Origin of the sequence: Maribacter luteocoastalis, assembly GCF_048890225.1 — a bacterium.
Classification (GTDB): Bacteria; Bacteroidota; Bacteroidia; order Flavobacteriales; family Flavobacteriaceae; genus Maribacter; species Maribacter luteocoastalis.
This window is the reverse complement of record NZ_JBMFZG010000001.1, coordinates 692055-807397: the sequence shown is the minus strand read 5'-3', so window position 1 is coordinate 807397 and position 115343 is coordinate 692055. Positions and strand designations below refer to the sequence as shown.

Below are 115343 nucleotides of genomic sequence, written 5' to 3'. Positions count from 1 at the left end.
TGTCAAGATCAGAAACAACAAATTCAACATTTTCGGCATAGGTGCTTCTAGCGATGGAATAATCCTCATCTAAACCATAGGGTCTATCAATGATTGGTGCGCCACCGTAGTATCTCATAAGTTGGTGATAATAATAAGCCCTGAGAAAATGGGCCTCACCCAACAAACGATCTTTTAAGGTTTGATCTTCAAAGGTTGCATTAGGTAATTCTTGGATGGCTATATTTGCTTTACGAATAGCTAAATAAAGTTCGTTCCATTGTGGAATTATGTTCACATTTCCTGTCCCGGAAGGTGACAAGGATCCCTCTGTAATCACATTGATACCTCTGCCAGAGTGAGTAAACATGGCTTCATCGGTCAACGATGCTAACCCTTCTTCTTCAAACCCTCCATAACCTAGTGAGGAATAAACATTAAATACAAAAGCTTGTGCAAGAGCACCATCTGCCCAAGTAGCATCAGCTGAAATTGAATCTAAAGGTTGTGTTTCTAAAAAATCCTCGTTACACGATAGCGGTATGAGCGCAACGGTTAACAAGCCTAACAGTATTAACTTTCTTCTTTTCATAATCAATTTTTAAAATGTTAAACTAAAACCTGAATTTATGATTGTTTGTTGTGGATAAAACTGCCCACTATTGCTTGTTGACTCTGGGTCATAAATATCCTGAGCTGCCCAAGTAGCAAGATTTAATCCACTTATATATACCCTAAATGCAGATAGTCCGAATGAATCTATTAGTGATTCTGGGAAGTTATACGCTAATTGTACGTTTTTTAGTCGTATGTAATCCTTGCTGAACAGATTATAGGTGTTATTCCCGTATGATCCACCACTATAGTAGGTATCTCCCCTACTAGCCAATCTTGGGTGTACACTGCTAGGGGCATCTGGACTCCATCTATTATCAAAACTATGTTTTAGATAATTCCCTATATCACCTGATTCTGTTTGTATAAAGAGTTTTGCACCTGTAGCACCTTGTAAAAGTACAGATAAATCAAAATTCTTATAGGATGCATTAAAGGTTGCGCCAAAGTTAAAGTTTGGTACCAAACTATTATCCAGACGAACTTGATCCAAATCATCAATGGCACCATCACCATTTATATCCTTAAATTTCATATCACCTGGTTCTAATTGGGGCTTTACAGCACTATAATCCAATGTATTGCTCGCTATGGCTGCATCATCAATAAAAACACCGTCATATTCATAGACTAAGTAAGAACCAATTGGCTTTCCTTCCTGTAATTGGTAACTTGGTGCACCCGGAATTTCATCTAAAAAGACAACGCTATTTTTGGCGTATCCGCCATTTACGCCAACATCCCATTTAAAACTATCTTCATTGCCACCGTAATAGTTTAACGCAAACTCAAATCCTTCATTGTCAACTTTACCAGCATTTACTGGAGGTAACAAATCAGATATACCGGATGAGCCTGGTGTGGAACCAGTCTTCTGGATTAGGATTTGATCACGCTTGTTCAAAAAGTACTCAAAAGTAAAGCTCAATTTTCCATTAAGTGTAATACCATCAAGCCCTAAGTTGAAGTTGTTTGCCCGCTCCCATGTGAAACTTGGGTTTGCCAATAGGGGTTCTGTAAGGGTAGTCTGAACCGCCCCATCAATTGGATAACTGCCAAAATCATAAATAGAAAGATATGCATACTCCTGTAATGCACCTTGAAAGAACACCTGGTCATTACCCATTTGACCGTAAGAGGCACGGAGTTTTAGGTAATCGATAGATTCAACATTGAACCAATCCTCGTTATTGATATTCCAACCGACCAAAAAGCCTGGGAAAAAACCAAAGCGATCATTGCCTGGAAAAATGTAAGATCCATCATAACGCCAAATAAATTCTGCCAAATATTTTTCCTTGAAATTATATTGTGCACGGCCATAGTAACCTAATCGTGTTCTGTTATACCCAAAACCGTCGGTATTTTGGCCATCTTCGCCACCAACGCCTATTTGATCAACAGCATCTGAGAGGTAATTTCTTCTAAAGGCCGATAGAAACTCACCTTGAAAATTTTCACGAGTTACACCTGCCAATAGATTAATAGTATGATCATTACCAATGGTCGTGTCGTAATTTAATAATGCGGTAAGGTTTGTATTTAAAACGTTGAAAGATGCTTGTGTTAACCTTGGGTCTGTGAAATTGGATCTAATAGCCCCGCTTAACACAGGATCTCCTGTGGCAATATAATTGGCACGATCTAGTGAATAAAGAGTCCAAGGGGTTTGCCATAATTTTCTACGTTGTTGGCTTTGATCCACACCCGCCAATAACGTTAGTGTTAATCCATCAACCCATGGATTTTTTATATCTACAGAACCTGTAAATTGTAAATAATCTGTTGGTTGTTTGTCGTAACCAGTTTGGTTGGTAGTCACCACTACAGGTTGTTGACCGTTTTCAATATCTGGTCCTGGCAAACCATTAGGCCAAACAGCAGGTTCGTTGGGTCTACCACGCATTAACATTCTAAAAATAGCTCCAGCTCCCTCAGTTGGGAAGGTTCTATATTCCTTTCTATAACCCATCATGAGTTTTGTAGAAAGGTAATCGTTGATTTTTGCATCCGTATTAATACGAAAGTTGTACTGCTGATACCGGTTTGCAGAATTTTTATAAATGGCACCTTGATCGGAGTAACCTAAAGATGCATAATAGGTTAGGTCCTCGCTTCCGCCACTAACTGATAGATTGTGCCTTTGTTGTTCTGCCCAATCTTGAAAGGTTGCACCAAACCAATCTGTATCAGGGTAAAGCCATGGATCGGCATTGGTTCTGTGATTGTTGACAGTTTCTGGGCTAAAAGCTGCGTTTATAGTTTCTCCACTGCCAGGAATGGTATAACTACCAGCGGTTTGAAAGGCACTATTTGCTGCACTCCATTCACCAGTTGGAATATTACTGTTATAAATAGCAAGTTCATTCATGATTGTCTGATACTCTACGGCATTTGACATTTCAGGAACCCTCGTTGGCCTTGTAAGGCCAAAATCAGCTTTATACTTCACTTCCATTTTACCAGCATTCCCTGATTTGGTAGTAACGATAATAGCTCCGTTCGCTGCTCTAGCGCCATATATTGCCGCAGATGCATCTTTTAATACGGATATGTTTGCAATGTCATCTGGGTTTATACGCCCAATTCCACCATCTCTATCAGGAATACCATCAATTACTATTAAGGGTTGGTTGTTTCCAAGCGTGTTAGTACCACGAATACTTATATTTGATTCATCATTTCCTGGTTCCCCACTCGTTTGTATTATAACAACACCTGGTAGTCTTCCTGCTAAAGAGTTTGAAACACTTATGGCGGGAGAACTTTCCAATACGGGACCTTGAACGGCTGTAACAGCTCCAGTTACAGTGGCTTTTTTCTGTGTGCCATATCCAACTACCACTACTTCCTCTAGGTTGGCTACATCTTCGTCCATAGCTACATTAATGGTAGTTTGGTTGTTTATAGGTATCACAACGGTTTTAAATCCTAGATAACTAAATCGTAGACTGGTACTTCCATTTTCTAAGGATATCGAATAATTTCCGTCAAAGTCAGCCTGAACACCGGTTGTCGGGTTATTGGCGTCTATTACTGATACTCCCGGTAAAGGCATTCCATCTGCGGCAGAGGTAACAGTTCCTGAAACTGTCGTTTGCCCAAACGAAATCGTTATAGTAAACAGGAATAAAAAAAGTAAAAATTTAGACCGAGAACTTAGTTCTAACGGAACCGTTGGTTTGGAAAAAAATTTCATATGCGTGTTGTTTAGGTTGAAAGGTAAAATTATCAAAATTTTATGTTAATGATTAATTTTACACTGTTTTTTTTGTGTGAATGCCACACTTTAATCCAAAATATTGTGAAATTGATGGTTTTTGGTTGCTAAAATTAAAAGACAATTCTAGAAGTGTTCTGACGTTTTTGAAACGCCATTGGCATAAGAACAACAAATTTTATTATTAGGTTTGTTTTTAAAAATAACCATGCATGCATTCTATTGAAAATTACCGCAAAGAATTTATAACGTATTTAGAATCAAAAACGGTTACAAGGGAGCCTCGAAACCTATATGAGCCCATAACCTATATTTTAAATTTAGGCGGAAAAAGACTGAGGCCAGTCTTGGTCTTACTCACTGCAGAAATATTTGATGCAGATTACACAAAAGCATTTGATGCCGCTTTGGCAGTTGAGGTATTCCATAATTTTTCTTTAGTACATGATGATATCATGGATGATGCCCCAAAAAGGAGGGGAAAACCAACAGTTCACGAAAAATGGGACATAAATGCTGGAATCCTTTCTGGTGACGCGATGTTGATTATGGCCTATCAGCTTTTTGAAAATTATGATGTTGAAATTTTTAGGGCCTTGGCAAAACTTTTTAGTAAAACGGCATTAGAGGTTTGTGAGGGGCAACAGTATGATGTGGATTTTGAGACCCGAGAGAATGTAAGTTTACCCGAGTATTTAAAAATGATTGAATATAAAACAGCAGTTTTGGTTGGAGCTGCCATGAAAATGGGAGCCATAGTTGCGGAGACTTCACAAACGAGCCAGGATAGCATATATGCATTTGGCTTAAATCTTGGAATTGCCTTTCAATTACAAGACGATTATTTAGATGTATATGGTGACCCAAAAACTTTTGGGAAACAAGTAGGAGGAGATATTATTGAAAATAAAAAGACGTACCTGTATATAAAAGCCATGGAATCTGGTAGTGAAGCTGACAAAAAAGCCTTGCTGGATTTGTATTCTATACAACCAACAGAAACGGATAGAAAGGTTAGTGCAGTAAAAACTATTTTTACTGAAACAGGAGCCGCTTTGGCTACCCAGAAAGCAATTGAGGCCTACACAGAAAATGCATTTGCTATTCTCGACAGTTTAGATATTACTACCAAAAAGAAAGAAATCTTGAGGAGTTTTGGCCAAAGTCTTATGCGTAGGACCGTTTAGAAAATTCTTTTAAGTAAAGCTTTGATGAATGGTAATTTGGGGCAACCGGCTATATAATACACATCTTCAAGAATGTTTGTTTGTTCGTCCAAAAACTTGAATATCAATTGGGGTTTTCTTCTTTTGAACAGCTTTTGAAAGATTTGATGTCCTTTCCCATTGTTTTTATGTAGTACGTCCAAGAACAAAAGGTCATACAACCAAAACCTATTTTTAATATTAAATTCCTTTAAGGGCTTATCTGTTTTTATGTAGGCGACAAGTTTTGGTATTTTTTTAGAAGTACTCATAAAAGTATACCCTGTACTGGGTTTTGCCCATCCATCTGCAGTGCCAATTTGTCTAACCCTTTTGGTATTGTGTTCTTTAAAATCATAACTGGTCATAGGGATACTACCTTTTTCTGTTTCCAATAATTCATATTCAGAACAACCCAATTGATTTTTTAAATAACTTTCAATAGCCTCTTCGTATTCTTTTTTAGGCAATAAATTTTCTGAGAAGAGCGTATACTCCACTAAGGCAGTATCTTTTGTAAAAGGCAGCACATACATAAAACGTGTATTGTCTTTTTGGGGAACACTAAAATCCATGTAAGTGGCTTGGTCTATATCAAATATTGGCTTTTCGGTTTTTACGATCCAACCAATAAAATGTTGTTGTAGTACGGGATATTTTTTCTGATGAATGGCCATATCAAAAGAAAACATACTATTAAAAATAAAATCTGCGGTATATGTTTTTTGTGATGTTGTCAGCGTTACCTGTTTTTCATCTTCATCAATCCTAACTACTTTTTCTTGCTTAAAATTGATATTAGTATAGCCTTTAATTCTCTTTAAGTATTCTTGGTAGAAATCGATACCACGCACCATTTTATAGGTGTACGGCGCTATTGTAAAACGTTTAAAAAATTCTGATGACCTAAAAAGAATATGGTTCCATTTTTTATGGATTAGAGATTCAAATTCTCCAGCTCCTTTCTCCCAAAAACACCAGGTACGATCATTTATATTTTTTGCATCCTTGTCTAATAGTAAGATTGATTTATCCTTAAAAAAAGAATCTTTTCCCATGGCGTCTGCCAACATTAGCCCAGCAGCTCCTGCCCCAATGATGATATAATCGAAATGTAATTTTGCCATTGTTCAAAAATAGCGAATATAACGTGTAACCCATAGTGGGATTAGGACTAATTAATACGATAACGAATTCCCAAAAAGCCACGAATACCTTGGTTTGGTCCATAAACATAAGAAGGGTCAAATGTGAGTCCGTTGGGATTATTGGGAGTAGCTAATGGTTTACCGTTAGCATCAAAAGTCACTTCCTTGTCAAAAGGGTCATTGGAACGTGCTATTATAAATGGGTTTCCACGGTTAGGTGTCCAGTCCAATAGGTTTTTGATGCCACCATAAAATTCAAAATTGTCCAATGCGCTATAGGTAAACTGTATATTCTGAATGCTCCAAATAGGGGAGTAGTCACTTCTAGGATCCGTTTCGCCCAAAACGGGTAATCGCATAGGTCCGTATAAGTTGCCTGTATAGTCAATACTCAAGCCTATATTTTTAAACGTATAGCCTAGATTCCATGTGCCTGTATAACTTTCTGTTAATATTTGTCTTTGTGACACACCATTTTCTGTCTGACTAACATCTTGCAAAGTTGCTCCCAACAGTAGCTTAAATCCGCTTGGAAATGCAATGTCGATATTTAGGCTTAGCCCTTTAGAAATAGATTTGCCATTTAAATTATCATATATGATTTGGTTAGGATTTGTGTCATAATCAGGTAAAATGGCATTGCTAAAATGGGTATAAAAAAGAGAGCCGTCAATGGTGGCATAGGTGCCATTATCAGCAAATATCTTTTTAAGATAATTTAGGTTTACGTTAAATGATTTTTCTGGTTTTAATGCTTCCGTAACCACAACATCCCGTGCACCTGTTAAGGCAGCGTGCTCCTCAGTAAAGAGGTTTACAACCCTAAATCCAGTACCGGCATTTATCCGAAGAATATCTTCGTCGGTTATTTTAAATCTATATGCGGATCGCGGGGTGACTATAGACCCATGCCTTTTATCAAAATCGTATCTAAGACCCAATAAAAGAGCATGTTTTTTAGCGAATTGAATTTCATCCTGAACAAATAAACTTGGGATTACCACTTCATCTGAAGTAAGGGTGGCGGTAGTATTGTCGTTATAATAGTTGTATCGCAAGGCGGCACCAAATAACAAGTCATGTATACCATGCTTTTTGTCCCAAGTAAGCTGTCCAAAACCAATTCTTTGATCCGCCAAATAGGGAACATCCCCATATACTGAGTTTTGGCTATGGTCATTGTATGAAAAGGAAAGTAACAACTGCTCTTTAACAGGTAATTGATATTTGCCCAAGATTTCCCATCTACGGGTGTAAATGCTTTCCCCATATATTTCGTTTCCACCTCTATATTCTGGCGTCCATTGTAATTCACCGCCCCAACGATCTTCGTAGAAAAATCTACCTGCCAATGATAAAATTCGGTTGTCCTTTCTTTTTAGGTTCCATTTTTGGAAAACCGAAATTCTGTCCTGTAAGGTTAGATCGGTAAAATTGTCCCCATTGTTATCTATTAGTTGATCGTAATTAAAATAGTTTATACCTAGAAGCATATCTGTTTTTGGGCTCAATTTTATTTTTGCACCAACATCCAGGTTATATTCACCCCATCCAGTGGCAAAGGCATCAGCAAAAAAATCAGGAGCTTCCAAAGCACTTTTGGTGATAATGTTAATTAAGCCCCCTACCGCTTCCGACCCGTATAAACTGGAGGCTGGACCTTTCACAATTTCTATTTGCTGTATTAGAGAATTGGGGATGCCAGATAAGCCATAAACCGTTCCCAATCCACTTACAATGGGCATGCCGTCTATCAGCACCAAGGTATAAGGGCCTTCTAACCCATTTATGTGTATATCACCCGTATTACAAACGTTGCAATTTATTTGGGGTCGAACCCCATTTACGTTTTGCAGTGCCTCAAAAATGCTGGCAGTTGGATTCTTTTTTAGAAATGTAGGACTATAAACCTCTACAGGAACAGGACTTTCTGAACGTTGAACGCCCTTTAAGGTACCTGTAACGACCATTTCATCCAAAGCCTCTGGAGAGGGTATTAATTCTATGGCTATATATATTTCCTGTCCTGGTTTAATTTCCAACGGTTGTTTGTAAGGCAAATATCCTATTGCCGTCGCCATAAAGTTGTAGGATCCTGGTTTAATTTCATCAATTTTAAAATTACCGTTCTCATTAGAAGCTGTGCCAGCTAGCGTATTTTTCAAATAAACATTGACAAATGGGACGGTTTTATTTCCTGATGTTACAACACCAAAAATTACACCCTCTTGACCGTGGCAAAGAAAAGGCCATATAAAAGCTAGAATTACGATGTAATAACTCTTCATAATATATTTTTAAACAAGTATAAAATAATATTTAGACAAATCTAAATATTTGTTTTTAGATATAAAAATGTAATTTAGCCTTTAAGAAACTAGCTTGGTGTTGGATCACCAGGTATTCATAGGAACTAAACAGTAGGATTTCGATCTAATAGTCGGAGCCTTTAATATCGATTATCGAGTAAAATAATTATGACACTTTCTGAGGAGGATTACATAAAGGCTGTATATCATTTAAGCAATGGCGCTGATGTTTCAATTGCTACCAATGCCATTGCTGAACAAATGGCAACAAAGCCATCATCTGTTACTGATATGATTAAGAAGTTATCCGAAAAAGGATTGGTTCATTATAAGAAATATAAAGGGGTATCCCTTACTGAATCTGGTAGAAAATCTGCACTTTCTATAATTAGAAAGCATAGATTATGGGAGGTTTTTTTAGTGGATAAACTTGATTTTGCGTGGGATGAGGTACATGAAGTGGCAGAACAATTAGAACACATTAAAAGTGAACAGCTTATTGATAAATTAGACATGTTTTTGGGTCAGCCTAAAGTTGATCCACATGGCGACCCAATACCCTCAAAGGATGGAGAATTTATTAGTTCAGTTAAAAAATTGATTAGTGAACTACCAATAGGGGCAAAAGGTATATGTGTTGGGGTAAATGACTCTTCTGTGGCATTTTTAAAATTCTTGGATAAAAACCAAATTTCTTTAGGGGATACGTTAGCCATCATAGACAAGGAAGATTTTGATGGTTCGTTCACCATAAAAATAAACAATCAACAAATGCAAATCTCAGAACAGATTGCGTCCAATCTCTATTTAGAGGTCACTAAGGCAAATTAATTTTTTTCATATGGAACATATTATAGAATATTTTGAATCTATTGATCCAATCTGGGCAGCTTTTTATGCCACTTTGTTCACATGGGGCTTAACCGCATTAGGGGCTTCACTGGTCTTTTTGTTCAAGGGGATGAACAGGGCTCTATTAGATGGTATGTTGGGTTTTACAGGAGGTGTAATGGTCGCTGCAAGTTTTTGGAGTTTATTGGCACCGGGAATTGAAATGAGTCCTGGGGAAGGTTTTGTAAAGGTGATCCCAGCGGCAGTTGGGTTTTTATTTGGGGCAGGATTTATTTTTGGTTTGGATAAAATATTACCCCATTTACATATAAATTTTAAGGAAAGTGAGGCTGAGGGCGTGAAAACACCATGGCACCGTACCACACTTTTAACATTAGCGATAACATTGCACAATATTCCCGAGGGTTTGGCTGTTGGGGTATTGTTTGGCGGTGTAGCTGCTGGGTTTGAAGGGGCTTCTATTGGTGGTGCAGTGGCTTTGGCATTGGGAATAGGATTGCAGAATTTCCCTGAAGGTTTTGCTGTAGCTATGCCTTTGCGTAGGCAGGGGCTTAGTAGAACTAAAAGTTTTATGTATGGTCAGGCTTCCGCAGCAGTTGAACCAATTGCCGCTGTTTTAGGAGCATGGGCCGTTCTTACATTTGAACCCATTTTGCCTTATGCGCTATCTTTTGCCGCTGGAGCTATGATTTTTGTGGTTGTTGAAGAAGTAATTCCTGAGACACAGCAAGATAACTATACAGATATTGCTACCATGGGCTTCATAGGAGGCTTTATTATTATGATGACACTTGATGTAGGGTTAGGATAATTTTTTATTGGTAATACAGTTATCCTATATGCTATAGCTAGGATTAGCTATAACACTTTCATAAAAGTTTATAAGTTAAATTGTATTTTGCTTTAATAATTTCAATTTTCTAATGATTGTGAAAAAACGACATTGGTTGTGGAACCTCATAATGGTGATAACTGTAATTATGTGTTTATCTGCACTTGTGATGCATTATAAAAATTGGGTTAAGATAAAATCTAATCAAATAAGCATATTATCCGGCTTCTATTCCGTTACTATTCCAATTAATAACATAGATAGTTTAGCATTTGTGGAACGGATACCCCCTATGGAAAGACTTCATGGTTTTTCGGCTTTAGATAAGGAAAAAGGGCTATTTCGCGAATTCAAGGATTCACTTACCAATAATAAAGTTCATGTGTTCGCAGATAATATCTTACAACAGAAAATTAAAATAGTTTACAATGATTCTTTAAAGCTATATTTGAACTTAAAGGACTCTATCCGAACGCAAGATTTATATAAAAAGTTAGAGATGCAGGCTAAATCGGATATGGTCCCCAACTAGTAGTGGTCTTTTCAAAAGTTTTATATGGATTATAGAAAGCTATATTTATCTCTTTTATTAGTTATGATTTCCTTTTTTTTACATGCACAGCATATGCTATCTGTAAAAGTAAATGGGGTTGAATCGAATACCGGTAAAATTTGTTTTGCAATTTATAACAATAAATCTTCCTTTTTAAAATTGAAGGAAGCCTATATTTCTGGAATGGAAAAGGCAGTAAAAGGCAGTACAGATTTTGAGATTAGGGATTTGCCAAAAGGAGAATATGCCATCGCCATCTTTCATGATATAAATGACAATTCTAAATTGGATACCAACATGTTGGGTGTTCCAAAGGAAACGGTAGCTTTTTCAAAGGGTAAAATGAAACTTTTTGGTCCGCCAGATTATCAGGACTGCTCCTTTGCCATAGATTCTGACTCGAAAATTGAAATTACCTTAAACTAACTCAGTTAATCTGTGTTAATAGATTTAACCGTACTTGCCTGTTAATGAAGTGCATAAAGTAATTCTTGTGACCTACAGAAGAAAAATAGTTTGCGGTTTTATTAATTATTGGAATACCCCTCTTTTAATGGCTCCTAGTTTTTGCCTTATGCGTTGTACTAAAGAATATTACTTTGATATGTCTTCTAAAACTTCTTATTTAGGTTAGCTATAGTAATATTTTTGTTTTTGGAAACTCCTTAACTAGTTATGATCTTATTAGTAGTGAAAGCCAACAATTTTTCCAAAATACTATTTTAATATAATAAATAAGGGTATTTTTTACCATCTTAATTTTGAAATGTAAATTGTTATGGTGTTAATAGCACAAGTTATTGGAACAATATATGGATTACTTGCAGTTGTATTCGGAGCTTTTGGAGCCCATATTTTAAAAAAAACATTTACGTCAGATCAGCTAACAAGTTTTGAGACAGGGGTAAAGTATCAAATGTATCATGCCATGGTACTATTGATGCTTAGTTTCAACTTAAACCTTAGTACACCTTTACAGAAATACATGATATTTGCTTTTATTGTAGGCACAGTCTTATTTTCATTTAGTATTTATGGGTTGTGCCTAACATCATTAAAGGGTAAGAAATGGAAGTTTTTAGGGCCTATAACGCCATTGGGAGGTTTGTTATTGGTAACAGGTTGGGCACTATTGTTTTATTACTTTATAAAGAGTTTTGTTTAGTTATTTTACGGTCTCTAATGATACTTCAGACGTAAATTCCTTAATGGCAGTGTTGGGCTCCATAATAGTATATCCCTTCCAAAATTCTGGGTCGTAATTAGGCATATATGTTGGTAAAACAATGTTGTCCTCGACATAGGAATCAAATACGGATCTATTTATTGGGTCTATATCAAAAACCACTACCTCGTATTTGTTTTTTCCACTAAAAGAAGCATTAATTTTTAGGTGTAGTTCATTTTGTTTTCTTCTTCCTTTTACGTTTTTATTCTTTTCTATGATTTGCAAGGGTCTTTTAAAGCCAACTTGGTTTCCTTTGGTTATTTCATAGTATCTAAGGGAATAAAGACCATCACGATCCTTGCCAAATAATATACTACCTTCCGCTAGATACTCATTGAGTGAAACACCTAGCAGTTTGAAATTTCTAAGTGGTTTGGTATTTTTAAAATCCATTTTAACCAAAGCAAAATCTTCAGCATTGATATATAATTTTCCTTCATAATCCTCAGACCCCTTGGGTTCAAAACGTATTACATATAAGGCTTTATCTCCTATATAGGTAAAGTCTTCTAGTGTAAGCTCATATCGTCTAGGTTTAAAAAGTACATTATAATCACTATCCTTAAAAATGGGAAGGTTGCCGTATAGATTTCCAAGAGTTCTACGCTTATAATTGGCAAAGAATTTTTTTTGCTCTTCCTTATCTTTTTTCTTTTCTGCTAGTTGTTTATTTAACGAAGCAACATCTGTAGAGTCAATTTCTTCCTCAAAAAGCTCATCGGCTTCTAGTTTGGTGCCAAAAAGGCCAGATTTCACCTTAAAATAGGAGTCGGTTTTTACATTTTTTTTAATGATTTCATTAAACCGTTCTTCTAGGTTTTCAAAATCCAAACGTTTGTTTTTATCATAAAGCTCGGATGCTTTTATTAGCCCAAGCTTTTGCTCATCCTCATCTTCATTTCCATAGAGGTCACCTAGCATTTCTGTATAATAGGTATCTTGTTTTGGCACAGTATTTATGACACTATCCAAAAAGGCTTTATTAAACGCATCAATAGTTGACTCCTTTATTTTGTAATCTGTTTTTTGGATATAGTTTGTATAGGTCTCTCGTAGAAACAATCTTTTCTTGGTAAAGCCATACCTATAATTTTTTTCAAGACTATCTTGAACCATTGCTACAATTTCTTTGGCTGTATAGTTTTTGTTGGAAACGATAACTTCCTTTAATTCAATAGCTTTTGGAGATAGATAAATACTGTTTTCAGAAAATTCCCGTATCGGCGCACCAATAGATTTGTAACCTATGCACGAAACAAAAATTGAATCGTTCCCATTAATGTTATCCGTCATTAAAAAAGTGAAGCGACCTTCCTCGTTAGTAATTACCCCCTTATTGTTTAGTAAAACTGTGGCATATGCAATGGGTTTTTGGGTAACACTGTCCAACACCCTTGCGCTAAGGTTTTGGGCAAATGCCAATGAACTTTGTAATAGAATAAATGGTAAAAAAATATAGTAGAACTGTTTTGTGACCATCATTTGTTTAGTATGCTCCTGCAAACTAAACGAACCTAGTGATAAAACGTTACAATTTTAGATTTTGTTAGGAAGTTTTAGCGCTTATTTAACGAATGGATAAGGGCGATAGTTTTTAAATACAATAAAATGGTATGAATCAATTACAACCACAATCACTTTGTCCACAAGATTTGCTATGGTTCTTTTTGTTGGCTAAATACTTTTTGGGCAAAAAGAACTTTTTAACCATATAACCTATCGCTACAAACAAGGTAATATAAACAAGTATTGGTTGTAAGATTTCCATTTCTATTTTAGAATTTGATATGCCACTAAAGCAACAATATAAGCAAATAGACTCATAAAGACAAGCTGTCCGGCAGGCCATTTCCATGAATTTGTTTCTCTTTTTACCACTGCCAAGGTACTCATACATTGCATGGCAAATGCATAAAATAATAGTAATGAGATACCAGAGGCTAAATTAAACAGCGGTTTTTTGGTTTTAGGGTTTACTTCTGCGGCCATTCTGTATTTAATGGTCTCTTCCTCATCGTTACCAACACTATAAATGGTAGCTAATGTACCCACAAACACCTCTCTTGCGGCAAATGAGGTAAGTACGGCAATTCCTATTTTCCAATCATAACCTAGAGGGCTTACTATGGGTTCTATAGCCTTGCCCATATAACCCATATAGGAATGTTCCAATTTATAACTGGCAATTTCCTGGTTTAAGGCACGTGCTTCAAGTTCTAATGTCTTTAATGCAATGGAATCCTGTAGGGCTGAAGCTGGACTATTTTCTAATTTGCCCGTTTTTAATGATGTTTTATATTCTTCTAGTTTGTTCTGAATATAGGTTTCGCTATAGGTGTTTAAACCATTGGTTTTAACTTGTTCGGTTATAATCCCTTCGGCATTTTTAAAGTCATCTGAAAATCCGTTGGAACCTAAAAACCAAAGTATAATAGATATGGCGAGTATAATTTTACCGGCACCAAATACGAAGCTCTTTGTTTTTTCCAAAACCGTATACCCAACATTTTTTAATAAAGGGAGCTTGTAGTTGGGCATCTCTACAACAAAGAACGACCTGCTTTTAATTTTTAGTATTTTATTCAAGATCATCGCAGATACTATTGCCGCACCAAAACCCAATAGATATAGGAGCATTAAAGTAAGTGCTTTATAGCTCAATCCTAAAAAGTTGCCTTCTGGAATAACCAAGGCAATAATAATAAGATAAACGGGTAATCTAGCAGAACAGGTTGTGAATGGGGTAACAAGAATGGTAATTAGTCTTTCTTTCCAATTCTCAATGGTACGTGTTGCCATTACAGCTGGTATGGCACATGCTGTACCGGAGATAAGGGGCACCACGCTTTTTCCACTAAGACCAAATGGGCGCATGAGTCTATCCATTAAGAAAACCACTCTGCTCATATAGCCTGTCTCCTCTAAAAGGGAAATAAATAAAAACAAAAATGCAATTTGTGGTATAAATATGACAATACCTCCAATACCAGCTAATATGCCTTCCGCAATTAAATTTGTGAAGACTCCAGAAGGTAAGTTGTTTTTTACCCACTCTGTTGCAGAGGCAAAAAAGCCGTCAATAATATCCATTGGGTATTCGCTCCAACCATAAATGGCTTGGAAAATGGTAAGGAGAATTAAAAAGAATATCAAATATCCAAATACCTTATGCGTAAGGACTTTATCAAGACCTGCCCTAAATCCTTTGGCGGCATTTATATCAATTTTATAGGTTTCTTTAAGGATGCCATTTATAAACTGATACCTAAGGATTGTTTCTTTTTGCTGTAATCGTTTTAATTCTGATTTAGACTTGGTTGCAAACGAAGAAGTATCCTTTATGAGATTCTTCTCAATGGGCATAAAATTAACATCTTGGGTAATTACAAGCCATAGTTTATATAGATCCTCTTTTGGAAATGCCGTTCTTAGACGGTCAAAATAATCAGGTGCAATTACGGAGGCATCTACATTTTGGGTTGTTGAGAGTTTTTTGTACTCTGAAATAAGCTCTTTAAGTTTGTCAATTCCCGTTCCTTTTCTTGTACTAACAAGGGCAATTTTGGTGTCTAGTTTCTCTTCCAATCTATCCAGGTCAATACTAATCCCTTTACGAGACATGCGATCAGCCATATTAATGACAAGGATAACTGGGATTTTTAAATCTTTTATTTGGGTAAATAAAAGTAAGTTACGCTTAAGGTTCTCGACATCGGAAACAACAATCGCAACATCTGGGTGGTCTTTATCATTCTTGTTCAATAGCAGTTCTACTGCTACACTTTCATCTAATGAGGTAGTGTTTAAACTGTAGGTGCCTGGAAGATCTAAAATATGTGCTTTTACTCCTCTTGGAAGTTTACAGACGCCTTCTTTTTTTTCAACGGTAATTCCAGGATAATTACCCACTTTTTGATTAAGTCCTGTAAGTTGGTTAAATACAGATGTTTTACCGGTATTGGGATTGCCAATTAGCGCAACATTAATTTGTTTGCTCATAACCCGCCCTCTTCTTCAATAATGTCCAATGCAATTTGACAGGCCATGGAACGTCGTATGGCAATATGAGATCCATTTACGTTTATGTAAATAGGGTCTTTAAAAGGCGCTATCTGTACCAGTTCTACTTCATTTCCAGGTAAACAACCAAGTTCTAACAATTTTATAGGTAATGCATCTTCGGTAAATTCCTTGATGATTCCTTTCTGACCTCGCTTTAATTGTGCTACCGTTGTCTCCAATCTTTATTTAGATTCAATTTAAGTAAGGCAAAAATAAACCATTTTTTTTAATTAGAGAATTAATAAAACCTAAAAAGAAACCAACTGTTAAGGTCTTAAATTTTGAGAAAAACGTAACTAGTTTGAAGTATACGTAGCTTTTAAAATTTTCAAGTCATCCAATAACTTTTGAATATCCTCTTTTTTAGTACCATCATAAAAGCCTCGAATACGCTTTTCCTTATCGATTAGAATAAAATTCTCAGTATGTATCATATCAAAGGGGCCACCATCTCCATCGTTTTTAACCGCTAAATAGGATTTTCTAGCTAACTCGTATATCTGTTTTTTATCCCCCGTAACCAAATTCCATTTACTATCATCCACTCCCTTTTCCATGGCATATTTTTTAAGTTGTGCCACAGAATCAATATCTGGTGTAACAGAATGTGAAAGTAGTAGAACCTCATTGTCATTTTTTATGCGATTCTGGATATCTACCATATTTTTGGTCATTATAGGGCAAATACTGGGGCATGTGGTAAAGAAGAAATCCGCTATATAAATTTTACCTTTATACTCTTCTTGCGTAATGGTTCTGCCATTTTGGTTGGTAAGCTCAAAATCTTGAATAGTGTGGTATTTCCGAATATGTTGTATCTCGGCATCAACCAATTCGGTATTTACCATGGCTGGGGAGTACACGGGCAATGTTTTTTTTGGCTGTAATGCATTATAAAATAGATAAATAATTATCGAAGAAATAATCAACAATACAATACCAAAAAGTCTAAATTTTTTAAAAAAAGAACGCATGGTTTTTATTTGCAAAGGTATGACCACATTAGGGTGTTTTCAAGAAAAGACTTGTTTATTGTAGCCAAATTATTCATAAAAAAGCATTAGCATAACCTAGTTTCTTTTTATAAGAAACTGTAAAGATGTACTTTTGTCAGATTTAAATTTTAGAAGACGCTGATGAGTCCTATTTTAATAAAGACAATACAATTTTTTTTAAGCCTTTCATTGCTAATTGTTCTGCATGAACTTGGCCATTTTATACCGGCCAAATTATTTAAGACCCGTGTAGAGAAGTTTTACCTGTTTTTTGATGTGAAATTTTCGCTTTTCAAAAAGAAAATTGGCGAAACCGTTTATGGTATTGGTTGGTTGCCGCTAGGTGGTTATGTGAAGATTTCTGGCATGATAGATGAAAGTATGGATACCGAGGCCATGAAAGAAGAGCCCAAGCCATGGGAGTTTAGAAGCAAGCCAGCTTGGCAACGTCTAATAATCATGTTAGGTGGTGTAACCGTTAATTTTATCTTGGCAGTTATTATCTATATTGGAATGGCTTTTTCTTATGGGGAAGAATTTATTCCAGCAGATAGTCTTAAAGATGGTTTATGGGTAACCGAAAAGACAATTGGAGATAAACTTGGCATACAAACAGGTGATATAATAGTTGCTATAGATGGCACTAAAGTAGAAAAGTTTAGTTCTTTACCAATAGAGATTATCAACGGTAATACTATGACTATTATAAGGAATGGTAATACTTTTGATCAGAAGATTCCGGTAGACTTTATTTCTACATTATTGGATGATGAAGATAAAATAAGGTTCTTGAGTTTGAGAAGGCCTTTTGTCGTTGGCAAAATTCCAAAGGAATCCGCAAACAAAGATTCAGGTTTAATGCCAGAAGATGAGATTGTGGCTATAGCAGGCGAGCCTATTACTTATTTTGACCAAGTAAAACCGGTATTAGAACAGTTTAAGTCACAAAATATTGAATTGACTGTAGTTAGAAATGAAAATGAGCGCTTACAAATTCCAGTAATTATTAGCGATTCTGCTACTATAGGTATCCTACCAGGTTTAATTTCTTTTGAAGCCATGCAGGAGAAAGGCCTGTTGAAAGTAGAAAAAGTAGAGTACTCCTTTCTAGAATCTATCCCTGCAGGTATTGATAAGGGCGTTGCTACTTTATCGGGTTATGTAAAACAGATGAAGAAGATTTTTAATCCGGAAACAGGGGCATATAAAGGTGTAGGTGGTTTTGCGGCTATTGGAGGTTTGTTTCCTAATGATTGGAACTGGCCTGCATTTTGGAGCGCAACAGCCTTTATATCCATTATATTGGCATTTATGAACATATTGCCTATCCCTGCCTTAGATGGCGGGCATGTAATGTTTCTATTATATGAAATGGTTACGGGAAGAAAACCTAGCGATAAATTTTTGGAGTATGCCCAAATGATAGGGTTCTTTCTTTTAATAGCGTTATTACTGTTCGCGAACGGTAATGATTTATATAAATGGCTATTTAAATAAAAATACGCTTTTTTTTGTTTGGGGAATTTCAAAAAACAATTATATTTGCAGCCGCTTTAAAGGATAAAGTAAGGCATTTTCCTCCTTAGCTCAGTTGGTTAGAGCATCTGACTGTTAATCAGAGGGTCCTTGGTTCGAGCCCAAGAGGGGGAGCATTGATAAACAAAGAGTTACAGAAATGTAACTCTTTTTTATTTTATGGTTGTGACACAATTGTAACACAAATTCAATTTTAAGGCTGTTTATAAGCTGTAAAAATTTCTTCTGACAAGTGTAATTTTATTACATAATCAATTTAAGTTATGGCTCTAATTACGAGGAATATCTATATTAAGATATGGCCTGTAGATGACTACTATAATATTCTAATTAAATAGTGCTGTTATTAATTGTAAATAAAATATTGTGTTATTTTTAAATCATGGGATTATATGAATACATGATGTTACTGGAAACCAATCAATGGAATAATCTTTGGGAAAATGGTATTTACTTAACTAATCATATTACCTCCAACCGAAAGTATAATCTCTATGCTTTGTACGCTTTTTTTGTTGAAGTTGAATACGACCCAAAAACAAACAAGATATTAGGTAAAGGGCATTTTAAAACTGGGAAAACATTGGATAAGTATTCTGGAAGTATAGATATAAATAAGATTTAGAATTATGGAAGGTAAGGAGAGAGCTGAATTAAAAAATAAGATTTTGGAATTTCTATTATCCTTGGACGGTAATTACCATAATACTCATATTTACTCTAAAATGGGTAAGCCAGTTAATTCAATAGATCATTTTGATGAAATATTAGATGAGATGATTATAGACGGTCGGCGTTACGTTGACTACAATAAATCTGACGGTATTTTCTATCTCGGACGAAATAACTTTACTGAAGAGTTTTTACATAATGGTGGTTTTGTAAATATGTACGAAAATGAATTAGAAGCTCAAATACAAGTAAATAGTATCGCTAATCAAGAACAAGCAATTAGAGACCTTACCCAAGAGAATTTAAAGCTAAGTAACCAAGTTGCCAATATGAAACTAAAAACCTATTTGATTCCGCTTATAATTTCAGGTATTAGTGCTGCTATAGCTTTTGCTAGTTTAATCTATGTTATTTACATCAATTCTAGCAAAGTTTCTCAGTTCGAGTTAAGAACAATAGAAAGTAAAATAGATAGTATCAAAATTGACTTTAAAAAAGAAAATGAAAAGTTGAAGTCAAGAATATATGAAGCGGAGATGTTGATTGCTGTTTATGAATCGGATAGCCTGATTTAAATCTACGAGAAAATTATAGTAAGCAACCAACCGATAATGACTCCGATAAGGGTTGATATAATATTACTTTTATCCATGTTAATTGCTAAATTTCTTAGAAAAGATGGATTTAACCTATCCTTCTCTTTTTTGATAAATTTATGTGCGCCCATTAACTTTGCGGCCACAAAATTATCACCTTCCGTATATTCAAAAATATTAGGTAATAGGTTAACCGGTATTTCTTTACCGGTACCTCTATTTATTAATGTAGATTTAATAAATTCTCTTTTTAGTATTTTGTACTGGACCAATCTATTGGCCATCAAGTCTTCAAATTCAACGTTATTTTTTATTTGTAAAGAATACTTTCCATTTCGACTAACCTGGTCTAATATGGATTCCATAATTCTATTTTCTTGATCTAAACCCATACTGGTGATTGTAAATTTTGCCATATCGCAAATATAATTAATCCCTAATCAAGTAATAAAGTTAAACACCTTACTTCATTTCATTACACTATTTATGGTTCTAGAAGTTGAATCAGTGGGTTTAATTATATTCCTTTTAAACTGTTTCCTCAGCTTGCTCGAAGAACTCTATTAACCTTCTATATTTATAATGATGTGTTTTTCTACAGTCAACGTCGTCTGACATTTCGGATTCTACCCAACCGGTGAACAATTCGTTTATTGTGTTTTTAAATTCACTTGGTCCTGCATTCTCAAATAATTTCTTTACTGCATTGTCTAATTTACTTTCCATAAGTTTTGTTTTACTGGTTAGTATTGAAAATGATGCCTAATAATTGTAACTACAAAATTAATTCCTGTTGACCGAATTCTAAAATATTTTTGATTGAAATTTGAATAAAATATTTGTAATATGTATTAAATGTTATAATAATATACATAAAATGTATATATTAGTAACACTAAATTTATACTAGATGTATACTATAAAGGAAATTGCAAAAGCTCAAAATATAACCTTAAAGGATTTAGCGCAGCAAATAAACGTGGCGCCTAATACATTGAGCCGAATTATTAACGGTGAGAATACCACGGTTGAAACCCTACTGAGGATAGCTAAGGTCTTGAATGTTGATTTAAGGGAACTGTTTATCTCAAATGGTACCTATGGCATTATTGAACATAAGGGTACAACTTATAAAGTTAGCTCCTTGAAGGAGTTAAAAATATTGGCTACTACATTGAAGTAATTAATTAGCGTTCTTACATGTAAGATAGTGTGCATAACTTGTCATGATAATTAAATTAGTAGGTCCTTAAATTAGTTGACCGGATGCAGGGCAAAAAATTAAAAATTTATCTCTTAATTAAAAATATAAGTGGGGGATGGGGTCAAATATTCGAATTTCCTTTTTCATCAGATTGCTTGATATATGGTATATCATATTACACTCTAAATTATACATCAAATTTTTAAAATCAATACTTATTCATTGTGCGAAATCTAAAGTAATATCCTTTTTATCTAAGTAATTAATTGATTTTCAAAATAAACTGAAATCTGTGTTGGTTGAATTCTCTTCTTTTTCAAAACTTTGGTTAACTTCATTTTGAAATATATGAAAACGAGACAGGAGAAAGCGGATTGGCTGAAAACGAACTTAACGAAGTCAGAGAAGGCTAAGAGAATGTTCAAAATCAAAAAGAACCAGGAACAGGAAAAGAGCAAAAGAGAAAACAAACCATAACACTGGAATTCCCGTGTTTAAACTTACAAACTATCCGAAAATAGGACATTTTTAAGTAATCAATGTAGCATTTATGTCAACAATACAGGGTATAGCGAGAACACTTTATCAGGGCTTTAGACCTTATATTTCAAAAGCAAAACTTGAAAAGTATGATGAGGAATTTAATTCCAAGAAGATGTATACCTCTAAATTCGTTTTAAACTTTTTCCCTAAATATGTAAACGAAAAAGTATGGATGAAGAAACCTAAAGAAAGGAGAGATACTTACCTTTTCAACTATTTTTTTATCGAAGTGCCTGTAATCGGTTTAAAGCATAGTAAACTACTGAGTGGTTATATGCACGATAGAGAACTGAGGATTCCTAAAGGTGTTAAGAAAGTGGGTTAATTATCTGCAGTTACATTTATATGGGCTAATATGGTCTTGAAATTTTTCACCGTATGATTCATAATTTTCCGGTAAAAAATTATCTACTTCCCAACCAGGAACTTCACAATAAATATTGTAACCTGCATTTGAATAGAACTTTACTACCACATAGATAGGACTATTGGGGGCTGTGTAAAAATGTACCTCTTCTAAAAATGATGACCTTAACTCTTTAGGATACATACTATGCAATCTTTCATGGGTAGTGGTAATTTTCTTTAAATAAGCGTAACATCTAGGGGTGTTCCAGTATTTTATATCGTTAGATATATTATCTACAGGAGGTCTTAATTGTTTGTATGCTGCACTTTGCCCATAAGTATGAAGGGTTAAAAAGACCGTTAATATTGTTAAGTAGTTTTTCATTGATTAAATATTTTTGAAATTAATCAAACCTTAAGTATTTCTATCGTGTGAAAATTGTGGGCAACATGAATATAAAAATTTGTATTGCAAAACCCCAAAAAATTAAATCCAAGCATCAATTATAATAGAGGGGTGGGGTTTAAAACCCGACTTTTTTTTTCACTTTAATGTCACATAATCCAGTATATCATCTTGAACACTCAATTATAAAATATCTTTCAAAATTATTCATGGTAATACAAAACCAATAAAAAGGAAACCTAATTTACCACAATCTTCACATTCCAATAAAAATTTCATTTTTTAAATGACTGATGAAATGTTTTAGGCTCGTCTATATTGACTTTGGTGATGTTATGTTTATTGCAAGCCAATAAATTGCAATTACCATTCTTAAGATAGTATAAGCCGTTTTCGGCATAGTTTTTTCATAAAGAATGATTGTGTTTGAAGATTGACCCAAACACGCGTTTAAACGGTTTATTTTAATTCGTTTAGATCTATTGTCATTAAACCTTTATTGAGGGCGTTAACAATCTTTATTGCAGTACTTAATCGGGTATCTTTTACTTTGCAGTTTTCTATGTTGCTTATTATACTTCGAGTAACTCCGGATTCTTTACTTATGTAGCGCTGAGTAATACCGTACTTTTTACGAGTGGATTTTATAAAGGCACCGAAATCTTCTATATCTTCTAGTAACATAGGGCAAAGTTAGAAAATTAAATACCAGGAAGGTTATTTATATACCATCATTAACCAACACGGATTTGCGTTTGTTGTCTTAACCTCAGCTCAACTATGCGTTTAGTCTTGATAAATCTTCGCAACCATGTGACAACCTATAAAAAAGGATTTAATTCTCTCGGAGATATTTAATTAACTAAATGCTGCTTTTGCTTTCTATATGCAATGCATTTGCATTAACCAACAGAATAACCATCAAGTCAACCAACAAAAATACCGTTGTAACTATAGTAAAATATGACTGTTACCAAGAAAAAGAAAATGAAGACAACCAACAAGACAACCATCTAGCCAACCACGAACTGACGAAAAAAGCTTTTTATCACCTGTCCAAATATAACCTAAGCAAGCTCTTATATAAGGGACTTAAGAGAAAAAACAATCCTCCAACATTTAGATAGTTTAGGGCTACGGAAACTATTTTTTTTAAAAGTAGTGTCAACTAAGACTAAACTAGGTTTAAACTAAATGACAACCTATAAGAATACATTCTAAGAATATACTTTAATAATACATTCTAAAAACAAATTATATCACGTGTTCAAAAGGTTTTTTGAACAAGAGAAATTTTAAAATTACTTCTCATTATCTTATTAAAACTTATCAAGATTCTTAAGCCTTCTCATCGCTTCATCATACGCCTCCTTCTCCATCTGTTTCCTTTTATCGTCCCGATTCTTTTTTTTTCTTTTTTCCACTTGGAGTATCAAATCGGTTAGAGACATTTTGTAACTGACGAACCAACCTCTTGTACGTTTGGAGTATTCAATCAAAAACCAGTTATCCTTAAGCTCATTTTTTAACTTTCTCACCTGATAATTATTGGCGAATACCCTGATGCATTCGGATAGCGCCCATTTATCTTTCACTGCGTGTGTTTTACCATCCATTCTAGACCATAGATAAAGATTAGTAATCTTGCAGTAGGCCTTATTCTTTAAAATGCTTTTAATTGCCAAATGAGCCAATAGAGTAGCTTTTTGAAAATCGTTTTTTGGATTTTTGTAGTAATCGAACAATATGTCGCTCTTTATACCTACCATTGGGCTTTTAATCGCAACGCTGTTATATAATTCCTCTCCGTTTTCGTAGCGCTTCAAATTATTACCACCGGAAGTGCGAAAAAATTTCCTTGCACTTGCTATCATTTCTTCTTCATCCCCGAACTCATAGCTCAATGTCATTCTATAGTAGCAATAGTCCAATATATTATTTAGAATTTTTTCAGGATAATCTATAAATCCTTCTAGTAGTTGAATTGGAAAGTTGAAGTAAATTTCTTCTTGTTCATTCATGGTCTTTAACTATATAAACCCATTTTCGCACACCATGAATTACGGTAAGGTTTTCGTTATAAATATGTATCTTTATCATGGTTATAATATCTGCCCCGTATCTATCCTTGAACCGGTATTTCGGGGCTATTTATTTTAAAAAGTTTGTTGAAATCCTCATAGAACTGGGCGAATGTTTTAGCAATCAAATAATACCCTCCAACCCGCTCGAATTCTATTTGATACTCAATTTGTTCTTTGCTTTGCTTATCCTTACCTAATTTGATCTCAATGGCCAGAGGTACGCCGTTATATATACCCGATATATCCGCAGTACCATTTTTACCGGTTCCTTTGATGTGCATACCCTTTTTTAGCACAACTTCTTTCCCGAAAATATTATCATAAGTAGTTGGTTGAATGTATCGCCCGGTATTGTTCCTACGTTCCGCAATTCCACCACTTAACTGAATATATTTTATAACTCCGCTTGTCAGACCGTTGGTGGTTGTTAGCTTTAGGTTAGGAACATATCTGGCCTTCTCCGGAACATTCGGATACTTCCCTTTCTGTTCCCTGAGGATAAGCCATTCCAGAGCTTTTCTAGCTTCCATTGCCCTACTCATCGGTATAGGTCGTTTTGGTCAGACTTATTCCATGCATAGCTTAATTCTAGTTCTAGAAGCCTCTTCTCTTCATGTACAGTTTGTATCTTTTCAATTAGAAGATTAGCAGCATAACGTTGAAGTTTAATTGCTGTATCGCTACGTAACCTAAAACCGATTGCAACTATTTCGTTAATATCGAAAAGCTCTTGGATCCTTTGCCTTCCATCTTTAGCAACATGGCGGATTTTAGCCCCGTTGATTAAATCATCTTCTTTAAGAGCATTTATATTGTAGGCTAAGGTTTTTCTAGGCACATCATACAAAGATTGTATCTGCTTTCGGGTAGCATATTGCTCATTACCGTTAGTTAAACCAAAATTTTGAAAGATGTTTAGGCCTTCTGGAGTGTTGTTATAATCCATAGCCTTTATTTTTTGTTTTTTGATAGAAAAATTTCGGATTCCGCTTCTATTTCAGTAATGGTTTTACGTTTACCACCCTTTAACCACTCATCAATTTCGGATTTTAAGAAGTATACCTTTTTACCTTTTTTATGATATGGTATTTCACCTTTTGATATTTTACTGTACCAGGTTGGTTTTGTACGCTTTTCTGGGTCGTATTCAATAAGGTCGTCGAGATTAAGCCATTGGTTAGATTGTTCAATGGCTCTTACTTCCTGTTTGTTGTGCTTTAAACAAGAATTCATACAGTCTATTATTACTGTTTGTAACTCTTGTTTTTCAATTAAAATAAATTCTTGTTTTATCATGTCTAATAATTTTGTTAACACAAAGGGACAAGAATTGAAGAATAAAACTTTCCCTAGATTAGTCCATGGGAAAGTTGGGAAACTTTGGAAAGTAATGCTTGTATTTCAAGATTGTATTTCTCTTCTGCTCTGGGGTTTGGTTTTCTAAAAAGAGATGTACTAATAGTAAAAGGATGAAACTTTTTGCTAATTAGTTTGGCAAAAGTTTCATCCTTAATATAGTGGTGTACTAAAGACTTACTTTTTAACCATTTTACCCAAATACAAAAAGCTGCTTTATCTCTGCCAACGTACTTTTCCTTTTCGTTTAAAATTTCTACTTCTTTTAAGACACTGATACAGTTCTGAATTATTTCGGGGTTGATAAACATTTCTTCAAATGTTTTAGGTTGGAGGTATAATTGATTTTGGAATTTTCCGTTAGCAGCAAGTTTTTGTAAATGCTCTTTTAAAATAATATGTCTGTAGAAAGCTTTGACTTCGGGGCTTCCAGTATCATAGCTATGTTCAGAAACATGGTGAGCATAGTAGTTATTTAAAACCCTTACCGTTTCGATATAAGTTACTTTTTTATCTAATAAGTATAATAAACTATTGTCACTTGGTTTGTACTTAAGCGTCCAATTGATGTTGTGATTTTTAATCATCAATCTGGCTTTGTTTTCTTCATCTTCTATAACCTCTATTTCTTCCTTAGCATTGAATTCAACTTTTCCATGAACATATTTGTCCTTATATTCTTTAGATAGTTTATACTGTTTGAGCTTATTTTTCGCTTTATATTCTAAAAACCAAAAAGTAAACTCAACATTTCTATCCTTATCAGGAAAGTGTTTCTTTGGCATAGCTTCTACAAGTGAAAACATATTTTGACTGTAGTCTTCCTCTGTTAGATTGTCAAGCTTAGTTCTAAGGTGTTCTAGCTTCTGGGTTACTGTATTGAGATTGTTCAATTCCCTTTTAGTCTTGGCAATATTGATAGAGTTCTTTTTGGACATTATATGATACTATGTTTTCTCTTTATTTTTAATTCGCCTTTTTAAACCCTGCTGTCAATACATCGGTTTCTTTTTGTATTTGGTCGTTCTCAAAGCTATCTAAGTAGCTTTCAGTTACACTAACGTTGCTATGCCCTAATAGCTCACTAATCATTTCTATTTTAGCCCCTGAACGCTTTAAAACTGTTGCAAAGCTATGTCTAGCAAAGTATGTTGTTACGTTCTTGTCTATTCCTATATCGCTAACAACCTGCTTCATGTATTTGTTAATTAACTTGGTCAATTGTTGATAGGTTGCCCTTTGTTGTTCAGCGTTCATTTTGGCTCTGAGGTGGGGGAATATGTGTGCATCTTTATTTATGGAGGGTTGACCCCATTTTTTGATAATATCTAAAGTTTCAGGTTTCAAGGCTACGGAAATACGCTTGCTTTCTTTTTGGCTTCGTTCGGTTTTGGCACGCTTGTAACTAAGCATGTCATCTTCTATATCTTGCCATTTAAGTAAACAAAAATCTTTTACGTTCATACCGTTGCATAGGTAAAGGAATAACCAGTAATCCTTTGCCATTTCCCTATTGCTTTGGGGTACGGCTTCGTAATTGTAAATACTTGCTATTTCATCAACCGTTAATGCCTTTTTCGTATTCTTACTGGTTGGTATAGAATATTTGTTTTTGCCATTACCGAAGGGGTAAATGCTCTTATCAATATTTTGTAAGTTGTAGATAGCCCTTAGGCTCCGAAGATAGATGCCAACCGTAGTAACGCTGTTTTCATTTATTAACATCCAGTTTTCGTATTTCTTTAAAAAGGTAGGGGTGACTTCGGCAAAGGTTAAATCCTTTTTAAAAGTTGATATACTGTTTTTAGCACAATTATAACTTACCGCTGTTCCTATCCTAGATTCTAGTTTTAGATTGGCTATGTACTTATCAAAGGCAAAAGAAACACTATCGGCTGTATTGCGTTCGTCCAAAAATTCACTCTCAAAGGCATCAAAGGAAAATACTTTAAGAATATCAATTACCCTAACTGCCTTTCTTTGGAGGTATTCAACTTTACGCTTTATATCTTTTTGTTGATCAGACAAACGCTCTCCTTTTTTAGGAAAAAAGATTTTTTCAAATTCTCCTCGTTCTTCTATTTCGAGATCTTTAGGAATCAAATCTATCCCTGTTGCATAATATTTTCGTTTCCGGTTATAGGTTACTTTGATTTTTACGGAACATCTACCATTTTTTTTTGGTCTTTTGCTGTCAAAATAAATAGTGGTATCTGCTTTTTTCATAACCTAAGCTTTTTATTGTTACACGTTTGTAACACAAAAGTAACATAATAACACAAAGTAAACGTATATTATTTATAAATAAAATGATTGTAAATGTCAGTAAAATATGTATTTAATTGCATTTTTGTAATGATTCGTTATTTGTTTGTTTTATGGGTGTGATATGACTGTTAATCAGAGGGTCCTTGGTTCGAGCCCAAGAGGGGGAGCAAAAATTGAAATCCAATCTATTTAGTTAGGTTGGATTTTTTGTTTTTAGCCAGTAAATGCTGTGAATGGGAGCCTTATATGCACTAACTGCACTTTCTTATTATAAGACAAGGGGTCAACTTGTTTATAGAAAAAAGATTCCCACTAAAGTTCCTGCTAATTATGTCAAGGTTCCCATTTTGAATCAATGAAGACAATAGGAGGTCAAGGTCTAAGGCAAAGACCTATGTCACTCTAAAATAAAAATAACGAGGTTAATCTTGCTTTTCTTTAATATAGGCTAAACATGTTTCTAGAAGCTTATCCTATTATTATTTGTCACATTGTTTTGAAAAGAGTCAAGGCATGCGGCAGTATTGGGATAGTTTTTACCTTTTTTGCATGGCTTCTATGCGGTAAGATATTTTTTGAAGATCAGAGCTCTTCCCCCGGAAAGAGATCCCAGGACCCTCCCCAGGGCAAGGTACTTACGATGATTACTGTAGCAATGACAGGTATAGCAATCGTGGTTATGGTTGCCCAGGTTGATCCCGATTTATTCTTGGTCAGAACCTGTGCCAGGTCATTTTGATCTATGGGTGTTTTAATCGATTGACCTGATTTTAAGGTGACTCCAAAAAAGATACCATTTTCATAAGTGATGTATTTGTACTTTACGTTTTCCCCACTGCTGTTGGTTACTTTAGTGTTGATTCGTTCCGTCGATGCCTTTTCTAAGGTTGTTGGCGTTTTATGATAGACTACACAGCTTTGAAAGAGTAACAAAGTGGTCAGGAAGATTGCTATAGCGTTGAGCCTTTTACGATTAGGATTCATTAGTTGCCTATTTTTTAGGGTGCATATTGTTGTAGTTTGGGAAGGAACGAGTTATAAGTGTCCTTGTTTCCATTTATCTGATACTTTGTCTTACCAGAACTAACTGCTAATCCAATTAATGTACCAATGGGCGCGCCCAATATTCCGCCTCCTACAGCACCTACATCTTCCCAGCCACTTCCAGACTCAGAAGCATAACCAGCAATAGAACCAACTGCCAACCCACCTAAAGCACCAATCCATGCACCTTTGCCGACATTCCCCTCCCTTCTTAATTTTATGGCCTGGATGTTTTCAGGGACAAATTTCATCTGAGTCAAATCTTCACCCAGAACCACAAGTTCATCCTCATTTGCGGCGTAAAGTGTCCCGTTTACCTGCTTTTGGTTTACCAAGGTCACCCAGACCTTGTAAATTTTTACTTTTTGAGCATAGCCTGTGGTTATAGTGAATACGAGGCTCAGAATAGAAAGGAAACGAAGCGTTTTCATTGTTCTGTATTTTATGCTATAATAAGTCGTCCTTATAGGCAAGACAATGATATAGGTCAGGTCCACCAGGGAATTAATAGTGCTGATTAGAAAAAGACCTATGAAATTTTATGGTTAAACGGTATTACAATATATAGTTCATTGTCCACACCTCATACAATCTGAGTAGTCCCCAAATGAACCCTATCTATACATTACATTCATCATTAGTTTTAAAATATAGATTACTTAAATCAAGACTCCGGGCTACCATAGTTTTAAAGAAGAAAAGGAATCACATTGCACAATGATAATATTAGGCCATGATGAAAGTACTGTTCAAGACATGAGTTGTTATAAAGAACTGTTTTAAATGTAATAAGGGTGATTAAAGGCATCAATAAATCCAGAAGTCACCACATGGCTAGAAAATCATTTGCCTCCACTATACTGCTTTACGATAATGTGCCTATGGAGATGGCAGGTAAATTGTTAGGATATTCCTGTACGAAGATTATGTAGGGAAATCTATCTCTATTAATACTTTTTTAATCGAGTTAAATTAGTATTCCACCTTAATAGGATACTAGATTATCTAAAACCTTACGTACTTTGGTACTGTTCCAATCCGCAGCACCAGTTTCTTTGATAATAATATTGCCTTTGGTGTCTATAATGTAGTTGGTAGGAATACTTTTTTCTTCTAGTGCCTCTGGTGTTTGCATTTGCGGAAAGTAGATGGGTAGGTCATATTCTTTTTTGTTCATAAAACGCTCCACTTTCTGGGTATTTTCTTGTGTCAATAACACAAAATTGACCTTGTCACCGTAATCATTGTATAAGGCTTGAATACTTGGTAATTCAGCAAGGCAAGGTGGGCACCAGGTTGCCCAATAACTTAGAAAAGTTACTTGTTTCTCTCCAATGGGAATTTCTTTATATTTTCCATTTAAGTCGCGTACCTTATAGCTAAAAGGGACTACTTTTTTTTGATTATCCATGGCCTCTACACTGGGAGTCCAAACCAACATTTTTAACTTATTAACTGCTACCTGTATTGGGGTTCTGGTTTGTGGTATCAGCAATAAAACGATAAGCGCAATAAATAGGATGTCACTTGTCTTTAATCTTGGGATTTTCATGACCTAAAGGTAGCGGATTCATTAAAACAGCACCAGCCATTGTGGTAAACTTATTTTCTTTGGGAGGGTCAGGTCCTCAACCGATTTTTCATTGTAGGAAATAGGCATTGCAGGGGAGCACAAGGAGCGTTTAAACCAAGTGGAAGTATTGGGTCTAAACTCTTTCGAATCTTTTTGCATTTTGATTAATTTGTCTGTAAGAGTACCCTTGGCAATAGTTGGTTAGGACTTAATGTAAACAAATGATGGATTACGTATACTATCTGTTTAATCGGTAAATGCTAGGGTTAACAAGGATTAATAAAACATGTTATTTGGTTAACGCCAACGCACCTTCCAGATTTTATAATTGAGGATGCTATTCCTTTATTTTCCTAGTATCCGAAATTATGGACAACTTGCCAAAATGAATCCGATCACCTTTACATTGCCAATCCATGAAGTCCGATTACAAGTAAAATTGATTTTTTTGATAGGATTGTAAAAACCTATTTTTAACAGCATATGAAATTTAAACTTGGCTTTTGTTGCAATTATATCCATTTTAATACCTAAAACTGAAAACGTATTTTAAAGTAGATTGCGTCTCCAAAAATGAAGGATTGTTTAAATTGACCGAAATAAAAAAGAAGGGTATCTAAATGAACGTTAATTTGGTGCGTAAGAATTGTTATTAAAAAATGTAACTTGACGTACGGAATTATGGGGAGTAAAAATTTAAATAGTTAGTTCGATGACTGAAGAAGAATATCTTAAGGAACGGGTAGATGGACAAATCCAATGGTATGGTCAAAAAAGTGCGATAAACAAAAAATTGCATATTTGGAGTAATGGCCTTATTATATTTTTTGGCGCTATGATTCCGTTTGCCGTAGCCACTTTGGAAAAGGCGCAGGAAGCCAATCATATTGCTGCGGGATTAGGCGTTTTAACGGTTTTTTTTACGGGTATCTCCTCCCTTTTAAAATTCAATGAAAAGTGGGCGAACTATAGAATAACGGCCGAAACCCTGAAAAGAGAGAAAATCCTGTACCAGACTTTATGTGGGCCTTATGAAAAGGGCAGTACTTCCTTTAGGGTTTTTGTACAGAACATTGAATACATACTTACCGGTGAAAACAAAAATTGGGGGCAAATAGTGGTTTCATCACAAACAATTGAGCAGGAATCAGAATCGTAATTATAACCTTGTACAGATAGTTACCGATAGGGTTGAACGTATTCCAATGAGTAACATTTCCGTAAGGTATAATTTCTTATCTTTAAAACAATTAGCGACCAAACTAGAAAATCATGGCTTTTGTAAACGGGTATGAGTATGATATTTTTATCAGCTACGCTCATGTAGATAATATTTCATTTCCCAATCAAGGGGATGGATGGATCAAACAATTCTATCAGAACATAAATTTAATGCTCGCTAAACGATTTGGCAGGATGGATATGGTCAAAATTTGGTGGGATACAAAAAAATTGGATGGAAGTGTCCTTTTTGATGATTCCATTGCTGAGGGTATTCGTAAATCGGCTATCATGATTTGCTTGAATTCCCCGGGATATATGGCTTCTGAATATTGCCAGAAAGAACTTGAATTGTTCTATGATAAAGCGAATGAGGAAGCCGTTGGGCTAAAGGTTGGAGACCAAACCAGGATTCTACATGTTCTAATGAATAACCTGCCATTTCAGGAATGGCCTAAGCAATTGGGCGGTACCACCGGATTTCCGTTCCATGATGCCGAGACCAAAGAGGATTTTGGTGATACGGTAGAAACGATTTCCCCGATATTCAAGGCGCAGATGCGTCATCTTAAAGATGCCGTTTTTAAGCTATTGGACAATTTTAATAAGCTAGGTGATCAGCCTGGCACGCCTATACTTTCTAATAATTCTCCCAATACCGTGTTAAACGGCAAGGCAGAAGATGCCAACAATCCTACATCCGATTTCACCATTTATATGAGTGAAGTCCCGGATACGCTTAGAAGTCCAAGAAAACGTATTATTTCCGAACTGACCAAAAAAGGGTACCGTATTATCTCCGCAATTCCTCCCCCACATGAAGTGGAACCACTTAAGGAAGCCACAGAAAAAGCACTGGGCAAGGCTAAAATGGTCGTTAATTTGCTCGATATCTATCCAGGACGGGAGATTGTGGATAAGGCTGATGAGTGGTATCCAAAATTTCAAACGGAAATATCACTTTCCGCTGATGTTCCCCAAATGATCTGGCTCCCCTCAGATTCGGATTATTCCGAAATCGAAGAAGCTGAATATCGAAATTTTCTCACCCAACTCGAGGAAGGCACCCTAGTGAAAAAGGATTATGAATTCATAAAAGGCAGCAAAAGCACTCTTTCCAAACAGATTATGGATTTTGCCGAAACTATAAAATCTAAATCAAAACCTTCAGATATTAAAAAAGATGAGATTTCTGTATTGCTTGATACGCATGAGAACGACCATCTATTTGCGCTCGATCTAAGTAAAACACTCCTTCTGCATCAAATAAGACCGTTCATCAACCCACAGGAAGACGATCCAGGTTCTAATCTGGAATTTTTAAGCAAACGTATGAGCAAAGTGAACAAATTGATTTTTCTCTATGGTAACGTCTCCAAGGAGTGGGTCATAGAAAGAATAAACTACGCCTTGCAGCTTATTCTTATAAACAATTACCCCATCGAAGACTTTTATATCTATATGGCACCCCCACATAAAGAGGATGACCAAATTTCAATAAACCAACGCCTCTTAAAGGTAAACGTGATCGATAATAGTAAGGATGCGACCATAAATGAGGAAATTATAGACAAATTCCTCAAGGATTTAAGAATGCCAGCTTAATGGAAAAGAAGTTATCAAACCCGTATGTAGGCCTTAGACCGTTTAATGATACGGAAAGCCTACTGTTTTTCGGTAGAAACCAGCAAACGTTGGAACTTCTACAAAAACTGCACAAACATCACTTCGTAGCCGTTGTGGGCAGTTCTGGATGCGGTAAATCCTCTTTGCTTAGAGCAGGGTTAATCCCGGCCCTAAAAGCCGGATACCTTGTTAATGATAGTGATAATTGGATGATTGCCATTATGAAACCGGGCCAGTCACCACTCCATAACTTATCACGGGCCATTCTAGAACAATTATATCAATCCGCAGATAGGGATGCCATAACCCAATTGGCCCAAACTATAGAAGAGGAAGGTATAGATGCTATCTTAAGCTTATTCTCAGGTTTGGAAAAGAAAACCAATTTCTTCCTGCTGGTAGACCAGTTTGAGGAACTATTTCGTTTCGCATCGGAAAAAAGAACAAGGCAACAGCAAGATCAAGCGATAGATTTTGTGAATATTATCCTTGAATTAGCTAGGCAACAAGTCATTCCAATTTATGTAGTTCTTACCATGAGATCTGATTTTATTGGGGACTGCTCAGAATTTTTTGGTTTGCCGGAAGCCATGAACCAAAGCTTGTATCTCGTTCCAAAATTAAGTAGGCAGCAATTAAAACTGGTCATAGAGGGTCCTGCCAAGCTTAATGGAAACAAGGTCAATTCTGCCCTTACCTCCAAACTTCTAAACGAGCTAGGTAAAATCAAGGATGAACTTCCTTTATTGCAACATGCTCTTATGCGCATGTGGGACTATGAAAGGAATATTGGTAAGGATGGCGAGATTAATTTGGACGATTACAATGCTATTGGAGGCATTGAAAAAGCCCTGTCCATTCATGCAGATGAGGCCCTTAAGACGTTAAGCAAAGAAGAATTTCAAGTAGCGAAGCAATTATTTCAATCACTCACAACGGTAGATGAGCATGGGAGAAAGACTAGAAGACCAGTTCATTTCAAGGAACTGTTATTGTTGACGGGTACGGATAGCACAACATTGGATCGGGTAATTAATGCTTTCATAAAAGACCAGCGTTCTTTTTTGATGGTGGATCAGGCTACTGATAAAAATGAGCGTATCATTGATATTTCCCATGAGAGTCTGATTAGACAATGGAGCAGGTTGGGTAGATGGGTGGAGGAAGAAGGTGAGGCAGCTGCACACTATTACAAACTTACCCAGGATTATCGCTTGCACGAAGAAGGAAAAAAGGACTTTTTGACCGGTACGGAACTAGAACTTGCCCAGGAATGGCATGATAGTTTTAAGCCTACCGAGATTTGGGCAAGCCGCTATAATCCTGATTTTAAGAATGCCATCAAGTATCTAGAGGATAGTAAGCAGGAACATAAAAGGGTGTTACGTAACCAAAGGAAAAGGAAGGGCCTCTATATTTCGGCATTGGCCGCGGTCATATTGGCTTTGTTGGGTTTTCTCACCAAGGAATTAATAGAAAGCAAGCGGGAGGCGGATGCCGCCAACCAAAAAAAGGAAGAATTGATGGCGGAGCTAAAGAACCTTTATGACAATGCAGCGACCGATGAATCCGAGGATACTGGCCAAAATCAGGCCTTGTACTTAGAGGGTTACAAACAAGTTTTGGATTGGATCGGGTCTCAACAGGCCTTCTATAAAAACAACAAACGTCCAGATGAACTTGGGCAGTTTGTATATGATTCCAATACTGATGTTTTTGAGGATGAGGCTGACCTTATCTATCAAGGTGCAAAGGATTCTATTCTTGCTAGGGAGAAACGTATAGATTCCCATAGTTGGTCCCTAGTGTTAAATGATAATACCACCACACGACAGAAAAGCATAGATAATTACTTAAAATCGGTAGAATCATTTATCTATTGGGAACCACGGCATATAGAAGAAGCCAAGAAATTGTCTTCTGTGGATCCAGAATGGGTTTCTGCAACATCCAAGAATACTGTGAACGCCTATGTAGTCTATTTAAAACATCTTCAAGACACCTATGGGGAAAGAATTAACGTTCCGATAGAAAAGAAGGCCTATTTGGAAACTGCCTTAAAAAACATCGATGATAGCAGACGGCAAGGTTGGTTATACGCTGGTAGGAAAGGTGAATCTTCCAATATGGATTCCAAAGACCGAATTTTTTCGGTGGTATATAGAGAGGGTTTCAATAATGTAAAAAGCGATGCAGTACCAGAGAAAGGCGATATTATTAGAATGATGGATTCTAAATCTAGAAACGTCTACAAGGATTTTACCGGGTCTTCTGTTGCCAATAAAAATGCGGAAATTATAAAGGAAAAGGATTATGCCATGGTCAAGGAAGTGGAGCAACTTGTCGGTGGCGCCATTTTTATTCAGATTTCTTATTAGATTTTAAGGTATAGGTCTTTTCAAAAATAACCCTGTCGATGGGATACATCTCACCAGATATCCCAACGATTAGCCAATCTCCTGCCTTGCCATGCATTTCCCCTTCTAGGGTCTCAACCATAAAAGGTTCGTCTATTTGGATACATCGAACCGGTATAGGTTTTTTTACGGCCTGCTTAAAGTTATAATCTGGTATTTTTTTCTTGTTGAATTTTAACATACGCCCTTCATAACGAATTAAGATAGGAACATTTCTTTTAGAAATTCTTGAAATTGGAAATTCGCATGGGTATCATTAATGAGATGGGCATATCCTACTGAGGCATTCAAATGAATGGATATCTTCTCACGAACCCCTGCCACTGATGCAGCTTTCGTATAATAATTCTTTGCGATTTCCAAATCATCGAGGTACATGGCGGCTTCCCCTAGTGTTGCAAATTTCCAAAGTCCGTTCTGGGACTTTTCCGCTTCGGATTTTGCCAGAAAGGCAAATTTGCGCATAGTGGGTATATCCTCATTGATGACAAGATGCAGAAAGGCCATGTTTATGGCCAAATAATATATCTGTTCTTGATCTTTGTTAGCCTGGGCCTGCTCCAAGGCCAATCCGTAATATACTAGGGCGGCCTCACCATCTGAACGCTTGGGCAGCTTTAGATAGTTTCGCTTGTATCGCCCCCCAACAATACCCATAAAATCGGTATTTTGAGTCAACTCCGGATGGTTCTCGATGATGGATAAGGCTTCTTCCCGACGATCTAAGCCCTCAAGGGCAAAAATCAAATACGTAATTCCCTTTTGGTCCAAATCATCTTTTTGGGGCAATAATTCCTTAACCAAAGCATCGTATTTGCCCAAAGCTAGGTTAATTTCCTCCCTGTTGCCATAGGATTTATAATTTTCGGTAAAGGTCAATGTATTTTTTATGATATGATAAGCCGTATCATCAACGTTGCCTGGCTTAACAAGGGAGAAATGATTTCCCTCTACCACTGAGCACAGTTCATCCTGAAAAGGAGTAAAATTGGATTGGGAAGAAACAAATTCATCTCCGGTGGCCCCTACAACCCGTAAGGAAAAGGGGTAGGAAGCACCAAATTTTAGCTCCCAATCCTTTCTAAGATTTTTGATAAAGCTGCCTTGATCAGTAATTTCATGTAAAATGGAAAGTTCTGAAGGCGGGATACTTTCTTGTGCAATACCGTTATTTGGGCATCCAAGGAGAATTAGGTGCGATATTTTTTTTCGAAACCTCTCCTCAAAATCCAATAAGGCCCTTTGCGCCACCAATCCGCCAAAGCCATGGGCAACAATGGCTATGCGATCATATTTTTCGAACTTGTATTTTACAGATGTACAGAGGTAATTGCAGATACGGTCAATATCCTTTATGCCGCCCCAAATATGTTTCCCAAATTCTGGTTGTACAAACTTGGAATAACCAAATGGTTTCATATCCCACCCTAAAAAATGTTCGTCCTCTATTAAGAATCCGGGAAGTTCCCCAAAGGTTTGTGCACCTTCACCTGTAAACCCATTGATAAACAGAATAAGATTGTTAGCCCCTTCCGTTTCCCTAAAGACCCACTGGGATTCTGATTCTGGAGATTTAGATTGTGAAATGGGGGTTGGCTTTTTAGAAGTGGGGGTACGCAATGCCTCTGGTATATAGCTTAAAACAAAATTATCATACATTTCCAGGTTAACATAGGGTTCTTGTCTAATCTCCAAGGGAGGGTCACAGGAATCCGCAATATTTTTGATGATAGGGGGAATAACCTTGAGAAGGTAACTGGCCACTTCTAAAATACGCACATAAGGTTCCACAAAATGGTCCTGATGTTGTCCTTTTAAGGCTAAAAGTAAATGCTTGGTAAATAGACTGTTACGGTCGTCATCAAGCTGATAGGATTCCTGTTCCTCCTTGCAGGAGGCCACAATGGAAATACCTCGTTCGGTATCCACTTTTTGGGCCAAGCCTTCCAATTTTTCAAAATTGGATTTTTTGGATGTTTTCTTTTTGGATGTTTTCGCGGACTTTTTGGTACTAAAACCACCAAGGGCCATGCCTGTGGCATGGCAACAATCCATAAAGAAAATAAGTCGTTTGGTAGCCAACTGGTTTATCTTTTCCTTGATATCATCTGCCGTTACCCAAGCTTTGGAATATTCTTCTAAGGTCATTCCCTCTACAATACCGTAAGGAACAAAATGAAAGATATTTTCTATTACGTCACCATGTCCGGAATAGTATAAAAAAATGGAAGAATCTTCATCTGTTCTTGCTATGAGGTCGTCAAAGGCCTTTAAGATTCCATTGCGGTCAGCATTCTCGCCAGTAAGCAATACGACATTGTCTTTGGGATAGCCACATAAAGTTTCATCGGTTAGAACGTCGGCAACATCCATAGCATCCCCAATGGTATTTAAACCGTCCTCATATTCGATTCCAATTAACAGTGCATGCGCGTTTTTAAGAATGCTCATAAAGATGCAATTTATAATATTGAAAAGGGTCTAAAAATTTCTGGGTCAATGCCAATAGGTCATGACTTTTTTAAAAGAATCGTTTCTAGTAAGACCTTTCAATAACGGGTCGTTTTCAAAGCCCGAGGTTTCATACCAATGTCCTTCTGCAATGGCCTTGGTCAAATAGTTAATACTTTTATCAGTATCTCCCGTAACCGCATAATATTGTCCTAGGGCATATTCAATGTCTCCATATTGGTAGGGTGCTTCCATGGACAACAGTTCACTAATTTGATTTTCGGCGTCCTTAATATTTCCATTTCCATAAAGGCTTAGCGCGTATAACACTTTAAAATCAAAGTCCATAGGATGTTCCAAGACCCATTTTTGGAGCAAAGGTTCAATTTTTTTATAGTCCTTAAGGTAAAACAGACTTTCAAGAAGATATGGCGAGGTGGTTCCCAATTCCTCGTTTTTGGTCATTTCTTCCGCAATTATAATGTTAAGTAACTCATTTGCTTCCTGTTCCATTCCAGCGATGATGAGGTCCTTAGTTGCAAAAAGATATAGGTCCTTCCAGGTTTCCTTATTTGTGAATTCCTTAAATTCCTTAAGAAGTTCTTTGGTGCGTTTTAGATTGCCATCCTGAATATGGGCACGTAGTAGCACTTTCTTTAAATTCTCTAAACCGCTCTCTTTATAAAAAGGTTCCAACAGGGAGATGGCAGATTTGTAATTTCCCAGTGTTATCTGGGACAGACCTTGGATTTTGTAGCGTTCCTGACAATATATGCACTTGGGAATATTGAATTTCTTCATATCTATTTCCCTGAAAATAGAATCGACTGCTTCAGGTTTGTTGACAAATTGCAAGGAGAAAACCATCATGTTGGAGTTAGTTTCCAGATGAAAGGGTGTTATGTTATATTCCGACTTTTGGTATTCATAAGCATTCCTATGATTGCCTTTGAGCAATGCTTCATACAAATTTAAAAGTTGGCGTTGTCTTTTAAAGCTGCCCATATACAAGCGCAAGTTTCTTAACAAAGAATCTGCAGTGGCGTATTCCTCATTATTGTAATAGTACATGAATTCATAGGCGCGAGGTTCAAAAAATGTGGAATCGACTTTAATGGCCTCCTTTAGGTAATTTAAATAATTAGCGTTATTCTCGCTTCTTAAATCCAGTGCCTTATTAAAAAGTTCATAGGCCATAAATTTCGGTGGGCGATCTTCAAGACTCACTTCCTTCCGATTCTCCTCTACAAAATATCCAAGTATACGTTGTTTAAGTGCCTCTATACAATCCAATGGGGAGTCTTGGTCGCAAGAAACCGGATCAAAGCTTATCAAGGTTTCGTTCAAATTCTCGTTGTTTATAGAACACTGGAAAATAAGTTTGGAACCTTGTAGATAATATTCGCCTTCAATAATTTGGGAAGGTTTAAGGTAGTCTATTACTAAGGAAGTTTGGTTTTCCGGCAAAATGGCCGCCCTTATCACTTGGGCATAATCATCAATAATTTTCGGGGAAATCACTTGTCCGAGCTCGTTCCTTGTTATTCCATGAATAATCCAGTCAACGGCCATTTTCCCAACAAGGTCATTGGACGTCTTGCCTGTATTGTTCTCAAATTTCATTACGGCAATCTTATCGCCGGATTTCAGAAAAACCTCGGCTTTGTTGTTGACAACAAGATCCTTTTGCGCTATAAAGAAGACAATGCCTAGGGAAATGGTAGCAATTATTCCTAAAAATGAAAAATAGATGACGTTGAATTTCTTTTTAACTAGTTGTTGAGGTAAGGTAACGCCGTCTTCATCAAGAATTTCGGTCGATAATTTGGTTTTAGCGAGCCTAAATTTCCATAGTAAAAACAGGAATATAGGGAAAACGACCAATAAAATGATAAGGCAATCCGCGACAATCGCGCTGGTAAAGCCCAACGGTTCCGCTATTAATGAGATTACCTGTAATAGTACCCAACTGGAAACGATGTATATGGAAGCGTTTTTCCAAACATCATTGTCCTTGCAAGCTTCTATAAATTGACCAAACCGCATATTTTGAGGGTTTTTTCTTACCAATCATAAAGCTCTAATCGCTTGTTTTACTTGGTTATTTTCACTAATATAGTGTAATATAATCGATAAATAAACTATTATGTCCGAGCAGTCAAAATCATCGTCGCCATTGAAACCGAAAACGGGTCCTGGGGTAAAATCAAAGACAGGTCCTGGGGTTAAATCCAAAACAGGTCCTGGGGTTAAATCAAAGACCGGACCAGGGGTAAAGTCTAAAACGGGTCCAGGGGTTAAATCCAAAGCCGGACCGGGTGCTAAGTCCAAATAAATTTATAAGACAATCTTAAGTATATCACTACATAAATTGGTAGCTTTATTTGGGAAAGGACTATTGCCGTTCTAAATTTGGGCTTAGGTCTTTTTCCTCCAGCTTTCCATTCGGCTCTAAGTCGTTGTAGTTTTGCTTTAAAATCAAGACCAAGCGGGACCATCTTTTTTGTTGCGGCCCTTAGTGTTTATCAGGAGTTTCTAAACTTACTTCATTGATACCGCCATTCAATTGGCAGTTTTTGTGTATAATTATTGAAATTGTTTCCTACCTGTCCCTATTACTGCTCAAAAATTATTCTTAAAAAGCGATCAATCCCTTCAACAGATGGGTTGAACCAAGGATGATAAAGTATAAAGGAATGTGGAGCGGTTTCAAAATGTATTACTTCGCTGTATATACTATTCTTTCGTAATACAGCCATATAATCATCCCTGCCTGCGTGCATTCTATCTACCGAACTGTTTATAAATAAAGTTGGCGGCGTATTTGGACCAACATAGGTTAACGGTGCTGCCGCTTTCCATAGTACTGGATTTTCTTTTTTAGAATATCCGAACCAATAGGTTGCTGCTGAGGTACCCTTACTGTCATCACCTTCACCACTTTCGGGATGAATAAAGGCTAATGTACCGTCAATATCCACCACGGCATTTACTTTTGAGGAAACTGTACTTGGTGTTTCGGTGCCTTCAAACAAAGACATATCTCCTGTTGTACCTAAAAAAGCGGCTAATTCGCCTCCAGCTGAAAATCCAAGTACTACTATTTTGTCTGGGTTAATATTATAGGCTTTAGCATTACTTCTTACCCATTTCACTGTTTTTTTTAGGTCATAGACCGCCGATGGGAACAAAGCTTCTGTAGATAGCCTGTATTCTGGTGTAAAACAAACATATCCTAAATTTGCAAGTGATGCCGCTAGAGGGTAATGCTGTGTTCTATTTCCCGTACGCCAACCTCCTCCGTGAATTATAATAATAGCTGTTCTGGTGTCGCTTACGTTCTTAATTGGTTTAAAAACATCAAGTAATAGTGGCCTGCTGGTTAAATTTGCATAAACGATATCTTTCGTGCTTTCAACTGTTGAAAACTCAAAATTGGTAACCAATTTAATATTTGGATACTTTTTCACATCATTTGCAAAAGCAGCTTTATTGTTATAGGAAGAGTCCCGAATACCGGTTACCCCAACATAGGATTGGGTATAAACGGTCATACAAAATAAAATATTAAGTATAAGTATGGTTGTTTTCCCCATTTGTATGCAGGAAGATGTATTCAACATTTTCAATTTTTAAATCATTATTTAAGTTTCGTAGCTAAATTTACACGTTGCTTTTTTAACTCTTTGACAGCCATTTCCGCAACCAGTAAGGCACCTTTTCTGGATAAGTGTGTATTATCTTCTTTCCCATCAGGATAATACGGATGATCTCCAGGTTTAAAATGTAAATGTAGTTCCTTGGAACCTTTTACACCATGATTCGTTTCCATTATTTCGGTTAAATAATTTAAATCGATAAAGGGAACTTTTAATTCCTGTGCCACTAATCTTGTTTCTAACGGATATTCTCCATGGGTGTCTATCAAGGTTCCAAATTCATTAAAATTTCTCCGTACGATTGATGAAAAAAGTATAGGAAAGGCACCTTTTTCCCTTGACTCGTTTATAAATCGTATCAAGTTGTGGCGATACGAGGTATGCGGATTGGTATATCTCGTAGAATCTTTAAATTTTTGATCATTATGACCAAATTGAATGAAGACGTAATCTCCTTCTTTTAAGGAATCATAAACGTTTTGCCATCTACCCTCATCAATAAAACTCTTTGAGCTTCTGCCGTTAACTGCCCTATTGTCGACCCTTATATCATCCATAAAAAACTTAGGCAATACTTGGCACCAGCCATGTTCTGGGTTTTCTTCAGGATTTTTCTTATCGGCCATAGTAGAATCCCCAATACAGTAGATAGAGATGTCTTGTGCTGTTAAAGAGGCAATACCTGACAGAAAAAATATACTAAAAAGTAGTTTGTTCATACAAGAGTCGTTTTAATTATATGGTTTTTTAATTCCATTTAAAAGCTAAATAAGAACAGGGTTTATCAGATGCGTTTCGTATACCATGCAGTAACTGGGAGTTTGCTAAATAGAAGTCACCTGGACCTGCTTTATACTCTTTGCCATCTATTGTCATTTCTGTTTCTCCCGCCATAACAAGAATAATTTCTGTTTCAACATGGGTATGTGGTTTATGGCTAGGGCCTTTAGCGTTTAGTTGGGTTATATGCATTTCAAAGCGCTCGCACATAGCCGTTGCTCGATCAAAATATTTAATTCCGCCACCACGCTTACTTTCTTTAAAAATTAAAGAATCTTTGTTTAGCATTAAAGATCCGCCAGAGGCAATACCTCTTTCAATATCCATATTTTTTCTAGACTCATATTGCATTACATAATACGTAAGGTTGGTATCGCCGATATTTTCAATAGTATGTGTTTGTTGGGGTAATAATATAATAACTCCTCCTGCTTTAAGAATTTTACTTTTTCCTTCGATTACAACTTTCATGGTGCCTTCTTTTACAATAATGCACTCTTCTTTGGCCTCATTTGCATGTCCTGGGTTGGGTTTTGCGCCTGGAAACTGCGTGGTAGCATGAATTCTAAAATATTTAAAATGTGGAGAAGTACCCTCTAAAATTTTTCTAGACTCTCGCATATCGCCTTTTTTAACGGGATGATTTTCCCATTTATACACTCCAGAAATTACTGGTGAATGCTGGTCATTATTGTTTGTTTTAGTTACCCTAGTGAATGATAACAAAAAGAATGCGGCAATTGCTATTAGTAAAAATTTAGTTTTCATAACTTTTGATCTTAAGGATAATCTGTAAAGATTATTTACCAATAAAGTACTAAAGGCCTATTATTATTTGAGGTAATTCCCAATTAGAAATGATATCTCCATTCATGGCTAAAGCCCTTTATTGAACCATAAAGTGTTACCCAGTATGTTTGTTCTTGTATATTTTTTTGCTTGTTTTTTTGTTAATTGATGCGACCAAGAAACTCTTTTAGCGGGTTTAAAACCTAGTCCAGAATTATCATATTCTGCATAGAGCGATGCTTTTTCTGCTTCAGGATTAGACCAATTATCCCAACCTTGTTCAATAATGTGATTTCCTAATTGGCAATTTATAAATACTGTTTTGGCATACGTTCGCCACGGTCTGCCTAAATAAACCTGTTTAAGTCCTACTGCTGCGGTTAATTTGCAATTTTTAAAAACATAACCGTATTCCTCATCTTTTGGAGTGGAAGCCGCCGTAATGTAGGAGTTGGACTTACTGTGTATGGTACAGTTTTCAAATAATGCGGTGGCCTGTCCAAAAATAAAATCGGTAGTGCCTTCTATATAACAATCTTTAAAATACTGTTTAAAACCTTCACCTGTGATATATAGGGTGTCTTGATTTCCTGTGATGGTACAATTTTCTATTTTAACCCTATCTGCATGTACCGCTAGGGCTACCGCTTGTCCAACTTCACCTGCCGTATTTTCAATAGTTACGTTGGTCAAATAAAAATCATTACCCTCTACTAAAAAGGTTGGTGTATGAAAAGTGCTGTTTCTGCCTAAGTTTAATTTATCAAAATAATCATCATAGGTAATAATAGTTTTTTCTCTGTCTTCGCCAATAATTTGCATATTGGTATTCCACTCATACACTTTTATTTTTTCATTATAAATACCATTTTTAATTTTTATGGTTACCCTTTTATCTGGAAATCCTTTGGCGGCGTTGATTGCCTCTTGTATACTGGTAAAATCTCCACTGCCATCTTTGGCAACGGTCATGTTGTATATGTCTACTTTTTTTTGTGTATTATTTTGATTTTCAAATCGTTTTTTCCGTGTAGGATACGCTGTTAATTCCGCTGCAGGTTCTTTGGTATACCAGACAGAACCATTTCGCCTTTCTGCCCCAGTTTCTTTTTGTAGTAATAAAAGATTATCGGCTATTGCCAATGCTTTTGAAGATGAAAGCCATATATCATTATTAGACGATGTTATCTTTCCCCAAGAATGATTTAAAACTTGACCTTGTACACTAGCACAACAAAATAAAAGCAGTACTAAAGTTTTAAGTGCGTTCATTATATATTTTAAAATTAGGTTTTATATATCACCAAGTTTGATAATCTATTGGAATTAGCTTGGGGCATAAACATAGTGTACTCTTTGTATTGTTTATAATGTTATTACCCTTTGTTCTTGGTTACTCTGTATAGAAGCTTCAATAATCTCAATAACCAAAGCAGCTTCTTCTGCAGTTACCGGTAATTTTCCATTATCCCGAATTGCAGCGGCTATGGCATCAAAATAATCCATATAATTACCAGGTAGGGTAGGGATTTTAGTTCTGGAAACAACTCCATCTTTTTGAGTATGCAATAGACCCCTTTCGTTTTCGGGTTCTATGCCGTAACCCTTACTGCCCGTAACCTTACCTTCTTTTAAGGCATCTTCTTGTACATCTGCCCTAGACTTTACAAAAGAACCCAAGGTGCCATGCAGTGTAAACCCAGTAACAACTTCTTTAACATAAAGACTGGATTTTAGTGTTACCCGGAACGTGTCATAATATAGTTTTACATCAAAATAGTCCAATACTTTTGAAGAAGGCCTAAATATACCGGTATCGGCAAAAACGGCTTTTGGTTTGCCAAATAAATGTAAAGCCTGATCAATTAGATGGGAACCTAGATCATACAAAGCACCTACTGCAGGCGTATTCACTTCTTTATGTGCCTTTGGACTAAGGCCTGGTTGATAACGATCGTAATGTATGTGCACATCCACCACATCACCAAGTACTTTGTTTTCAAGAACTTTCTGAACGGTTTTAAAGTCACTATCATACCTCCTATTATGAAAAACAGAAAGTTTTACATCGTTTTTATTAGCAAGGGCTATAAGTTCTTCTGCCTGTTCCACTGTAGCAACAAAAGGTTTTTCAACAATCACATGTTTTTTTGCCTCAAGCGCTTTTTTTGCAAATTCATAGTGGGTTACACTAGGAGTGTTTACGATTACTAGCTCAATATTTTCATCGGCCAATAATGCATCTAGCGATCTAAATGTAATAATATTAGGGTATTTTTTAGCAGCCTCATTTTTTGTTCTTTCCCATACCCCATATAAGTTGAACCTTGGATTTTCTTCTGCGAAGGGAGCGTGAAATACATAACCGCTCATACCAAAGGAACATAGTCCTACATGTATTGGTTTCATATGTAATCGTTATTGCTAATAGCTTCTATCTTTCCACTACGTGGTTTTAATTCTTTTTGCCATCGGTTTTAAATCAGTTAAATCAGCAATTTTTACCGGTTTTCCAGTTTCTATACTATTTCTTGCGGCTGTACCCACTAAAATGGACATTACACCATCTCTAATACCTGCAGAACGGGCATATTCATCTTCGGTGTTTGGTGTTACAAATATCTTATCATGTAACCTTTTATCACCACCACCGTGTCCGTTTCGTTCTGTGGCTATAGAAACGGTTTCAAAATCATTCCAGTTTTTGTGGACAAAAATGTTTTCAATTTTTGTGTCATCCATTGCTTTTTGCTCCATTTCTTTGGCATGCATTTCTGCTTGGTCAACAGTAACGTTTTGGTGGTAAGGAATATCTAAGGTAGCCTCTATTCTGCCTTCCGTTCCATTAAATGCAATTCGCCAACCTTCAAAAGGGGAGTAGGTGGTAAGGGAGTAATTTACCACTACATCGTTAGCATATTTAATTTGGGTAGACATTTTATCATAAATATCTATATCCTCCCTAAACAAGCAATTGTCCCTTATATACCCATCATACTGTTCATTGGCAACATACAAGTCCATTTCTCTTTGGGATTTAGTAATGTCGTAATGAAATTTACACGTAGATTTATGTTCACAGCTTCTACAATTATCCCCTCTAAAAGGGCCGTTTTTACCATAATGTTCTAGTGCACCATAGGCAAAAACTTCACTCGGGTCTGAATCTAACCACCAATTTAAAAGGTCAAAATGATGCGTAGATTTATGGATTAGGAGCGTACCTCCTTTTTCTTTATACCCATGCCATCTTCTAAAGTAAGAAGCACCATGATATGTATTTAAATACCAATGAAAATCTACAGAAGTAATTTTACCTATGGTATTATTCATTAATAACTCTTTTATTTTGGTACTATAAGGGCTCCATCTATAATTAAAGCCAACGATCAATTTTTTGTCCGATGCCCTTTCAGCATCCAATATGGCTTGCGCTTTTATTTCATCTGTGGTTAAAGGTTTTTCGGTTAGTACATCACACCCATGTGTTAATCCTTTGATTATAAACTCGTGATGTGTAGCATCTACCGTAGTAACAATAAGTAAATCTGGATTTGTACTTTTTAGCATTTTATCACAATCTTCAAAAGTATCACAATTAGCACCTATATACTTTTTACCATACGCTAACCTCCCGGGATTAATATCACAAAGACCAACAAACTCCAGAATTTCTGAATACTCATCTACCAAACGTTTCCCCCAAAAACTGGTACCTCTTACACCAGTGCCTACCAAACATACGCGTAGTTTTTTGTTAGAATTAAAGGCAAAGGAATGTAAGGGTATGAATGAGCCTGCCGCTAACATACTTATAGAGTTTAAGAACTGTCTTCTACTGTTTTTCATGATAATTATTTTATTAATTGTTTAATATGTTGTAGTCATTTAAATGCAAACTATTTTTAATTAATGGTATTTTTTGTGAATTCACCATCTACCATACGCCAAATGTTTAATGGGTTGTTATCCTGTAGTTCTTTAGGTAAAAGCATGGCAGGATAATCTTGAAAACAAACCGGCCTTACAAAACGCTTAATGGCATTTGTTCCAACAGAAGTTGAACTTGGCGCCGTAGTTGCGGGGAAAGGTCCACCGTGTACCATGGAATGGCATACTTCAACTCCGGTAGGAAAACCGTTTACCAAAACACGGCCTACTTTTTGTTCCAATATTTCAAACAGGTCGCCATAGTTTTCCAAATCTTCATCAGTTGCATGTACCGTAGCTGTTAAATGACCTCCTAACGCATGTGCGGCCTCTAGTATTTCTTCTTTGGTAGAAGCTTCAACCAGTAAGGACGAAGGCCCAAAATTTTCTTCTGCCAAACTATTGTTTTGTAGAAAGGATTGCATGCTTGTTTTGAAGACCTTGGAGACCACTTTCCGTTCATCGTGAGCGTCTTTGCTATCTGCCAGTATTTCTAACTGATCGTTGGCTGCCAGTTGTTCCAACCCTTTTTGATAGGCCGATTGAATTCCCGAGGTTAACATGGTTCCCGGTTCAACCTTTTCAATACTATTTTTTAATGTTGTCAAAAAAGTTTGGGTCTCCGGACTTTTCGATAAGATAGTTAGTCCTGGATTTGTGCAAAATTGGCCAACACCCATATTAATGGAGTTGGTATAGCCTTTCGCTATCTCCACGGCCCTTTCCTGAAGTGCACCTGGTAAAATAAACATGGGATTGGCACTCCCCATTTCAGAAAATACGGGAATAGGTTCTGGTCTTGAATTTGCATAGTTAAACATAGCCATTCCACCACTATAACTACCTGTAAAGCCTACGGCTTTGATACCTTTATGTTTTACCAAGGTTTCACCAACTTGGATGGTATTTCCTTGAATCAGTGAAAATGTACCTCTTGGCATACCTATTTTTTCAATGGCTGTTTGTATGGCTTTGGCAACCAGCTCAGTAGTTCCCGGGTGTGCAGGATGTCCTTTATATACTACAGGGCAGCCGGCAGCCAATGCAGACGCTGTGTCCCCACCAGCGGTTGAAAATGCCAACGGAAAATTACTGGCGCCAAAAACGGCTACAGGCCCCAAAGGAATAATCATGTGGCGTATGTCCGATTTTGGAAAGGGTTCCCTTTCTGGTTGTGCGGTGTCAATTCTGGCATCTACCCAAGACCCTTCACGAACTACACTGGCAAATAATCTGAGCTGGTTCATGGTTCGTCCACGTTCACCGGTTAGCCTTCCCAACGGTAAGGCAGTCTCCAAATGGGAGCGCTCCAATAGCTCATCCCCTAAATTTTCTATTTCTACTGCTATTTGTTCTAGAAATTGTGCTTTTTTTTCATTGTCAATTTTCCGATAGACTTGAAAAGCTTTTGAGGCGGAAACAACGGTTTGGTTTATTTCTTCGGGAGTAGCATTTTTATATTCACCTTCCAATGCAGCATTAGTTGCCGGATTTATAGCTTTAAAGTAAATTTCATTAGGTTGCATAGTAATCGTTTTTTGATTTGATAACCAAGTTATTTGGAAATTGTTAGCAAAACAACAACTTCTAAAAAAAACCCCTAGGAATCAATTGCTTAAATACATGGTGTTAGTTTTATCTGTTCAATTCTAAAGCTGCGAACACAAAAGGTCCAGTGCCTTTAGGGTCATTGGAACGGATAATTTCATTTATATAATAATCAAACGACCCATCCCTGTACGGGTCACCGCCTAAACCTGCTACACCACAACATTTATTTAAACTAATAACACCGTTATCCGCTATGGAAATAAATTGTTCTAGGATTCCATTAAATCCCTTTAGGGCAAATTCCATATAGGATTTGTCTAAATAGCCCTTGTTTGCACCTTTTGCCAATGTATAGGTAAACATACAGCTGCCTGTTGCCTCTAAGTAATTTCCTTCTCGTTCTGGCATATCTAATACTTGGTACCAAGTGCCTGATTCATCTTGGTATTTTATGATAGCTTCAGCATAATTTTTTAGATATTCTTGAATACGTTCATGACCTGGATGACTTTCTGGTAAGTAATCCAATAGGTCTACCATGGCCATACCATACCAGCCCATACCGCGAGACCAAAAATTTTCCGAAAGCCCAGTTTCCCTGTTAGCCCAACGTTGCTCCTTACTTTCATCCCAACCATGATAATACAATCCGGTTTCAGGGTTTCTATTGTACTTTTCAATCAAATCAAATTGTAGTACAATTTTATCCAACACCTTTTTAGTTTCATCCTTGTCCAAATATTCCAAAGCATATTTGGTGTGAAAGGGTTCTGCCATAAAAACACCATCCAACCACATTTGGTATGGATATCTCTTCTTATGCCAGTAACCACCTTCAGAGGTCATTGGTTGACCCTCTAATTGTTTATGTAAGGTATCCATTGCGGATTTAAATCGCTCTTCCGGGTTATTCTGTTGTAGCCAAAAAATAGCATCCCCAGATTTAATCATATCAAGGTTGTAATTGGAGATATCATATGTTTTAATAGAACCATCCTTATGAATCATACGATTGGCATAATCATAAATATAATTATATAGGGCCTGGTCATTAGTTTCTTCGTACACACGAGACATTGCCTGTAATACCAATCCATTGGTATAGCTCCATCTTGGGATTTTTTGAAAGTCCAATAAGGTAGGGTCCGGAAAGCGATGTATTTCTGATAGTGCCATTCGTTCGGACCATTTTTTGTCTTTTGAGACAACTAGTTCAGATGTCTCTTTATGGGCTTCTTTATTCCTTACACTGTCTTTACAGGCTATAAATAAAAGAGTTGCCAAACCTAATGCGAAAATATTTTTTATAAATTGATTGATTCTCATGAGTATATTTTTATCGATTTTATGCTATAGCTGTCGCATGTAAAGTATTGTTTTTCCAAATTTCATTCTCTCATATTTAATAACTTGTCATCCCGTATAATGCAATAATGTAAATGGCCAAGTCTACCTTCAAAATATGTATTCTTATTTAAATAGTTACACACCTAAGTAGGGTGTTTCTCTTACGTATTCGTTATTTGTTAAGTAAACTGAGTTCATTGTTCAAATATGATATAAAATCTGTCCGGTTTTTAATACCATCCTTTTCTTTCTCCCATGCCGCAGTGAAATAATAGGTAATAGGTTCTGTTGTAGGTTTAAAAACTATTAGATGGTCAAATTCTGAATCGGTTATTTTTACAACTTGGTCTTCTTGATAAAAAATGGCCATGCCTAATTTATCAGGAACCAAGGTTTGTTCACCATAGGTAGCGATATATTTCCATGGCCCAATGGCACTTTCGTTCTTAAAAAGTTCTATCTCTTCAAATTTCACTATACCGGTAACAAGGCCTCCAATTGCTTTGGAGGGTGTTAACCTTGCTTTGGTCATACGGGAATCGGGAGCAATCATTAATTGGGTTTGCAAGTCAATTTTATTGTCTAATGCGGACCAGCCATAGTAATTTAAAGTAACCCCAGAACCGTCTGAAGTATTATGAATTTGAGCCGTGGTGGAATCTACCTCTTGAAAGTGTGTTACATTTTGTTTCCCATCATAACGGCCATAAGATCCAATACCTAATGATTTTCCTGCTTTAAGGATATCTTGCCCCCAGGCAGCATCTTCATGATAGGAATCATAATTGTCCACTCCTACCTTAGATAGGACCATAGTATCAACTTTCTTACCGAAAATGTCTATGGCATTCCTCCAATCAAAATAAAGTCGGTAACCAACCTTGTTGCTTTCCCATCCTGGTCCTTCATACCTTACATAATAAGAATGGTCTGTTAGACTATCGGGAGCTTTAAGATAAGCGACATTTTTAAAAGTAAAATTATCACCAACATATTTTCTGCCTTTCCATTGACCCCCTTCCTTTATAGAAATTTCTGCATAGGTCTTTCCTTTGTAGCCCTCATCTCCTAACACCGTTTCTTGGCTTTTTCCTTTTTTTTCTTTGCAGGATATGGATAGGGCAAGAAAAATAAGTACGGGTAAGCTTAATTTTTTCATATTAATATGCTGCTTTAAAAATTTTTAATCTTTTGTTTACTTGATAAGACCTACTGTTTTACAAGTTATAAAAAAGGGACTTGATAAAACCACCTTTATCAAATCCCAATTCAAACTAACTCAAAAAACAATTTTTTAATTTTTTTTTCATATTGACAGGGGTTCATATAAAATGGTATTTTATGATAAATCATTGGTTTGATTAAAGTGATTTCATTGGTATTCCATTAATATGTGTGTTTATAAAATTGATGTTGGTCACATTTTCCAGGGCATAAACGGAGTCTACTTTTTTTATAGTAACATCCTTTAATGTTATGTCTGTAATTGGTTGTTCTGCATAACCTTTTGCCAGGATACCATACTTACCCCCATTTTCTACTTGTATGTTTTCTAAGTTAATATTGCTCACCCTTGGCATAAATTCTCCTTCTTGTACACCATAAATACCATAGAAAAGATTAATTTTTAACACAGCCTCTTTAACTTGGCCAATTTTAATATTTCTTACATAGACATCCTCTACAAAACCACCTCTTTTTGTGTTGGTTTTAATGCGTATGGCCCTCTCAAGATTTGGGCTATCCATTTCACAGTTTTCAACAAAAACATTTCTAACCCCAGCTGAAATTTCACTACCCATGACCACGCCACCATGGCCATCTATCATTTTACAATTTTGAACCACTATGTTTTCGCTAACAATATTTACCCTTCGCCCATCTTCATTCCTTCCAGATTTTATGGCGATACAATCATCACCTGTATTGAAGGTGCAGTTTTTAATAATTATATTTTTTGAGTACTCCGGGTCACATCCGTCATTATTGGGACCATGGCTTTCTACTGTTACACCGTCTATGGTGACATTAGTAGATTTAATGGGGTGAATCACCCAAAAAGGGGCATTGATTATTTTTACGCCTTGTATGAGTACATTATTACATTCAAACGGTTCAACAAATGATGGACGTAAATATTCTCCTTTTCCAAAAACTCTTTTTTCAACGGGCACCCCTTTTTCGGACATACCTTCTTTTAACTTGGTTAGTGAAGTATGTTGTTTTGGGTCACCGTCTTTCCAACCGTAGGATTCCTTTCCACACCAGGACCACCAAAAATCGTTACTGGCCTGCCCATTTAAAATACCTTTGCCAGTAATGGCGATATTAGTTTTTCCCTTGGCATAAATTAGCGGAGAAAAGTTCATTAATTCCGTACCTTCATAAGAGGTATGTACTATTGGGAAATCATCCAAATTGGTACTAAACAATATTTCAGCACCTTCATTGAGATGAAGGTTAATATTATTTTCAAGATGTATGGGGCCAGTTAAGAATTTACCTTTGGGTATGAGAACAATTCCACCACCCGATAAAGAACAAGCTTCAATAGCTTTTTTAATGGCATCTGTATTATTTGTGGTAGAATCGGTAATAGCACCGTAGTCCAGAATATTAAATATTTTATTGGGAAATGCTGGGACTACAACCGAATCTACTATTTCTTGCAGCTGTAACCATGCGTTGGTTTTGGATGTATTTTGTTGTTCGCATGAAATAATAAGTAATGCCAAGGCCATTGGCTTTAGTAACTTTTTTATAATTCTTCCAATAGATAGAAATAGCATAATTAATTGCAGTAATTAAAAATAGATGTAATCGATTACATAATAATAACGAATTTATTAAAATCAAACAACAAATAGCGAATAAATGTTGAATATTTAACAATATTTCTTTGATATATTGAAGGATTGGTATTTTTTACAGCTTATGAAGGTATATGTGTAGTTTACACCGTGTATTTTATGGTTATTTTTACATTATTAAATTACCCGATGATATAATCGATAAGAATTTATCTTTTAAAGACTTTTATATTAAGTTATATTCTGGGTTATTAATATTTAACAATGAGCAAGAAGACAACAATTTATGATATTGCCAATAAGCTAAATATTACTGCAGCCACTGTATCTAGAGCTTTGAACAATAATCCAAGGATAAGCGCAGAAACAAAAAAATTAGTGTTGGAGACAGCAGCGAGTATGAATTACAAGCAAAACAGGTTGGCTTTGGCACTAAAGAGTGGTAAAAGTAAAAATGTTGGTGTTGTTGTTCCATATATTAATAGAAGTTTCTTTTCATCAATAATTAGGGGGATAGAAGATGAACTGTATCCTAAGGGTTATCATGTGATTATTACCCAGACCCATGATGACCAAAAGAGAGAAGTAAAAAATATCCAAAATCTTTTAAATGCCCAAGTGGATGGTATTTTAATTTCAACATCGCACACCAACAAGGAGTTGGAACATTTTGAATCCGTTTTAAAAAAGAATGTTCCTTTTATATTTTTTGATAGAAAATTGAACATTCCTGATATGAGTTCTGTTACTATAGACGATTATCAAGGAGGTTATGACGCTACTCAGCATCTCATTGATCAAGGTTGTAAAAGAATTGCGCATTTACATGTAGATAATGGACAAGAGCTATATGAAAGACGATTACAAGGATATAAAGATGCCTTAACACAAAATGGGTTAGCATATAATCCTGAATACGTGATTCCACTTATTAGTGATATGGAAGCGGGTAAAGAAGCAGCGGAGCGATTAATGCAATTGCCGGTTCCGCCTGATGCCATTTTTTCCTCAACAGATAATGGCCTTTTAGGTGCTTTGAAATATCTTCAAGGTCTGGAAATTAAAGTTCCAGACGATTTTTGTGTTGTTGGTTTTAGTAATGAGCCGTTTACGCAATTTATGGATCCCTCAATTAGCTCAGTAGATCAGTCTCCGGTGGAAATGGGTAAAATTGCTGCTCAGGTCTTTTTAGAGCAAGTGGAAAATTCAGAAGTGATTAAAGTTCATAAAAATGTGGTATTGCCTCCAAGATTGATTATAAGGAAATCAAGCACAAAGAAAATAAACGAACTAAAGTGAAACCCCTCTTTTCCAGGGTATAAAATCATCTTGACCCAATTTGTCCGCTTTGGCTACTAGATTACCACTTGCTACATTAATGACATAATCTAAGATTTCCTCACCCATTTCTTCAATAGTTTTTTCACCTCTTATGACTGCGCCGGTATCTATATCTATAATATCCGGCATACGTTCTGCTAGAATAGTATTGGAAGATACTTTTAAAACAGGTGCTATTGGGTTACCTGTTGGTGTTCCCAAACCAGTTGTAAAAACCACTATATTGGCACCAGAACCTACCATGCCTGTTGTGCTTTCTACATCGTTACCTGGAGTACATAAAAGATTTAGACCAGGTTTGGTAACGTATTCACCATAATCCAAAATAGCTTGTATCGGGGAGGTGCCTCCTTTTTTTGCTGCCCCTGCAGATTTCATGGCGTCGGTAATTAACCCGTCTTTAATATTTCCCGGAGATGGATTCATATCAAAACCAGAACCTGCTGCCTCTGCGGAATTCTCATATGCCTTCATTAATTCCATAAAACGTGCGGCGTCAGTTTCGTGAACGCATCTATTGACCAATTCTTGCTCCACACCACAAAGCTCAGGAAATTCTGAAAGTATAGGAGAACCACCCACAGCCGCCAATATATCTGAGGCATACCCTAAGGCCGGGTTGGCAGAAATGCCTGAAAAACCATCGGACCCGCCACATTCCAATCCTAATTTAAGTTTTGAAATTGAGGCTGGTTTACGTGGAATTTCATTTGCTTTTTTAATGCCTTCAAAAGAATCTTTGATAATGGTATTCAGCATTTCATCTACAGTTCCCATTTGTTGCTGCTCATAAATGAGAACAGGTTTATCAAGATTTGGATCAATCTCGGCTATAGCATTTTTAAGAAGATCTATCTGCAAATTTTGGCAACCTAAACTTAATACCGTAGCTCCCACAACATTGGGGTTTTTTATATATCCTGCCAATAATTTAGCTAAGGTTTCAGAGTCTTGCCGTATTCCCCCACAACCACCTTGATGTGTAATAAATTTCACCTCTACATTATCAAACGTTTGTTGTTTGGTTGCTTCCGAGGCTTCTATTGTTGTTGTATTGCCATGTATAAGGCTGCGCAATAAGTGCCTTTGTTCACTTGCTTTTCCAATAGATAGTTCTTTTTCAAAAATATCTTTAAGCACTTCAATATTTCTGTTTTCACAGAAAACCAATGGAAAAAATAACCAAACGTTTTGTGTACCCACTTGACCGTCTGATCGGTGATAACCCATAAAAGTTTTATCCTTCCATTTACTAATGTCTGGGGCGTTCCATGAGGGAGACCCAGTTTTTCCCTTTACGGGGTTGCTTTGATGTTTTACGTTGGCAATGGTTAAAACATCCCCGCTTTTAACTTTGCTTGTTGCCTTACCCACCAAAACACCATACATAAAAATTTGATCGTCAATTTCTAAATCTACCAATGTTATTTTATGTTTGGCTTTGGTGTTGGATAAGACTAAAATTTTGTTACCCTCAAATACTATTGTATCTCCCTCGGTTAAGTCTACTAAGGCAATAGCTACATTGTCTTCCGGATGAACTTTGATGAGCTTATTTTGCATCGTTAAGGGGTGTTAATTTATTTTTAAAATTGATAAACCCTTCTTTAACTCCATTTTCCTCAATAAGTTTGAGGGCAGTTGCAATAGCTTCCTTTAACCCATTTATTTTGGTAAGGTCTTCTCCCCAATAAGTTGCATTGCCCAATACTTTTTCTGAAACTTCATTAACGGAAAGTGAATCCCAAATATTTGAAAATTCTGAAATAATTCGTTCATCATCATTCAGTGGCAAACGAGAACCCTTCCAAGTACCCTTATAAAAACGAATTAGGCAGGCAAAGGCAAAAACCAAATGCATTGGCAATTCATTTTTTCGCTCCACATATTCCAATAAACTAGGTAAAACCCGAACTTTAAATTTAGAAATGGAATTTAAGGCTATACTACTTAATTGATGTTTAATAAATGGATTTCTAAACCTATCAAAAACAGCGTGGGCAAAGGCCTCCAATTCTTCTTGCTCCATATCCAAGGTTGGGATAATCTCGTCAAAAACCAGCGCTTTAATAAAAGGACCCGTAAAAGCTTCATCAACACTTTCCTTTACCGTTTCATTACCATAAAGAATGCTAAATGGTACCATTGAAGTATGCGCACCGTTTAAAATGCGAACTTTCCTTGTTCTAAAGGGTTGCATATTATCTACAATACGAACATCTAGATCAGTCTTTTCAAAAGGTAATTTCTTTTTAAGTAGTTCATTCCCTTCAATTACCCAAAGAAAAAAGGTCTCCGCACTTACCAAAAGATTATCCTCATAATCCAATTGTGCATTGTAAGATTCTATTTGGTCTCTAGGATACCCGGGAACAATACGATCAACCAAGGTGTTGTGAAAAGTACAGCTGTGTAAAACCCATTTTTTAAAATCTTCTTCCAACGACCATAAGTCAATATACTTTAGGATGATGCTTTTAAGGGTGTCTGCATTATAATTAATCAATTCACAAGGAATAATAGTCAAACCCTTGTTATTATCCCCATTAAAAGTGATGTAGCGGGCATGTAACAGCTGCGTTAATTTTGCTGGAAATGAAGTTGGCGGTTTCATATCCAGTTTGTCCGAGGCTACAAATGCTATTCCTGCTTCAGTGGTGTTGGATATAATGAATTGTAATTCCTGTTCTTTTGCCAAGCCTAAATAGTGCCCATAATTTATATAGGGATCAATGCAAGAAACAATAGTGGTGATCAATTCCTTTTCCTCAACTTCTATGTTATTTTTAATGCCTTTGGTAAACAATGTGTATAAACCATCTTGATCGTTTAACAAAGAAACCATACCCCTGTCAATGGGCTGTACTACGGCTATTCCAGCGTTTAAGTCGGCATGTTTGTTTAATTCCTGAAAAGCACTTTCTACAAAAGCACGTAGAAAATTACCTTCTCCAAATTGTATAACTTTAATAGGTAGCTTCTTTTGAAGCCCTAGATTTTCTCTGTTTAATTTCATTATGAATCTTACTCGATAATCGAGATTTAAATGCTTCGACACTTGCGTCGAAATTAAATATGATTTTTCATTTAATGCCTCATGGGTCTTGCCCCGAGGAAGTTTATTAGTAATTATAGATCAAATAAGCTTGGTAACCATAGACTAAGTTGAGGTATATAAGTAACCAAAAACAAAGCAATGATCATAGCTATAAACAAAGGTAAAAGCGGTTTGAATACTTTTTCTATAGTGGTTTTGGCTATTCCTACACCAACAAATAAAACTGAGCCAACCGGCGGTGTACATAAACCGATACAAAGGTTAAGGACCATGATAATTCCAAAATGTACAGGGTCTAAACCAAGTTTGGTAACTACAGGCAGAAATATTGGTGTGAAAATTAGCACAGCCGGAGTCATATCCATGAATATACCTACAATCAATAAGAGTATGTTAATTATGAGCAAAATGACGATTTTATTGTCGCTCAGACCTAATAATCCAGTACTGATATCCTGTGGGATATTCTCATAGGACAATGCCCATGACATACACATTGATGCGCCAATCAATAACATTACAATAGCAGTCGTTGCTGATGAATCCAATAAGATCTGAGGTAATTTTGGGAGAGAGATTTCTTTATAAATGAAGCCAAGTATTAGGCTATACAACACTGCTATGGCAGATGCTTCCGTAGCTGTGAAAACACCGGTAACAATGCCACCAATAACAACCACCAGCATAAACAAACTTGGCAAGGCGTCTAAAAATGTTTTAAAAACTTCTTTTAAACTACTTCTTTTGCCAATTTTATATTTTTTCTTTTTGGCCCAAAATGATGCTACGATCATCAGAAAAAGACCCGTTAAAATACCGGGAATATAACCGGCCAAAAATAATGCGGCGATAGATGCGCCACCACTGGCAAGCGAGTATACAATTAACACATTACTGGGAGGTATGACCAAGCCTGTGGTAGCAGAAGTGATATTTACGGCTGCACCAAATTCTTTGGAGTACCCTTCTTTTTCCATCTCAGGTCCCAAAATACTTCCCATTGCTGATGCGGATGCCATTGCAGATCCTGCTATAGCACCCATTAGCATAGCTGCAATTACATTGATCAAAGCCAATCCGCCAGGCAAAGAACCAACCAAAGTTTTGGCAAATGCAATAAGTCTATGGGCAATTCCACCCTTGTTCATAAGTTCACCAGAAAGAACAAAAAAGGGAATAGCCAGGAGGGCAAAACTATCCAGCCCTGTTGCCATACGTTGCGATACTGTGGTAAATGCAGGTAATGCAGGAATGCTGACCATCATGGTTAACAATGATGAAATTGCTATACTCCAAGCGACCGGGGTTCCTATAGCCAGTAAGCCAACAAAGCTTATGACCAATACAAGAATGGGTATGTGTTCCATCATGGTTTTAATTTTAAAAGGTCCGAAATTTTGTAATACATAATTAGGAGTCCACTTATTGGAATTATAATGTAGACCACGGCTAGTGGTACTTGTAAAGCTGGGGATTGTTGTCCAAGAACATAGGATATATAGACCAATCTTGAACCACCTATTACAAATGCAAATAGGACAAAAAGAATTACCAAAATAGTTACGATTACTCGGAGTCTCTTTTGGGTTTTAAGCGAAGCCCTTGTGGGCAATATATCTATGGCAACATGTAAGTTTCTTCCGGAAACATAAGCCGCTCCCAGTACACCGATCCAAATCATAAGATACCGGGCCAGCTCATCGGTAAACGAACTGGGGTCACCAGTTACATATCTAGTAAATACTTGCCATAGTACGTTGATAACCATGACCGCCATAATCAGTACTAAGGTTTTGCTCAACACACTGTCTATTTTGGAACGTAGTGCCATAATTTTGGTTTGGTTGTTATTCGGTTTCTTGAATTTTCTGAATCAATGGATAGATTTCTGCATCATCTTTATAACCTTCATATATTTCCTTTACTTTATCTGCAAATTGACTCTTATTAGGTCTAAAAATCTCAACACCGGCTTTTTCAACTTCACGTAAGGCCTCGGCCTCCGCTTCGGCCCAAAGCACCCGTTGATAAGTGACAGATTCCTTAACAGATTCACTAAGCCACTGTTGTTCTTGTTTACTTAATTTATTCCACGCATAGGTGCCAATCAATAAAACATCTGGTAAAACGGTATGCTCATCAAGAGAATAGTATTTACAGACCTCATAATGCCTGGACAAATAAAAACTAGGTGGGTTGTTCTCGGCACCATCTACTACCCCTTGTTGAAGTGAAGTATATAATTCCCCCCAAGAGATTGGAGTAGGGGAGCCTCCCAGTGCCTTTACCATATTCACTGCCGTAGCGCTTTCCATTACCCTTATTTTTTGACCCTCAAGATCAGCTGGCTCTAAAACAGGCTTGTTCATGGTATAAAAACTGCGGCTGCCAGCATCATAGTATCCTAAGCCCTTTAACCAATATTGTTCACCTTCATTTAATAATGATTGACCAATGGGACCGTCCAATACGGAAAATGAATGTTCCCGATCCCTAAACAAAAAAGGAAGTCCTAAAACTTTCATTTTGGGTGCAAAGTTTTCCAAAACACCAACGGATACTTTGGTCATATCCATACTTCCAATTTGCAGTAATTCCAAACATTCCCTTTCGGTACCCAATTGTTGACTGGGATAAATCTGCAATTTTAATTTCCCACCGGAGCGCTCAAAAAGATCTTCGCCCATTTTAACCATGGCCTTGTGTACAGAATGGCTAACATCCAAACCGTGCCCTAATCGTAAGGTCTTGGTTTTATTTTCACTGCTACAACCCAAGAATAATAAGGAGACAACAAGTATGGTAAATAAGTTGAGCGTCTTCATAGACTATTATTTTCTTAAAGATTTTATTAATGATAAAGCATCGGAAACCCTTTGTTTTAATAGATCATAATCTTGGTTGGCCAGTATATCCTTGCTTATGAGTTGGGAACCCATGCCTACACAGGTCACACCAGCATCAAACCATCCCTTTAAATTACTTTCTTCGGTTGTAACTCCTCCTGTAGGCATAACACTTGTCCATGGTTGCGGACCTTTAATGGCCTTTACAAACCCTGGCCCATAGGTAGAACCTGGAAATAACTTGATTATCTCACAACCTAATTCTTCTGCCCTATTAATTTCGGTAAGGGTGCCACAGCCAGGAGACCAAAGTACTTTTCTGCGGTTACAGACAATTGCAATATCTTCCCGTAAAGATGGCGTTACTATAAAATTAGCACCCATTTGCATAAACATACTTGCAGCTCCAGCATCAGTTATAGAACCTACACCCATAATCATGCCTGGCAGTTCCTTTAAGGCAAATTTGTTAAGTTCTAAAAAAACTTCAAAAGAAAAATCACCACGGGCAGTGAACTCCATTAATCTGGCCCCACCATCATAACAAGCCTTCATTACTTTTTTACCAAGTTCAATGTTAGGATGGTAAAACAAAGGAACCATGCCGGTCTCCTTCATCACATTAGCTACTTCAATTCTTGAATATTGTGCCATTTGATATCGTTTTATTTTTTAATGATACTATTATCTGGCTACTCTTCCAGAGGCATCTCCACCCATTAGTTTCTCAACCTCAGACACGGTTACCAAATTGGCATCACCCTTAATGGTATGTTTTAAACATGATGCTGCCACTGCAAAATCTAATGCATTTTGATCATCTTCCGGATACTTTAACAGACCATAGATTAATCCACCCATAAAGGAATCGCCCCCCCCAACTCGATCTACGATATCAGTAATTTGATATTGGCGGGTTTCATACATTTTACTTCCGTCCCAAAGTACACCTGCCCAAGTATTATGTGATGCAGAAATAGAACCCCTTAATGTGGTAATAACTTTTTTTGCCTTGGGAAATTTTTTCATCATCTGTTTACATACCGATAAAAAAGCCTCAGCTTTTACATCGGCACCATCCTTATGAACATCTAAACCCTCTGGATGTATGCCAAAATGTTTCTCGGCGTCTTCTTCATTTCCTAAAATGATATCACAATACGAGGTGAGTTCTGTCATTATTTTTTCACGGTCACCACCATAGGTCCAAAGTTTGGCGCGATAATTTAAATCTGTTGATATGGTTATGCCTTTTTTATCAGCTGCTTTTACCGCTTCTAGACAAACATCGGCTGCACCTTGGGAAATGGCAGGTGTAATTCCTGTCCAATGAAACCATTCTACACCTTCAAAAACTTTATCCCAGTCAATCATTCCCGGTTCAATCTCAGCTATTGCCGAGTGGGAACGATCGTAGACTACTTTGGATCCGCGTGAAACTGCACCCGTTTCCAAAAAGTAAATACCCAAACGATCACCACCATATATAATCTTATCCGTTCCTACACCTCTTTTACGCATTTCCATTAAGGCACACTCTCCAATATCATTTTTAGGCAAACGGGTAACGAAATCTACAGGTACCCCATAATTTGCCAAGGAAACGGCCACGTTGGACTCACCACCACCATAGACTACATCAAAATTGTTGGCCTGAGAAAATCTTAAAAATCCTGGGGGTGACAATCTTAGCATGATTTCACCAAAAGTGACTACTTTTTTCATTAGTAATAAATATATTTTAGTTTAAAAGTTAAAGTATTCTTTAGCATTATTGTAGCAGATATCCTGAATTATTTTTCCTATCAATTCAAAATCTTGTGGTAGTTCTCCACTCTGCATTTCCAAACCAAATTGGTTACATAGTATCCTTCTGAAATATTCATGTCTTGGGTAAGACAAAAAGCTTCTAGAGTCTGTAAGCATACCTACAAAACAACTGATCAAGCCCATATTGGACAATGCATTGATTTGTTTGATCATACCATCTTTCTGGTCCAAGAACCACCAGCCAGAACCAAATTGTATCTTGCCCTTAATTGTTCCATCATTAAAATTTCCTATCATAGAGGCCAAGACTTCATTATCGCCAGGATTTAGATTGTAAAGAATAGTTTTGGTCAAGGTATCTTTGGAATCTAATCTATTTAAAAAATTGGATAAGGTTCTTGCTTGCGGATAATCTCCAATAGAGTCCCAACCTGTATCCGGTCCAAGAAGGTTGTTCATTCTTGCGTTATTATTTCTTAATGCCCCTAAATGAAATTGCTGTACCCAGTTTCTTTTATGATATTGCTCGCATAGGAATAATAATATGGCAGTTTGAAACTTCTCATCTTCTTCTAAAGATAAGGTATTGTTGGTTCTTCTTTTTTGAAATATAGTTTCTATTTCCAAATCTGAGAATTCCCTGTAGGGAAGATAACTTAAACCATGATCAGATAGTTTACAGCCATGATCCTCAAAATAATCTAGCCTAACAGATAGTGCATCACACAAACCTTTATAAGAGTCAATGTTTACACCACTTACTTCATCTAAGGTATCAATATAGTTGTTATACGTGTCTGTATTGATTAATATGGCCTTATCCGGTCTAAATGCGGTACTAATCGTAACTCCAAAACCATTTTGGGCAATTTGGGAATGATAGTCCAGTGTGTCTATTGGGTCCTCCGTTGTACACACTACTTTAACATTCATGTTTTTAATTAAATTCTGACAGCTGTATGCTGGAGTTTTTAATTTTTCGGTGGCCTCTGTATAAATTGCTTCGGCAGTACTTGGATTTAGTAAAAGGTCTATGTCAAAATAACGCTTTAGTTCCAAATGGGTCCAATGGTATAGTGGGTTTCTTAAGGTATAAGGAACGGTTTTTGCCCATTGTGCGAATTTTTCACTGTCCGATGCATCACCGGTTATGTATTTTTCATCAATACCAAAAGTACGCATGGCACGCCACTTGTAATGATCGCCATTGATCCAAATTTCAGTGAGGTTGTTAAAGGAATGGTTATTCGCGATTTCTTTTGGAGGCAAATGGCAATGATAATCTATAATTGGCATTTGCGAGGCAAAGTCATGATAAAGTCTTTGTGAAAATTTGTTTTCTAAAAGAAAATCATCTGTTATGAATGTTTTCGTATTGGTCGTTGTACTCATTAAGATTCGTTTACTGGTTTCCCTATAGTTGCTAATATACCACCATCTACATAAATGATTTGCCCATTGACAAAATCGCTTGCTTTTGAAGCTAAAAACACGGCTGTACCGGCTAAATCTTCCGGATTTCCCCATCTGGCAGAAGGGGTCCTGTTAATTATGAAATCGTTGAACGGATGACCATCTACACGAATAGGCGCTGTTTGTGAGGTAGCAAAATAGCCCGGGCCAATTCCATTTACTTGTACATTATGTTTTGCCCATTCTGTGGCCAAGTTTTTGGTCAACATTTTAAGTCCACCTTTTGCGGCAGCATAGGCACTTACACTATTTCTCCCAAGTTCACTCATCATGGAACAGATGTTAATGATTTTGCCGCTTCCATTCTTTATCATTCTGTTCCCCAATAATTGAGACATGATAAAAGCACCTACCAAATCAACCTCTATTACCCTTCTAAAATCGTCTATGGGCATGGTTGTGGCCAATTCTCTTTTTATAATTCCGGCATTGTTTACCAAAATATCAATCTCACCACCATCGGCAATCATTTCTTCTACCTTTAGCTTGGCAAGGTGTTCATCCGTAATGTCAAATATATAGCCTGTGGCTTTATAACCCTTTTCTTTGTAAGATGTCAAAGCATTTTCCAATTTACTAGGGGTTGTACTGGTAATCACCAGTTCGGCACCGGCAGACGCCAAACCTTCTGCCATTGCCATACCAAGACCATGGGTACCACCAGTAACTAGAGCGCGTTTACCGTTAAGGTCGAACAGTTTCATACCTATTATTTTAATTGGTTTGGTGGACAAACATCCATATCTCCATAGTCTAGATTTTCTCCGGCCATACCCCAAACAAACGAATATGCACATGTGCCAGATCCTGAATGTATAGACCATTCTGGTGATAGTACCGCTTGATTGCTTTCCATGAAAATATGACGGGTATGCTGTGGTTCACCCATAAAATGGCAAACTGTTTGGCCTTCTTCCACATCAAAATAAAAATAGGCCTCCATACGTCTTTCATGAGTATGGGCGGGCATGGTATTCCAAACATTGCCTGGTAGTAGTTCTGTTAGACCCATTTGTAATTGACACGTTTCTACAATGCTGTTTACTATCAACTTGTTCAAGATTCGTTTATTGGCATATTTCTCATCTCCCAGTTCAATGACCTCTGCATTTTCCTTGCCTACTTTTTTTGTTGGGAAGCTTTTATGTGCAGGTGCTGAGTTGATATAAAACAACGCCTGTTCACCATCCGTAGATTCAAAATTCACAACTTTACTACCTTGGCCTACATAAAGTGCTTCTTTTTTGTTCAATTGGTAAGTCACCCCATCAACAATAACGTTTCCTTTGCCACCAACATTTATAATTCCTAGTTCCCTACGATCCAAAAAATTCTCTGATTTAAGGGGGGGGATGGTTTCCAATTGAACTGTTTGGCCAACAGGCATAACCCCGCCAACTATATAACGACCGTACATGGAATACGTAAGTTGCACACAATTTTTCTTAAAAAGTTCCGGTATTAGAAATTCCCTTCTCAGGTCTTCTGTTCCATAAGCTCTGGCATCAATAGGATGTGCCGCATATCTAAATTCGTAGTTTGTCATATTCCAATATATGTAATCGATTACGCAAAGATAAATATTTTTAAGGAATCTACAATAATTTTACCTATTAAATGACATAAACCTTAAAAAAAGACTACTATTTTAAACAGTGTACAATTATGTAATGCTTTTTTAATGAAAAAATAGGGCAGCACTAAGATTTATTTATGTAAACGGTTGGTTTTGAATTATAAAGAATATTTTATTTTCTATAATATTCTACAATTATTTTAGAACGATAGGCATATTAATTAGCAACAGTTTTGTATTTGTATCTTTGGGTAAGGATTTACTTAGCTATATTTCTAAAGTCGCGCGTAATATTCGGTCTTTATCTAAAATATTAATTTCAAGTTCATGAAAGGTATTAACTTATTTAGTGAGTTTCCTGAAATCTCCACTAAAGCTTGGAAACAAAAAATACAATATGACTTAAGGGGTGCTGATTACAATGACACCTTAGTTTGGGAATCACCGGAGGGTATAAAGGTGAAACCATTCTACAATATAGATGATACTAAGGAGAATGTTTTTGCAACCACAGTACAAAACCATTCATGGCTTGTAGGACAAACTATATATGCCGGTAATGGTCAAATGGCCAATAAAAAGGCCAAAAATAGTGTAAGTAGAGGTGTAGAGTGCTTAAGGTTTATTGTTCCAAACGACACGGTCGATCCCAATATCCTTCTTCATACTATAGATGTAAACAAAACGGTGGTTTGTTTGGAGTTGCAATTTGTATCTGAAAATTATGTACAGACCTTAAAGGAAACATTTGGGCCAAATTATGATGCACTATATATCCTTGTGGATATCGTTGGAAACTTATCTCGTTCCGGAAATTGGTATTATAATCTAAACCAAGACCATGGAATTATAGATAGATTGCTAAAATTGGAAAGACTTCAATATTTAAGTGTAGATGTAGCGCTATACCAGAATGCAGGAGCAAACCTTTCACAGCAATTAGGTTATGCCATGGCCCATGCCAATGAATATTTAGAAAAGTATCATGACAATGGAAAACTAGACCAACTAAAGGGTTTTGTGTTCAAGATAGCTGTTGGAAGTAATTATTTTTTTGAGATAGCGAAGCTTAGGGCACTGCGTTGGCTTTGGAAATCCGTTTTAGAGGCATATGCCTTAGACATACCCTGTTATATTATTGCGAGTCCATCCAAACGAAATAAGACATTGTATGATTATAACGTGAATATGTTGCGTACCACATCAGAATGCATGTCTGCCATACTAGGAGGGGCGGATATGATTGTTAATTTACCCTACGATTCTATATACCATAAGGATAATGAATTTGCCGAACGCATGGCTATCAATCAACTCTTGTTACTGAAGGAGGAAAGTCATTTTGATAAAGTAGGGAATCCTGCTGATGGCTCATATTACATAGAGTCATTAACCAAACAAATGGCAGAAAAGGGCTTACAATTGTTCAAATCGATAGAAATGGGCGGGGGGTTCTTAAAACAATTGAAAAATCATACCATCCAATCCAAAATAAGGGAGTCTGCCAATAAGGAACAAGAAAAATTTGATGCTTTAGAAAAGGTTTTGGTCGGGACTAACAAGTACAAAAGTGATATTGATAAAATGAAGCAGGAACTGGAACACTATCCTTTTGTGAAGATCAAGTCCAGAAAAACCCTTATAGAGCCTATTATAGAAAAACGTTTGGCAGAACAAAAGGAACAGGAACGTTTAAAAAATGAGTAGAAAAGACTTCAATAATTTGCATCTGAGTAATCCTGGGCCTTGTCATGAGGAGCGCGCAGCTGAATCGTATAGTGCTGTAGATGTATACACAACATCGGAAAAAATTCCACTAAAGAGAAAATATTCTGCATTTGATATAGATGGGCTAGAACACTTAAATTTTGCAGCAGGTATTCCGCCCTACTTAAGAGGACCTTATTCCACAATGTATGTGGGAAAGCCATGGACGATTAGGCAGTATGCAGGGTTTTCTACCGCTGAGGAAAGTAACGCCTTTTACCGAAGAAATTTAGAAGAGGGCCAAAAAGGCTTGTCAGTCGCATTTGATCTTCCTACTCACCGCGGTTATGACAGTGATCATGATAGGGTGGTAGGTGATGTTGGTAAAGCGGGTGTTGCCATAGATACCGTAGAGGACATGAAAAGGTTGTTTCAGGATATTCCTTTGGATAAAATGTCAGTTTCTATGACCATGAACGGTGCTGTTCTTCCTATTATGGCTTTTTACATTGTTGCCGCTGAAGAACAAGGGGTTTCAATAAAAGACCTAACGGGAACCATACAGAATGATATTTTAAAGGAGTTTATGGTCAGAAATACCTATATATATCCGCCAGAACCTTCTATGCATTTAATAGCGGATATTTTTGGGCACACCAGTAAGTACATGCCCAAATTCAATAGTATTAGTATTTCTGGATACCATATGCATGAAGCCGGCGCTCCTGCCAATATGGAGTTGGCCTATACCTTGGCAGACGGACTGGAATATATCAGAACAGGGCTTAAAGCAGGTTTGAATATAGATGAATTTGCCCCACGTTTGTCTTTCTTTTGGGGAATTGGCATGAACCATTTTATGGAAATTGCGAAACTTAGGGCGGCACGTATATTATGGGCCAAACTTGTTAAACAATTTAACCCTAAGAACGATAGGTCTCTGGTATTGAGAACGCATTGCCAGACTAGTGGTTGGAGCCTAACCGAACAAGACCCCTTTAATAATGTCGTCCGTACCACAATAGAAGCTATGGCCGCAGTTTTTGGTGGCACCCAAAGTTTACATACCAATGCTTTGGATGAAGCCATTGCACTGCCAACAGATTTTTCGGCCAGAATAGCAAGGGAAACACAAATTTACTTACAAGAAGAAACTATGATTACTAAAACGGTGGATCCTTGGGCAGGAAGTTATTATGTAGAAAAATTAACCGAGGAATTAGCAGCAACTGCTTGGGAGCTTATACAAGAAGTAGAGGAATTGGGAGGAATGACCAAGGCTATTGAGGCGGGGATACCAAAAATGAGGATTGAAGAGGCTGCCGCTAGAAAACAGGCAAGAATAGATAGTGGACAGGACGTTATTGTTGGGGTAAACAAATATAGGGTAGTTGATAAGGAGGGTTTGCAGATATTGGAGGTAGATAACCAGGAGGTGAGACGGCAACAAATACAAAAGCTGGAACAAGTTAAAAAGGAAAGAAATCAATCTAAGGTAGAAAAATCACTTCAGGCATTGGAGCAATCAGCCAAAGCACGATTGGACGGTTCTGCAAACGCTGAAAATTTATTAGCTTTAGCAGTAGAAGCAGCAAGGGCAAGGGCAACCTTGGGTGAAATTAGTGTTGCGCTGGAAAAGGTATTTGGACGGCATAAGGCAAAAATAAATTCGGTTACAGGAGTGTATTCAAGAGAAATAAAAGAAGATGCTAGCTTTAAAAGGGCATGTACATTAGCAAATGAATTTGCAGAACAGGATGGCCGTAGACCTCGCATTATGATTGCCAAAATGGGTCAAGACGGTCATGACCGAGGAGCAAAGGTTGTGGCCACAGCTTATGCAGATATTGGTTTTGATGTAGATATAGGCCCGCTTTTTCAAACCCCAAAAGAAGTGGCCAAACAGGCAGTGGAAAATGATGTTCATATACTTGGAATTTCCTCATTGGCCGGAGGACATAAAACACTTGTGCCTGAAGTTATAGAGGAGTTAAAGAAATATGGACGTGAGGACATAATGGTGATTGTAGGGGGGGTAATTCCTAAAAAGGATTATGAATTTTTAAGGAATGCCGGGTCAACGGCTGTTTTTGGACCAGGAACAAAAATCAGTGAAGCAGCTATACAATTATTGGAGTTGTTAATTAACTAAGTAGCTCATAAACAAAAAATTAAAAAAGGCAGAACAATTACTTGTTCTGCCTTTTTTATATGATTATAGCTATGGTTACGCTGTGGCCATTTCTACTTCACTATTTTTATTTTTCAACCAAAAATATAGTATGGTGAAAAGAACTATCAAGATTGCTGGAAAAAGGACCATTGTTGACAAAGTTTCCTGTCCAGAAACAAGTTCTAATTCGTCACCTGTTAGGCCTTGGGCAGATGCGGCAGCTCTGTCAGCATCGATCCATCCACCAATTATTGGTTGAAAGATAGAAGTAGAAAACATACCGATGGCACCTATAATAGACATTCCCAAAGCTCCAGTTTTGGGTGTTTTGGTTGCTGTTAGACCAATCATATTTGGCCAGAAGTAAGCAATACCTAATGCAAATATTACCGCTGCTACATACGCCATTGCCCCAGTTTGTGTACTAAATAAATAAATACCTATTGTGGCTAAAATAGCAGAGCCCAAAAGTACGCCCGTTTGGTTAAATTTTGCCACCATGTTTCCTCCAAAGAATCTGGCTACTGCCATTAAACCTGCCGTTAATGCCAAAATCAATGTTGGTTCTGCCCCACTCTTAGAAAGGATTAGTCCAACCCACTGGTTAGGTCCAAATTCAGAAATAGCGGTTAGTGCCATACAAACCGCGATAAATAGGAATAATGGTGTAAACATACCTTTTAAATTTCCACTTAATGTTGCGGCTTCTTCAATTTTTGCTTTAGGCCAAGTTTGTCCGAAGAATAAATAAGCATAAATAACAGCTGGAATTAAAAGCAACCATACTTGACTTTGTCCAGTAATGCCAAAATCTGTCATAAAGCCTGATAGTAAGCTTCCTACTGCGATACCTCCAGGAAACCACATGTGGAATCGATTTAGCATTTTGCTCATTCGAGTACCTTTATATGCATCGGCAATCATAGGGTTACAAGCGGCTTCAGTACAACCATTACCTAAACCTATAAGAAGGTTCGCTATCAATAAACCCATGTAACTACCTGAAAAAATAAGTAATATGATACCAACAGTGTGTGCGAAAAATGCAAATTGCATAATCATTTTACCACCAACTTTGTGATATATTAATCCACCTATTACCATGGCAATAGGGAATCCGGCAAACCACATTGAGGTTATTAGTCCTGCTTGACTCGCAGTTAATTCCAATTCTGTTTTAAGTTGGTCTAATATGCCTGCAGCAATTGCAAAGGAGAAGGCCGTGGTAATCAGTGCAAAACAACTGGCATAAAACAGCCTATTTGCATTTACATTAGAAGTTGCGGTTGAACTTTCCATATTTTATTTGGTTTAATTATTTTGGTTAATGCGCTAAACTAATAAAAATGAAATAATATCTATGATTTTTTAACGAAATGATACTTTCTTAAGCGTATGTATTGATATTTTTAACTTTCTAAGTAAGAATGAATAACTTTTCTCTATAAAACTGAACGTCATGGCCTCAATATTTAAAGACTCTTTATCATATTTGTTAGTTTTTATAGTATCACTTATTGCCTTAACTAGCTGCAATTCAACTATTGATAAACCATTGAGGGATAACTTCACCTCGGAAATTCCTGAAAATTATAATCCAGAAGCCAATTTATCAGTTTTGGATATCTCCCTTAGGGACCAAGGGATACCGGTTGCCAATTATGTACATGCCATAAGGAGTGGAAATTTATTGTTTCTAGCAGGAAAAGGGCCAAAACAGGCAAATGGTGAGAATATAGTAGGTAAATTGGGTGCTGATTTAGATATTGAAGAAGGATACCAAGCCGCAAAGGAGGCAGGCATCAATCAATTATCTGTACTAAAGGCTGAACTAGGAAATTTAAATAGGGTGAAAAGAGTCATTAAAGTTACCGGTATGGTGAATGCCATACCAGAATTTAAGGATCACTCCAAAGTTATAAACGGATATTCTGATTTGATGGTTGCTGTTTTTGGTGAAAATGGGAAACATGCTAGAGCTGCAGTAGGTATGGGTTCTTTGCCGGGTAATATGGCTGTTGAAGTGGAGATGGTTGTTGAGGTTTGGGAATAGGTTATTTTTAAATCCAAATCAGAAGGTTTGTTTTAAAAGCTTGGCAAAGTTGTATGCAGCATGTACTAAATTAGCATAAGCATTGGCCATGGCTTCATCCAAATTAGAAACTCCCTGTACTATAGAAACAGCATAATCAAGTCCAAATTCTTCCTGTTCGGCTATGGAAATTTCCATGGCGCCACAGAAAGCAGCTACCGGAATGTTTCTTTTTTTAGCAGAATTTAGTACCCCATGAATTGTTTTTCCAGATAAGGTTTGTCCGTCTAATTTACCTTCACCTGTAATAATCCAATGGGACCCTTTGATTTTTGTATCAAAATCAACAATTTCTTTTATCAACTCTATCCCTGAAGTTAAACTGGCATTTAAAAAAACACGGGTACCTGCACCCAATCCTCCAGCTGCACCAGCACCTTCTATACCTTGTATATTACTGTAGAATTGCTCGTCTAGGACTTGTGCCATGTTTTTTAATCCATCATCCAATTTGACAATATCTTCCTTTGTTGCCCCTTTTTGCTCAGCATAAATATAGGCTGCCCCATTATCCCCAAATAACGGGTTGGTTACATCACAGGCAACCTTTACCTTAACATTATTAAGTCTTTGGTCTTTGTTGGAAGAAGATATCCTGTTTACATGAATCAAATTTTCTCCTATTGGTAGGAGCATATTTTCATTATTATCATAAAACTCAAAACCTAATGCCGTGGCCATTCCCATACCACAATCGTTGGTAGCACTACCTCCAATTCCTAAAATGATTTCTTTGGCACCGCGATTAAGGGCGTTCGAAATAAGTTCGCCAGTACCCAAAGTGGTTGTTCGCATGCAATTACGTTCTTCTTCCTTGAGCAATCTTAAACCAGAGGCTTCGGACATTTCAATATAGGCTATTTGGTTTTTTCTCGAATAGAGATATGAAGCTTTAATAGGGCGGAAAAATGGGTCATTTACGGTATGGGATATCGTTTCTCCTTCTATATAGTGCTTTACAACATCCATAGTGCCGTCACCACCATCTGCCAATGGCAATTTTAGTATTTCCGCATTTGGGAAAACTTTTCTCAATCCTTCTTCCACGGCACCACAAAATTCAAAGCCAGTTAATGAATCTTTAAATTTGTCTGGTGCAATAACGAATTTCATGACTAGTGTTTTAGCTCAAAATATTGGGTAAATATAGACTTAATAGAGCATTGCGGATTTAATAATCCATTTGGATGATTTCCTGTTTTCTAGAGCTATGCAATACCCAAAAACAAAATTAAGGGAAAAGTTGAGTAAAAGCATGGGTCTTAAAACTGAAAAGTAGCCCTGGCAAGAAATAACTTCGTTGTTCTTATTGTGGCAACGTCTAAAAACACTCTTAGCGAAGTAACACTACCCTAACTTCAATAAAAAAAGGAAAGTAAATTTACCTTTTTTTATTGTCAGTCAGCTGCGGCCTTTGGCGTACATGCGAGTGCCTATTTGTAGCCCCGGCAAGAATCATTTCGGCTGCGCTCAATATAAACCTCGATTCAAAAGCTTCGCTTTTTACGTGATTCGAATGTTTGTATCACTACTTTGTAGCCCCGGCAAGAATCGAACTTGCATCTAAAGTTTAGGAAACTTCTATTCTATCCATTGAACTACGGGGCCAATAAATAGGAGGGCAAAAATAAAATATTTTATGGATAATATGTTTAAAATAATGGGCTAGTTTAAAAACGGTACCATCAGCATTAATTTCTACTGGTCCAAATCTCGTACATAGGTTCACCTTTACTGTTAATGCCGGTATGGTGCCAGTCTTTTTCTTTTATCTCATAATTAAATTTTAAAGTAGCGCCTACACGTGTATTATCTCTTGAAAAATACTCTATATTCTCTGTGTAAATCCCATCTTCAGAGGTAAAACTCCCCCCACCTGTACCTGAAAATTGCATAGTTTCTGTTTGGTAGGCTATCCATTGAAACCGCCCATCCATCAGAAATTTTAGGGTCTTTCGGGCATTTTCCTCACCGCGGCGTTTTTGCCCAGAATCTGGCCCACGTGTAGCGAACAACCATTGGCCATCTAAATCTTGTGATAAGGATTCTAGTTTTTGAAACTCTATTTCCGAGTCTGTAGTTGTTAACTTCAATCCATTTTCAATTATGCTAAAAGGTAGGTTTAATTCCCTTACAGCATCGGCTTCAAAATTACTATTAAACGCTACTATTAATTTTAAAGTGTTATCGTCTATGGAATAAAAACCGCCTACTGTTTTTATAAAAGTAGCAGGCTTTTTTTTGTAGATTGAATAAATTAAATAGTCATCACTTATTTTTAATTCGTGATTTATATTTTGATCTACGGCCTTGTAAACTCCAGGTATAATTTGAGCCTTTAATGAGAAGTTCGTGTAAAATACTATCAATAGTATTACAAGATGGCCTTGTTTTATTGTTCTCATAGGTTATTTTTTTAAATTTAAGTTTAAATTTAAGTCATTGACAGTAAATGTATTACATCGTATATTTTAAATTTAAGTCATTATTATTAGTCAATAATCGTAAATTTTTACAAAAAACTTGTTTTTCCATTTTTTTTGTTTTCATTTGTGCCCTCAAAATTGATAAAAACAATTTTGAAATTTCAGACTTTTAGCTGAACATCGTGAAATTTGTTTCTATGTTCGGGCTCTGGGGAATTAGGAAGTCAATACCCAAAGCTGCTTATCAGATGAGTGACCGAATTTTAAAGCTAACTTCCGAATTTTGTAGTGAAATTGTGCAGAGTCAGCACAACTACTTCTTTATACCTACTACACAAGAACAGATTCTTATCTGATATTTTCAGTAATGATGTTTTTTTAACGTTAACAGTAGTTAACTTTTCTTTTTTTTTACCGAAATTCTCACTTTTAAAATTTAAGTTTTTAAATGAATACCAAATACATTGATCTTATAGATCAAACTTATTTTTTCCCACAAGAGGAATTTACCCTTGATGGAGATAACCTCCAATTTCATAATATTCCCCTAAAAGACCTTATTGAAGAGTATGGGAGTCCATTAAAATTCACCTATTTGCCAAAGATATCTGAGAATATTGGCAGGGCAAAAAATTGGTTTGCCAATGCCATAGAGAAAAATGGGTATAAAGGGAAATACCACTATTGTTATTGTACCAAAAGTAGCCATTTTCAACATGTTATGCATGAGGCTTTAAAAAACGATATCCATATAGAGACATCTTCTGCCTTTGATATAAACATTGTTGAGAAATTAAAGGCAGATGGCAAACTAAAGGACGATGCATATGTTATCTGCAATGGTTTTAAACGTGATCAGTACATAGAGAATATAGGGAGATTGGTCAATAATGGCCATAGTAACTGTATTCCTATTATAGATAACTATGAAGAAATAGATCTACTGTCCGATGTAATTGATGATACCTTTAAAATAGGAATCAGAATAGCATCTGAAGAAGAGCCGAAGTTTGAATTTTATACCTCTAGGTTAGGGATTGGCTACAAAAATATTGTTCCATTTTATGAGAATCAAATTAAGGATAATGACAAGGTAGAATTGAAGATGTTGCATTTCTTTATTAATACCGGTATCCGTGATAATGCCTATTATTGGAACGAACTTGTTAAATGTTTAAAGGTCTATGTGCGTCTTAAAAAGATATGCCCATCATTGGATAGCTTAAACATCGGCGGTGGTTTTCCTATTAAAAACTCCTTGGCCTTCGATTATGACTACCAATATATGATCAATGAGATTCTAAACCAGATCAATATAGCATGTGATGAGGCAGGGGTCCCGGTTCCAAATATTTTCACGGAGTTTGGGAGCTTTACGGTTGGTGAGAGTGGTGGTGCGATTTATGAGATTTTGTACCAAAAACAGCAAAACGATAGGGAAAAATGGAATATGATAGATTCCTCTTTTATTACTACCCTTCCAGACACTTGGGCTATTAACAAACGCTTTATTATGCTGCCTATTAACCGTTGGAACGATGAATATGAGCGTGTGTTGTTGGGCGGACTTACATGCGATAGTGATGATTACTATAACAGCGAGCAGAACATGAACGCCATTTACCTGCCAAAATATAGAAGAGATAAACCCCTTTATATTGGTTTTTTTAACACGGGTGCCTATCAAGAGACTATTGGTGGTTTTGGTGGTTTACAACATTGTTTAATTCCTCAACCGAAGCATATTTTAATAGATAAAGACGAAAAAGGAAATCTGGTGACTACCCTTTATAGTCCACAGCAAACTTCTGAAGAACTTTTAGATATTCTTGGGTATGGTGAAACACCAACAGAATCAAAGTCAAAAAACAGTAAAAAATCAAAAGCAACAATTAACTAATTTAAACTAGTATAAATCTTTAAAGAATGAGTACATCTAAGAATTATGCAGGTATACCTGATCAATTCGCACAATTGGAAACGGCCAAAGTAATTTTAATTCCTGTTCCTTATGATGGAACCAGTACTTGGGGCAAAGGTGCCGATAAAGGCCCAAAGGCATTTTTAGAGGCTTCTGAGAACATGGAGCTTTATGACATTGAAACCGGTTCAGAGGTATATGAGCAAGGTATTTATTTGGCCAATGCCATTGTAGAGAACAGTTCTCCGGAGGCAATGGTTAATGCTGTACACAAGACCACAAAGGATTTTATAAAACGAAATAAATTTGTAACCTTGTTCGGTGGGGAGCATTCTATTTCCATTGGCACTATTCGCGCTTTTAATGAGTGTTTTGACAACCTTACGGTGCTACATATTGATGCACATGCCGATCTTAGGGAATCATATGATGGCACTAAGTTTAACCACGCCTGTGCAGTTCATGAGGCTAGCCAAACCACTAATTTAATTCAAGTGGGCATACGGTCTATGGATGCCATTGAAAAAACATTCATGGATGACGAGAAGACTTTCTTTGCGCATGATATGGTAACTGATGAATATTGGATGGACAAGGTTATTGAGGCGATGACAGATAATGTGTTCATCACTTTTGACCTAGATGCTTTTGACCCATCAATTTTACCTGCTACAGGTACCCCAGAACCCGGTGGGTTGTTTTGGTACGAAACTTTAGAGTTCTTAAAACAGGTTTTTGAGGAAAAGAACGTGGTAGGCTTTGATATTGTTGAGCTTTGCCCAAATGAAGTGGACAAATCATCAGATTTCTTGGCGGCAAAATTATATTATAAGATGTTAAGTTATAAGTTTCAGGGAGAAGATGCCGGTGATGAATATGACAATACATATGACGTGGATTACAAATCCAATAACAATCTAAAATTCAATGACGATGAGGACTAAGGGTGCCATTTCAAATTTCTTGGAGAAATACTACCTACACTTTAATGCTGCCGCTTTGGTAGATGCTGCAAAAGGGTATGAGGACCAATTGAACAATGGTGCTAAAATGTTGGTTTCCTTGGCAGGTGCCATGAGTACTGCCGAGCTTGGTAAGATCTTTGCAGAAATGATACGTCAAGATAAGGTCGCTATCATTTCTTGTACAGGGGCCAATTTAGAGGAGGATATTATGAACTTGGTAGCACATTCACATTATAAACGTGTTCCCAATTATCGTGACCTAACCCCACAAGAGGAATGGGACTTATTGGAAAAAGGTTTAAATAGGGTTACCGATACCTGTATTCCAGAGGAAGAGGCCTTCCGAAGGTTGCAAAAACATATTTTCGAAATTTGGAAAGATGCCAATGACAAGGGAGAACGTTACTTGCCACATGAGTATATGTATAAAATGTTACTGTCAGGAGTGTTGGAGGAATACTATGAGATAGATTTAAAAGATTCTTGGATGTATGCCGCGGCTGAGAAAAACGTACCAATTATCTGCCCAGGTTGGGAAGATAGTACCATGGGCAATATCTTTGCTTCCTATGTTATGAAAGGGGAGTTAAAGGCATCAACCATGAAATCGGGTATTGAGTACATGACCTTTTTGGCAGATTGGTATACCGATAATTCTGAAAATGGAATAGGTTTTTTCCAAATTGGTGGTGGTATTGCGGGTGATTTCCCTATCTGTGTCGTACCTATGTTATATCAAGATATGGAACGTACAGATACGCCTTTTTGGAGTTATTTTTGCCAAATAAGTGATAGTACCACAAGTTATGGTTCCTATTCTGGCGCAGTGCCCAACGAAAAAATAACATGGGGGAAATTAGATATAAACACCCCTAAATTTATAATAGAAAGTGATGCAACTATTGTTGCGCCTTTGATTTTTGCTTACCTTTTGGACATGTAATTATGGAAAGAAACCCAAATTTAAAAAAAGTAATCGTCGATTTTAAAAAGTTGACACCAGAAGTACTAAAGCTTTTGGTAGAACGCTACCCAGATGGGTATGACGATCGTAACATCATTTCATTTAAAAATGGTCAAGGCGAACGTATAGAGGCTGTTGAAGTGCTTACCGAGGACACCAAATATCTTGTTAAGATTAGTGCCAAGCTAGAGTACACGATGGAAAATTATGATGAGGATGATTATGAAGACTTTGATGATGATGATCCAGATGCTGTAGTTGAGCCAAATCCGGAGGATATGGTAGATGGTGACGACGATTAGGTTTAAAGATTCTTGCCCCTTTAAATTAACTGATTACAACTTTTAGGAGCATGCAAGTGCTTCTGATTACTTTTTATTGCCCTAAACGAAATGCTTATAATTATCCAATTTGGTTATTATAGATGAAAATTGAGGATATTGAAAATATAGAATTAAAGTTCTTGGATCTAGATGACTACCAAGAGCTTAAGACTGCTATGATTTCTGCCTATACCAATATGCCAGGTGCCTATTGGAAAGAGGAGCACATAAAATCTTTAATAGAAAAATTTCCGGAAGGTCAAGTGGTCATAAAGATCAATGGGGAGTTGGCTGGTGTGGCATTGTCCATTATTGTGGATTATGAAATTTACGGTGATGTACATACCTACAAACAAATCACCGGTAATTATTCCTTTAATACCCATAGTAATGAAGGGGATGTGCTCTATGGCATAGAAGTGTTTATAAAGCCCCAGTTCCGTGGATTGCGTTTAGGGCGTAGGTTGTATGATTATCGCAAGGAGCTTTGTGAGAAACTGAATTTAAAAAGTATTTGTTTTGGGGGAAGAATGCCTAATTATCATAAATATTCAGATGAGCTAACCCCTAAGGAATATATTGATAAAGTGCGGAGAAAGGAAATTCATGATCCGGTACTTAATTTCCAGATAAGCAATGATTTTCATCCTGCCAAGGTCATGAAAGGGTATTTGGAGGGGGATGCTGCTTCCAATGATTTTGCCATTTTAATGGAGTGGGATAATATCTATTATCAAAAACCATCTGAAAAGGCCGCCACTAAAAAGAAGATAATCCGTTTGGGCTTGATCCAATGGCAAATGCGCCCCTATAAGGATTTGGACGAATTATTGCAACAGGCAGAATATTTTGTAGACGCCGTATCTGGGTACAGGTCAGATTTTGCCCTTTTTCCAGAGTTTTTTAATGCCCCTTTAATGGCAAAGGACAACCACCTGTCTACACCTAATGCCATTCGGGAATTGGCAAAACATACCGAGGCCATAGTGCAGAAGTTTTCCGAGTTTTCCATTTCATATAACATCAATATTATCACGGGCAGTATGCCAGAAATGATAGATGGCAGGCTTTATAATGTGGGCTATTTATGCAGGCGAGACGGTAGTATGGAGCGTTATGAAAAGCTACATGTTACCCCAGATGAGGCAAAGGTATGGGGTATGCAAGGCGGTAATCAATTGAGGGCATTTGACACAGATTGTGGAAAAATCGGGATTCTTATTTGTTATGATTCCGAATTTCCAGAGCTGAGTAGGATTCTTGCCGATGAGGGTATGGATATTCTTTTTATCCCTTTTTTGACCGATACCCAAAACGGATATTCCAGGGTGCGTAACTGTGCGCAAGCGAGGGCAATAGAAAATGAATGTTATGTGGCCATTGCCGGTAGTGTAGGCAATTTGCCTAATGTTCAGAACATGGATATACAGTTTGCGCAGTCCATGGTATTTACCCCTTGTGATTTTTCGTTTCCCACAAACGGTATAAAGGCAGAGGCTACACCAAATACAGAAATGATCTTAATTGCCGATGTTGATATAGATTTATTAAGGGAACTAAACCAATTTGGCGCCGTACGAAATCTAAAGGACAGAAGAACGGATATATTTGAACTAAGAAAAAAATAAGATTGGAAAATTTAAGGATTATTGGTAGTGAGGAATGGTGTGTTTTTAAGGATTTGGGAGTACCCGCTATTAAGGCAAGGGTAGATTCCGGTGCCAAGACATCGTCCATACAGGCTACCAACATTAAGATTGTTAATAAAGGTGCCCAGGAATGGGTAAAGTTTGAGGTAAACCCCCTGCAAGAGAACAGGAGTATCGCCCTTATGTGCGAGGCCCGTTTGGTAGACCGTAGAATGGTTAAAAGTTCTAGCGGTATTGCTGAGGAACGTTTGGTGGTACGTACTCCGGTAACCTTGGGCAATGACACCTTTGATATAGAGCTTACCTTGGCGAATAGGGATACCATGGAGTTTCGTATGCTGTTGGGGAGGGAAGCCTTGACTGATAGGTATATGGTAAACCCTGCCATAAACTATCAGATACAGGATTTTTCGGAGGAGCAGATCAACACCAAGTACAAACCCTATTTTAAGGAGAAAACAGGCCTTAAGATTGCCTTGTTGGCGAGCAACCCCAACTTATATAGTAATAAACGATTAATAGAAGCGGCAGAGGCACGCGGGCACGAGATTGTATTTTTGAACGTGGAATTGGCGTACATGAAATTGGATGCGCATTCGCCAGAGATACGCTACCGTGGTGGGAATATCCTAAAGGAATTTGATGCTGTAATACCGCGCATAAAACCAGCGGTTACGTTTTATGGGTGTGCCTTGATACGGCAGTTTAATAACCTAGGGGTATATTGCCAGAATTCGGCAGAATCCATTACGCAGTCCCGGGACAAGCTTTTTGCCTCCCAATTGTTCTCTAAGAACGATATCCATATACCCATTACTGGCTTTGCCAAATCACCTATGGATACCAAGGACCTGATCAAAATGGTAAACGGGGCGCCCTTGATCATAAAACTTTTGGAAAGCACCCAAGGAAAAGGAGTGGTTTTGGCAGAGACCAATAAGGCGGCGGAAAGTGTGATCAATGCCTTTAAAAGTGTGAACACCAACATTTTGGTACAGGAATTTATTAAGGAGGCCAACGGGCAAGATATACGCTGTTTTGTTGTAAATGGCAAGGTGGTGGCCAGTATGCAGCGCCAAGCGGAAAAAGGCGAGTTTAGGGCCAATATCCACCAAGGCGGAAAGGCTTCTATTATAAAGATTACCCCAGAAGAAAAGAAACTGGCCTTAAAGGCTGCCAAGGTATTGAACTTGGCTGTTGCAGGTGTAGATATCATCCGCTCCAATAAAGGCCCCCTGTTGTTGGAGGTAAACTCCTCCCCAGGCTTGGAAGGTATAGAAAACGCAACGGGCAAGGATATTGCCAATGAGATGATCCGCGCCATAGAAAGGAAACTAAAGTTTAGTTAGAGAAAAAGAATATCCTGATAAGAAAAGAGCCCCTGCCATTTTGGTAGGGGCTCTTTTTATGCTTATAAATTAATATGCAAGGTGTTGTTTGAGACTCCTGTTTATTTGTAGGATTTTTAAGGCAGTTCCCCTTTTTAAATAACAATGCATACAAAAGATCACTTGAGGTAGTGTTATATATATCTTAGGCTGCCACATGAAAGGATTCGTGCGACAACTTATGGATTCGTGCGGTAGCTCACTGGGAATTCATAAGGTAGGTTCTAAACTGAAAATTTGTAACTTAAAACCTCTTTTGTATGGGCATAGGAATTGGCTAGCCTTATTCATGCCAAAAGCATTTTAAAGGATGGAAATAAAATATATATTCCAAGCTAAATCTACATGTAAGATCTTCCTTGCGGGGGTAGCCTTGTGCTTATCCGGTATTGGAATCCAAGCCCAAACCCAAGATTCGGTTGCTGTAATCGAAGATGGCTGGATCAAAAAGATGGACGATAATATTGCTATGGATATTTCATTAAACAACGCCAAAGAAATCTTTGAGGTGCGTTCCCCCAACCAAAATATCATTATTCACCCAAATGCCGATATCAACTTACGATACAGCCTAAATTATAAGTTTATTTCCTTGGGCTTTCAAATGGCTCCCGATTTTATCCCCGGAAATGGGGATGAGGATAGTAAAGGGGATACCAAATCCTTTAGTCTGGGCACCACCCTAATATTAAAGCACAGCTTTTTTGAGCTCTCCTACGTTAAAGTAAAAGGATTTTATTTGGACAATACGGATGATTTTATGGCACGTCTCCCCGGTGATCCCTATATTCAATTTCCAGATCTGCGCTATAAGGCCTTTTCCATCTCTTCCGGATATTACAATAACTCCCGTTTTTCGTTTAAAAGCCTCACCTCACAAACAGAACGACAGCTAAAGAGTGCAGGGAGCTTTATTCCTATGTTTAATCTTAGATACTACATAGTGGATGATCAGTCTTCCATATCCGACACACAAAAATCCAATAATTGGGAAGCAAGCATTGGTCCTGGCTACGCCTATACCTTTGTGGCCCAAGAAAAATTTTATGCTTCGGTAGGGGCCCAGGCCAACCTAGGCTATTTGAATACTAAACTTACTACCAGGCAACCTACGGGAGACGTAATTTCCAATCAGGATAACTTTTTGTTCCGTTGGGACGGTAAAGTAGGTGTGGGCTACAATGGTAACACATTTTATACGGGTCTCTACACCACCCTTTCGGGTACGCAATACAAGCAGGAGGGCACCACCGTACGTAATTTTGATACTCGTGTGTATCACCATCTTTTTTTAGGCATCCGAATCAAGGCTCCCGATTATTTGAAGCGTAAGGTGTCCCAATTTGAGCAGCGTTTTCTTTAACGATCATACCAAGGTAAAAACTACCCACCCTCAAGGCAAAAAAAAATACCAGAAGGTAGTACATTTGAGGGCAGCGGCCCGCTTTGGGTATCTTTTGTGTAGGCAAGAGGTCTATATGTTGTGCCGTTTCCGGGAAACCCAATGAAAATGAAGAACGAACAAACAGCGATCAGGACTACTTATTTCAGTATCATAGGGAATACCTGTTTGGCCTTGGTCAAAGGGTTTGCAGGTTTCTTTGGGAATTCCTACGCACTTATTGCAGATGCCATTGAATCCACAACCGATATTTTTGCCTCGTTATTGGTATTGTTCGGCCTAAAGTATGCCAAACGGCCAGCGGACAAAAACCACCCCTACGGCCATGGAAAAATAGAGCCTTTGATTACCTTTTTGGTGGTCGCTTTTTTGGTGACCTCCGCCACTATAATTGCCTACGAGAGTATAGAGAATATACAAACGCCCCATAAAGTACCCAAACCTTGGACCTTGATTGTGTTGGGGATAATTATTCTATGGAAGGAAATATCGTATAGGATAGTACTAAAAAAGAGCAGGGAAACCAATAGTACTTCATTAAAGGCGGATGCTTGGCACCACCGTAGCGATGCAATAACATCGGTGATGGCTTTTATAGGGATATCCATTGCGATTATTTTCGGTAAGGGTTATGAAACAGCTGATGATTGGGCAGCTTTGTTGGCATCGGTCTTTATTTTGTACAACAGTTACCTTATTTTTAGACCTGCCTTGGGAGAAATTATGGATGAGCATCTTCATGATGATATTTTAGAGGAAATTAGGGAGGTTTCCACCAAGGTAGACGGTGTCTTGGGAACGGAAAAGTGTTATGTCCGCAAGGCGGGCATGAAGTATCATGTAGATTTGCACGCCATGGTAGATGCCGATATTTCGGTACGCGAAGGGCACGAGATTGCACACCGGCTGCAGGATTATTTAAAAAAGGAATTACCGAATTTGGAGCATGTCTTAATTCATATAGAACCCGATGATATGGTTCCGGAAACCCATTCCTAACCATTTACAACCGGTGCCAAGAATGGATTTGACTTCATAATCCAAGGATTTGGATACATGTACCAAATCTATAGTGCCGAAATTTGACAAAACAAAAAATAGTAATATGAATACCAACAAAATTGCTTTAATAACCGGAGGAAGTAGGGGACTGGGTCGCGATATGGCTTTGAGCATGGCCAAAAAGGGCCTGGATGTGATCATTACTTACCATAACAACAAAAAAGCTGCAGAAGAAGTCGTATCCCAAATAGAGGGCTTGGGTGTAAAAGCCTTCACCCTGCAATTGGATACGAGCAAGGTTTCTACCTTTGATGCCTTTTTTAAAAAGCTTGAAGTTAACTTAGAGCAGAGCATGGGAAGCGATACCATTGATTTTCTCGTCAACAATGCGGGGACAGGTATTTACAAACCTTTTACGGAAACTACCGAAGCGGATTTTGACGAGATGATGAATGTGCATTTAAAGGGAGTCTACTTTCTAACCCAAAAAGCCTTGAAGTACTTAAAAGATGGCGGGGGTATTGTTAATATTTCTTCGGGATTGGCACGTTTTACCTTTCCAAAATCATCTGCCTATGCATCTATGAAAGGTGGTGTAGAAGTCTTTACCCGATATTTGGCCAAGGAACTAGGGGATAGAAAAATAAGGGCCAACGTAGTGGCACCTGGGGCCGTTGCTACCGATTTTGGCGATGGCGAGAATAAGACCAATGAGCAAAAAAGAAAAATGGTTGCCAATGTAACGGCTCTGGGACGGGTAGGGGAACCCGAGGACATTGGTGGTTTGGTGGCTTTTCTATGTACGGAAGACGCACGTTGGATCAATGGGCAACGTATTGAGGCTTCGGGAGGAACCATGTTGTAAAATAGTGATAAATTGGCCCGTTTCTATTGCTGCGGAGGGAGATGGTATGTTGACTCTAAATCAGTTGGTTTGTTGCTTTTTAAGGTTGGTCAACATAGTTTCCGTAGTTCGTTGCAAATTAAAATCGGCTTGCCAGTTCCAATCCTTCCTTGCTTTGGAATCGTCTATACTACTTGGCCAAGAATCGGCAATGGCCTGCCTAAAATCGGGCTCGTAATCTATTTTGAAATCAGGAATAAACTGCTGAATGCTCTTGGCCATATCCTCTGGGTTAAAACTCATGGCCGATAGATTATAGGAAGAACGTACTCTAATAGTTTCGGTGTTTGCTTCCATAATCTGTAATGTAGCTTTTATGGCATCGTCCATAAACATCATGGGTAAAGCAGTATCTTTCTTTAAGAAACAGGTGTATTGACCTTGGGAAAGTGCTTTGTGGTAGATTTCTACCGCATAATCGGTAGTCCCGCCACCTGGCATTGTTTTCCAGCTAATAAGCCCTGGGTAACGGATGCTTCGTACATCAACATTAAACTTCTTATGGTAATATTCGCACCAACGTTCTCCAGATTGCTTACTTATCCCATATACGGTACTAGGTTCCATAATGGTATTTTGGGCTGTATTTTCCTTTGGGGTATTTGGTCCGAAAACGGCAATGCTCGATGGCCAGAAAATTTTATCCACTTTCTTTTCCTTGGCTAAGTTCAACACATTAAAAAGGGAGTTCATATTTAAGTTCCAAGCCCTCATGGGAAATTTTTCTGCAGTGGCACTCAACATAGCGGCCATCAGATATATTTCATTGATCTCATAATAGGCAATAACCTCTTCTAAAGCATCGTAATTGGTTGCATCCAAGATTTCAAATGGACCGGATTGCATTAGATTTTCACTTCCTTCACGTATGTCACTTGCAATAACATGGTCATTTCCAAATTTTTCTCGTAAAGCGAGTGTAAGCTCTGTTCCTATTTGACCGCAAGCACCAAGTATCAGTATATATTTTTGCATTAAAAAAGTAGTTAAAAGCGTATTGGGTAAAGATACCTTTTCTTAAAATTTGTACATTCGTTGCATGCCAAAAAAGCACATTTTTCTTCTCATCATTTTATGCGTACTATCCTGTAAGGATACCCCTGCAGATATTGTTAGCACTGCAGAAACCGGTTGGGAAAGTATAACAGGTAAGCTCCCTAATAAAAATACGATAAACCCTAAAGCAAAGGCTATTATACTGAATTGGAAGGAATTTGATGCATTTGAAAAGAGTTTTGACCAAATCTATACAAGTGAATATCGAGAGGATTTTGTGCTTGTTATCGAAGACTTAATAGAAAAACAAAAAGCATTGGAAAGTGGCGTTTATCCCAAGGAGTTTGACATACCACAAATTAAGGGACGCCAAAAGGTGCTAAAAACCTATATTCTAAAAACAAAGGGCAATTTGGAATATAGACAAAACCCGAAAGCTTCCATTTTGGAAATGATTGGGGCTTTTAATGCTTTGCGGGAACAATTTAACATTACGGTAAACTATATTCTACCAAAAGATTTGATCACAGATGAAAAAAAATAACCTAATATTTTTCTTTTTGACGTTATGTGTTTTTGTACAGGGCCAAACTAAGGACAGTATTGCCAGTACTTTGGATGCATGGCATTTGGCTGCCAGTAATGCCAATTTTGATGCTTATTTTGGGCTAATGACAGAGGATGCCATTTTTATTGGAACCGATGCTACCGAGAACTGGGGCTTTGAGGCTTTTAAGACCTTTTCAAAACCTTATTTTGATAGGGGAAAAGCATGGAGTTTTACTGCCATCGAAAGGAATATTTTTATAAATGAGACAGAAGACATTGCATGGTTTGATGAACTTTTAAACACCCAAATGAAAATTTGTAGGGGTTCTGGCGTGTTAAAAAAAGTAGATGGCCATTGGATGGTTGCCCATTACGTACTTTCTATAGCTGTGCCAAATGAGTATGTAGATGAACTTGTAGAACTCAAAAAAGTCAAGGACGATTCACTTATAATAAAACTGTCCAAAAACTAAAAAAGCGGAACATTGTGTTCCGCTTTTTTAGTTTTAAATCTTTTATAGATTATTATTTAGGCGTGTCAGCACCCTCTTTTCTAGAAGTAAGGGCTTGCTTGCTTAAACTGGCCAAATTAAAATTAGGATCAATGGCAAGTGCTTCATCAAGTATAGCAATGGCAGCATCTATATTGTCCTTGTCGTTGTTATACTTTATCAGGCCTTTTAAATGCAAGAAAGCGGCTTTTAAAGGGACTTCGTAAGGTTGTTGACGCTCGTAAAAAGCATATTTCATATCGTCTTTGGCATTCGCAATACCATAATCTACGTGTGTCATGGCGCTAGTATTTTCACCCAGCTGAATATTTAGATCTGCCAATTCATAAGCCAAATAAGCATTAGGGGTTCTTGTATTCAAGATCTCGAATTGTTCCAATGCACGTTTTGGCTGGTTCAATGCTTTTAGGGATATGGCCTTCACCTGTACTGCCAAATCAGTATCGGTATCCACTTTTTCTATACCAATGGTATTTAAGGCCTGCAAATGCTGGTTGTCATTAGCATAGATATATGCAAGGGTATCTCTTCTCTCTTTGGACGGGGATAATACGTTTAAGTGTGTAAGCGCATTGATAATGCCATCAACATCACCCTGTAGCCTCATCTCATTGTAAAAAGCCTCATAATGTTTTTGAAGCTCACTTTTGGTTTGTGCAAATCCGGATAGGTTAGTCGCCAAGAAAAGCAAAACAATAATTTTTTTCATTTTTTATCGCGTTTTGGTGCGCTAAACTATTAAAATATTCCATAAGATCTTGTTAACGAAAACATTAATTACCATAAAAACAAAAAGACACATAAAAGTGCCTTTCTTTAGTTATTTGCTTTTCTTGGTTTATACCAAAATATATTCCTGTTCTTTTTGGGTGAAAGATTTAAGTATTTGGGCATAGAATCCTAAACTTTTATGGTCTCGTTCAATACAAGATTTCAAGAAGTTCTTTAGATTGCCAAAAAGTAAATTAGTGGGTACTATGGGTATGTTAATATTCATTTTTCCAGGTTGGTATGCCGTATCATCTATAACAATATCCATTTTAATCCGGTGTCTGTGATAATCAATATGGACATTAGTAGCATTATAATACTTTTTTAAAAGTAGAATATGTAGCTGTGTGAATCGTTTACTTCCCATGGGGCCTTTACAACTTTGGGTAATTAGGTTTTCTAAGTCTAATAAAATTTTCCCTTTAACGCTGGATTTTTTCATGATATAAGTATGTATTGATGTACTTAAAGTTAAATATATTTTCACTTAACTACCTGATAAACAGATAAATATTAACAGGAAAACTGTATTTTGTTGTGAACTATTTAAAAAATGTGGTGAATCACATTTAAATAGAGGTTAAAAATCCGTAATTAATAGTAGTTAAAAACTTACAAACAATGATTTTTTGATTATGTTTCCCGGTATCTGCTTGATAATGTGGTGGTTCAATGCCTCTTTTTAAGGCTTCTTGGGTATAATATTCTTCTTTTGAAGGATGATATGGATATACGGCATTTATAATTTTATCGGGTTTATCCATGGTCATTACCTTGGCAATAATACCAATACAATCATTTAAATGAATTAGGTTTAGCGGAGCGTTCCCATTAGTAAGATTTTCCTTGCCCGATAACATAGTTATGGGGTGCCTATCTGGACCTATTAGTCCGCCAAAACGAATTACAGTGGTTATCACGTGTGGATCTTCCAAGAATATTTTCTCAGATTGCAACAGCTGTTTACCGGATTCTGTATTGGGCGTAGGAATGGAATCTTCATACACCTTACCTTCCAAATCACCATATACCGATGTGCTACTTGCAAAAATCACCTTTTGTATGGGTGTGTTTTTTAGTGCAGCATGAACCAAGCCCATTTTTTTAATATAATTTTCTTTGTGCCCTTTTCCCCGTAGTCTTGGTGGTATATTAATTATCAGGGTTTGTAAGTTAGCCAGAAACCCATCCATATCACCTGCTATTATATTTTCTGAAATAGTGATGTGAAAGGGAATAATCCCTGCTTCCTTCAATTTGTTTAATTTATTTATGCCAGTGGTGGTTCCATAAATGGTAGACCCATTGGCAACCAATTGTTTGGCCAAAGGGAATCCCAACCATCCACAGCCTAAAATTCCTATATTTTCCTTATTCAAAGTCAATTTTTTGTATGGTTATTATCGCATCGTTCAACACAAAAGGCATTGGAATATTTTTAATAGGACGTTGTGGAACAGTAAATAACGGATTGGTCAATAAATCATTTGATGCCTCATAGAGCGTAAGTTCTAGAGGGTCATTCTTTGATATCTCTAGGGTTAAGTCAGTATACGTATTGTCTGTTATATAATGCGTAATCAACCTGCCATTGTTTCTATTGTCAAGATAATAGGGTGAAAGTTCTACTTTGTTTACTACTGCCTTATGAAAGGCAATATCATTGGTAAATATTTCCAAACGGTTAACGTTGCGTTGTGGTGTTATACATACTTCAATATGTCTTTTATCACCAATTATAGTATCCTTAAATATATCAATTTTTGGGGTTGCTATCACTTTCCATGGTGCATCTGATATATACGTGAAACCAGAACGGTATTTACTGCTTATGGTCTTTGTATTGCGTGTGTCGGCAGGTTTTTTATTCTCACCTATGTATTGTGCTGTCCAGTCAGAAACCTGATTTTCATAGGTTGCCCACGTCGCTTTTTTAGTATCAATGTCCATAACATAGACCAAACTGGTGGGTTTGCTATTTTCTTCTGTGAAACCAGAATCCATATGTGCCGAGACCATAAATCCTATAGCCAAAAAGAAACTTAATAGGCCAAGGGCCCTTTTGTTTCTAAATCTGGTAAAGAGCGGTAATAACAAAAAGAACGTGAGTGTAGTAAATAAAGTTGATGCAACCATCATTTTTAGCCCAAGAGCTATAGGGAACAGTTGTATTAAAGGTGAGAAAATGAATATCGTGGGAAGGCATAGGAATACCAAAAGAAAAGCATTTGGGTTTTTTTGGTTGATAAGAATATATAAGGCTACCAAGGTTGCATACACGGGGATTATAAAATAAGAGGCTCCATTTAGATAGTTACAAACACCTCCGCAGAGCACTAGCCAAAATAGTAGAGGTGCTACTAAAAGGTTAGGTGTTTTTACCACTTTTAGTTTATGGTACATATAAAAACAAGCCCCAATGGAAAAGAATACAAAGGCAAAAATGTAGGCGTGACCGTTATATGTGAATCCTTGTAAAATATCTTCATAACCAGGATATATCCATTTAAGTAAAGGCCAGCTATAAAAACCGACCAGGCCATTAATACTAAGAGCGGCCAATAAAGGAATAAAGCCTTTTAAAATGTCTTTCCCGTTCAATAATTTTTTTCTGAAGCCTTGAATTAAAATGACCAAAAATCCAATGACCCCTATTCCTAACATTTTCCAAATCCAATCAAATGGGTAGGAAATAGTTTTAAAGAAGGGGATATTAAAATATACAGTGTCTTTTAGACTTCTTATCGTACCCAAATCTATTTCACTAAAATGGGTAAGCATTGGCATTAGGTTATTCCCTTGGTGGGCCAGTGTGTTTCGATCTAATCTTTCATAGTTATCTTTCGCGGTATGATAATCATAATGATCATCTATAAACGCAAAATTAAAACCATCTATATCTGCACCTTCCCTAAAAACGGTAAGATCGGTATCATTGGGAAGCATTTTATAGATGCTGTATGCCAAGGAAGTGGCCACCGGATATTTAAGATCAGCTTTTATGAATTCCTTAATCAGGTTGTTATTGCCACGATTGGTCTCCAGTAACATAATTCCAGGACCACCACTGCCACGGGCCTCAAAATTGATAACCAGCCCAACATCTTTGGTCCATGGATGCTCACTTACAAATAAGTCGGCGCCGTTTAGGCCTAATTCCTCAGCGTCGGATATTAAAATGATAATATCGTTTTTGGGTTGTTTATTTTGTGCCAAAAAAGCCCTAATGCCCTCTAAAATGGTTGCCACACCGCTACCTGCATCACTGGCACCAAGGGCAGAATGTGGATTACTGTCGTAATGACTTAAAAGTAAGAGCGCTTTTCCATCTCCGGAGCCTTTTATACGGGCTACTATGTTCATTGCTTTACTCAAATTTCCCCAATCACCCGCAGTATATCCTTCCTGAACTGAAGTTGACAAGCCCAATTTTTCCAATTCTGAAATGATGTAAGCACGTACCTTATTATGGGCAGGAAACCCAACAGCATGTGGTTCTTTGGAAATTTCTTGAACATGTTTCAGCGCCTTATCTGTTGAAAAGGAAGTTTCAACACTATCTAAATCTGCCTTATAATTGGGCATTGAGGTTTTAATACTCCAAAAAACAGCTAAGACCAGTAACAGCAGCGTAATAACAGAAGTAGTTTTTTTCATTGGTATTTGGTTCTGTCTAAAATTATGAAATATTAGGGGCATAGCATATTACAACGAGTTTTTTTAAGAATTTCATTATTTTTCTCTATATTTATTAATCAACCTCTAAATAAATAGCAATGGGAATCAAAAGCTTTCAAGGGATACGCAAGATTATTAAAAAGGAATTTGAGGCACCTATTTTAGTGGCCGATTATATGACGAAAAAGCTAATTACCTTTTCTCCCGATCAATCTATTTTGGAGGTTATGGAGAAGTTCGCCAAGTATCATATATCTGGCGGCCCTGTATTGGACAATAATGGATTTTTAGTAGGTATTATATCTGAAGCGGATTGTATGAAGCAAATTTCTGAAAGCCGTTATTTTAATCAGCCCATTCTAGATAAAAGTGTAGAAAGATTCATGACCAAAGAGGTAGAGACCATACCTCATGACATTTCAATTTTTGACGCGGCCGGTATTTTTGACAAACATAATAGAAGGAGATTGCCGGTAATGAAAAATGGTATTTTGGTAGGTCAGATAAGTAGAAAGGATATCGTTATAGCAGCCTTAAAGTTAAGTGGTCATAATTGGAAATAAGCATAATGAATTATAGTATGGAATGCCCCATTTAGGGGCATTTTTTATTTGGGAACATTTGTTTATATGTAAACGCTATTCACGTTTTACAATCATATAAAAGTCATTGTCTAAAGGCAAATATCCTAGGTCATACACAAAATAATAGGTAGTTCCTTTTTTGGTGGTGTAAAGATTAGTGATAAAATCAAAATCAAAACCTTTGTCCAATAATTTTGTTCGTGTAGTTTTTGTTTTGCCATCCGTCAATTTAAAACCATCTAAAACCCTATAGTTTTTGCGCAAACGATTGTTGATATTGCGCATTAGGTTCTTACTGTCTTTGTTTACCCTATTATTATAGGCATTTCGGCAATAATCGTTGCAGAATTTCTTATCTACACGGCCCATGATCTCTGCGCCACATTCCAAACATTTCTTTTTCATGTTATTGTCGTGTATATTCAAATTTGGCTTCTTCCTTAGCGCCATCTTCGTGCTCAATAAGCACGTACATATGAATCTTTTTATCTGAAATCCGTTCTATCGTAAAATCATCAAAATAGAATATGTCCCCAGCAATTTTGACCAATTTAAAATCTATGGTATTTTCCTTTTCCTCCCAACCTTTGAGGTCACTGGAAAAGTGCTTTAATTGCAGTAACAACGTGCCGTCTATTTCTTTTATGTGACCCAGTTCATAGAAGTTAACCTTATTGTTTATAACTAGTTTAAAGGAAAACATCATGCTGCCACCCAGGGGTGGACTCCATATTTCCTCCGCAATACCTCCAAAGGCTTCTCCTTTCCAATGGCCCGTTAACCAATCAATTGCTGCTAATTTTGCTTTTGGTGATGCAGTGCCTTCAACATAAGATATAGTATTTTGTGCTGTGAGCTTAAAGCTGATACATATAAAAACTAGTAAAATATATCTCATGACCATTGTTCTTTTCAACAAGGTACAAATTATCCATTTACATACGACTTTTGCTACTCTTCGTAGAATTCTATAGGCAGGTCATCTGGGTCTGCTATAAAAGTAAATCGCTTACCTGTAATCTCATCAACGCGAATTTGCTCTACCGGTATCCCATGTTTCTGGCAATGTCCTGTTATCTGATTTAGGTTATTGGTCTTAAAGGCAAGGTGGCGTAATCCACATGCTTCTGGTCTCGATGTTCTTTCTGGCGGATTAGGAAAAGAAAATAACTCTATCACATAAACCCCGTTAAGCGCTAAATCCAATTTATAGGATGCCCTTTCTTTTCTATAGGTTTCGTTTAGAATTTCAAGTCCCAAAATTTCTGTATAGAAAGCCTTGGATTTTTTATAATCCGAACAAATTATGGCGATATGATGAACAGATTTTAGCATTATGAACTGATTTTTATCTTATGTCTCGTTAATAGTCCAGGTAAACTATGTAAGTTAAAATGGGCGTTGGTCAATTGATTTTGCTCCGGGTCTATAGAAAAATTTATCGAAGAGTTGAAGTCGGCCTTAGAGAGGTTGGTATTCATAAAGATTGCCTTATCAAGGTCACAATTTTCAAAACTGGAGTTGCTAAGATTGCTTTGTGAAAAGTCTACAGAGTTGAGTTTGCAGTCTGTAAAATGTAGATTTTTCAAGTCTAGACCGTAAAATGAGGCGAAATTTAGCGTACAATCCAAAAAGCTAAAATCCATTAAAAAGTCATTGCATTCCTCAAACTTTAGCCCCATCATTTTACAATGTTTAAAATCCACTTCCTTAAATATCGTATTGGTAAGGTTGGTATTACTAAGATTACAGTCAATAAAAGTACATTCCATAAAGTTTTGATTGTCCAACAACCCATTTGAAAAATCACAACCCTCAAAAGTACAGTTTTCATATTCCGCTCTAGGTAATCGTTTTTTCGTGTAATTCTTGGACGTATATGTTTGGTCGCAGATAAAGTCAGTCATTAGTGTATCATTATTACGTATTGTCTATGATGATGGTGGGTATGGCCACCATTTTAAATTGCAAATTTCCCCCAGTTAGGATTTGGTCTTCCCGTGTGCTGCATCCTACTTACCATCACCATCTTTTCTTTTACATTTGGAAGCCATTGGATAAATGCCACCGAACCCTCAACTGAAAGTAAGTTTATAAATTCTGCGGTAATACCGCATTTTTTGTAGGTCTTTATGGCCCAATCATCGGTGGATTTCATTTCTGAAGTATCTGCCAACCCTGGTTCAATCAACTCCGTAAGTTGATAGGCCAATTCTTCCAATTGGGAATTTTCCATTTCCTCTTTTTTAATAGTGGAGACAATACCCTCAATGGTCTGTGACCATCCTAAAATGGCAAAGCCAACAAAAAATATAAGGGTAAGGAGAAGTTGTTTTCTCATATTAAGGTGGGTTTATGAAACCTTCAAGTTAGTGATTCCAACGAGAAAATGAAATCCTAAATAACCAATTAATCCAATTTTTTATCCAATGAAATAAGGGTATTCAAAAGAACATTGGCTCCATTTGCCATATCCTCCGCAGCGGTAAATTCTTTTGGTGAATGGCTGATACCACCTTGGCTTGGAACAAAGATCATTCCAGCAGGGGCAATTATGGCCATATCTTGGGCATCATGTCCCGCTCCACTGGGCATATATTTATGGGTAAGTCCCAAGGATTCTGCGTTGATAGCGATGATTTTCTGTATTTCCAAGTCCATGATTGCTGGGTCTGATGTGGTATCCAAAGGATGAAATTCAATTTTTACATTAGAAGATGCTGCTATCTCCTCTGTTTTGGTTTTAATGGTATTAAATACTTTTTGTATGACCTCTGAGGATAGGTCCCTGATTTCTAGACTTACCACTACTTTTCCCGGTATTACATTTGGCGCACCGGGTTCTGCCTGGATTCTTCCAACGGTACCTACTTGTGCCCCATCAAAACTAGTGGTAATCCCATTTACGGCCACAATAAATTTGGCGGCCGCCAAAAGCGCATCTTGTCTAGCATTCATTGGTGTAGTGCCAGCATGGTTGGCAAATCCGGTAAATTCAACATCCCACCATTTAAGACCAACGATTCCTTCTACTACGCCAATATCCAAGTTTTCCTTTTCTAGAATGCCTCCTTGTTCAATATGAAGTTCCAAAAATGCTGTTATATCCCCTTTGCTTCGGGCAACTTCTGCAATTCTAGTCGTATCCCCACCCAATCGCATAATTCCTTCTCCCATGGAAAATCCCGTGGAATTTTTTACATCAAGGGCATTTTTTCCTAAATGGCCCACAATGGCCCTGCTGCCCATAACCCCGCCTTCTTCATTGGAAAAGATGATTACTTGAAAGGGGTGTTTGGTCTTGATATTGTTTTCGTTCAATGTTTGTATTACCTCCAATGCTGCCATAGAACCTACACAGCCATCATAATTGCCGCCATGTGGAACACGGTCTATGTGGGAGCCAAATACTATTGGTTTTTTGTTCTTATTGGTTCCCTTTTTAGTTCCAACAATATTACCAGCAAAATCAATATGGGTTTCCAGATCCATTTTGGTAAGTTCATCAACTATCCATTTTTGTGCTGCTACATCTGCATCACTAAAGGCAACCCTTTCTGTCTCCCCATTTTCTTGCAGTCCGAATTTGGCCAAATCAAAAATACGCTGCTCTAATCGGTCTTGATTTACCGATACCTGCGAATAGCTAGAAATAAAGGCCAAAAGAAGGAATACTGGGAAAAAGGTTTTTTTAATTTGATAATTCACAGGTATCGATTATTTATTTTTTAATGCTTTTTGGTTAAATATACAGTTCTCTGCAGGTTCCTGGCCGCGTAAAATGGCCAAGGTATTTTGAACCGTAAACATACACATAAAGTCATAGGTGGTCTTGGTTAAGCTACCCACGTGTGCAGTGATATAGGTATTTGAAAGTTTTAGCAACGGATCGTTTACTTCGGGAGGTTCTTCTGAAAGTACGTCGGCCGCAAAACCGCCTAATTTTTTAGTGGAAAGGGCATGGGTCAAGGCTTCCTGGTTAATAATCTTCCCTCTGGCGGTATTGATAAGTAGCGCGGTGGGTTTCATTTTTTCCAATGCGGATGCGTCAATCAGATGATGGGTAGCCAAGGTCAGTGGTAGATGAAGACTAATGCAATCCGACGTTCGTAAAACCGTGTCCAAATCTTTAAAAGGGTAGGGGACATCTTCTTTTTTAGAACTCCAATACATGACGTTCATACCTAAGGCATGGGCAATTTTGGCAACTTTCTTACCGATATTTCCCATACCTAAAATGCCCAAGGTCTTTCCATGCAATTCATCGCCAACATAACCGCCCCGTTCCTTCCATCGACCTTCCTTTACCATGGTAATGGCATTGTAGAGGTTTCGCTGTAATACCAACAACAGGGAAATGGTATGTTCGGCAATTGTGTTTGCATTGGAATTGGGTGCGTTGACTACCTTCATACCTCTATGGGTAGCTTGGTCTACATCAATATTATCCAACCCTACGCCACATCTGGAAATGACTTCCAAGTTAGGACAGGCATCCATTAAGGTAGATCTTACCTGGCCTTTGCCCCTAGTGATGATGGCATGGATTTGACTTTCAGACAAATGCCGACGTAGGGACGGCTCATCGAATCCTATGAGGATATTCATATCCTTGGCCGATTCCAATACCTTCATGGCATCCGGGGCTACCGTTTCCAATAATAGGATATTCTTATGCATTTATTTATTGTGGTATAAGGTGGCATCCTTGGTCTTGTACCCTCTAAAGTCATTTCTTCCGGATACATAAATACCTTCCTTGTACAAGTCATCCTCAAATATTTTGGGGTCTATTTTATCTTTGTCCTCAGGGAATGACGATAATTCTACTAAGTTTCCTGAAGGATCCCGTACAAACATTTGGATGGCCCCATCTGGTAGCTGCCGTACCTTTCCCCAAGGTTTAATATCAATGACCCCGAGCTCCTTCATTCTAAAAAATATGGAGTTAATGTCATCTACAGTAACACATACATGGCCCCTAAACGAATAAGTATCTTCCCATTCGGTAAGGTGTAGCTGCTGTTCCTCGTTAAACTTAAAAAATGCCGTTGGGTAATCAAATAAAAATGCGGGAATGGGTTCTAAGCCCAATTCATGCTCATAAAATTCACAAGCTTCCTCCAAATTGCTTACGACCAACGCTACGTGGTTTATTTTCACTGCTTTTGCCATAGTTCTTATTGTTTAAATTCTTTTACAAAATCCCAATTAGGTGTTAATCCCAATCCCGGATTATCGGGAGCGGTTATCATTCCGTTATCGTCTACAGAGATGGTTTCCTTTACCAAGTCATACATCATTGGGTTTCCACCCAAAGAGAATTCTATTACATTGGCGGATGGTGAAGCAAAGGCCACCGATACGCCTGCCATAAAGGAAAAGGCCGAGCCCCAACAGTGTGGAGCCAGTTCTAGTTGATAGGTATGGGCCAATTGGGACACCCGCATAGCTTCTGTGATACCTCCAATGATGGCACAGTCCGGTTGAACTACATCCAATGCCCTTTCGGCTATCATATCACGAATATCAAAGGCAGTATATTCACTCTCACCTGCAGCAATGGGTATGTCCGTGTTTGATCTAACTTCCGCCGTTCCAATTTTATTATCGGGACTAATAGGTTCTTCAAACCAGTAGAGGTTACAATCTTGGACCCCACGACAAAACTGTTTGGCTTCTGGAACGCTAAAGGTACCATGGGCGTCGGTCATCAATTTAATGTCATCGCCCAAGGCTTCCCTTGCTGCCTTGACCCTTTCTACACTGGCCTTTACGGTTTCGTCCATAATACCCACTCGCATTTTCACTCCGGAAAAACCTTTTTTTGTATAACTTTTTAATTGTTCGCCTATGGCATCGGCCTTTGCCCAACCACCACTGGCATAGGCGGCCATTTTGTCCCTGCAACTTCCTCCCAATAATTCTACCACAGGTACACCCAAAGCTTTTCCTTTGATGTCCCAGAGTGCGGTATCAATGCCACTTAAAGCAGAAATGGTAAGTCCCCTTCGTCCCAAGATAGGAAACTTACGCCCTCTGGAAAGTGAATAATGATCTCTAGTGCCATTATACACATGTTCCCAGATGCGGGATATGTTCCTTGCATCTTTGCCTATTAGTTGCGGTTTCAATTCATTTTCTATGCAACTAACTATGCTGGCACAGGAACCTGAGGAGCCCACAGCGGCCTTAGCCTCTCCAAATCCTTGAAGGCCGGAATCTGTTGTTACGACTACGAGCGTCATGTCAAAGTTGGTCAAAAGACCGTAATCACTAAAATGTTGTTTTTCTTTTGGAATGGGGCAACGCAACCAAAATGCTTCTATATTGGCTATTTTCATTTTTTATTTAATCAAGTTGGTTAGGGTGTCTATGGATTGCTTCGTTAACATGGTATAAAATTCATCGGAAATGGCAGAACTTCCATGGTCTTCCAAGAATTTTTTTTGTTCGGCCGTCAAACCTTCTGGATTGGTCTCTATGGAATTTGGAAAGGGATTGGCAGGAGTCCTATCTAAAGGTGCGCAAAATTCCACAGAAAGAACTTTGTCATAATGGATTTCCTTTAGGGTGTCAATAATCTTTTTCCAGTTTAAGTGACCCATGCCAGGTGCCATCCGATTATTGTCCGCTACATGAAAATTGACCAATCTACGGCCTACCTGTTTTATGGTTTTAAACATGTCCACTTCTTCCAGATTCATATGAAAAGTATCTAGGCAAACTCCACAATTGGGGCCCACGGCTTCTGCCAATGCCAAAGCTTGGGCACCACGGTTTATAAAATAGGTCTCAAAACGGTTTATGGGTTCAATGCCAATTTGTAGTCCCAATTCTTCAGTGTATCTATAGATTTCCCGTACACCTTCAACAGCCCATTCCCATTCCTGCTCTGGAGTGGCATCTGGAATAATTTTGCCTACAGTTGCAGGTACCAAAGAGATTACTGATCCCCCAAGATCTGAAACCATTTTGGCCACATCCTTTACATACTGTACAGACATTTTTCGTTGTTCCTTGTTTTTGGCCAAGAGATTGCGTTCCTCTAACATTAGGGTTACGGATCCCCAGCACTTTATGCCATATATATCTAACAATAACTTTACTTTTTTTGTGTCGTAATTTTCAGGGGTGCCCTGTATCTCCAAATAAGCGTAATCTAACTTTGAAATGCGACTGAGTGTGTGCTCTAAAGATTCAGCTCGCATCCAATTGTGTATGGCTAATTCCATTTATTTTATGCTGTTATTATTTAAGACAGTAAGATAATTGAAAATTGTGTAGAATTATAATTAATGGGAATACAACTAAATTGATTTCTTAAATAAAGCAGCTGTTTTGATAGCTAATAAGTAGCGCGTATTACAATCTTTTTATGAGGTAAGCTGGTGTTTTATAATGTCTGTTACCACTAAATTAATACTCCTAGTATTCATATCTAGTAAAATCAAGTTATGGCATAAATCTAAAATGTACTGAACATGTTTTCAGGGAGAAGATGCCTACGGATGTGTTTTGTGGCTTTTTTGGGATTGGGAATAAAAACAGTCTTCCAAGACAAAGGATGATGAACAACCTTAAAAATAAGGATGCACAGTGAATAATTGCCATTAGCTAAGGTTATGTCACGTTTGCTGCATGAGCGGAAAGTTTGAAAATCCTCGAGAATTTGTAGAAGCAGGCGAGAACGAACAATTACTTATACCCAATGTTGGACACCGTTATTTATTTGTTTCACTTTCTCCGTTTATTTTTTCAATTTCAGTTGAGGCTAACTTTAACTGTTTCAGATACCAATCCATTTGTGCAAAATGATGATATAGGTCATCCAAAAAAATAGTCAATTGTTCAGGCGTCATATCTCGGAAATGACCAGTTCTTCTCTCATAGCTATATTTTTTACTTAAAAAAGCCCATCTTTCATCCAAAATCTGACCATTATCAATTAATCTATCATAAGTTGAATTGTATAATTTAACCACTCTTTGAAGTAATTCCTTGTTTCTGAAAATTGTAAGTTGATTTCCTGATAAAGCGGATTCATAAGAGCCGAAAATAGGGTAAAATGTACGTTGGCTTTTAAAGTAAATCTTAAATATAGAATCTAACGATTTTCTATCATGCTTGTAGAGAATCGTTAGATTTTTATTTAAAGTTTCATAAGCGTCTATTCTAGGTTCAATTTGTTCTATTATTAGTTGAATAAAAGCTTTGTCTTGTTTTAAGTCATTTTTTACGCTTGATAGGAATTCTTTTTCAGTTTTATTTTGTTTTCTGATCTCGTTCCAGTTATTAACCTGAAGTGCTAATAAAATTCCAATCATCACAAGAACAATTTCACCAATTGCGTATTTGAAATAATTTCCAGTTTTGCCATCTGAAAGTAGATTATGTCTGATTTTTCTAAAGAATTTTATCATTGGTTATTGTTTGGTTATAATGAAGCACAATGACCTACTAAACACGACATCTGCAATAGCAGTAGGCGAGCTGTTGTGGGGGCTTGATTTTTATTGAAATATAGCAAAATCCATTAACTATGGGCCTCGAACTATAATGTCTCGGATTAAGAAGGTAATTGTTTGTTTTTTAACTCAGTTCTTCCTGAAGTATATAAGCAGCAATATTTGGGTAGTTACATATTCAGCTTGCTAAATTATACACATTGTTCGGCAGTGTTTTTAATTCAGTGCAATAGTTTGTTTATATTCTATTGTTATCTTAGTAGGGATAAACAGTTCAATTAATTTAGCAAATTTTTTAAATGGCTTTAATTCCAGGTTTCGAATATGATATTTATATAAGTTATTCACATCTAGATAATATAAAATTTCCTGGTGAAGCACATGGTTGGGTTACACAATTCCAACAAAACCTGAATTTGGCTTTTGCAAGGCGGTTTGGTCGAGTGGACTTGGTTAAATTTTATTATGACGATTTAGTTCTTAACCAAAGATTTGAAAATGGAATGGAGCAGGCTATAAAAAATTCAGCCATCTTTATCTGTTTAAATTCCAGAAGTTATATAGCTTCAGAATATTGCAATTTAGAATTAAAGACATTTTATAACAAAATTAAAGATGACGGTATTGGACGTATGGTTAATGATCGGTCCCGAATCGTTCACGTTGCTCTAGATAATTTAGCATATGAAGAATGGCATGAAGCATTAAGTGAATTTATTGCATTCCCTTTTCATAATGCTGAAAATTCTGAAGATTATGGAGATGTATTGAAGCCTAGTACGCCTCAATTTAAAGAGCAAATTAAACTATTAAGAGATGAACTGTTTTCTTTAATTCAGGATATGGAACTAACTAATTATGCTGTGGACAAAATTGATTCCCACCTAGATGATAATCAGGATAGCCCAAAGGGAATTGAAAAGGAAGTTGCTACTACTGTAGTCTCAGAATTAAAGGCTAGTGATGGGAATAAATCAAATGACGTTTTTATTTCATATAATCATGGAGATCAGAAAATTGCGTTAGATGTTTATAACTTTCTAACAGAAGCAAACAAAAAGGTTATTATCGATGTGGAATGCATGGAACCAACCACTGAAATAAGTGACTTTATAAAATCTTCTATTGAAAATTCAGATTTTACTATATCGTTGATTTCGGATAAAAGTCTTAAATCGGGATGGGTTGGTTTGGAAACAGCAACTACTTTTTTTCATGAAAAATTTGTTGGTGAAAAGAAATTTATTGGATGCTATTTGGACGATAAGATATTTGACGACGAATTTGCTTTAGATTGTATTGATGAAATTGAAGGCGAAATTAAAAACACCCATAAATTGATTAAAAGATATCAAGATAAGATGCTTGATACAAGACATTTAAATGATAGAATCAGTAGGCTAATTGCGCTTCGTCATAATTTTGATAAAACCTTGCAAAATTGTCATGAGCAATTAATTTTAGACTTAAGGAAAGACGAATTCATGAATAGCATGGCCGCTATTCTTAAATATATAAACAAGAAATAACGCAAAAAGATCCTAATCTTAGAAAAAGGAGCGAGGCTATGCGATGATTTTTTCCCCATTAAATCATACCATAAATTAAAGCTAAGGATCTCTGTCTAGGAAATCCGCACGCAATGGAATCATAGCCGTTATAGTGCTTTCGTTTTTTTATAATTACTTGTATTTTTTATTTATATAATCTAAAATTATTTCTGCTTCACTTTTGACCGAAGTAAATTCACCTTCAAAATAATAAGCTGTACTTCCAATAAATCTACATAATGGCAAAATTCGGTTGTCCTCAAAAATGGAATTATACACTTCAAAACTAGGGGCCTTTGGTGACTTAGTCGGAAAAAATTTGCGATGTTCTGTGTCACTAAAGAGTTCATATTTTAGCTTTCGAAGCTCTAGTCTAACGGGGTTTCCTGAATTTGTGAAATTTGTAGTTATATCATTAAAATTTTTATAATAATCCTGAAGTAATTTTAAAAGCTTGGAATCAGGAAATTCAGATACAGTTCCTGAGGAATTAAGGAAATTCCAAGTATTGGAACTTTCGGAAATAATTGGGGTTGTAGTAAATGAATTGAAAGCCATTATAAATTTTAGTGAGTCGGCAATGAATCTATTTTCAGATTCCAGAATTGGTATTACATAGTTTGCAGCAACAACCTGCTTATCTAAGGACATATTGACTTCTTGAATATCATAAATATCAGCAAGAATATCTTCAGCGATTGACTTGATATTGGTAATCATTAAAGCCTTTTTTTTATTTTCCTCATTCCAATTGTTAATCTGAAGCGCAATCAATATTCCAATGACAACAAGTACAATTTCTCCAATAGCGTAAATCAGATATTTACTGAATTTATTTTCAGAGAGTAATTTTTGTCTAATTTTTCTAAAGAATTTTATCATTGTCAATAGGTTTTATATTCCTCGGCTATCAAACTTTTTAACTGTTCTGCATTTGTAATGAGCTCGTCGCTTATATAATCAACAGAACCAGCGCTTTGAAAAGAAATGTGTTTTATGTTTTTATAGAATTCGGCGTCTGTGGCTATGGACTTTAGATCAAAACTTACTCCTGGATAGGATAGGTGGGGTTTGATTAAATTAGAGGCTTCAGGCATTCCATTAAGGTGACCAATGGCCAACCTTTCGGTTTCCTTTAAGCCAAGATTATGGGTTGATAAAATTTGCTGATTCAATTCAACTTTTGATTGATAGTCGGCCAATGCTTTTTTAAGATTTTCTGAATTAATGTATGATAGTTTCCCCGAACTAATGATTTCAGTATAGGTAGGAAGCATTTGAGAATAATCCATAATCCAACCTACCCTTATTATGGTAGAAATAAACAATGTAGAATCTACAACCTTTTGATCATCAAGTGATTTGAGAATAAAATCTGCCCAATCTTTTCGAATCTTTAAGAGATTTTGTTGGTATTTGAGGTTTTTTATATGCTCTTCAATATCTAAACTAAGATTACGCAATAAAACCTTGGTTTCTTTTTGTTCTATACGCTCTTGATTCCAATTATTGATTGATAGAGCAATTAAAATTCCGATAACAACTAGTATAATTTCTCCGATAGCATATTTTAGGTATTTACCAGTTTTATTTTTCTCCATAAGGCCTTTTCTAATGCTTCTGAAAAATTTAATCATAATCTAAGTTAAACAATTAGACCGTCCGCAAGCGGCTATCTCAACCAATTGTCCTGTGGACATTTGGTTTTGTGATGCAAAATAAAGTTTCGATAATATCATTGGTTAGTGGTTAGTGGTTAGTCAAAATGAAGCACAACGACCTACTAAACACAACATCTGCAATGGTAGTGGGCGAGCTGGTGCGATTTTCAATCGGGCCAAGGCGTATGTGAAATCGGCTTTTGTTTTGGTTTATTTTTTTTTGAAGTTACGGAATATTCTTTTTTATGGGAGCAGGCGATGAATTATGGCCTGTGTTTTGCGTTCGTTAGTTTATTTCTTTTGTGATCAAATTTTGAATTTCTTCTATAGTACTTATTCCGCTCATAATTTTAGTAATTCCAGAAGCATAATTGTCACGATTTAATTTTAAAATATTCCGTTCTTTTGACGGTTTTAATAAGACAGTGTAATCGCTTAGCTCAACCGATTTTTTAAATTCAAATTCCACTGTATCTTCAAATAAAATTGGTATCCAATGGTCATTAAAAGCTAATTCGATATCGTTTGTTGATTTTATCATTCTCAAGGCATCGTCGTCATAATATTTACCTAGTAAGAATCGTAATTGTTTGTTTGAGATTCTATCCAATCCATTTGATTTTAATACCTCATAAGCATTAGTAAGAGGTTGAAACCTGTCAAACTGTATTATTGCACCAAGCCAAATTTTAATACTATCCCTAGTTTTTTGAGATTCCTCTGCATTTAATATTTTATAGGAACAAGCAATAGCTTTGTTAAAATTTAATTCGATTTTTTTTAAGACTATCCTATCGCTTTTTAAATTTTCTTGAATTTGAGAAAGTATTTCTTTTTCGAATTTGTCATTTTTTTTATTCTCGTTTAGATTATTTAGTTGAAGAGCAATTAAAATTCCGATTACAACTAGTATAATTTCTCCGATAGCGTATTTCAGATATTTTCCAGTCTTTCCTTCTGAAAGCAGGTTTTGTCTAATTTTTCTAAAGAATTTTATCATAGGTAAGCAGTTTCTGATGATGAAGCATAATGGTTTGTGTATGAAATGTAGCATGCAAAAAGACACTAACTCTTCGAATAAACACAGGGCCGAAATTTTATATTTTGTATTTCTTTTTGTTAAAAGCCAAATTTAGAAATTTGACGGTCTTCGTACATAAGCACAAACCTTTTGATTTAGCACTTACTAGCTATGTTTAATCCTCTGTGTTGAGCTTTGGTTATTTTTTATCAAGGTCAGCGTTTATCAATTGCAAAATGGATTCTATACTGTTTCTAATTTGTACTGCCTCATTATTAGTAATGCCGCATTGTTCCGTTATGGTCAAAATATAATCGTCAATTTCATCATCTTCAATTATTTGATTGACCGCAATACCTTTGTCTTTATTTTTAAAATTAAATTTATCTATCCACCACAATCCATTAAACAATAATCTAATGTTATGGTTTTTTGTTAGGTACGGAAAAAAATGATTAATGCTATAGTTGCGTAAATCTTGCTCGTATTCCGTAAGCCTATTTACTTGTCCGGACCAATTGGTCAGCAATGTTTTTAGCGTATCATTGGTTAATAGATACAATTTACCTGATGATAATACTTCATTTGTTGTTCCAGTAACGGGATCAAAAGTTGGTGTGCTATTTATAGTTATTAAATCTAATGCAATACTGTCAATAGGGACGTTTTCTATCAGTCCTTCTTTAACCGAAAGTATTCTATACGAAGCGTCAATCATTTTATTTCGCATCGTAATTTTATTGTCAAGTTCGTTTAAGTTTTCGGTGTACTCACTATTCAGTTGTAACAGTATTAAGTGTTCTTGTTTTCTGTTAATCCTGTTTTCATTCCAATCGTTAATTTGTAGCGCAATTAAAATACCAATGACCACCAGTACAATTTCACCAATTGCGTATTTCAGATATTTTCCAGTCTTTCCTTCTGAAAGCAGATTTTGTCTAATTTTTCTAAAGAATTTTATCATAGGTAAGCAGTTTCTGATAATGAAGCATAACGATTTTGTATATGGCCTGCTGCGCGTTTCAAGTGCCTAATTTAGCAAATACAAATAGAATAGAAAATTAGTTAGGATTTGCGTAAATAGGCTATAACTAAGCAATTAATTAGACACGTGTTATACCTAGTTTTTATTAGACTTTATTACGTCCATTATGATATTTAAAGCCTTGTCATTTCCATTAAAATAATCGGTTGATAATGCGTTTACTGGAATATGGGGAGCAATCCAATTCCTATGGTCTTCTGCTTTTGATGTTTGATGAAACTGTGTAGAAATAAGCCCCATTAATCCTGAATATGGTAACTTAAACCATCCTGCTTCTCCTATATGATTTGGTTTTGAACCACTGGGTTCACCTACAAGAATTGCATCGGTATATTTTGTGATGTCCGTTAACAAATTTTGAGCCGCAGAAAAAGTTTCCCGTCCCATTAATACGAAAACGTTTCCATCTGGATTCATAACTTGGAAATTGATAATGGTTTTTAACATTGGTGGCAATATAGAACCATTTCCACCGTGATTATGTCTCAAATCTAAAATTAAATGGCGAACCTTGTTTTTGGATATCTGGTTACGTAATTCGATATTAAAATCTTTTAAAGATTGTGTTTCCTTTTGTGTAACTATATTAAACTGAACATAGATACTATTGTTTTCTGGGATTAATTTGTGCCAATAAGGGTCTTCTGTCTTCGACAAGAATAGTGGTTGTTCCTTGTCTTTTAGTTTTGGCATTTTTGGGAAGTCAGAAAAATTCCAAGAAACGGGATTCATTATTACTTTTTGAGACTTTCCACTACTGTCTTTCAAGGTAATTGCAACTTGATTGGCGTTCTCAACAATTTCTAAACCTTTTAATACATCTGGTAGTCCCAAATAATATGGGCCCAACCAAAGTGTTTGCATATCGTTATCCCTGGCATTTATGGCATTTGTTTTTTCCAGCGCTTTTTCAGCGGTTGTATTTTCAATAGATTCCACTTCATAACCAATCCATTTTTCAAAACCTATCTCAGCATCAACAATAAAAAGTCCATCACTAAATTGATAAAACTGAACGGGAAGCTTTTTTAAGGCACCTTTGTTTGGGGATGTTGGAATAATTAAATTGTGTCCATTACCCAAACTACCAACAATTTTCATTAATTCTACAATTATTTGTTCATCATTTAATGACGCTATTTTTGTTTTTAAATCTAGAATTGCTCTTGATAATTCTGTTTTGGAAATGGCATGATAAGGACTGTAATGTAACTCGTTAATTCTGTTTTCTAAGTATGAAATATCTTTAACCCAAGCTTCTTTTCTTGTAATATTTGCATGATTATCATTCCCAAATAGTGCTAAAAATTTTTCATCTTCAATAAAGTCTTTAAAAGCAGAATCCTCTTTTAAGAAGGGTTTTTCGTCATAACGAGATGCAAATCCTTTTTGTAACCATATTAAAGCATTCTCCTTATCTCCCTCTTCAGCATAGGCTTTCGCAATTTTAATCATTATATCATTTGAGGGTGCTGATCCTGTTGGAATGTCCGTTAAAATCGTACCTCCAGAATCAAGAGTTTTTTTAAATACGATAATTGCATTTGTAAACTGACCAGTTTCATAATAGGATAGCCCTAGTAAATAAAATAAATCAGCGTCGTTTTGAAATTTTGTGGTTAGGTTTTTTAAAATTTCAATGGATTCTTGCCACTTTTCATTCTTAATTAAGCTTATCGCTTCGCGTCTTTGATTGAAATATTCTAGGGGGCTTTCAATAGTGTTATTTTTCGTTTGTGAAAACGTATAATTTATAGTAATTAAAAGGAAAAGGAGTATGCTGGTAACGGTTGTATTTTTCATATTTAATTCTAGTTTCTTACTTAGAATGACTTTTAATGGAAAGAATTGTTACACTTCATAAGTTTTAATTAGGTATGACGTTACGGCAATTGACTGTTTTTAATAGTCCATACCAATTGTTGGGTCCTGTTTTTGTTTCAACCTTTAAAATCAACAAACCAGATTTTAAATTCATCTAAACTGTTGGGACTTAAATGGGTACAGATTAATAATGACCTGTATATTTTTTTAATGCGGATTCAATCAAATAGGTATAAACCATTGTATATAGATGCCTAATATTGGGCATCTATCACTATTATGGGACAAACTTTTTTCTCTTAATTTAAATAAAGCTTGTCAAGGCGTGTGTTTTATCAGAAACCTCAATTCCTTGTTAGGGCAATAAACATCAATTATAAGCCTAGATTTCAACAAATTGTGTTAAAAACTTTGTGATGGAAAAGGCTAAACGGCCTTTATTGACAAAATTACAAATCGTAATTTTGAGTATTCAAATATATTACAAATGAAAAGCAAAACTATAGTTAAATGTTTGAGATTGAAACCTGAAACAATAGAACGAGTAAAGTCACATGCGGAAAATGAAAATAGAAGTTTTTCCAACATGGTTGACACTATATTGCTTAGTTACGAATCCGAAAAAGTTATTGCGTGAAAATAGAAAAGGACTGTGATCAGACAGTCCTGTTAGCTCCGTAGCTCAATGGATAGAGCAGTACATAATCGTCAGTACAGGTTGTAAGTTCGAATCTTACCGGGGCATCTTTTTAAATACCGTTGATTCCATCATTAGGAATCGCATAGACTGGAAAAGTGCAAATAAATACACCGTTAAAGGTGTGCCGTCCTTCATGAGGATAGGGCTTTTGACTTACAGTCGGAGAAGGGGGTAAGTCTTAGCGGGCTACTCCCTTTTCTTATTGACAAATGTATATATAATTGCATTTCGATCCAAATTATTTAACAATTAAATATTTATTTATCTTATTGTTAATAATATAGGGTTATAAATTAGGATGTTAATGGGACAAACATTATCTTTAAGTATCTAATAAAAACACCATGAATTTCAAGTCACTTCCACAGCTTTTAGATTACTTTAAAGAAGAATCAACGTGCATTGAGTACTACGAAAACATTCGTTGGGGAAATGATCCTGCCTGTCCTCATTGTGGTGGTTTAAATCCATACAAAACCAATAGAGGGTATAAGTGTAGAAACAAGGAGTGCCATAAGAAGTTTACCGTTAAGGTTGGGACAATATTTGAAAACTCTAAAATACCTTTTAGAATATGGTTTGCTGCTATTTGGTTGTGTACCGAACACAAAAAAGGCATTAGTTCCGTACAGTTGGGTATTGATTTAGGAATACCGCAGAAAACAGCATGGTTCGTACTTCATAGGATTAGAGAAATGCTAAGGGAGAAAGCCCCACAAATGTTAGGGGAGAAAAAAATGGTAGAAACCGATGCAACTTACATAGGTGGTAAGGAAAGAAACAAGCACCTTAAAAAAAGACGTTCGCAAGATGATAAATCGTTGACCAATGAAGGCAAGGTTTATAAAGCCAAAAAAACCATCATAGGTATCATTGAGCGTGACGGTAAGGTAGCTTTAAAGTACGTATCGGGTGAAACCACCGAAAATATGGTAGAGTTCGTTAAAACGCATGTACCACAGGATGCAACTATCTATTCAGATGAAGCACCTGCATATAAGAGGTTAAAAAGAACTTATAAGCATGATAATGTTAAGCATGGACTTAATATCTATGTGGAAGGTCAGGTTCATACAAACACAATAGAGAACTTTTGGAGCGTTTTAAAGCGTGGTCTTTACGGTGTGTACCATCAAGTAAGTGATAAGCACATGAGCCGTTATTTGGATGAATATGCAGCTAGGTTCAATAATAGGGAAAAAACTTCTAATGAGCGGTTTAATCAGTTTTTGGAAGGATCTGAAAGTGTACTTCCTTATAAAGTATTGACGTCAAACAATTTATAAAATCATGAGACGTTATAATATATAACGTGAAAAAGTGTATTTTGGCACGAAATTAGCATTAAATAACGTGAAAATAATTACATTTGCCGACGTTTAATTCGGGAATATTCTTATTTTTAAACACATTTAAAACAAAAAAACGGTACAAAATGGCAAAACCAATTAAAGAAACTCCTTTTCTTTACGGTAAAGATGCTAGAAAATTTATTGAAAAAAACAAAAAAGTAGAAAAAGTATCAAAAGAAGAGAAGGAAGAGATTAAAGCAAGCTATGAGGCTTTGAAAAAAATAGCACAATTTGCTATTTAATGAATTTAAATTAATCAGATTGAGTTCTGATACAGATATTTTGCCGTTCGATTGTGGAAACACTGATTTGAACGGCTTTCTTTTTGATGATGCAAAAAATCATTCGCAACAGTTATTAGCTACAACTTTCATTATACAATCTGAAAAAGAGACCGTTGCCTATTTTAATTATCTTAATGATAAAATTTCTCATACTGAGATAGGTAACAGAGAGACTTTTTTAGAGAGAATATCATCCTTACTTCCAAAAGGAAAGGACGGTTATACTAGCTACCCTGCGGTAAAAATTGGAAGATTAGCTGTTTCTGAAAATTTTAAGGGTAATGGATATGGCAGAGATATTCTAAACTTCACAAAGGCACTGTTTGTAGATAATAATAGGACCGGTTGTAAATTTATAACTGTTGACGCTTACAGGGAATCATTAGATTTTTATATAAAAAACGGATTTAAATATTTATCTAGCAGAGACAAAAAATCTGACACTCGATTAATGTATTTTAATCTAGAGGCTATTTAGTAACTTTACACCATGTCAGAAAAGAAAAAAGATAAAAAGGAGCGTTCTAAAAAGTACGATAAGAAGTTGAAAATAAACACAACTTTAGACGATGTGCTTAAAGCTTCAGTTCCTAAAAAGAAAACGGGCAACAACTAACCAATGTTAGCTGAATTGGTCAAGTGTTGCAACGCTCATTGATAAGAGGATAGCGTTTTACGCTCTGGTTACCTGAATTAGTGGGTAATTAATCAAGGTTCGTGATTCCCTAAAAAAAGACCTCAAAGGTCTCTCCTTAAACTCCTATATTTTCTTGTCCCATAATAGTTATAGATGCCTAATATTGGGCAGTTACACCCATTTACAAACGACTGTAAACGATTACAAACGAAAGTAAGTATTTTATAACCGAGTAGGTATTGGAGCCCGGTTTAAGTTTGCAGTGTCAAGTCAAGGAGGCTTGATAGTATTAACTGTTTAACGATAAAATATAAACAAGATGAACGCATTAAAAAACAAAGTACAGTTGATTGGAAACTTGGGTCAGGACCCAGAAATCGTAACCATGGAAAATGGAACTAAATTGGCGAAATTTTCTCTGGCCACGACCGAGACTTATAAAAATGCCAAAGGGGAAAAAGTAGATGATACCCAATGGCACAATATTGTTGCCTGGGGGAAGACCGCTGAAATAGTGGAAAACTATTTGCTAAAGGGGAAACAAGTGGCCGTGGAGGGGAAATTGACACACCGCTCCTATGAGACCAAGGAAGGAGAGAAACGTTACATAACGGAAATCCGCTGCAATGAGCTTTTAATGTTGGGTAAATAAGGTGTATGCAAAAACGCTCCTATGCCAGCAGTGGCTTTGGGGCGTTTTTTATTATTAAATTTTGCGAAATATGGAATCTTTGTTAGCGAAGTTTCCGAATATATTTTTCAATGTTCTCCCTATCCGGAATAGTGGTTATTTCTTTTTCCAATGCCTGTTCAAAATACCCTAAAGCAACCAAATTATATCCTTTAGTGTAATTGTACACCCCGGCCAAATAATAGCCTTCCCAAAAATTGGGATTTAATTGTATCAATTCTTCCAATTGGTTTAGGGCAATAGGTGTTTGCCCAGAAATACCCTCCTCAATTTTATCTCGTAATATCCTATAGTCTTCATATGCTTTGTAGGCTTTACTTTGTAAAAAGGAATCCCGAGGGATGTTGAGGTCGCTTTTTGCGATAGTTTGGCGTGGATTTTTATTTTGGCCAAAAATCTCTTTTAGATCATAGGCAACAAATTCACCCAATTGGTAGGGGTTGCTAGATACCCAAACCAATAAATCTTCTGGCTGAAAAACAATACCATGATGTGCCAATAACTGGTTTAATGCTTTTTCATTTCCATAACCAATTTCTTTATCATCCAGACCTTTTTTATCCCTAAGTATTTCTACCACTTTTGCAGGGTCAACGTTTGGTGTTTTTTCTAAAAGCGCTTCCATTCGTTCAAATCTATATTGCGAATGACTTTCTAAAATATGTTTTTGATTTTTTTTATCATTGGCATAGGCAGCACTTTGAAAATGATTGGCACAGACCAAACTTTTGGAATTTTCTACTTCATAAACCCCAAAGTTTTTGGGTGACACCTCTATAATCGCCGCTTTCTTATCTTTTGCACTGCCTACAAAAATAGATTCTGATACAAACACCTCCCTTTTTTTTGCAATGGCAATGGCTTCCTCTATAGTTGTTGCATATTGCAAGATTTCACGGGTAACCAAAGAAACAGGTGTTTTGGCAATTAAGGGGAATTTTGATTTTCCTGCGTTTATGGTTACGGTAAGTCCCTGATCGTTCATTCCAGAAACAACACCTATCATACCTCCCCAGGTTACCGACATAAATGCATGCCCTTCATCTGGCTCTATAAAGGCTATAATCTTGTTCTTGGCAAATTCATCCCCAGCGTAAAAGTCGAAATTTCTGCCAAGTAGTAGTTTGCCATCTTTGGTTTGGTCTCCCCAGGCCGCAAAGGCCGAACAGCCTACCAAGGCTAAATCTTGTAATGCGTGGCCAATATCGTGGGCGCCATGAAAATACATGACCCGTTGATAAGGTTTGGCTATATAATCATAATGGGGTGATGCATATTGGGAAACCCCATAAAGTTCCGCTTTAAAGCGTTCATCTATATTTAGGTACATTTTACGATTGAACCATGCTAAAAATTTCCGAAGTAGATTCTGATATCCTTTTGAAGGGACCAAATCATTTATTTTTTTTACAAAGATATCTTCTTGTTCGTTAAAAAGCTCCTGGGTTAAACGGCCTGTTTTTAATCCCAATTCCAAAGGATTACCACTCACATACAATTCCCATAGCCCTTGGTTATTCTTTCTAAGAAAATTATCGGCAATGGTAAATGTAGAGTCATTGATTTTCTCCCGTTTCCCAATACTGGATTCATAGTTAGAGACATCTGGTTTCTCTTTTAATGATTTGGAAACGCCGCATGAACCAAGGCAGCATGTGAGCATTATCAGGGCAACAAACCGATATGAAATTTTGAATTTCTCCAATTAAGAAAGGTTCATTAAGTTTTTATGCGTTTTTTTTATTGCGCTACGGTCTTTGTAATCCAACCATTTTTGCCCCCAGTATCTTCTAATAAAATTATCAAAATTTCGCATGATCACCACATTATAAAGCATGTTGGCAAATCTTTTGGGATTTCTGGGCAAGGCCCTTAGCGTCATGGAAAAACCACCATCTAAATATTTGATGTAATGCCAGTATCCACTTGGCATATACAACGCGTCGCCATGCTCCATTGTGGCGGTAATACCTTCTACTTGTTCAAGGGCCGGATATTTTTCAAAATCCGGATTATCCATATCTATTGATTCCAGATTATGAATGGAATGTGGTACCCTATATAGATATTTGGTCTGTTTAGGAGAGAACAGGGTTACCTGTTTATGGCCGTCAAAATGAAAATGCATACTATCTGGAAGATCTATATCGTAGTGCATAAATACTTTAGATTCACCGCCACCAAAGAATAGGGCTGGTAGTTTTTTAAAGAATTTTAGGCCTATATCTGGATAGTCAAAATCATGTATAAGCTCGGGCATTTTTTTTAAGATTTCATAAAAGAAAATCCTTAAATCTGTTGGCTTGGTCTTTAGAATTTCAATATACTCTGCCAACTTCATTTCTTTTACAGGTGCATAGACACTTTGCTTATCCTTGGCTGGTTCATTATTGTAAAGAGGTACCACTTGATTACCAGCTTTATTTTGAATATAGTCTAATGTCCATCTATCATATGCAGGCCAATTTTTGGTAAGCCCTTTAATAAGTACAGGTTTTTGTGGTTTATAATAGTTGCTTACAAAATCTTCTTTGGTGATTTGTTCTAAAACCGATATTGGTGTTGTTTTAAAAGTTCCCATTAGACATTGTTTTTTCAATTCCGGAGCTGTGCTCCCTTATTTTTTGAATTAAATAAGCGCCTCCCAATATTTCAGAACATGTTACCACACCACTTATAGTCACTCCTAGAATACCATGCATATTTAAACTTTGGCCGGTAAAATATAGGTTATTAATTTTTGTTCTGGGAGAAATGAACGATTTCAACGGGTCTTGCACGTCTTTAACATAACCATACATGGAACCTTTGTTACAACCGATGTAATCTCTATATGACAAGGGGGTTGAGGTATAAACAGACTGTATACATTCCCTGATATTTGGGAATTTTTTTTCTAATTCCGTTAGGAAAACCTCGGTTTTATGTTTTTTGAAATCCCCATAACTTTGGCCGCGGTCATTTTTTAGGGCAACCGTATTAAATGTGTCTTCCCATTGGGCTACCTCATCATAGTTCATATACGTTATGGCAGTCAACTGTTCTCCCCACTCATCTTGGTTTTTGCGAACCCCCATTGAGACCATATAGGTTTCTGGCCAACTTTCCTCGGTGTATTTATGTGCTTCCCAAACCCTATTGGAATCCTTAAAATGATAATAGTTCTTGTTCAGATATTTGAAGCACTTTGGTTTTAGTACAATATGTATGCTAAATGCAGAAATGGTGTTTTCCATTTCTTGGATACGGTAACTATATGATTTCCTAAAATGCTCTTCCCCGACCATTGCAAGGGTATGCTTGGGCTCAATATTGGAAATAAAAATAGTTCCAGTTACCGTATTCCCATCCTTACAGGTTACAGATTTTATCTGTTTGTTCTCACAGGTGATATTTACAACCTCACTATGTTTAAAGGCATCCCCACCGTGTTCCTTTAACTTCCTTATTAATAATTTTGTGATTTGGCTGCCTCCATCCGCACATCGGTAAGAACTCTCTATATATGAATTAATAGATAACGCATGCACATACAAAGGTGTTTTATCTGGTTCGCCTGCATATAATAGATTTGATCCCGCTAAAACCGCACGTAATTTTGTGTTACTGGTAATACTGGCAATATAATCTTTGGCTGATTGTTGAAAAATTTCCGGATTATTACCATAGGGCTTCCCCTCTTCTAGGTTATAAAGCGGAAATTTATGGCATACCTCCTTTAGTTTAAGGCAATACGTTTCAATGGACTTTCGCTCTTCGGGAAATAGGAGGGATAATTTTTCGATGAAATTTTCATAGCCCTGAGCGTGTGGATAGGCAATATCATCATTGTCAAAAGTGATGATATCAAAGCCATCCTCGTTCATTTTTTTAAATTGGAGTCCGTTCAAGATATCCAGATAATCAAAATATCTATATAGGTTTTGACCTTTTGATAAGCCACCTAAATAATGTACGCCAGTATCAAAAATGGTACGTTCACGAACAAAAGTCTGTAAGTTGCCCCCAAATTGGTTGTTCTTTTCCAAGACGCAAACACTGCGACCTTCACGTGCAAGAATATTGGCAGCAACCAAGCCCCCCATACCGCTTCCTATTATTACAACGTCGTAATGGTTTTTCAATTAAGTGTTCTTTTTATTAAGTACGATAAATGTATCATTTTGGTTACCAACTTGGAAATCTGATGGTAAAAGTTCCTTGAAATTAAGGTTTTGACCAGATTTTAATAGGATAACTGTGTGGATGTCAGCTTTGATGCTATTATGTGCGGATTTGGAATCAATTAAATCAGTATCAATCAGTAAAGTCGATGCATTTTTAGCCAATGCTTCTTGTTGGGATTCATAAATTTTGACTTTACTATAGCGATGCGTCAAAAAATTGTTTTTTAAAACCATACGGGAGTACGGTTTGTTTAAATAGGTATGTATGACACGGTCTATGGAATCCAAAGCCAAAAGTAAGTCTAACTGCCCGTCATCATTGGATAAATGTATGATGCCCTGTTTTTTATCAACCAGCTTAAGAATATCAGAATATGCATTTGAATTATTTTTCAAATCTTCCTTTACCTTCTTGTAGCTATCCGTTCCTTTAAAACGGTAGTGTTCCAATACGGTTTTGTGCCAATAGGTATTGGGTTCTACATGGTCTCGTAGTTGCCGGAACTCCTTCCTAAAAAAAGCACCTATTAATTTACCTTGTTTAGTGTAATTCCCGTAGTCATTCACACCATACGGTATCCGTTCCAAAATTTTTACCGTTATGCAACCATCCCTTATTACAAAACTTCCTTTTGGCAATACTTCCGAGTTACCATGAATCAAAA

At 36.7% G+C, this 115343-nt stretch carries 112 protein-coding genes, 2 tRNA genes and 1 pseudogene (2 of these 115 cut by a window edge); 40 read left to right on the top strand and 75 right to left on the bottom strand.

Annotated features, from left to right (window positions below):
* Together ACOCEA_RS03515 and ACOCEA_RS03510 are read right to left on the bottom strand one after the other, a co-directional pair.
* Positions 1–571, bottom strand: partial view of a RagB/SusD family nutrient uptake outer membrane protein gene (locus ACOCEA_RS03515; protein WP_420754810.1) — the 5' end (the start) only. Its footprint begins 1307 nt before the window's first position; the window shows 571 of its 1878 coding nt (coding positions 1–571); it begins with the start codon at positions 569–571; the stop codon falls past the left edge of the window.
* Positions 572–580: 9 nt separating this feature from the next.
* A complete protein-coding gene (locus ACOCEA_RS03510) occupies positions 581–3793 on the bottom strand; it encodes a SusC/RagA family TonB-linked outer membrane protein (protein ID WP_420754809.1) in 3213 nt (1070 codons plus the stop codon).
* Between the two features lie 233 nt (positions 3794–4026).
* Here ACOCEA_RS03510 and ACOCEA_RS03505 point away from each other — a divergent pair, with 233 nt between their 5' ends.
* Positions 4027–5001: a polyprenyl synthetase family protein gene (locus ACOCEA_RS03505; RefSeq protein ID WP_420754808.1), complete on the top strand. Its 975-nt coding sequence runs from the start codon at positions 4027–4029 to the stop codon at positions 4999–5001.
* On the opposite strand, the gene ACOCEA_RS03500 is transcribed toward ACOCEA_RS03505, so the two are convergent.
* Both ACOCEA_RS03500 and ACOCEA_RS03495 read right to left on the bottom strand, forming a co-directional pair.
* On the bottom strand, positions 4998–6146 hold the full coding sequence (locus ACOCEA_RS03500) for a lycopene cyclase family protein (protein ID WP_420754807.1): 1149 nt from the start codon (positions 6144–6146) through the stop codon (positions 4998–5000). The genes ACOCEA_RS03505 and ACOCEA_RS03500 overlap by 4 nt on opposite strands.
* Positions 6147–6193: 47 nt before the next feature.
* Complete coding sequence (locus tag ACOCEA_RS03495; RefSeq protein WP_420754806.1) at positions 6194–8455, bottom strand: TonB-dependent receptor; 2262 nt, start codon at positions 8453–8455, stop codon at positions 6194–6196.
* 189 nt (positions 8456–8644) lie between these two features.
* On the opposite strand from ACOCEA_RS03495, the gene ACOCEA_RS03490 reads away from it, so the two are divergent.
* From ACOCEA_RS03490 to ACOCEA_RS03470, 5 genes are all read left to right on the top strand, one after another.
* Complete coding sequence (locus ACOCEA_RS03490) at positions 8645–9307, top strand: metal-dependent transcriptional regulator (protein WP_420754805.1); 663 nt, start codon at positions 8645–8647, stop codon at positions 9305–9307.
* A 10-nt stretch (positions 9308–9317) separates the two neighbouring features.
* The gene (locus ACOCEA_RS03485) at positions 9318–10139 is read left to right on the top strand and encodes a ZIP family metal transporter (RefSeq protein WP_420754804.1); all 822 of its coding nucleotides are present in this window, start codon (positions 9318–9320) and stop codon (positions 10137–10139) included.
* Positions 10140–10308: 169 nt separating this feature from the next.
* A complete protein-coding gene (locus ACOCEA_RS03480) occupies positions 10309–10692 on the top strand; it encodes a hypothetical protein (protein ID WP_420754803.1) in 384 nt (127 codons plus the stop codon).
* 24 nt (positions 10693–10716) lie between these two features.
* Complete coding sequence (locus ACOCEA_RS03475; RefSeq protein WP_420754802.1) at positions 10717–11139, top strand: DUF2141 domain-containing protein; 423 nt, start codon at positions 10717–10719, stop codon at positions 11137–11139.
* A gap of 352 nt (positions 11140–11491) precedes the next feature.
* Positions 11492–11878 carry a DUF423 domain-containing protein gene (locus ACOCEA_RS03470; RefSeq protein WP_420754801.1) on the top strand — a complete coding sequence of 129 codons (387 nt, stop codon included), beginning with the start codon at positions 11492–11494 and terminating at the stop codon, positions 11876–11878.
* On the opposite strand, the gene ACOCEA_RS03465 is transcribed toward ACOCEA_RS03470, so the two are convergent.
* The 4 genes from ACOCEA_RS03465 to ACOCEA_RS03450 all read right to left on the bottom strand — a co-directional run bounded on the left by ACOCEA_RS03465 (position 11879) and on the right by ACOCEA_RS03450 (position 16977).
* Positions 11879–13423 carry a carboxypeptidase-like regulatory domain-containing protein gene (locus tag ACOCEA_RS03465; protein WP_420754800.1) on the bottom strand — a complete coding sequence of 515 codons (1545 nt, stop codon included), beginning with the start codon at positions 13421–13423 and terminating at the stop codon, positions 11879–11881.
* A 288-nt stretch (positions 13424–13711) separates the two neighbouring features.
* Entirely contained in the window at positions 13712–15940 is a 2229-nt protein-coding gene (feoB, locus tag ACOCEA_RS03460) for a ferrous iron transport protein B (RefSeq protein WP_420754799.1), read from the bottom strand.
* On the bottom strand, positions 15937–16182 hold the full coding sequence (locus tag ACOCEA_RS03455) for a FeoA family protein (protein WP_420754798.1): 246 nt from the start codon (positions 16180–16182) through the stop codon (positions 15937–15939). The genes feoB and ACOCEA_RS03455 overlap by 4 nt, the downstream gene beginning before the upstream one ends.
* A 117-nt stretch (positions 16183–16299) precedes the next feature.
* On the bottom strand, positions 16300–16977 hold the full coding sequence (locus ACOCEA_RS03450) for an SCO family protein (RefSeq protein WP_420754797.1): 678 nt from the start codon (positions 16975–16977) through the stop codon (positions 16300–16302).
* 162 nt (positions 16978–17139) lie between these two features.
* On the opposite strand from ACOCEA_RS03450, the gene rseP reads away from it, so the two are divergent.
* The 4 genes from rseP to ACOCEA_RS03430 all read left to right on the top strand — a co-directional run bounded on the left by rseP (position 17140) and on the right by ACOCEA_RS03430 (position 19781).
* A complete protein-coding gene (gene rseP, locus ACOCEA_RS03445) occupies positions 17140–18495 on the top strand; it encodes an RIP metalloprotease RseP (protein WP_420754796.1) in 1356 nt (451 codons plus the stop codon).
* Between the two features lie 79 nt (positions 18496–18574).
* Positions 18575–18648 (top strand) — tRNA-Asn (locus ACOCEA_RS03440).
* 268 nt (positions 18649–18916) lie between these two features.
* Complete coding sequence (locus ACOCEA_RS03435) at positions 18917–19159, top strand: hypothetical protein (protein ID WP_420754795.1); 243 nt, start codon at positions 18917–18919, stop codon at positions 19157–19159.
* 4 nt (positions 19160–19163) lie between these two features.
* Entirely contained in the window at positions 19164–19781 is a 618-nt protein-coding gene (locus tag ACOCEA_RS03430) for a hypothetical protein (RefSeq protein WP_420754794.1), read from the top strand.
* Between the two features lie 2 nt (positions 19782–19783).
* On the opposite strand, the gene ACOCEA_RS03425 is transcribed toward ACOCEA_RS03430, so the two are convergent.
* Together ACOCEA_RS03425 and ACOCEA_RS03420 are read right to left on the bottom strand one after the other, a co-directional pair.
* Positions 19784–20218, bottom strand: coding sequence for a hypothetical protein (locus ACOCEA_RS03425; protein ID WP_420754793.1), 435 nt, complete (start codon positions 20216–20218; stop codon positions 19784–19786).
* 112 nt (positions 20219–20330) lie between these two features.
* Positions 20331–20528, bottom strand: a complete 198-nt coding sequence (locus tag ACOCEA_RS03420; protein WP_420754792.1) for a hypothetical protein — start codon at positions 20526–20528, stop codon at positions 20331–20333.
* A 184-nt stretch (positions 20529–20712) separates the two neighbouring features.
* Here ACOCEA_RS03420 and ACOCEA_RS03415 point away from each other — a divergent pair, with 184 nt between their 5' ends.
* The 3 genes from ACOCEA_RS03415 (at position 20713) to ACOCEA_RS03405 (ending at position 21874) form a co-directional block, all read left to right on the top strand.
* Entirely contained in the window at positions 20713–20985 is a 273-nt protein-coding gene (locus ACOCEA_RS03415) for a helix-turn-helix domain-containing protein (RefSeq protein ID WP_420754791.1), read from the top strand.
* Between the two features lie 369 nt (positions 20986–21354).
* Positions 21355–21483 (top strand): hypothetical protein, encoded by a 129-nt coding sequence (locus tag ACOCEA_RS03410; RefSeq protein ID WP_420754790.1) that lies wholly within the window; start codon positions 21355–21357, stop codon positions 21481–21483.
* Positions 21484–21556: 73 nt separating this feature from the next.
* Positions 21557–21874 (top strand): hypothetical protein, encoded by a 318-nt coding sequence (locus ACOCEA_RS03405; RefSeq protein WP_420754789.1) that lies wholly within the window; start codon positions 21557–21559, stop codon positions 21872–21874.
* Here the strand turns inward: ACOCEA_RS03405 and ACOCEA_RS03400 are convergent, their stop codons facing one another.
* Positions 21875–22282 (bottom strand): hypothetical protein, encoded by a 408-nt coding sequence (locus ACOCEA_RS03400; protein WP_420754788.1) that lies wholly within the window; start codon positions 22280–22282, stop codon positions 21875–21877. It abuts the gene before it with no gap.
* Between the two features lie 480 nt (positions 22283–22762).
* Positions 22763–22987 carry a helix-turn-helix domain-containing protein gene (locus ACOCEA_RS03395; RefSeq protein ID WP_420754787.1) on the bottom strand — a complete coding sequence of 75 codons (225 nt, stop codon included), beginning with the start codon at positions 22985–22987 and terminating at the stop codon, positions 22763–22765.
* A gap of 182 nt (positions 22988–23169) precedes the next feature.
* On the opposite strand from ACOCEA_RS03395, the gene ACOCEA_RS03390 reads away from it, so the two are divergent.
* Positions 23170–23430 (top strand): hypothetical protein, encoded by a 261-nt coding sequence (locus ACOCEA_RS03390; protein WP_420754786.1) that lies wholly within the window; start codon positions 23170–23172, stop codon positions 23428–23430.
* 192 nt (positions 23431–23622) lie between these two features.
* On the opposite strand, the gene ACOCEA_RS03385 is transcribed toward ACOCEA_RS03390, so the two are convergent.
* The 10 genes from ACOCEA_RS03385 to ACOCEA_RS03340 all read right to left on the bottom strand — a co-directional run bounded on the left by ACOCEA_RS03385 (position 23623) and on the right by ACOCEA_RS03340 (position 30787).
* Complete coding sequence (locus tag ACOCEA_RS03385; RefSeq protein ID WP_420754785.1) at positions 23623–24324, bottom strand: hypothetical protein; 702 nt, start codon at positions 24322–24324, stop codon at positions 23623–23625.
* Positions 24325–24425: 101 nt separating this feature from the next.
* On the bottom strand, positions 24426–24929 hold the full coding sequence (locus ACOCEA_RS03380) for a hypothetical protein (protein ID WP_420754784.1): 504 nt from the start codon (positions 24927–24929) through the stop codon (positions 24426–24428).
* Positions 24926–25333, bottom strand: coding sequence for a hypothetical protein (locus ACOCEA_RS03375; RefSeq protein ID WP_420754783.1), 408 nt, complete (start codon positions 25331–25333; stop codon positions 24926–24928). The genes ACOCEA_RS03380 and ACOCEA_RS03375 overlap by 4 nt, the downstream gene beginning before the upstream one ends.
* A 5-nt stretch (positions 25334–25338) precedes the next feature.
* Entirely contained in the window at positions 25339–25683 is a 345-nt protein-coding gene (locus ACOCEA_RS03370; RefSeq protein ID WP_420754782.1) for a helix-turn-helix domain-containing protein, read from the bottom strand.
* A 53-nt stretch (positions 25684–25736) separates the two neighbouring features.
* Positions 25737–26681: a hypothetical protein gene (locus tag ACOCEA_RS03365; RefSeq protein ID WP_420754781.1), complete on the bottom strand. Its 945-nt coding sequence runs from the start codon at positions 26679–26681 to the stop codon at positions 25737–25739.
* A 28-nt stretch (positions 26682–26709) separates the two neighbouring features.
* Positions 26710–27969: a tyrosine-type recombinase/integrase gene (locus ACOCEA_RS03360; RefSeq protein ID WP_420754780.1), complete on the bottom strand. Its 1260-nt coding sequence runs from the start codon at positions 27967–27969 to the stop codon at positions 26710–26712.
* A gap of 624 nt (positions 27970–28593) precedes the next feature.
* Positions 28594–28995, bottom strand: coding sequence for a hypothetical protein (locus tag ACOCEA_RS03355; RefSeq protein WP_420754779.1), 402 nt, complete (start codon positions 28993–28995; stop codon positions 28594–28596).
* A 14-nt stretch (positions 28996–29009) separates the two neighbouring features.
* Entirely contained in the window at positions 29010–29486 is a 477-nt protein-coding gene (locus tag ACOCEA_RS03350; RefSeq protein ID WP_420754778.1) for a hypothetical protein, read from the bottom strand.
* A 554-nt stretch (positions 29487–30040) separates the two neighbouring features.
* The gene (locus tag ACOCEA_RS03345) at positions 30041–30607 is read right to left on the bottom strand and encodes a TlpA family protein disulfide reductase (protein ID WP_420754777.1); all 567 of its coding nucleotides are present in this window, start codon (positions 30605–30607) and stop codon (positions 30041–30043) included.
* Between the two features lie 21 nt (positions 30608–30628).
* On the bottom strand, positions 30629–30787 hold the full coding sequence (locus ACOCEA_RS03340) for a hypothetical protein (RefSeq protein ID WP_420754776.1): 159 nt from the start codon (positions 30785–30787) through the stop codon (positions 30629–30631).
* Positions 30788–31340: 553 nt separating this feature from the next.
* Here ACOCEA_RS03340 and ACOCEA_RS03335 point away from each other — a divergent pair.
* From ACOCEA_RS03335 to ACOCEA_RS03325, 3 genes are all read left to right on the top strand, one after another.
* Positions 31341–31787, top strand: coding sequence for a DUF4231 domain-containing protein (locus ACOCEA_RS03335; protein WP_420754775.1), 447 nt, complete (start codon positions 31341–31343; stop codon positions 31785–31787).
* Between the two features lie 113 nt (positions 31788–31900).
* Positions 31901–33454: a toll/interleukin-1 receptor domain-containing protein gene (locus ACOCEA_RS03330; RefSeq protein ID WP_420754774.1), complete on the top strand. Its 1554-nt coding sequence runs from the start codon at positions 31901–31903 to the stop codon at positions 33452–33454.
* Entirely contained in the window at positions 33454–35853 is a 2400-nt protein-coding gene (locus ACOCEA_RS03325) for an nSTAND1 domain-containing NTPase (protein WP_420754773.1), read from the top strand. Before ACOCEA_RS03330 ends, ACOCEA_RS03325 begins: the two co-directional genes overlap by 1 nt.
* Here the strand turns inward: ACOCEA_RS03325 and ACOCEA_RS03320 are convergent.
* From ACOCEA_RS03320 to ACOCEA_RS03310, 3 genes are read right to left on the bottom strand one after another with little or no spacing between them, the layout of a single operon-like run.
* Positions 35834–36073: a hypothetical protein gene (locus ACOCEA_RS03320; RefSeq protein WP_420754772.1), complete on the bottom strand. Its 240-nt coding sequence runs from the start codon at positions 36071–36073 to the stop codon at positions 35834–35836. The two genes, ACOCEA_RS03325 and ACOCEA_RS03320, sit on opposite strands and share 20 nt — an antisense overlap.
* Positions 36074–36090: 17 nt before the next feature.
* Positions 36091–38343 (bottom strand): caspase family protein, encoded by a 2253-nt coding sequence (locus ACOCEA_RS03315; protein ID WP_420754771.1) that lies wholly within the window; start codon positions 38341–38343, stop codon positions 36091–36093.
* Positions 38344–38388: 45 nt separating this feature from the next.
* Positions 38389–40389, bottom strand: a complete 2001-nt coding sequence (locus ACOCEA_RS03310) for a tetratricopeptide repeat protein (protein ID WP_420754770.1) — start codon at positions 40387–40389, stop codon at positions 38389–38391.
* A gap of 100 nt (positions 40390–40489) precedes the next feature.
* Here ACOCEA_RS03310 and ACOCEA_RS03305 point away from each other — a divergent pair, with 100 nt between their 5' ends.
* Positions 40490–40678 carry a hypothetical protein gene (locus tag ACOCEA_RS03305; protein ID WP_420754769.1) on the top strand — a complete coding sequence of 63 codons (189 nt, stop codon included), beginning with the start codon at positions 40490–40492 and terminating at the stop codon, positions 40676–40678.
* Between the two features lie 280 nt (positions 40679–40958).
* Here ACOCEA_RS03305 and ACOCEA_RS03300 read toward each other — a convergent pair whose 3' ends face one another.
* The 10 genes from ACOCEA_RS03300 to ACOCEA_RS03255 form a co-directional block, all read right to left on the bottom strand.
* Entirely contained in the window at positions 40959–41966 is a 1008-nt protein-coding gene (locus ACOCEA_RS03300; protein WP_420754768.1) for an alpha/beta hydrolase fold domain-containing protein, read from the bottom strand.
* Positions 41967–41983: 17 nt separating this feature from the next.
* Positions 41984–42721, bottom strand: a complete 738-nt coding sequence (locus ACOCEA_RS03295; RefSeq protein WP_420754767.1) for a rhamnogalacturonan acetylesterase — start codon at positions 42719–42721, stop codon at positions 41984–41986.
* A 28-nt stretch (positions 42722–42749) separates the two neighbouring features.
* A complete protein-coding gene (locus tag ACOCEA_RS03290; protein ID WP_420754766.1) occupies positions 42750–43550 on the bottom strand; it encodes a cupin domain-containing protein in 801 nt (266 codons plus the stop codon).
* 108 nt (positions 43551–43658) lie between these two features.
* Entirely contained in the window at positions 43659–44843 is a 1185-nt protein-coding gene (locus ACOCEA_RS03285; protein ID WP_420754765.1) for a pectinesterase family protein, read from the bottom strand.
* Positions 44844–44936: 93 nt separating this feature from the next.
* On the bottom strand, positions 44937–45980 hold the full coding sequence (locus ACOCEA_RS03280; protein WP_420754764.1) for a Gfo/Idh/MocA family oxidoreductase: 1044 nt from the start codon (positions 45978–45980) through the stop codon (positions 44937–44939).
* 36 nt (positions 45981–46016) lie between these two features.
* On the bottom strand, positions 46017–47420 hold the full coding sequence (locus tag ACOCEA_RS03275) for a Gfo/Idh/MocA family oxidoreductase (RefSeq protein ID WP_420754763.1): 1404 nt from the start codon (positions 47418–47420) through the stop codon (positions 46017–46019).
* Positions 47421–47476: 56 nt separating this feature from the next.
* On the bottom strand, positions 47477–49027 hold the full coding sequence (locus ACOCEA_RS03270; protein ID WP_420754762.1) for an aldehyde dehydrogenase (NADP(+)): 1551 nt from the start codon (positions 49025–49027) through the stop codon (positions 47477–47479).
* Between the two features lie 109 nt (positions 49028–49136).
* On the bottom strand, positions 49137–50378 hold the full coding sequence (locus tag ACOCEA_RS03265) for a glycoside hydrolase family 88/105 protein (RefSeq protein WP_420754761.1): 1242 nt from the start codon (positions 50376–50378) through the stop codon (positions 49137–49139).
* Between the two features lie 193 nt (positions 50379–50571).
* Positions 50572–51558, bottom strand: coding sequence for a DUF4861 family protein (locus tag ACOCEA_RS03260; RefSeq protein WP_420754760.1), 987 nt, complete (start codon positions 51556–51558; stop codon positions 50572–50574).
* A 202-nt stretch (positions 51559–51760) separates the two neighbouring features.
* A complete protein-coding gene (locus ACOCEA_RS03255) occupies positions 51761–53188 on the bottom strand; it encodes a glycoside hydrolase family 28 protein (RefSeq protein WP_420754759.1) in 1428 nt (475 codons plus the stop codon).
* A gap of 285 nt (positions 53189–53473) precedes the next feature.
* Between ACOCEA_RS03255 and ACOCEA_RS03250 the strand changes: the two genes are divergently transcribed.
* Positions 53474–54508, top strand: a complete 1035-nt coding sequence (locus ACOCEA_RS03250; RefSeq protein WP_420754758.1) for a LacI family DNA-binding transcriptional regulator — start codon at positions 53474–53476, stop codon at positions 54506–54508.
* Here the strand turns inward: ACOCEA_RS03250 and ACOCEA_RS03245 are convergent.
* From ACOCEA_RS03245 to kduI, 10 genes are all read right to left on the bottom strand, one after another.
* The gene (locus tag ACOCEA_RS03245) at positions 54500–56113 is read right to left on the bottom strand and encodes a UxaA family hydrolase (RefSeq protein WP_420754757.1); all 1614 of its coding nucleotides are present in this window, start codon (positions 56111–56113) and stop codon (positions 54500–54502) included. The two genes, ACOCEA_RS03250 and ACOCEA_RS03245, sit on opposite strands and share 9 nt — an antisense overlap.
* Positions 56103–57569: a tagaturonate reductase gene (locus ACOCEA_RS03240; RefSeq protein ID WP_420755032.1), complete on the bottom strand. Its 1467-nt coding sequence runs from the start codon at positions 57567–57569 to the stop codon at positions 56103–56105. The genes ACOCEA_RS03245 and ACOCEA_RS03240 overlap by 11 nt, the downstream gene beginning before the upstream one ends.
* Before the next feature lie 110 nt (positions 57570–57679).
* Entirely contained in the window at positions 57680–58975 is a 1296-nt protein-coding gene (locus ACOCEA_RS03235; protein ID WP_420755031.1) for a TRAP transporter large permease, read from the bottom strand.
* The gene (locus ACOCEA_RS03230) at positions 58975–59439 is read right to left on the bottom strand and encodes a TRAP transporter small permease (protein WP_420754756.1); all 465 of its coding nucleotides are present in this window, start codon (positions 59437–59439) and stop codon (positions 58975–58977) included. Before ACOCEA_RS03230 ends, ACOCEA_RS03235 begins: the two co-directional genes overlap by 1 nt.
* A gap of 16 nt (positions 59440–59455) precedes the next feature.
* Positions 59456–60433 (bottom strand): TRAP transporter substrate-binding protein, encoded by a 978-nt coding sequence (locus ACOCEA_RS03225; protein ID WP_420754755.1) that lies wholly within the window; start codon positions 60431–60433, stop codon positions 59456–59458.
* 6 nt (positions 60434–60439) lie between these two features.
* A complete protein-coding gene (locus ACOCEA_RS03220; protein WP_420754754.1) occupies positions 60440–61108 on the bottom strand; it encodes a bifunctional 4-hydroxy-2-oxoglutarate aldolase/2-dehydro-3-deoxy-phosphogluconate aldolase in 669 nt (222 codons plus the stop codon).
* Between the two features lie 30 nt (positions 61109–61138).
* Positions 61139–62179 (bottom strand): PfkB family carbohydrate kinase, encoded by a 1041-nt coding sequence (locus ACOCEA_RS03215; protein ID WP_420754753.1) that lies wholly within the window; start codon positions 62177–62179, stop codon positions 61139–61141.
* Between the two features lie 21 nt (positions 62180–62200).
* Positions 62201–63616: a glucuronate isomerase gene (gene uxaC / locus ACOCEA_RS03210; protein WP_420754752.1), complete on the bottom strand. Its 1416-nt coding sequence runs from the start codon at positions 63614–63616 to the stop codon at positions 62201–62203.
* On the bottom strand, positions 63616–64401 hold the full coding sequence (locus tag ACOCEA_RS03205) for a gluconate 5-dehydrogenase (RefSeq protein WP_420754751.1): 786 nt from the start codon (positions 64399–64401) through the stop codon (positions 63616–63618). Before ACOCEA_RS03205 ends, uxaC begins: the two co-directional genes overlap by 1 nt.
* Before the next feature lie 5 nt (positions 64402–64406).
* Entirely contained in the window at positions 64407–65243 is an 837-nt protein-coding gene (gene kduI / locus ACOCEA_RS03200) for a 5-dehydro-4-deoxy-D-glucuronate isomerase (RefSeq protein WP_420754750.1), read from the bottom strand.
* A 357-nt stretch (positions 65244–65600) separates the two neighbouring features.
* Here kduI and ACOCEA_RS03195 point away from each other — a divergent pair, with 357 nt between their 5' ends.
* Both ACOCEA_RS03195 and scpA read left to right on the top strand, forming a co-directional pair.
* Positions 65601–66980: a methylmalonyl-CoA mutase subunit beta gene (locus ACOCEA_RS03195; RefSeq protein ID WP_420754749.1), complete on the top strand. Its 1380-nt coding sequence runs from the start codon at positions 65601–65603 to the stop codon at positions 66978–66980.
* Positions 66973–69132, top strand: a complete 2160-nt coding sequence (gene scpA / locus ACOCEA_RS03190; RefSeq protein ID WP_420754748.1) for a methylmalonyl-CoA mutase — start codon at positions 66973–66975, stop codon at positions 69130–69132. Before ACOCEA_RS03195 ends, scpA begins: the two co-directional genes overlap by 8 nt.
* Before the next feature lie 75 nt (positions 69133–69207).
* Here scpA and ACOCEA_RS03185 read toward each other — a convergent pair whose 3' ends face one another.
* The gene (locus ACOCEA_RS03185; protein WP_420754747.1) at positions 69208–70452 is read right to left on the bottom strand and encodes an MFS transporter; all 1245 of its coding nucleotides are present in this window, start codon (positions 70450–70452) and stop codon (positions 69208–69210) included.
* Positions 70453–70612: 160 nt separating this feature from the next.
* On the opposite strand from ACOCEA_RS03185, the gene ACOCEA_RS03180 reads away from it, so the two are divergent.
* The gene (locus ACOCEA_RS03180; RefSeq protein WP_420754746.1) at positions 70613–71206 is read left to right on the top strand and encodes a RidA family protein; all 594 of its coding nucleotides are present in this window, start codon (positions 70613–70615) and stop codon (positions 71204–71206) included.
* Between the two features lie 18 nt (positions 71207–71224).
* Here the strand turns inward: ACOCEA_RS03180 and ACOCEA_RS03175 are convergent, their stop codons facing one another.
* The 3 genes from ACOCEA_RS03175 to ACOCEA_RS03165 form a co-directional block, all read right to left on the bottom strand.
* Positions 71225–72358 (bottom strand): glycerate kinase, encoded by a 1134-nt coding sequence (locus ACOCEA_RS03175; RefSeq protein WP_420754745.1) that lies wholly within the window; start codon positions 72356–72358, stop codon positions 71225–71227.
* A gap of 423 nt (positions 72359–72781) precedes the next feature.
* A tRNA-Arg gene (locus ACOCEA_RS03170) sits at positions 72782–72853 on the bottom strand.
* Between the two features lie 83 nt (positions 72854–72936).
* Complete coding sequence (locus tag ACOCEA_RS03165) at positions 72937–73650, bottom strand: hypothetical protein (protein WP_420754744.1); 714 nt, start codon at positions 73648–73650, stop codon at positions 72937–72939.
* Positions 73651–74119: 469 nt separating this feature from the next.
* Here ACOCEA_RS03165 and ACOCEA_RS03160 point away from each other — a divergent pair, with 469 nt between their 5' ends.
* From ACOCEA_RS03160 to ACOCEA_RS03120, 9 genes are all read left to right on the top strand, one after another.
* Positions 74120–75571: an arginine decarboxylase gene (locus ACOCEA_RS03160; RefSeq protein WP_420754743.1), complete on the top strand. Its 1452-nt coding sequence runs from the start codon at positions 74120–74122 to the stop codon at positions 75569–75571.
* A 26-nt stretch (positions 75572–75597) separates the two neighbouring features.
* Positions 75598–76536: an agmatinase gene (speB, locus tag ACOCEA_RS03155; protein ID WP_420754742.1), complete on the top strand. Its 939-nt coding sequence runs from the start codon at positions 75598–75600 to the stop codon at positions 76534–76536.
* Positions 76526–77500, top strand: coding sequence for a deoxyhypusine synthase family protein (locus ACOCEA_RS03150; RefSeq protein WP_420754741.1), 975 nt, complete (start codon positions 76526–76528; stop codon positions 77498–77500). The genes speB and ACOCEA_RS03150 overlap by 11 nt, the downstream gene beginning before the upstream one ends.
* A gap of 2 nt (positions 77501–77502) precedes the next feature.
* On the top strand, positions 77503–77823 hold the full coding sequence (locus ACOCEA_RS03145) for a hypothetical protein (RefSeq protein ID WP_420754740.1): 321 nt from the start codon (positions 77503–77505) through the stop codon (positions 77821–77823).
* A 122-nt stretch (positions 77824–77945) separates the two neighbouring features.
* A complete protein-coding gene (locus ACOCEA_RS03140; protein ID WP_420754739.1) occupies positions 77946–79472 on the top strand; it encodes a bifunctional GNAT family N-acetyltransferase/carbon-nitrogen hydrolase family protein in 1527 nt (508 codons plus the stop codon).
* 2 nt (positions 79473–79474) lie between these two features.
* Positions 79475–80842 (top strand): 30S ribosomal protein S6--L-glutamate ligase, encoded by a 1368-nt coding sequence (rimK, locus tag ACOCEA_RS03135; RefSeq protein WP_420754738.1) that lies wholly within the window; start codon positions 79475–79477, stop codon positions 80840–80842.
* A 349-nt stretch (positions 80843–81191) separates the two neighbouring features.
* A complete protein-coding gene (locus tag ACOCEA_RS03130) occupies positions 81192–82244 on the top strand; it encodes a DUF4421 family protein (RefSeq protein ID WP_420754737.1) in 1053 nt (350 codons plus the stop codon).
* 147 nt (positions 82245–82391) lie between these two features.
* A complete protein-coding gene (locus ACOCEA_RS03125) occupies positions 82392–83282 on the top strand; it encodes a cation diffusion facilitator family transporter (RefSeq protein WP_420754736.1) in 891 nt (296 codons plus the stop codon).
* 106 nt (positions 83283–83388) lie between these two features.
* On the top strand, positions 83389–84150 hold the full coding sequence (locus ACOCEA_RS03120) for an SDR family oxidoreductase (protein WP_420754735.1): 762 nt from the start codon (positions 83389–83391) through the stop codon (positions 84148–84150).
* A gap of 60 nt (positions 84151–84210) precedes the next feature.
* On the opposite strand, the gene ACOCEA_RS03115 is transcribed toward ACOCEA_RS03120, so the two are convergent.
* Both ACOCEA_RS03115 and ACOCEA_RS03110 read right to left on the bottom strand, forming a co-directional pair.
* The gene (locus ACOCEA_RS03115) at positions 84211–85164 is read right to left on the bottom strand and encodes an NAD-dependent epimerase/dehydratase family protein (RefSeq protein ID WP_420754734.1); all 954 of its coding nucleotides are present in this window, start codon (positions 85162–85164) and stop codon (positions 84211–84213) included.
* A gap of 42 nt (positions 85165–85206) precedes the next feature.
* Positions 85207–85362 (bottom strand): hypothetical protein, encoded by a 156-nt coding sequence (locus ACOCEA_RS03110; protein ID WP_420755030.1) that lies wholly within the window; start codon positions 85360–85362, stop codon positions 85207–85209.
* A 353-nt stretch (positions 85363–85715) separates the two neighbouring features.
* On the opposite strand from ACOCEA_RS03110, the gene ACOCEA_RS03105 reads away from it, so the two are divergent.
* The gene (locus ACOCEA_RS03105) at positions 85716–86207 is read left to right on the top strand and encodes a nuclear transport factor 2 family protein (RefSeq protein ID WP_420754733.1); all 492 of its coding nucleotides are present in this window, start codon (positions 85716–85718) and stop codon (positions 86205–86207) included.
* Positions 86208–86259: 52 nt separating this feature from the next.
* Here ACOCEA_RS03105 and ACOCEA_RS03100 read toward each other — a convergent pair whose 3' ends face one another.
* The 4 genes from ACOCEA_RS03100 to ACOCEA_RS03085 form a co-directional block, all read right to left on the bottom strand.
* Positions 86260–86955 carry a hypothetical protein gene (locus tag ACOCEA_RS03100; RefSeq protein WP_420754732.1) on the bottom strand — a complete coding sequence of 232 codons (696 nt, stop codon included), beginning with the start codon at positions 86953–86955 and terminating at the stop codon, positions 86260–86262.
* 129 nt (positions 86956–87084) lie between these two features.
* Positions 87085–87459, bottom strand: coding sequence for a hypothetical protein (locus ACOCEA_RS03095; RefSeq protein WP_420754731.1), 375 nt, complete (start codon positions 87457–87459; stop codon positions 87085–87087).
* 127 nt (positions 87460–87586) lie between these two features.
* Entirely contained in the window at positions 87587–88396 is an 810-nt protein-coding gene (locus ACOCEA_RS03090; protein ID WP_420754730.1) for a Rossmann-fold NAD(P)-binding domain-containing protein, read from the bottom strand.
* Positions 88389–90674 carry a M28 family peptidase gene (locus ACOCEA_RS03085; RefSeq protein WP_420754729.1) on the bottom strand — a complete coding sequence of 762 codons (2286 nt, stop codon included), beginning with the start codon at positions 90672–90674 and terminating at the stop codon, positions 88389–88391. The genes ACOCEA_RS03090 and ACOCEA_RS03085 overlap by 8 nt, the downstream gene beginning before the upstream one ends.
* Before the next feature lie 119 nt (positions 90675–90793).
* On the opposite strand from ACOCEA_RS03085, the gene ACOCEA_RS03080 reads away from it, so the two are divergent.
* Positions 90794–91258 carry a CBS domain-containing protein gene (locus tag ACOCEA_RS03080; RefSeq protein WP_420754728.1) on the top strand — a complete coding sequence of 155 codons (465 nt, stop codon included), beginning with the start codon at positions 90794–90796 and terminating at the stop codon, positions 91256–91258.
* A 75-nt stretch (positions 91259–91333) separates the two neighbouring features.
* On the opposite strand, the gene ACOCEA_RS03075 is transcribed toward ACOCEA_RS03080, so the two are convergent.
* The 11 genes from ACOCEA_RS03075 to ACOCEA_RS03025 form a co-directional block, all read right to left on the bottom strand.
* The gene (locus ACOCEA_RS03075) at positions 91334–91684 is read right to left on the bottom strand and encodes a hypothetical protein (protein WP_420754727.1); all 351 of its coding nucleotides are present in this window, start codon (positions 91682–91684) and stop codon (positions 91334–91336) included.
* Between the two features lies 1 nt (position 91685).
* Positions 91686–92177, bottom strand: a complete 492-nt coding sequence (locus ACOCEA_RS03070; RefSeq protein WP_420754726.1) for a DUF6265 family protein — start codon at positions 92175–92177, stop codon at positions 91686–91688.
* 53 nt (positions 92178–92230) lie between these two features.
* Positions 92231–92614: an SMU1112c/YaeR family gloxylase I-like metalloprotein gene (gloA2, locus tag ACOCEA_RS03065; RefSeq protein ID WP_420754725.1), complete on the bottom strand. Its 384-nt coding sequence runs from the start codon at positions 92612–92614 to the stop codon at positions 92231–92233.
* The gene (locus ACOCEA_RS03060; RefSeq protein ID WP_420754724.1) at positions 92614–93186 is read right to left on the bottom strand and encodes a pentapeptide repeat-containing protein; all 573 of its coding nucleotides are present in this window, start codon (positions 93184–93186) and stop codon (positions 92614–92616) included. Before ACOCEA_RS03060 ends, gloA2 begins: the two co-directional genes overlap by 1 nt.
* Positions 93187–93239: 53 nt before the next feature.
* Positions 93240–93620: a hypothetical protein gene (locus tag ACOCEA_RS03055; protein WP_420754723.1), complete on the bottom strand. Its 381-nt coding sequence runs from the start codon at positions 93618–93620 to the stop codon at positions 93240–93242.
* A 68-nt stretch (positions 93621–93688) separates the two neighbouring features.
* Complete coding sequence (locus ACOCEA_RS03050; protein ID WP_420754722.1) at positions 93689–94987, bottom strand: Zn-dependent hydrolase; 1299 nt, start codon at positions 94985–94987, stop codon at positions 93689–93691.
* Positions 94988–94996: 9 nt separating this feature from the next.
* A complete protein-coding gene (locus ACOCEA_RS03045) occupies positions 94997–95959 on the bottom strand; it encodes a 2-hydroxyacid dehydrogenase (RefSeq protein ID WP_420754721.1) in 963 nt (320 codons plus the stop codon).
* A complete protein-coding gene (locus tag ACOCEA_RS03040) occupies positions 95960–96454 on the bottom strand; it encodes a VOC family protein (protein WP_420754720.1) in 495 nt (164 codons plus the stop codon).
* Between the two features lie 5 nt (positions 96455–96459).
* Complete coding sequence (locus ACOCEA_RS03035; RefSeq protein ID WP_420754719.1) at positions 96460–97623, bottom strand: mandelate racemase/muconate lactonizing enzyme family protein; 1164 nt, start codon at positions 97621–97623, stop codon at positions 96460–96462.
* A 3-nt stretch (positions 97624–97626) separates the two neighbouring features.
* Positions 97627–98514, bottom strand: a complete 888-nt coding sequence (locus tag ACOCEA_RS03030) for a sugar phosphate isomerase/epimerase family protein (RefSeq protein WP_420754718.1) — start codon at positions 98512–98514, stop codon at positions 97627–97629.
* A 489-nt stretch (positions 98515–99003) separates the two neighbouring features.
* The gene (locus ACOCEA_RS03025) at positions 99004–99702 is read right to left on the bottom strand and encodes a DUF6090 family protein (RefSeq protein ID WP_420754717.1); all 699 of its coding nucleotides are present in this window, start codon (positions 99700–99702) and stop codon (positions 99004–99006) included.
* Positions 99703–100046: 344 nt separating this feature from the next.
* Between ACOCEA_RS03025 and ACOCEA_RS03020 the strand changes: the two genes are divergently transcribed.
* Positions 100047–101276 carry a toll/interleukin-1 receptor domain-containing protein gene (locus ACOCEA_RS03020; protein ID WP_420754716.1) on the top strand — a complete coding sequence of 410 codons (1230 nt, stop codon included), beginning with the start codon at positions 100047–100049 and terminating at the stop codon, positions 101274–101276.
* Positions 101277–101429: 153 nt separating this feature from the next.
* On the opposite strand, the gene ACOCEA_RS03015 is transcribed toward ACOCEA_RS03020, so the two are convergent.
* The 5 genes from ACOCEA_RS03015 to ACOCEA_RS02995 all read right to left on the bottom strand — a co-directional run bounded on the left by ACOCEA_RS03015 (position 101430) and on the right by ACOCEA_RS02995 (position 106827).
* The gene (locus tag ACOCEA_RS03015) at positions 101430–102179 is read right to left on the bottom strand and encodes a DUF6090 family protein (protein WP_420754715.1); all 750 of its coding nucleotides are present in this window, start codon (positions 102177–102179) and stop codon (positions 101430–101432) included.
* A gap of 2 nt (positions 102180–102181) precedes the next feature.
* The gene (locus tag ACOCEA_RS03010; protein WP_420754714.1) at positions 102182–102934 is read right to left on the bottom strand and encodes a DUF6090 family protein; all 753 of its coding nucleotides are present in this window, start codon (positions 102932–102934) and stop codon (positions 102182–102184) included.
* A 310-nt stretch (positions 102935–103244) separates the two neighbouring features.
* Positions 103245–103958 (bottom strand): DUF6090 family protein, encoded by a 714-nt coding sequence (locus ACOCEA_RS03005; RefSeq protein WP_420754713.1) that lies wholly within the window; start codon positions 103956–103958, stop codon positions 103245–103247.
* Positions 103959–104178: 220 nt separating this feature from the next.
* Positions 104179–104943, bottom strand: a complete 765-nt coding sequence (locus ACOCEA_RS03000; RefSeq protein ID WP_420754712.1) for a DUF6090 family protein — start codon at positions 104941–104943, stop codon at positions 104179–104181.
* 156 nt (positions 104944–105099) lie between these two features.
* Complete coding sequence (locus ACOCEA_RS02995) at positions 105100–106827, bottom strand: S41 family peptidase (RefSeq protein WP_420754711.1); 1728 nt, start codon at positions 106825–106827, stop codon at positions 105100–105102.
* A 692-nt stretch (positions 106828–107519) separates the two neighbouring features.
* On the opposite strand from ACOCEA_RS02995, the pseudogene ACOCEA_RS02990 reads away from it, so the two are divergent.
* The 6 genes and pseudogenes from ACOCEA_RS02990 to ACOCEA_RS02965 all read left to right on the top strand — a co-directional run bounded on the left by ACOCEA_RS02990 (position 107520) and on the right by ACOCEA_RS02965 (position 110473).
* Positions 107520–107593, top strand: a pseudogene (locus ACOCEA_RS02990).
* 299 nt (positions 107594–107892) lie between these two features.
* Positions 107893–108834 carry an IS1595 family transposase gene (locus ACOCEA_RS02985; RefSeq protein ID WP_420754710.1) on the top strand — a complete coding sequence of 314 codons (942 nt, stop codon included), beginning with the start codon at positions 107893–107895 and terminating at the stop codon, positions 108832–108834.
* Positions 108835–108983: 149 nt separating this feature from the next.
* Complete coding sequence (locus ACOCEA_RS02980; RefSeq protein WP_420754709.1) at positions 108984–109142, top strand: hypothetical protein; 159 nt, start codon at positions 108984–108986, stop codon at positions 109140–109142.
* Positions 109143–109161: 19 nt separating this feature from the next.
* Positions 109162–109662 carry a GNAT family N-acetyltransferase gene (locus ACOCEA_RS02975; protein WP_420754708.1) on the top strand — a complete coding sequence of 167 codons (501 nt, stop codon included), beginning with the start codon at positions 109162–109164 and terminating at the stop codon, positions 109660–109662.
* 12 nt (positions 109663–109674) lie between these two features.
* Complete coding sequence (locus ACOCEA_RS02970) at positions 109675–109800, top strand: hypothetical protein (RefSeq protein ID WP_420754707.1); 126 nt, start codon at positions 109675–109677, stop codon at positions 109798–109800.
* Positions 109801–110140: 340 nt separating this feature from the next.
* The gene (locus ACOCEA_RS02965) at positions 110141–110473 is read left to right on the top strand and encodes a single-stranded DNA-binding protein (RefSeq protein ID WP_420754706.1); all 333 of its coding nucleotides are present in this window, start codon (positions 110141–110143) and stop codon (positions 110471–110473) included.
* Between the two features lie 82 nt (positions 110474–110555).
* Here the strand turns inward: ACOCEA_RS02965 and ACOCEA_RS02960 are convergent, their stop codons facing one another.
* The 4 genes in view from ACOCEA_RS02960 to ACOCEA_RS02945 are tightly spaced (each overlapping or abutting the next) and all read right to left on the bottom strand, a layout consistent with a single transcriptional unit that may run on beyond the window.
* Positions 110556–112217, bottom strand: coding sequence for a C45 family autoproteolytic acyltransferase/hydrolase (locus ACOCEA_RS02960; RefSeq protein ID WP_420754705.1), 1662 nt, complete (start codon positions 112215–112217; stop codon positions 110556–110558).
* Entirely contained in the window at positions 112218–113093 is an 876-nt protein-coding gene (locus ACOCEA_RS02955; RefSeq protein WP_420754704.1) for a cupin-like domain-containing protein, read from the bottom strand.
* A complete protein-coding gene (locus tag ACOCEA_RS02950; protein ID WP_420754703.1) occupies positions 113080–114636 on the bottom strand; it encodes a phytoene desaturase family protein in 1557 nt (518 codons plus the stop codon). The genes ACOCEA_RS02955 and ACOCEA_RS02950 overlap by 14 nt, the downstream gene beginning before the upstream one ends.
* Positions 114637–115343, bottom strand: the final stretch of a protein-coding gene (locus tag ACOCEA_RS02945; RefSeq protein WP_420754702.1) for a 1-acyl-sn-glycerol-3-phosphate acyltransferase. The gene runs 2980 nt beyond the window's last position; only the last 707 of its 3687 coding nucleotides appear in the window; its start codon lies off the right edge, out of view — the gene reads right to left on this strand; it ends in the stop codon at positions 114637–114639. It lies immediately after the preceding gene.

Excerpts from the sequence above, each read along its gene's own strand:
- ACOCEA_RS03510 (WP_420754809.1), bottom strand. The coding sequence starts at position 3,793 with ATGAAATTTTTTTCCAAACCAACGGTTCCGTTAGAACTAAGTTCTCGG.
- ACOCEA_RS03505 (WP_420754808.1), top strand. The coding sequence starts at position 4,027 with ATGCATTCTATTGAAAATTACCGCAAAGAATTTATAACGTATTTAGAA.
- ACOCEA_RS03500 (WP_420754807.1), bottom strand. The coding sequence starts at position 6,146 with ATGGCAAAATTACATTTCGATTATATCATCATTGGGGCAGGAGCTGCT.
- ACOCEA_RS03495 (WP_420754806.1), bottom strand. The coding sequence starts at position 8,455 with ATGAAGAGTTATTACATCGTAATTCTAGCTTTTATATGGCCTTTTCTT.
- ACOCEA_RS03490 (WP_420754805.1), top strand. The coding sequence starts at position 8,645 with ATGACACTTTCTGAGGAGGATTACATAAAGGCTGTATATCATTTAAGC.
- ACOCEA_RS03485 (WP_420754804.1), top strand. The coding sequence starts at position 9,318 with ATGGAACATATTATAGAATATTTTGAATCTATTGATCCAATCTGGGCA.
- ACOCEA_RS03480 (WP_420754803.1), top strand. The coding sequence starts at position 10,309 with ATGTGTTTATCTGCACTTGTGATGCATTATAAAAATTGGGTTAAGATA.
- ACOCEA_RS03475 (WP_420754802.1), top strand. The coding sequence starts at position 10,717 with ATGGATTATAGAAAGCTATATTTATCTCTTTTATTAGTTATGATTTCC.
- ACOCEA_RS03470 (WP_420754801.1), top strand. The coding sequence starts at position 11,492 with ATGGTGTTAATAGCACAAGTTATTGGAACAATATATGGATTACTTGCA.
- ACOCEA_RS03465 (WP_420754800.1), bottom strand. The coding sequence starts at position 13,423 with ATGATGGTCACAAAACAGTTCTACTATATTTTTTTACCATTTATTCTA.
- feoB (WP_420754799.1), bottom strand. The coding sequence starts at position 15,940 with ATGAGCAAACAAATTAATGTTGCGCTAATTGGCAATCCCAATACCGGT.
- ACOCEA_RS03450 (WP_420754797.1), bottom strand. The coding sequence starts at position 16,977 with ATGCGTTCTTTTTTTAAAAAATTTAGACTTTTTGGTATTGTATTGTTG.
- rseP (WP_420754796.1), top strand. The coding sequence starts at position 17,140 with ATGAGTCCTATTTTAATAAAGACAATACAATTTTTTTTAAGCCTTTCA.
- ACOCEA_RS03435 (WP_420754795.1), top strand. The coding sequence starts at position 18,917 with ATGGGATTATATGAATACATGATGTTACTGGAAACCAATCAATGGAAT.
- ACOCEA_RS03430 (WP_420754794.1), top strand. The coding sequence starts at position 19,164 with ATGGAAGGTAAGGAGAGAGCTGAATTAAAAAATAAGATTTTGGAATTT.
- ACOCEA_RS03425 (WP_420754793.1), bottom strand. The coding sequence starts at position 20,218 with ATGGCAAAATTTACAATCACCAGTATGGGTTTAGATCAAGAAAATAGA.
- ACOCEA_RS03420 (WP_420754792.1), bottom strand. The coding sequence starts at position 20,528 with ATGGAAAGTAAATTAGACAATGCAGTAAAGAAATTATTTGAGAATGCA.
- ACOCEA_RS03415 (WP_420754791.1), top strand. The coding sequence starts at position 20,713 with ATGTATACTATAAAGGAAATTGCAAAAGCTCAAAATATAACCTTAAAG.
- ACOCEA_RS03410 (WP_420754790.1), top strand. The coding sequence starts at position 21,355 with ATGAAAACGAGACAGGAGAAAGCGGATTGGCTGAAAACGAACTTAACG.
- ACOCEA_RS03405 (WP_420754789.1), top strand. The coding sequence starts at position 21,557 with ATGTCAACAATACAGGGTATAGCGAGAACACTTTATCAGGGCTTTAGA.
- ACOCEA_RS03400 (WP_420754788.1), bottom strand. The coding sequence starts at position 22,282 with ATGAAAAACTACTTAACAATATTAACGGTCTTTTTAACCCTTCATACT.
- ACOCEA_RS03395 (WP_420754787.1), bottom strand. The coding sequence starts at position 22,987 with ATGTTACTAGAAGATATAGAAGATTTCGGTGCCTTTATAAAATCCACT.
- ACOCEA_RS03390 (WP_420754786.1), top strand. The coding sequence starts at position 23,170 with ATGCTGCTTTTGCTTTCTATATGCAATGCATTTGCATTAACCAACAGA.
- ACOCEA_RS03385 (WP_420754785.1), bottom strand. The coding sequence starts at position 24,324 with ATGAATGAACAAGAAGAAATTTACTTCAACTTTCCAATTCAACTACTA.
- ACOCEA_RS03380 (WP_420754784.1), bottom strand. The coding sequence starts at position 24,929 with ATGAGTAGGGCAATGGAAGCTAGAAAAGCTCTGGAATGGCTTATCCTC.
- ACOCEA_RS03375 (WP_420754783.1), bottom strand. The coding sequence starts at position 25,333 with ATGGATTATAACAACACTCCAGAAGGCCTAAACATCTTTCAAAATTTT.
- ACOCEA_RS03370 (WP_420754782.1), bottom strand. The coding sequence starts at position 25,683 with ATGATAAAACAAGAATTTATTTTAATTGAAAAACAAGAGTTACAAACA.
- ACOCEA_RS03365 (WP_420754781.1), bottom strand. The coding sequence starts at position 26,681 with ATGTCCAAAAAGAACTCTATCAATATTGCCAAGACTAAAAGGGAATTG.
- ACOCEA_RS03360 (WP_420754780.1), bottom strand. The coding sequence starts at position 27,969 with ATGAAAAAAGCAGATACCACTATTTATTTTGACAGCAAAAGACCAAAA.
- ACOCEA_RS03355 (WP_420754779.1), bottom strand. The coding sequence starts at position 28,995 with ATGAATCCTAATCGTAAAAGGCTCAACGCTATAGCAATCTTCCTGACC.
- ACOCEA_RS03350 (WP_420754778.1), bottom strand. The coding sequence starts at position 29,486 with ATGAAAACGCTTCGTTTCCTTTCTATTCTGAGCCTCGTATTCACTATA.
- ACOCEA_RS03345 (WP_420754777.1), bottom strand. The coding sequence starts at position 30,607 with ATGAAAATCCCAAGATTAAAGACAAGTGACATCCTATTTATTGCGCTT.
- ACOCEA_RS03340 (WP_420754776.1), bottom strand. The coding sequence starts at position 30,787 with ATGCAAAAAGATTCGAAAGAGTTTAGACCCAATACTTCCACTTGGTTT.
- ACOCEA_RS03335 (WP_420754775.1), top strand. The coding sequence starts at position 31,341 with ATGACTGAAGAAGAATATCTTAAGGAACGGGTAGATGGACAAATCCAA.
- ACOCEA_RS03330 (WP_420754774.1), top strand. The coding sequence starts at position 31,901 with ATGGCTTTTGTAAACGGGTATGAGTATGATATTTTTATCAGCTACGCT.
- ACOCEA_RS03325 (WP_420754773.1), top strand. The coding sequence starts at position 33,454 with ATGGAAAAGAAGTTATCAAACCCGTATGTAGGCCTTAGACCGTTTAAT.
- ACOCEA_RS03320 (WP_420754772.1), bottom strand. The coding sequence starts at position 36,073 with ATGTTAAAATTCAACAAGAAAAAAATACCAGATTATAACTTTAAGCAG.
- ACOCEA_RS03315 (WP_420754771.1), bottom strand. The coding sequence starts at position 38,343 with ATGAGCATTCTTAAAAACGCGCATGCACTGTTAATTGGAATCGAATAT.
- ACOCEA_RS03310 (WP_420754770.1), bottom strand. The coding sequence starts at position 40,389 with ATGCGGTTTGGTCAATTTATAGAAGCTTGCAAGGACAATGATGTTTGG.
- ACOCEA_RS03305 (WP_420754769.1), top strand. The coding sequence starts at position 40,490 with ATGTCCGAGCAGTCAAAATCATCGTCGCCATTGAAACCGAAAACGGGT.
- ACOCEA_RS03300 (WP_420754768.1), bottom strand. The coding sequence starts at position 41,966 with ATGTTGAATACATCTTCCTGCATACAAATGGGGAAAACAACCATACTT.
- ACOCEA_RS03295 (WP_420754767.1), bottom strand. The coding sequence starts at position 42,721 with ATGAACAAACTACTTTTTAGTATATTTTTTCTGTCAGGTATTGCCTCT.
- ACOCEA_RS03290 (WP_420754766.1), bottom strand. The coding sequence starts at position 43,550 with ATGAAAACTAAATTTTTACTAATAGCAATTGCCGCATTCTTTTTGTTA.
- ACOCEA_RS03285 (WP_420754765.1), bottom strand. The coding sequence starts at position 44,843 with ATGAACGCACTTAAAACTTTAGTACTGCTTTTATTTTGTTGTGCTAGT.
- ACOCEA_RS03280 (WP_420754764.1), bottom strand. The coding sequence starts at position 45,980 with ATGAAACCAATACATGTAGGACTATGTTCCTTTGGTATGAGCGGTTAT.
- ACOCEA_RS03275 (WP_420754763.1), bottom strand. The coding sequence starts at position 47,420 with ATGAAAAACAGTAGAAGACAGTTCTTAAACTCTATAAGTATGTTAGCG.
- ACOCEA_RS03270 (WP_420754762.1), bottom strand. The coding sequence starts at position 49,027 with ATGCAACCTAATGAAATTTACTTTAAAGCTATAAATCCGGCAACTAAT.
- ACOCEA_RS03265 (WP_420754761.1), bottom strand. The coding sequence starts at position 50,378 with ATGAGAATCAATCAATTTATAAAAAATATTTTCGCATTAGGTTTGGCA.
- ACOCEA_RS03260 (WP_420754760.1), bottom strand. The coding sequence starts at position 51,558 with ATGAAAAAATTAAGCTTACCCGTACTTATTTTTCTTGCCCTATCCATA.
- ACOCEA_RS03255 (WP_420754759.1), bottom strand. The coding sequence starts at position 53,188 with ATGCTATTTCTATCTATTGGAAGAATTATAAAAAAGTTACTAAAGCCA.
- ACOCEA_RS03250 (WP_420754758.1), top strand. The coding sequence starts at position 53,474 with ATGAGCAAGAAGACAACAATTTATGATATTGCCAATAAGCTAAATATT.
- ACOCEA_RS03245 (WP_420754757.1), bottom strand. The coding sequence starts at position 56,113 with ATGCAAAATAAGCTCATCAAAGTTCATCCGGAAGACAATGTAGCTATT.
- ACOCEA_RS03235 (WP_420755031.1), bottom strand. The coding sequence starts at position 58,975 with ATGGAACACATACCCATTCTTGTATTGGTCATAAGCTTTGTTGGCTTA.
- ACOCEA_RS03230 (WP_420754756.1), bottom strand. The coding sequence starts at position 59,439 with ATGGCACTACGTTCCAAAATAGACAGTGTGTTGAGCAAAACCTTAGTA.
- ACOCEA_RS03225 (WP_420754755.1), bottom strand. The coding sequence starts at position 60,433 with ATGAAGACGCTCAACTTATTTACCATACTTGTTGTCTCCTTATTATTC.
- ACOCEA_RS03220 (WP_420754754.1), bottom strand. The coding sequence starts at position 61,108 with ATGGCACAATATTCAAGAATTGAAGTAGCTAATGTGATGAAGGAGACC.
- ACOCEA_RS03215 (WP_420754753.1), bottom strand. The coding sequence starts at position 62,179 with ATGAAAAAAGTAGTCACTTTTGGTGAAATCATGCTAAGATTGTCACCC.
- uxaC (WP_420754752.1), bottom strand. The coding sequence starts at position 63,616 with ATGAGTACAACGACCAATACGAAAACATTCATAACAGATGATTTTCTT.
- ACOCEA_RS03205 (WP_420754751.1), bottom strand. The coding sequence starts at position 64,401 with ATGAAACTGTTCGACCTTAACGGTAAACGCGCTCTAGTTACTGGTGGT.
- kduI (WP_420754750.1), bottom strand. The coding sequence starts at position 65,243 with ATGACAAACTACGAATTTAGATATGCGGCACATCCTATTGATGCCAGA.
- ACOCEA_RS03195 (WP_420754749.1), top strand. The coding sequence starts at position 65,601 with ATGAAAGGTATTAACTTATTTAGTGAGTTTCCTGAAATCTCCACTAAA.
- scpA (WP_420754748.1), top strand. The coding sequence starts at position 66,973 with ATGAGTAGAAAAGACTTCAATAATTTGCATCTGAGTAATCCTGGGCCT.
- ACOCEA_RS03185 (WP_420754747.1), bottom strand. The coding sequence starts at position 70,452 with ATGGAAAGTTCAACCGCAACTTCTAATGTAAATGCAAATAGGCTGTTT.
- ACOCEA_RS03180 (WP_420754746.1), top strand. The coding sequence starts at position 70,613 with ATGGCCTCAATATTTAAAGACTCTTTATCATATTTGTTAGTTTTTATA.
- ACOCEA_RS03175 (WP_420754745.1), bottom strand. The coding sequence starts at position 72,358 with ATGAAATTCGTTATTGCACCAGACAAATTTAAAGATTCATTAACTGGC.
- ACOCEA_RS03165 (WP_420754744.1), bottom strand. The coding sequence starts at position 73,650 with ATGAGAACAATAAAACAAGGCCATCTTGTAATACTATTGATAGTATTT.
- ACOCEA_RS03160 (WP_420754743.1), top strand. The coding sequence starts at position 74,120 with ATGAATACCAAATACATTGATCTTATAGATCAAACTTATTTTTTCCCA.
- speB (WP_420754742.1), top strand. The coding sequence starts at position 75,598 with ATGAGTACATCTAAGAATTATGCAGGTATACCTGATCAATTCGCACAA.
- ACOCEA_RS03150 (WP_420754741.1), top strand. The coding sequence starts at position 76,526 with ATGAGGACTAAGGGTGCCATTTCAAATTTCTTGGAGAAATACTACCTA.
- ACOCEA_RS03145 (WP_420754740.1), top strand. The coding sequence starts at position 77,503 with ATGGAAAGAAACCCAAATTTAAAAAAAGTAATCGTCGATTTTAAAAAG.
- ACOCEA_RS03140 (WP_420754739.1), top strand. The coding sequence starts at position 77,946 with ATGAAAATTGAGGATATTGAAAATATAGAATTAAAGTTCTTGGATCTA.
- ACOCEA_RS03130 (WP_420754737.1), top strand. The coding sequence starts at position 81,192 with ATGGAAATAAAATATATATTCCAAGCTAAATCTACATGTAAGATCTTC.
- ACOCEA_RS03125 (WP_420754736.1), top strand. The coding sequence starts at position 82,392 with ATGAAGAACGAACAAACAGCGATCAGGACTACTTATTTCAGTATCATA.
- ACOCEA_RS03120 (WP_420754735.1), top strand. The coding sequence starts at position 83,389 with ATGAATACCAACAAAATTGCTTTAATAACCGGAGGAAGTAGGGGACTG.
- ACOCEA_RS03115 (WP_420754734.1), bottom strand. The coding sequence starts at position 85,164 with ATGCAAAAATATATACTGATACTTGGTGCTTGCGGTCAAATAGGAACA.
- ACOCEA_RS03105 (WP_420754733.1), top strand. The coding sequence starts at position 85,716 with ATGAAAAAAAATAACCTAATATTTTTCTTTTTGACGTTATGTGTTTTT.
- ACOCEA_RS03100 (WP_420754732.1), bottom strand. The coding sequence starts at position 86,955 with ATGAAAAAAATTATTGTTTTGCTTTTCTTGGCGACTAACCTATCCGGA.
- ACOCEA_RS03095 (WP_420754731.1), bottom strand. The coding sequence starts at position 87,459 with ATGAAAAAATCCAGCGTTAAAGGGAAAATTTTATTAGACTTAGAAAAC.
- ACOCEA_RS03085 (WP_420754729.1), bottom strand. The coding sequence starts at position 90,674 with ATGAAAAAAACTACTTCTGTTATTACGCTGCTGTTACTGGTCTTAGCT.
- ACOCEA_RS03080 (WP_420754728.1), top strand. The coding sequence starts at position 90,794 with ATGGGAATCAAAAGCTTTCAAGGGATACGCAAGATTATTAAAAAGGAA.
- ACOCEA_RS03075 (WP_420754727.1), bottom strand. The coding sequence starts at position 91,684 with ATGAAAAAGAAATGTTTGGAATGTGGCGCAGAGATCATGGGCCGTGTA.
- ACOCEA_RS03070 (WP_420754726.1), bottom strand. The coding sequence starts at position 92,177 with ATGAGATATATTTTACTAGTTTTTATATGTATCAGCTTTAAGCTCACA.
- gloA2 (WP_420754725.1), bottom strand. The coding sequence starts at position 92,614 with ATGCTAAAATCTGTTCATCATATCGCCATAATTTGTTCGGATTATAAA.
- ACOCEA_RS03060 (WP_420754724.1), bottom strand. The coding sequence starts at position 93,186 with ATGACTGACTTTATCTGCGACCAAACATATACGTCCAAGAATTACACG.
- ACOCEA_RS03055 (WP_420754723.1), bottom strand. The coding sequence starts at position 93,620 with ATGAGAAAACAACTTCTCCTTACCCTTATATTTTTTGTTGGCTTTGCC.
- ACOCEA_RS03045 (WP_420754721.1), bottom strand. The coding sequence starts at position 95,959 with ATGCATAAGAATATCCTATTATTGGAAACGGTAGCCCCGGATGCCATG.
- ACOCEA_RS03040 (WP_420754720.1), bottom strand. The coding sequence starts at position 96,454 with ATGGCAAAAGCAGTGAAAATAAACCACGTAGCGTTGGTCGTAAGCAAT.
- ACOCEA_RS03035 (WP_420754719.1), bottom strand. The coding sequence starts at position 97,623 with ATGAAAATAGCCAATATAGAAGCATTTTGGTTGCGTTGCCCCATTCCA.
- ACOCEA_RS03030 (WP_420754718.1), bottom strand. The coding sequence starts at position 98,514 with ATGGAATTAGCCATACACAATTGGATGCGAGCTGAATCTTTAGAGCAC.
- ACOCEA_RS03025 (WP_420754717.1), bottom strand. The coding sequence starts at position 99,702 with ATGATAAAATTCTTTAGAAAAATCAGACATAATCTACTTTCAGATGGC.
- ACOCEA_RS03020 (WP_420754716.1), top strand. The coding sequence starts at position 100,047 with ATGGCTTTAATTCCAGGTTTCGAATATGATATTTATATAAGTTATTCA.
- ACOCEA_RS03015 (WP_420754715.1), bottom strand. The coding sequence starts at position 102,179 with ATGATAAAATTCTTTAGAAAAATTAGACAAAAATTACTCTCTGAAAAT.
- ACOCEA_RS03010 (WP_420754714.1), bottom strand. The coding sequence starts at position 102,934 with ATGATTAAATTTTTCAGAAGCATTAGAAAAGGCCTTATGGAGAAAAAT.
- ACOCEA_RS03005 (WP_420754713.1), bottom strand. The coding sequence starts at position 103,958 with ATGATAAAATTCTTTAGAAAAATTAGACAAAACCTGCTTTCAGAAGGA.
- ACOCEA_RS03000 (WP_420754712.1), bottom strand. The coding sequence starts at position 104,943 with ATGATAAAATTCTTTAGAAAAATTAGACAAAATCTGCTTTCAGAAGGA.
- ACOCEA_RS02995 (WP_420754711.1), bottom strand. The coding sequence starts at position 106,827 with ATGAAAAATACAACCGTTACCAGCATACTCCTTTTCCTTTTAATTACT.
- ACOCEA_RS02985 (WP_420754710.1), top strand. The coding sequence starts at position 107,893 with ATGAATTTCAAGTCACTTCCACAGCTTTTAGATTACTTTAAAGAAGAA.
- ACOCEA_RS02980 (WP_420754709.1), top strand. The coding sequence starts at position 108,984 with ATGGCAAAACCAATTAAAGAAACTCCTTTTCTTTACGGTAAAGATGCT.
- ACOCEA_RS02970 (WP_420754707.1), top strand. The coding sequence starts at position 109,675 with ATGTCAGAAAAGAAAAAAGATAAAAAGGAGCGTTCTAAAAAGTACGAT.
- ACOCEA_RS02965 (WP_420754706.1), top strand. The coding sequence starts at position 110,141 with ATGAACGCATTAAAAAACAAAGTACAGTTGATTGGAAACTTGGGTCAG.
- ACOCEA_RS02955 (WP_420754704.1), bottom strand. The coding sequence starts at position 113,093 with ATGGGAACTTTTAAAACAACACCAATATCGGTTTTAGAACAAATCACC.